This is a genomic window from Ignisphaera sp., from assembly GCA_038735125.1.
Taxonomy (GTDB): domain Archaea; phylum Thermoproteota; class Thermoprotei_A; order Sulfolobales; family Ignisphaeraceae; genus Ignisphaera.
Genome location: JAVYNU010000001.1, coordinates 230,687 through 343,661, shown reverse-complemented (window position 1 = coordinate 343,661; position 112,975 = coordinate 230,687). Strand labels below are relative to the sequence as shown.

The following is a 112,975-nucleotide window of genomic DNA, read 5'->3' as shown; positions in this document are numbered from 1 at the left end:
CTACCTAGCCAGAATGCATATGTATAAAACTGTGTACTATCACAAAACAGTTGTTGGATATGAAACACTGCTTAGAAGAATATATGAGATTATCTACAATAATTATAGTGACACTCTTCTTCCAAAAAATGCAAATGATTTAAAAAGACTCATAGAAAATAATGACATAGCATTGTGGCATGATGACTGGTTGATGGGGGTTTTAATAAAATTGTATAAAGATTCTTTAGTGCCTCGAGAAATCAGAGACCTTATTGGAGCCTTCTTGTTTAGGCGAGGATATAAGATTGTGTTAGAAAAATCGAAGTTTAGTAATGATGTACTTGATCTGGAAAATGATGAGGATGTTAAAGAGCTTAAAAGTATTATAAATGAGTTAGGCAAATACGTTAAACCATATGAAATAGCCATGTTTATTGATGATATTAGAATTGTTGAAGAAGATCCCCATGTTGCTCCAAGGATTATACAAGGCAATAAACAATCTGTGGCGATATCCTATATAGAGAATAGCATAATTCCAAAGCTTCCAAAGAAATACCATGTCAAGCGCTTATATGCTCTATCTAGTAGCTGGGATATAGTAGCAAAAATAATGAGGGATAAGATTATATAATGCTTCGGCTTATTGGCTTAGGCCTATCAATCGATTTCATACCACTAGGCAACTTAAAGAAACTATTGATGTGTGATAAAATAATTGTGGATTCTTATACAAGTGTATGGTTTCCACACATAGGAATTTTAATAAAGCTTTTATTAGATATGAAAAAAGAGGTTGTTGTTGCCAAGAGAGATATGTTAGAAGGTAAGGCTATAGATTCTATTTTAGGAGAGTCTTCAAGAAGAGATGTATGTATAGCTGTAATTGGAGATCCATTAATTGCAACAACTCATCATACTATAGTTGTTGAGGCACTTAAAAAAGGTGTTGAAATTGACGTATCCCCCGCAACATCAATATTCAACACAGCGATTTCAATATCATGTTTACAAGCATATAGATTTGGAAAAATAGCTACTATTGTGAGTAGCAAAAATGGTATAGTATATGAGTATCCACTTATTGTTTTAAAGAATAATCGCAGTCAAAACCTGCATACACTATTCTTATTAGAAGTTGATGTGGAGCAGGGATATTATATGAAGCCCAATGAGGCGGTAAAAACGCTTATAGATATTCAGAAGAGGCAAGGGGAAGATATTTTATCAAATAATGATATTGTAATAGTAATAGCGGATGCGCTAAGCAACAGACAAAGAATAGTAGTGCTAAAAATGGAGGAGGTTATCAAGAAAGAGTTCACTGAAAATACATTATACACACTTATAATACCTGCGAAAAGTCTTCACCCAATTGAAGAAGAGTGTTTAAAAATGCTAAGCAATAAAGAGTTATATAAGCCAGCATTAAACGAAAAAGATCTAAACAATATAACCAAATCACTATTTAAAGAAGCTAATTGTAATTAGTATTAAGATGCATTAACATACACATTGCGATAGTGATGACTTCACTCCATACTGAGTCATGATGATGTCGGCCTGATCTGAATAAAACTGGCTCAAGTCTTATTATATTCCTTTGAATACGTCTAGAGAGTATCATCTATCTCTAGAATCTTACTAGACGATATTTTCGATACACTCATTTAACTAGCAATAAACTCTAAATAAAAAGTTGAATCAGTTTGAAAGAAGCATCAGTCCACACATAATCGATAAATAATTTGAAGGATCAACAATCTCTCATAAGTCACTATGCTATGCAAGCCAATAACTTTTATTTTATTACAATGAGATGTTTATACTCAAAAACATTTAAATACCATAACCAATATCAGTTTAAGGTGAAGCCGCGGTAGCTCAGCTCGGTAGAGCGCCGCCCTGGTAAGGCGGAGGTCCCGGGTTCAAATCCCGGCCGCGGCTTCAAATAACATTAGGTTGGAAAGCTTCTATCTCATTCTAGAAAGACTGTAAACAATGAATTGTTATCTCTAAATAATTACTACGTTGTGTGTTATATTGTTTGAATGGCTCGTTTAAATGTATTTTCATGTAACAGAGTTTTGTGTTTGACCTTAAGATTTTTCAAGGTATTTAGAATATTTTGATTCTATAGTTTTCATGAAATATTGTTGCAAGAAGTTGCTCTAATTCTTTAACCTCCAAAGGTAAAAATCTTGCGTCGTATCTCGATATTCTAATGATATGCTGGACATCTCCATCAGGTGTCCAGACACTGTTAACCCCATGCATTCTTGCTGGTGCTATTATTTGAGCTATTAGGGTTTTTGGATCAGCCTTTCTTATTACTCGTACTTTCATCCCAATTTTTTCACTTAGTGTTTTTCCAAGCTTTACCAACATTGATTGTGGTATTAAATCATCTGCTTCCAATATTGTTATTATCATGGAATTCGTCTCATAACTCTTTACGTATGTAGTGTCTTTGAGGAATTTATAGTTTGGATCCCGTTCTTCTAGCTCAAGCAAATGCTTCATTATCTCTACTTCTCTTTGAGTATAGGTACCGCTGTCTACCAGTCTTCTACATCTAGGGCATAAAACACCACTTTTAACGCATATTGTGTCGAGGGGTATTCTCATCGTTTTACTCACTCAATTAAAATGCTGTAAATGTTTGGTGTTTACTCCTATGTAATGTGCTGGACGTTTAGCTTATAAATTTAAAACATTTTAGAGCTTATATGAAATATCCCTAGACAATTGTAAGAGAGTGTATATAAAATGCCTGTTACAGATCCAGAGCTGATGAAGATTGTTGAAGCAAGGATTTTAAACAAGAAGGTATGTCGAAAGTGCGGTGCTTTGAACCCGCCAACAGCAACTAGATGCAGAAGATGTAGAAGCACTAACCTTAGATTTAAGAGGAAGCAGGTCGCTATGAAGAAGTAGCTTTGGGGATGGCTTACGCAATATACACTAAAGCATATTGCAAAGGCTGTTAAGGAGCTAGCCAAGGAGGGTATAGAAGGGATTATAATTGGAGATACATGTTTAAACATCGAGCTTGGAAACAAATCATTTGAGGGAGACATAGACTTATTCGTAACTTCTATGAGCCCATTAGTAGAAGCAGATAAAATATATGACATAGCTAAAAATAGGGGTTGGAGCACAGGCGTTACAATACTTGGAACACCATCAATAGCTATGCCTGTAAATGATGAAGAAGTGGTTATCGAGCTTTTTGAAAATGTTATGGATTTTTATATACCACAAGAATTGATAGAGCTGTGTCGGCAAGAATATGAGATAGGTGGCGAAAGAGTTTCATGCTTATCAAAAGAGTGTTGGATTGTGCTGAAAGCAAGAAGAGGCTCGAATCAAGATCTTGCTAAGCTATCTCTAGTAGTTGATCTTATCAAAAGAAATGAGATAAAGATCGATAAAAATAAAATGAAGAATGCCATTGAGGTTTTTGAAGATGAAGCGCAACACATATATGAAAGGCTAAGAAATCTAGGCTTCAACATTTAATAGCATATTAACACCAATTTATCAAATATAATGTGTAGTAGGGATTGCTGGGTTATATCGGAATAATGGAGAATCTCATTATGATTTGGCGTTAAATGTTAGGTTACTTGAATTTATACTATCAATTTTTAAGCCTTTAAAAGATTTTGTATAAACGATATAGAGTAATTGCCATGGAATTGCATGTGGTTTACGAAACATGGTCAAAATAGCCTTTGAGGATGTGTATATTCCTGATGTATCAGTTGTTATTGCGAGGAGTTTGTCTAAAATAGTGAAGAGAGGTTTAGTCAAAGGAAGGATTGTTATACCCAAAGAGCTTATAGCATATTTTGAGGCTATGGCCAGAGACGGTAGTGCTATTGGATATATTGGCTTGCAGGAGTTGGCGGAGGTGAGGAATTATGATATGGAGGAGATAGGTATAGTTGTAGAGGTTGTTGAGGGAGGGTTTAGAGAGATAAAGGAACTTAGTATAGATATTGTAAATGGTATTGTAAGGGATTTGGCGAAAAAGCTAGGCGGCAAAGTTATTACCAAGGACTCTTTGCAACAACTGGTTTGTAAAGCGATGGGTATAGATGTGCTGTTTGTTGAAGAGAAAGATGGTGAGGAATTGTGGTTTGAAAAATATATGGATGAAGAAACATTGAGTCTGCATATAAAGGAGGGAGCACCTATCATGGCTAAGAAGGGAAGACCTGGTGACTGGAAACTTATTCCAGTTAATGATTTGTCTGTAACTAAGGCTGAGGCTGAGATGCTTATTGAGGATATAGTTAGGAGGGCTAGGAGTGGAGAGGGTATTATTGAGGCTGAGCGTCAAGGTCTAATGCTGATTCAGTTAAAGGATTATAGAATAGTGATTGTAGCTCCGCCTGTATCATTGACATATGAGATCACAATTACTAAGCCTATTGTAAAGCTGAGGCTGGAGGACTACAACTTGCCTGAGAAGCTTGTTAAGAGGTTAAATGAAAAGGCAGAGGGGATATTAATTGCAGGAGCGCCTGGTATGGGAAAAACAACCTTTGCACAAGCCCTAGCAGAGTACTATGCTAGGATGGGAAAGATTGTGAAAACAATTGAATCTCCGAGAGACATGAGGTTACCGTCAACTGTAGCACAATATTCAAAGCATTATGCTTCTTCGAAAGATCTTCATGATATACTTTTGCTAAGCAGATCAGACTACACGGTTTTCGATGAGATGAGGGATGACGAGGACTTTGCTATATACACAGATCTGCGATTGGCGGGGATAGGTATGATAGGGGTTGTTCATGCAACATCGCCAATAGATGCTATACAGAGATTTATTAGACGTGTTGATATAGGTATGATACCAAGTATAATAGACACTGTAATATTTATAGATAGAGGCAGGGTCTCAAAGGTATACGAACTAGCACTTACAGTGAGGTTACCAACAGGCTTAAGGGAGGCAGATCTTGCAAGACCTGTTGTCGAGGTTAGAGACTTTCTAACAAATGAGCTAGAATACGAGATATATGTGTTTGGAGAGCAAACAGTTGTGGTTCCTGTCAGGAAAATACATGGCGAAATAGTTGCTGAAAGGGCTTTAAATGTTGTGAGAAGGCTTATGCCTTATGCCAATGTTGATATAAGTGGCAAGACAATTACAGTTTCTATACCTAGAACATTTTACAACTCCAACACTTTAAAAATACTGAGAAAAATAAGGAAGAAGTTAGATAAAATGGGTTTTGAAATAGACTTAAAGCTCTCATAAACAAGCGCATAGAGTTATCACCATGTCTGATGCCAGTGTAAAAAGAATTAAGAGTAGTGGAATCAGCGCAGAGCATGAACTAGTCAGGAAGTTGTGGAAAATGGGTTTCGCTGTTATTAGAGGGCCTGCTAGTGGAGCCAAAATAAAGAGGGGGATATACCCAGATCTAGTCGCATTAAAAGATTCCAAGATATTCGTTTTCGAGGTTAAAAGACGAAAGGAATTGAAAACAATTTATATAGAGGCTAAGCAAGTTCTTAAAATCATTGAATTTGCTAGAAGAGCTGGTGGAGAACCCTTACTTGCAATAAAAATAGACTCATTAAAGACATGGAAGGTCATAGAACTAAATAAAATTTTAGCAGGCGAAACTGCATCAAATAAAAATATTAGAATTGGAAAGGAGGTTATAGAAAGCGCTGAAGAACTCTTTACATACCTCTCAAGAAAGTTCTCCATAGGATTGGACAAATTCATAAACCCAAGATCTATGTCTGAGAATAGCTTATAAATCCCACGTAATATAGTGATGATGTTTCAGAAAAGGGGTCTAAATACATGGCTACAGAATGTTGCGTTACGATTGAGGTTCCACCGCCAAAGGTTAAAAGAGTATCATTGGTGGCGTTCAGAGGAATTGAACTTGGATTCAAGATTGGGAGAGGATACAGTCTAGGGGAATTAAAAGAAGCTGGATTAAATTACAAAATAGCTAGACAACTTAATATCCCCATAGATCTAAGAAGAAGAAGCGCTCATAAAGAGAATGTTGAAAATCTTAAGAGGTTTCTAGAACAAGTAAAGGAACTTGTTGATGCAAAGAAGGCTAAGCCGGCAAGAATAGTTATAGCTACAACTGCTCAACAATGATCAATTAATAAAACTGAAAAAGCCAAGAAGCGTAGCTGTTGTGGGGTATGCCATAGAGGGTCAGGGGTATTGAAGAATACTAAAAAGATTAATAAAATAAAGGCAATTAGGTGGGTAAAAGGAGGAGAATTGAAATTATAAAGGGACATCACTAAGTAATTTGATGGTCTTTCACAAATGTTCTTAAGGCTTTTCTCCATATAACCCTTATAGTCATTCTCTTGCTGATGTTATTAGACACTAACAACCTTATTTTTCTTTCTTCATCTGGCTCCATAGATCCTATAATGAATTTTTCTGTGGGTATCCCACCTTTTAATATGATCAGTTCAGTGTGGTCGGTTTTTGAGAACCCTATGTTTTTTATTATTAAATCTACGTTATTTTTATCTAATCTTTGATGTTTTATGTCTAAATCTGGATAAATTATTGAGGAATGTGTTATGCATCTAAACAAATGTCTTGCTGATGTATCATCACATTTTAGCACGACTTTATCAGATGTTCTATATCTATTTAGATTAGCTTCAATTAGATTGAATCCCTCTCTTAATGTAAATGTACTACTGTTATTGTGATCGTTGTTAGCATCTATACGCAGTACTGATCGTTTTTGAGCTATGATACCTATATACATAGTTGATTCTCTATAGTTTTTATTGTTAATAGTGGGTAATACAATTTCATAGTTATTTAATTGAACAACTTCACTTATGCACAAGACATAGACCTCATCATCGTCATATTGATGAAGTGTTATAAGCGATGCAGCATCTATTTTTATTTTATCTTTACCCTCATAGCTTATCTTCAATGTTAGATCCGTTGATGTTAGTATTTTTGAGACTTCATATGCAAATATTGCTTGGTAAGTTCTTTCATCTATTTTTGCATCTATATGTGGCCTAAATTCTCGTGTAAGCGCAATGTTATTCAACGTTACTTTCCATTTTATAATATCATTAACTTTGTCATTGCTTGAAACAGCTATAATTAGATATCCCTTTAATGGTTTGTATTGAGGAAATGTGACCTTGGAAACAACTTGTGTTTCACTTCCTTGGAATGAATAGTCCTCAATCAAATTAGTTATGGCAAAGGTTGCTTTTGGCATCTCTTCCTCTATTTTAATCCTCATAATACACAACCGCTACTATATAGTATTTGAAGATAACATTTTAAATGTTTTAATTCATAATGTCATATCTCTTAATATAGCCCTTAAACTGTTTTGACCAAGGCGCTGTATCTTGCATCACTACATTTCTTCATTTATTTGATACAATGCTATTTATCAATTCACAGAATTTGCATATATTCCTGCTTGGTGATGTCGGTTCTCCGCATTGGGAACATAGGGGTAAATTCACAGCTTTTTCATTGCTTGATTTAACCAAAGGTTCTAAAACACTGTCTATATATCTCAAAAATCTAATTTGAATATCGGGATAGCTTCTTTCCAATTCTTTAACCATTTCCCGAACCCTTGATCTTAGTGTAGGTCTCTGCAAAATGTATGGACATTCCACCTCCTGAAATCTAAAATTCTCTATGTATGCTAGGAATGATGTCTCATATTCATATATTGTTCGAAGTGGTTTAACTCTTTTCACAAGTAATTTACTGTGGGTCACACTTAGAGGGTGTAGCTGTACGAGTCTCATTATATCACCCCTCAATATGTTTATCAAATAAGTCTGAACTTCATCATCTAGGTTATGTCCAGTAGCAACTTTATCTGCACCTAGCATTCTGGCATAGGCATTTAAAATTCTTCTCCTTGCAATACCACAATATGTACAAGCACTTATTTTGGGTTTATCATACCTTTCTAATTGTAGAGAATTGAAATCGTCTACACTATAACCAAGTTCTTTTCTAATACTAGTAATTAAACAATCAACACCAATTTCATTACATATTTTTTTCAAGAAACTAAATACATCAGCTCTGTTATACCCGCGGATGCCTTCTTCAATCATTAAGCCAACAATTTTCGAAGTACTATGGATTTCAGCTAATATCCTTAGCAATACATAACTATCTTTTCCTCCTGAGATCCCTATTAATACAGTATCTTCAGGTAATATCATTTGATATCTGCCTATCTGTTCTAGGACCCTCTGTTTGACATCCTCAATAAAACAGTTTTTGCATAATCTTAATCCTGTGTGTATCTGATAGAATACAGCGTTGTTCTTTTTGCATTTAGAGCAAAGAACATTTATTAATGCGCTTCACCTACCGTACGAAAAGTTGTTTAGTACTGTGAAAAGCTTATATATACTTATGGACTTGTGAATATCTAGGATCAATCCTATTATTGAATTGTATATAATGACTAGGTAATAGATCTAGAATTTCAATCCTTAGTCATTATAACTTCATCAACATTACTTACCATAGTATTCATACTCTCTAACACATTCCTTATCTTCTCAAAATCTAGGTCAATTCCCTCAATAGATATTGTCAGATGAATAGACTCGGAATCCACATCATTGATCTTTATATCAACACTCTTAACACCATTAAGCTTCAATACTTGATTAGCTACTTCAATAATTGTTGTTCCATCAAGTATCTTAAAAGCCTGCATCACAATTTTTACTAAACCCATTTAATGATACCACCTAAAGTAAAAAATTTAAAGACTTTTTAATTGCTGATGAAATTTAGATGATGAGTTATCCCCGTATTGATGAACACAATGATATGAACTTACCCAACTGATTCTGACTTTATATGAGTACATACAACCCTTTCTAATTATTTCTTTTTAATGTATCTTCTGGTTCTAATATCGTCCTCGGAAAATTGCTGTAATTAAGTAGCATGTAGCTTGAGAACTTAGGAATGTCAAAAATAAAGTAATACAACTTTATGATCAGGATAATTACATTAGTGCTTATGTGAACACATAAGAACCTATATTGTCTATGTTTTTTTGCCTGCGATAGAAAAAATTGTATGAGTGCTACAAATGAGTGTGGATGCTCTTAGAATTGCTATTCTAGATGCTTATCATCGCTATGGTCAGAGATTCCTATTGGTTATGAAAGCGGCGATAGCCGTTGCAAGAGAAAATAAGTTGCGTGGCAGTAATATGTTTGGGGATTTTGACTATAAAAGTGTCGTAGAGAAGCTTAACACTATGGGGTTTTCTTATAATCCATCACTTCTTTTAAAGACACTAGAGAGAGACTATAAAATTATCGAAACATCATATAAAACATCGAACCAGCATTGGTATAAATTCAAATACAATGCTGAGATCATAGAATCTATATTAAATGGCATTTCCAAAGGGTCTGAAGAGCTAGACGACCCAGATATAGCTTTAGTAAGAATACAGTTACGAAGTTTGAGACCTAGGTATTGGCTAAATAAATTAAAGACTATGAGTGTCAAAGAGAAATTAACAAAAACTGACATAAAATTGTTTCAGCAGTTTTCATTTAATGTACTACCAAAACTTGTAAAGGTTCTTAAACATGCCGAAGAATATGAAGATGAGCTATTTGCAGAGATCAACATGTTGAAAGAAGTTATCCAGCTTGCACAATTGATTGCAGAAAAAATTGACTATATCGAATTAAGTGATAAAATTGCTATTGATTCTCAAGTTGTTCAACGCATGTAGTAACACAATACCTTTCGACTTCTTCACATAGATCTTCACAGAAATCATCCTCACATTCATCACATTTAACAACTTCTTCACATAAATCATTACATTTTCTAATAGTATCTATCTTCACTTTAGGCACCAGCTTTTCTATCATAGTAAAGCAGTTTGTTTAAAAACTATTGTAGGGATATCATAGTCCATCCACTCAGCAAGTCTTCCAAACAGCCTAACATCATATGATGAAAACATTTCTTTTAGAATCTCTATGCTTTTTCTATTAATCTTATTAAGAATACCGTAATGAAGGTCGATATTTTGACGTTCCAAAACCCTAGCGAAGTCTCGGAGAAGCCCATGTTTTTTAAGCTCAGAATCTATCTTCTCCCCTATTCCTGGTAATAGAGGGTAGCTCTGTGAATAGCTTGTAATAGCGTAAAGCAAATAACTATCTTCATTTAATGGTATTTTAATAACTGTATGGAATCGCGAGGCTTTCGTCGAATGTATGTATACATTCACCTTCTTTTCTCTATCATCATATCTTTCTACATGCTCTTTGATAACATAGGCACGAATAAATAGAGACGTGTACTTCAAAGCTTTTGTAGCATCATCTAAAGCTAAGTACAACTCCTTTTTCTTGGTTAAAATGAAATCTCTTAGCATGTCCAAAGGCCATGTATATACAATATTTTTATATTTCACAACAAGACCAATTGAGAGTGTGATTATCTTTGAGTCAAGATATATCTTTCTTATGTTACTTATGACTCTTTTAATTATATTATGAGATAATCCCAAATTCTTCATCACACAATCGATAATATTTTTCGTAAAACAGGCTTTCTTCATGTTGAATAGCTCGTAAAACCACAAGCGTTGGGCCTCGAAGCTCTCAAAACCAAGCATTTTATTAACTATATCCCCCATTTTTATTATATTTAATTGTATAGGATAGCAAGAAAATTCACATCCAATAAATAAATTCTTGAGCTCATAATCTAATAACGTAGGGATCTTCGGAAATTTATATAAGGTGCCAACAGAAGCGAGGCTCCCTCCAAGAGCACCTGGATCAATCATTATAGCGTTGTATCCAAGGTCGTAAGCATCTTTGTACGCCTTCAATGCTGCAATACCAGAGCCTATTATCGCAACATCTGTTTCTATCATTAAATTGCAACCTACATGTTACTGTAACTTCCTCAAGAACCTTATTATTGGATTCTGGTTATAATTTCTTTTTATTTTGCAAAAAGGTTCATTTGCGTAGAAGATGCTATATTTTCTATTTATCAAAATAATTTAGCTTAACCTCTTCTATTCGCTTAGACTTGAGAGTGATTCGTAATAAAACTTTGGAAAATACATTAATCTATTAGGGCCGCATTAATGAAATCTTCTCTGAGTATGGCTGTTGGTAACAAAGTTTCAAAGTTTGCACGATGATTAGATGTAGCAAGCTTGATTACTTCTTGTATGATTTCATTGATGGATGGAAGATAACCAGAGAATACCTTTTTATTTCCGATGAAGATTATAGGGAGGGAGTTTATAGAAGCCTTTAGTGGATCCAACCATAGATTAATAGGATTCAGAACCAACCTTATTTTGTATCTATGGTACAGGATTTTACTAGCCTTTTTAAGATTATCCAATGCTTGATTGCTAGTATCGTCAAGACCCATTAATATTGTAGCCTCTAAAACCATGTTATTCATAGCTATTACACTATCGCATTTTTCTCACTCTAATCATTGAGCTACGAGAGCTACAGAAAAGCTGTGATACAAATAAAACAAAGGAATACACATACACCCCTAAAATACTTAACTTGCAAAGAGCTGAACTTCAATCAGTCCGGTAAACATTAATATATTTAATATTTATTATAGTTATTTAATACCTAACGATGATATATGGAAAATGTCTAAAACTTTAATCATCTGGTTGTGGAGCTATGTGGTTCATATATAGGAAAAGTCCATTAGGTATTGTAGCCAAGGAGAGCATGAAGGTTATTCTAGGGGTTTACTCTAGCATAGACAAGGCTAGAGAAGTTGCAGATAGTCTGGGCAATTTTTTGCAACCAAATCTAAGTATTGTTGAGCTGAAAATGGAGAATATTAACAGACTTGCGTCATTGGATCCAGATATGGTGGATGTGATTAAGCAACAAAAATGCTTGGAAAGAGAGTGTTACATCTTGATAGGAACATGGTCCACCGAGTAGAGAGTTTTAGGAGATGCGTTTATAAGTCTTGTTAGACATAGTCATTTATGAGGTGTTTGTTGTGCCCGGATCTGATGAGCCTAGAAGGAGAAGAAGGGGGATCTTTGATTTATTTGACGAGCTTTTTAGCGAGCTAGAAGAGGAATTAGAGGAATTGGAAAGAGCATTTAGAATAGGCTTCACACCTCTAGAGAGAGAGGAGTTTGGTAAGCCAATAATATATGGTTTCAGAATTGAGGTCGGACCTGATGGCATTCCTAAGATCTATGAGTTTGGCAATGTTAAAAGAAGTGGAAGAGGTAGGCCAAGGGTTATTGTCAGTGAAGAGCTAGAGCCACTAGTTGACATATATGAGGAGGATGACAAGATCAGAATAGTTCTAGAGATGCCTGGTGTTGATGAGAACAAGATTAAGGTTGAAGCGTTGGACGAGCGCCATATAGTTGTTGAAGGCTCTAACCATGAAAGAAGGTATAAGAAGGAAATAGAGCTGCCAGTAGAGGTGGATGTTGATTCCGCAGAGGCTGTCTACAAGAATGGTGTTCTAGAAATACGATTGAAGAAGAAGAAAGAGAGTAAGAAAGGTAAGCTTATCAAGGTTGTAAAAGAGTAAAGAGATTTAGCATTTACTATAGTTTTTTCTATAACTACTTACTATACCAACACTATAGTCACTTTTTATAATGATCTTTATATTCTTATCAATGTTTCCGTTAAGCAAGGATTTTAGTGATGATAATGTCTCAACGAGTTTACTATTACCTTCAATGTTTTGTATACTTTCCATCCACTCCACAATATACGATATTATCGCATCCACGGTTACTATGCTTCCCAAACGCAATTGAGACAAATCAACTTTTACATTAACATCAGGAATTTCTATCATAATGTTATCAGATATATATACAGTTGTTCTTAGATCCTGTGGATCTGATATTTCAATTGCAATACATTTATCAGAAAAAGACATTGTTATAGGTAATACGGTTGAATATCTAAATCCACATTTGTCACATTTCATTGTCACAATAGCAAGCGTTTCATTGTAAGGAGCATTATACAAATGTAAATAGATCACTGCTGTAGAGTTGCATACAGGACACTTCTCAGAGCCTAGCAAAAAAGATTTAATTGTACTGGTATTGTTTTCCGAAGCCATGAAAATTTCAGCCCGTATTCCATATAAGGGCTTCAGCTGGTTTTAAATTGTGGTCATATAATGGGAAAGTAAAAGTATCTGTGAAACTATGATTAAAAATATCATTGGCACCCATCTTGTATTTGTTCATTATTTTTGCAGCACACTCTTTCTCAGATTTTTCATAATTTCTTCAGAGCTCGCCATAATGGTATGGAGAGATCGAAGTTATTTTAAGCATTATATGGGTTCACAATGGTTGAATGCTTCAACAGTGATTTGAATTATTGGCAATTTTAGTTAAATTTTTATAGGCTTCTAGTAGCCTTAGAGTTTTGATGCTTGGTTTGATGGTTGTTGCCTTATGAGAGTAAATATAATGGTTGTACTCTATAAATTTTGGAACCGCTATTCAAAAATTGTTACCGCCATTGCCATAGTAATCATAGCCTTTTTTGCATTTTGGCTCCGAATGCAACAATATTTCAATGTCATAGGTTCTGGTATAGCCTCTGTTTATCCAGAGGCCAAACTGGATGAACTAGACACGTTCTTTAATTACTGGGTGGTGTCTTATCTTGATAAACATGGGCTATTATCATGGCCAAGCCTTACAAACAGCAATCCAGTTACATGCATATTTTGGTACCCATCTTGCAGAAACCTATTTGCATCTGATTTGCAGGGCCATATAATAACTATTTACGTGCTTTACGAGACTTTCAAATCTTTTGGTATTTCATTGTATGACTTAATGGCTGTTCTAACGCCAATTATGGGGGCTCTCGCATCCATTTTTATTGCATTATCTGTTAATGAAGCAACAGGTAGTAAGATTGGCTCTATCGTAGCTGCACTGATCTATGCAATGTTCTTTGTGAGTAGGGAGGTGGCGGGTTTCACGGTTAAATATTCGTTTGGTTTATTCACAGCTCCCCTGGCAATATGGTTGCATTTGAGGGCTTTGAAGACATCGAAACTATTGGATTTTGCCCTTGCTGGTGTGGCACTAGCATATGCAGCAAGTGTGTGGACTGGAGTAGGTCTTACAGCAATCCCTGTATATGCTTCAATGATTCTATTACCATTTGTCAAAGACCTCTCCTCAAAGATCACATTCAAGCAATATGCAATAGGTTTTGCTGTGGAGTCGACAATACCATTTATTGCAATGTATCTAATGCCATCCTATCATGGTGGAAGGTTTATACTTGCACTAGCCTATTACATAGCCTTAGCAATCTTTGTCTTCGCCTGGGTTCTACACATAATATTTAAGAGAAGGAAGGCTGTGAAGATCTATGCAATAATCTTTGCAGTTGCAATAATTTCGGCAATAACCCTTATAGTATTATTTGATGTTGTTCCTGGTCTGTTTGATCAGTTTACAAAGATTTTGCCAATTGCTGGGAAGATTGCACTTGGATTAGGAATTAGACCCCCAGGTGTGGCAATGACTGTTGCAGAGTACCAGCCACTATATGAAATGGGATCCCTACCTCAATATATGATTCTAACACTATTATTGGTACTATTCATACTCTTACCTATATCTATCTATAACATTGCTAAATCAAAAACCATATATATATTGGTCATGCTGATATGGGGTGTACTATCTTGGTATGCAACATACAACCTTAGCTATTTCGTTGATTACATGAAGGTTGTGGCAGCTACGTGTGTAGGGCTATCAGTTGGTGCCATGCTTCAGTATCTAAAGCCTGAGATTAGAGTTGTTGGTCGTTTAACAAAAATTAGGATAACATTTACACAAGTAGTTGGAATTATACTTGCCATTATAGTGGTTCTAGCATCGATACCTGTAGCTTATGCAGATAGCAAACTTTATTATTCCTCCTATACAATGATCTCAAGAGCTGAAGGCTTTATATTACCCACGACCGTATGGCTAGATACACTAAAGTTTATAAGGGTCAATACATCGCCCAATGCATTAATATTGAGTTGGTGGGACTATGGATACTGGATATCAGTCATAGGTAACAGGTCTACTGTAGCTGATGGAGCAACCATAAACTCGACTAGAATCCATGTCTTAGCAGAATTCTTTGCAATGCCGTATGACAAAGCCTTGCAGTATCTAAACCAGTTTGGTGTATGTAGAAAAAGCGATGTTTATGTGTTGATCTTTAGCCCTCTCGACATATACGTTAATTACACTTCAAAGAGGGTCTACATAGGCTTGAATTCTCCACCACAGTTTGGCTTCGGTGACATGGCGAAATTCATTAGCGCAATAATATATCTAGCAACATATAAATCACCTATGAGTATGCCCCTTAGTATAATTGCAAGTTATCCTGCTTCAGCATCGTCGGTCGGAGGGTATAATGAGCTAGCATCAAATGAGTGGATTGTTGCAAAGAGGATAAATGTTAATGGAAATGAATATACCATAGAATATGGACTCAACTGGAATTCAACAACTGTTCTCAACGCTACAATGCCGAGACTTTATGCGTGGGCTGCTCTCCAAGTATTTTCAAAGCTGTATCCATCATATAGCATAGAGATTGTTCCATGGGTTCTTGGAAACGAGTTGGTGGGAACAAGTTTTGTACCTGTTATAGACCCAGCTATAGAGTCAAGGTATTTTGATTCATATGGACTCTATGCAACAATCGAAAAGGTGAATCAGTCATTGTATAGCATAGCTTATACAGGCATTTCACAGCCTATTAAATTATTTGTGGCTTCAAATGGAGGTGCTGAAGCATATAGAGTAGTCTTTATAGCATTGCTTAAACTTAGTGATAATATTCACAGCAATATATGTATGCAGCATTGATAATAATCAAACGATATAACTTCATAGAAATGAGAAAAGAGCTGAAAGTTAATTTACAAGCTTTGCAATCTATCCATTGTATTTTATTTAATTATACTAACCTATAGACCTTTGGTTAATTTATTTTAAGTAGACCTAAGCAGAATTAAAGGTGACTTATTAAAAATTTGAAATAAATTTATTCTTCTTCTATTTCTTCCTCTTCCTCTCCTTCAACTTCGGTATATAGTTTGCCTATAGCTCCCTCTCTAGCATGTGTCTTCATGTGATATATTAAATCTTCTATGGAAAAGAAATACAAAGAGTTCTCGGGCACAATATTTGAGTATTCTGTATAGCTTGGGCACACCCTACTAATGTCTATGCATAAAGGGCAAAGAAACATTGATGAGACGATGTCATAGCACGTCTCAACTTCAATTCCCTCCGAAAGCTTTATTCTTCTTCTTATCCATTTTGGTTCCCAACTATAGCTCATAACACAATCACTACTAGGTGGTTATTGGTGCGGGGGGTGGGATTTGAACCCACGCAGGCCTACGCCATCGGGTCCTCAGCCCGACCCCTTTGACCTGGCTCGGGCACCCCCGCACCAATGACGATAGCCAACAATATTATTTTGTGTACAGACATTAAAAATATTTTTCTTTATTATTCTTTATAATGCAATTGAATTATGTGAACAAAGCCTTTATAATGCTATCAGTCTCTTTAACATTCTTTACAGATATCACAAACACTATTGGTCTTCCTGTAGGTGGGTTTTCGCTACATCTGACCTTTCCAAAATCGTCTACAAATGCAAAGCGGCATTTTGTTGCAGGAGGTGGAGACGATATTATGAAAACCTGTTCATCGCCTGCACTTATGATTGTAAAGCAGTTTTTGTCTGTACACATAAGTGATGATGTCATACTTACAGCAGTCATTCTAGAATGTAGCATTAGTATCATATCTTCAAATGATTCAAGTTCTATTGTTGATATTCTTGCCAATATCTTTACACCAGTACAATTTTTACAATAGAATTTTATTTAGAACATTTATTAATTTTATTAGACATAACAGTTTAGAAATGCTTCTCATGAACGTGGATAATCTCTCCAAGTACAATCCTATCACTGATTAACCTTTGTATTTTGACTGTGACTCTGTGTCCTACTAAAGCTCCACTTCCTCTTACTATTATTACAGGTCCATGTCTTATGGGATATGCAATAAGAAAGCCTGCTTTTTTTGGATGTTTAAGAGCTACAATGGCCTTGACGACTCTGCCAACAATTTTTTCGTTTTGCTCCTTGTTAAACTCCCTAACCTTGTTGTACAAAAGTTTTTTCACAAGATCATTTATAGCTGGTTCAGGTTTTGGTGCTAGTTCAAATGCTGTATAGGGTAATGGCGAGAATCTATACAATACTATTCTTTCCACATCAATATTCCTTAGAATGTCAATTGCTTTAATTGTTTTAAGAACATCTTCATCTTTTTCAAATGGAAGGCCATGCATTATGTAGACGTAGGGTCTAAGGCCACTTTTCTTCAGTTTCTCAATGGCCTTGATGCTTTCTAGACATGTTGATGGTCTTCCAACTTTTTTTAGAAGATCATCACTACAACTCTCCAATCCTATATAGATCGGAGTATCCTTCAAGTATCTCCCTAAAATGTTTGAAACATCATCATTCACTAGACATGGTTTAACATTTTCAATCATCACAATAGACTTCTCCTCTGCTACAGCTCTAATCTTAGATAATCTACTTAAGAGCTCCTCTATTTTGTGTACATTTGGTGGTGGGTTGCAAGGATCAGTCAATGGCTCGTCTACAAGCTCGTCTCTCCCAAAATCGAGAAAATCAGGAGCGCTTAACACTATTCTACTCACACCTATTTTTGCTAATCTTTCAATTTCCTCAACAATGGTAAACAAATCACGTGATCGTGCAGGTCCATGGATTACTGGCACACTGCAATATCCACAACCTGGGGGGATGTTTACAGGGCAATTTATTCTAGAACTCAATGAACCTCTATAGCACATATCGCATCTGATGCAATATCTGCCATCAAATGTTTGTATAGGTCTTCTAAAATTACTACAACCCCTCACAACCTCAACGTATATTCTCGATGCCCAGAAAAATGGGAAATTTTTAAGATCGTCTATCTCAGGTATCACATTCAATAATTTTTTGGGGGTCCATTCACCTATGCCACCATCTATAGTCTCCTTATTCACCTTTACAGCCAATCCCTTTATTGTTGTCTTCGATTTTGATAAATCGTAGTATGCCTCAGTAAAACTCTTATACTTGGAGAAAAGCTTTTGCAACGTGATCTCCGACTCTCCCTTGAGCGCAAGTGAAAAGTCTAGAGAGGTTAGTATTGATTGGCTTAAGGTACCAGGACCCCCCAAGATAATGATGCCGTTGCTGGTTTCTCTCCATACATCAATAAGCTTTTTAACAGCTTTGAAATCGCTCACCATAAATGATATTGCTATGGCATCGAAATTCTCCAGAATCTCTTTGTTATCTAGAATGGTTTCATAGGCGTACAAACTTGCCTTAAGACCATGCATTTTAAGAATTGAAGTTATTAGTCGGGGGCCAACACCTATTACATCAAGTGTTGAAACTCTTCTACCTTCTCGTCTAGCATTAGCATCAACTACGATCACGCTCTCCATGTCATCTTTACCTTAGCATCCGCACGATCTTTAGAAGGGCAGCAGTAGCTTCTGCTATGGCATTAGGCGAAAAAGATTCATTCATTTCGCTAATTCTTGAAACATGCCCCATAGAAATATCCTCTTTACTAAATGGAGTTTCTCCTGCTTGGACAATTATAGCTACAGCCTCAGATTCTGTGGCTATAATTTGCTCTATATCTGGAGCTTCTCTATGGCTTTGAATTATGAATATCAGTTTATCAAGAGACAGAATATCTCTTAATTCCCTTAGCTGCGATAATATGAAAAGGGACTTTCCATACTTATAGGCTAGTTTAAATACTTCTGGAAGGCCACTTTGTGCAGCCAAACCTGTTGGTCTAACAACTACAAAACCTGTTACGAAATTAAAGGAATACGCGACTTTTGCTAAATCGACTAGTCTATAGGGGCTTGATGGTGCATAAGCAACTAAGTACAATTTTTGCATAGGCTAATCACGTAAACTACATTAATATTTTTTCCATTAAAAATTTTGCTATGGCGTATGATAGTGGTGGTGGCACGGATTCTCCAACTTGATTAAATTGCTGATCTCTTCCTCCAAAAAATACATGATCATCAGGATATCCCATGAGTCTGGCCTGCTCACGGACTGTTAAAAGCCTATTCTCGAATGGGTGTATAAATCTTGATGATCCTAACACCGTTGGTGCAACTTCGTATGGATTCAGTTTAATGAGATTTGGAAGAAGTTTTGAGGAGCCATAATAATAATACGCTGCTTTACCATGTTTCACTCTTGATATTCTCTTCAATTTCTTCTCTGAGACTGGCACAAATTCGTGATTTGGAATAGTTGACTCCTGAGGCGAAGGAAGATTTTTTAAAGCTTCAGCAACTACAACAACTTTATTTGTTGGCCTGGGATTTATTGGCACGTTTGATATGAACACTCTTTTTCTTTTGCTCGGGTTACCAAATTTCTCAGCATTTAAAACATTAAAGTATATCTGGTTATATCCAATAGACTTGAATTCGTTTATTAAACTCTTTTTTATGGGCTCCTCTAGAATTGCAGGAACGTTTTCCATGATAAATATTCGAGGCTTTAGTTCTCCGATAATGCGAATAAACTCTAATGTTAGTTTACCCATGGGATCCTTGTAAAGTCTGTCAATAGGGTTAATCTCTCTTTTTGGATTAGCTCCTGTAAAAGGTTCGCAAGGCGGACTCCCAATAACAACATCATAGTTATGACCAGTGTAGTAAATTATATCGGAGCCTGTAACATCCTTTATATCTTCTACTAGTACAATAGTATTTGAGAAGTTTGTTTTGAATGTTTTTCCACATGATGGATCATTATCAATAGCAAGAGCTATATTAAAACCAGCTTCTTTAAAGCCTCTTGAAAAGCCTCCTGCTCCACAGAATAAATCTATGACAGTAGGTTTCATTATTTTAATCAGCCAGTGCTACTATCATATTTTTTGAGTTTCTCAATAATACCGTTTAAGTACGATACTATCGATTTGTTATCGAATTCTATTAGATCTGAGCCACACTGTATACATTGAAAGTTATTTTCAAACGCTTCTTCAAACGTATATACCGATTGATCATTTGGACATATGTAGAATGTGTTACTCATTTCAAAGTTTAATCTTTCTTGCAAAACCCTAATAACTTCTTTAAGTCTTCTTACAAAAGAGGTTCTAAGCATTGAGTGGTTCGAGTACCACCTATAGTTATACCAATGGCTTTCACCGCGTTGACTACGAATATATGCAACAAATCCGTCCTGGCTCATCTCATATAATAGTCTTCTTACATCATTAATTCTAATGCTTGTTTCTTGTGCGAGTTCTTCAATTGTTTTTCCATTGGGGGAGTTCAAGAGTATTTCTAGAATTTTTCTGCCATTTGCTCCATACATCTGTTCCACAATTTTAAGCATGTCACTATCGTTCAAATGGTTTCACCATCTTACCTCTCGCACTAGGCACAATATAGTATTTTGCGTCGGGGAAACATAAGCTCATTTCGCGTCCTTGCCACAATCTGTCTAGGAATATTGCTAGCGCAGAAACTTCAGAGTGGGGCTGGTTACCTATAGCAATATTGTAATCGGCCAACTCATAAAATATTCTATCTACTTTCTCAGCACCAATGATTACCAGTATCTTTTCGCATTTTTCCATAACATCTTTAATCACAGTATCCACAGGAAGTCCATACATAGTCAGGTGCACAACACATGATTTCTCCATTTTGAATTGTTTTATAATCTCAAATGGATTAACACCATCTATAACCTTAAAGTAGGATCCACCCCATCGACTAATAACCTTGGTAATAGACTGCCTGATGGTTTCATCAGTGGTATCAGCAAGGTATAACCCTCTAGCACCAAAGGCTCTAGCAACAAGTGCAACGTGTGTTGTAACTCTATGGTCTCTATGCGGTCTATGGCCAAGTCTTAATACATATACGTGTTTTTCAAGGCTTTCAGCTGATATGCAGCTTGACATATAGACTCCTTTAATGCATCAATATTTAGATTCTTTAAAGCGGATATAGGCACTATTTTCAGGACATTCACGTTTTTGCTAAGAAGGTACTCACTCACAGAATTAGCTATATCACTAATATCTCTTTTGTTTTCCGAATTCGAATTTAATAGATCGATCTTATTTAGTGCAACAATAATTGGCTTTCCCTCAAAACCTATGTTTTGGAGGATGCTAAGGGCTGTATCAATCTCATTATATATGAGATGAGGATCTTTACTGGCATCTATGACAAATAGTAGAATGTCAGCTGCTTTTATTTCTTCAAGAACAACCTTGAAAGCTTCAATGATTTCTATGGGCAGTTTTTTTATAAATCCAATTGTATCTACGAGGACTATTTTTCTGATTTCATCACTACAAATATTTAATGCATATGTTTTTGGTGTTAACGTTGTAAACATTTCATCTCCTGTAGGTTTGTTTAAATTGGTCAAAGCATTGAAGAGGGATGTTTTGCCAGCATTAGTATAGCCAATTAATGCTATGTGTATCCAACCAGAGCGTCTTCTTCTTTCTCTTTCATTTCTTTTCTTGCTTCTTATTTCAATTAATTCTTTTCTTATCCTAGCTAATCTCCTTCTTATATGTTCATATTGGATGTCTATAGCATATCTACCTCCCCCTAAGAAGCCAGGTAACTCACCCATTTTGCTTCTTCTTATCCATTCTCTAACTAGTGGTAGTTCGTGACTCAGTCTAGCCATTTCGATCTGAAGCAATGCTTCTTTTGAGCCAGCATGCATCTGAAATATTCTGAGCAGTAACATTACTTGATCTATTACATCAACGTTTAATTCTTTCATTAAACAAGTTACTTGCCTAGGTTTTAGACGATCATAAATACAAACCCTTTTTACATTATTATTCTCTATTTCATATTTTAGCTTTAGGATCTTACCATATGAGAGATAGCAGCTGGTATCTGTTTTTGAGATTTTGACAACGCTTTTTGGTTCAAAACCAGCTTCTCTAACGATAGCTGTAATTTCATCTAAGTATTGTATATCATCCTTTTTAATGATCAAGATTGTGGCTTCTCTCACTGATTTAATTATCAATCCCCATAATCATTCTCTTATATTTACAATCTCTCCCAGTGTAACCTCCTTCGATACACCTTTGCTTTCCTTAATCTCCTCTTCAACAACTGGCACAAGAAGTCTTATGTTCAAGATTTCCTCAAGTCTTTTTGCTAAGTCGAACGATGGTCGAAGTTTTCCACTTTCTATCCTTTTAATGATATTCTCGCCAACTTTCGCCTTGACTGCTAGAACACTTTGGCTCCACCCTAGTGATTCACGAGCTCTTCTGATTCTCTCAGCAAAATCTTCAACAAGTTCGTAACGTTCATATGCAATGGTATTTCTCTTCTTAGATTCCTTCACAGCTTTAGAGTTTTGCAAACTCCTTAATTGTGTTGTACCTCGGGTTTGAGAAACAGGCACAGGTTCTTTGGCTGGGTTTTGATCTGTTTTTCTCTTACTTAGCTTATTAAAGCAATTATTGCATACAGTAAGAATTACATTATCCACTAAGACCTTGTGACCCTCCCCACCAGTTATTGGGCTTCCACATAGCTCGCAATAAACCACACTTTTTTGGTTTTTCAGTCTAAACTCACCTTCTATATAAATTATTTAGGAAAAATGTTTTTAGCTTTAGATCAACTTATTATTAATATTTAGTAGATGCTGTAGAGGCGAAACAATTAATGGAGTATGAAAATGCTGTTGATAAATTCAAGGACGAGGTTGAAATAAATATAGATTTATTGGATCCTTCTGCAATAAGGGAACTATTACTAAAGTATAAGGAGGAAATAGAGTATTACAAGTCTCAGTTAGAGAAGCTTACAGCACCACCACTTGTGGAGGCTACATTAATAGATGTTTTACCAGATGGAAGAGCTATTGTGAGGAGCTCCTCAGGTCCTATTCTAATAGTTAATATTCTAGAGTCTGTTGATAGATCGAAGTTGAGACCCGGTGCTTCTGTAGCATTGAATCAAAGAGGCTCAGCTATCGTAGAAGTTCTGCCAAAGGTTGAAGATCCTACTGTGAGGGTATTCGAAATTATTGAAAAACCAAACGTCACGTATACTGATATTGGGGGTTTAGAGGAGCAAATCGCAGAGTTGAGAGAGGTTGTAGAACTTCCTCTAAAGAATCCTCTAATATTTAAGGCAATGGGCATTGAACCCCCGAAAGGCGTCTTACTTCATGGGCCCCCCGGCTGTGGAAAAACGTTGCTAGCGAAAGCTGTTGCTCATGAGAGTAATGCAACATTTATTCGTATTATAGCCTCAGAACTTGCTCAAAAGTTCATTGGCGAAGGTGCTAGACTTGTTAAAGAAATCTTTACATTGGCGAGGAGAAAAGCGCCATCGATAATACTAATAGATGAAATTGATGCCATAGCAGCCAAAAGACTCGATGTTGGGACAAGTGGGGAACGAGAGATACATAGAACTTTAACTCAACTGCTAGCAGAAATAGATGGATTTGATCCTCTAGATAATGTTAAGATCATTGCAACAACAAATAGAATAGATATATTAGATCCGGCAATTCTACGACCTGGAAGATTTGATAAAATAATTGAGATACCATTACCAGATACCAAAGGCCGTTATGAAATATTCAAGATTCATACAAGGAAAATGCCACTAGCCATTGATGTAGATTTAGTTGAATTAGCCAAGCTTACAGAAGGCGCTACAGGGGCAGAAATAAAAGCTATATGTACTGAGGCAGCTCTTCGTGCTATAAGAGAGGACAGGATCATTGTAGAGAGGAAAGACTTTCTCTATGCGATAAATAAGGTTTTGAAGAAGAGGTTTAGGCCGTATGCAGCTTCTTCCCAATTAACAGTACAGTCACTGAGAGATAGCGATATAACAGAGTACCACTTATAAACTAAGCTATGTCAAAATGTGGATAGATAATGATTAACACCATTAACATACCTCAGTACTGTAGAAAGCCTGGAATAAGTGAAGTTAATTTATTGACTTATCTAATAGTATACTTCTATGGAAGTGCAGCAAGAAAAGTTGTTGAAGATATTGATCATTGTGAACTAGCTTTTTGCTACTCTAGAAAAACAGGCAGATTAAGGTCAATACTATATAAAAATGAGTTGTTTGCATCTATTAGAGCATCTGATTTTAGGCTAATACCTCACATCCCCCTAGCAACTTTATTATACAAATCATTGCCATTTCCAAGACATCGGGTTGTTATAGTTAATGAAATTGTGCCAGATGTTCTTGAGTCTCACACTGTTTTTTCAAAGCATGTTATATATGGTGATGAAAGTATAAAACCCTTTGATGAGGTTTTGATAGTAGATGAAGAAGATAATTTAGTTGGATTAGGAAGAGCTATAATTAGCTATGAAGCAATGATAACTAGTCTAAGAGGACCTGCAGTTCAAGTACGTGAGAAGGTGAAAATTGGTGGAAATGAGAAGAAGATATAAATTAAATGTCCTTGTAGATGTGAATACCATAATAAGGGATAGGATGGCATTAGTTACGGGATTTCAAGGTTTTGGAGCGGTTGGCTACTTAACAACAAGGTATTTAGTGTCAAAATTGGAAATGACCCTAATTGGCTACATAGAACCTCCATATACGCCAGATTTTACGTCTGTAGAGGAATATGGTTTAAGCATGCCTCACGAAATTTTCTTTAAAGATCTTGGAAATTTAGGAATTGTTGTATTACTTAATAGAGTAAACCCAGACAGAAGGCATTTAACGTCATTTGTTAGCGCGTTTGAAACACTAATAGAAAAATTGAAAATAAATGAGGTATATCTTGTAGGAGGCTTAGACATACGTTTTCGCGAGGGGGACGAGGAGATTAGATGGCTAAAGACTAAGGCATGCAATACAAAGTTGGATAAACCATATTTTGTAAAAGGAGCATATATAGTGGGTCCAGTAGCAGCCTTGCTGCTCATGCTAGAAAATAGGAATGTGCCAGCTATTGCTATATTCCCGTATACCGAACCTGAAAGCGTTGACCATAGAGCAGCAGCTGTAGCTGTCAAAGCCTTGAACTCTTTACTAGGCCTATCAGTTGATGTTCAAGAACTTATAAAATATGCTGAAAAAATTGAGGAGCTGGAGAAAAATGTACAAGAGATGCTGTCAGGAATGGAAAAAAGAGAAAGCGTTATGCACACATAGGATTATTAACATGTAAAAACAATTTTCTTAACTTCAACTCTTATGTTAGAATTTTTAATAATTCTAGCAATTCTCTCATACAGCTTCTCTTGCCAACCTTCTTTACATGTGATAATCCATGTCTCTTTCACATTACTTGATTTCACCAAGATCTCAAAGATTAGATATGCTAAATCAGAAATTACAATACCTGTTGGAATTGATCCTAACTCAAAATGCGAATATGGATAGACAGAATGTAGCTCTATAGGTATAACCCCTATAATTGGATAGTACAGGTATAGCTTTAGGGTTTGAGGATCTGCATTCATTTCTTTCGAAACATGGGTCAGCAGGTTTTCTATTTTACTATCTTCTGTAAGTGAATATGGTAGAAAAACCAAAATATTTTCTTTACCCTCATTTTTCATTAGAATGGATCTCCTCCTCGAATTTATTATCTTTGGGTTATAGATAGAGTATTCAGATAAGATGAAGACAGCACGAGCATTAGGTCTTGACCGAGGAGAATGCCTATAGATATACTCTAGATATTTTAACATTGCTATAAAAATTCTCTTGGCTGCTGGATGGCTATTTGCCTTGTATTCGAGATATTCCCATAGCCTATTCTCCTTAATGGCCTGTTTTACCTCGTTAATTTCTTCTCTAATCACGTATAAATTGTGTAGAGACAGAAGTCTTATTCTTTCTCTTTTTGGAAGCTCCAATAAATCTTTCGGTGAATATTTTGAGCATATTGGGCATTGACATACGCTATAGTCAATGTTTTTCAATTTATATGTTCCCCTCCGTGTAATATATCTATCATCTTTAGCGTAAAGTATGTAGCTTGCAGAATCGAATAGATCTACACCAAGAGCGACAGCAAAGGGTATTATTAGCGGGTGTCCAGCACCAAACAAATGAAGTGGGGTAGCGAACGGTATTTCAGATCTAACAGTATATATCATTTCCGCTATTTTATCAAACATGTACTGCTCTAGTAACGTTGTTGGACTACCTAATGCAAATATGCTGAACCCATCATAAAATACATCTACAGACTTTTTAGCGTGTTCGTGGAGTATATCTAGGTGTACACCACCCTGAATCGGCAATGTCCACAATGTTTCCCTACATAGAGGATCAGAAATAATGTTAATTGCTTCTTGAGCTCTCTTCAAAGTTTCATTCGCACTATTAAAAGCCTCATCTCTGCTTGCATCAAACCTAGTTGGGATATCGAGAATCACCCCTATATCACTTTTAATAGCACATTGGTACTCAATAATTTCTCTATTACCTACCTCAATATTGCCATATCTGAGAATTTGATATGCTCCCGAATCTGTCATCACAATGCCATCGAAATTCAAGTGCTTATGAACATCAATTGGCGAAGGAGAAAACTTTTTTAACAGATAAGCATTTGTGATTATGCCGCGAAACCCAATTTCCATTAACTCAGACGGTTTGACATATTGTTCTTGAAGGGAAGGGTCAACTACTGGGAATAGATAAGGGGTTTCAATGACCCCAGATCTAGTCTTCAATCTTCCTATTCTTCCAGCAAGATCCTGTTCTCTAATTTCAAAACAATTTTGTTCAGCCCTTCTTTCTACTCTCTATATATTCGTTATAGATTTCATAGATTTTTTGTGCTAGACTACCAGAACCCTCAACACCTGACTCGCTAACCTTTATTCTATCATAAATTATGATAGAATTTGTATCTGATAAAACCTTTACAACATCAGGTCGCAGCCCAAGACGCGAGATAATTATTGAAGCAAACTCCTCAGCATTAAACATGGGCTGTTCTTGAATAATTATTTCCGAGATTCTTGATCCATTGACTATAACCCTATAGTATTTTCCACCATCACTACTTTCAGCATTACCTAATACAATGTGAAGAGAATTCTGATCAAATGAAACAAGTTTGCCTATGTAGGTCTTTCCATCAACAAGTCTGACCATAATCTTTTTATCTATGGCCTTAGAGAGCTCTCCAATAATGCTTCTACTGCTGTAGCTCAATAACTATCACCACTAGTCTATGTGCATTATATTAAAATATGAAAATAAAAGCTTTAATATTTGCAATCTAAAGACATTCTCTTAAAGAAACATCAGCTTTTAATTACAAAATATAAACTTAGGCTTATTAACAAGTAACTTATTATAGTGATTTGAATAGGTAATGTATTATGAGCCTAGCATTAACATGCAACATAGAAAGTGTTACTGACTCTCGTATACCAGAGATTAAAATAATGGAAATGCTATGCGACAATAACATTAGAATTAAAATGGATATACACAGAAGATTAAACCTGTTTAAGCCTAGCGAAAAAGTCACTTTTACCATTTCAAAGAATCTTCCACAATACAATGAAGGCAAAGATTTTGTGGCCCACGGCTATATAGTTGCGAAGAGAAATGAAAATGGAAATACAGTCATGTATATAAGTCTTTGGGGATTTTTAGTGCTAATCACATTCTCTGATAAAGAGGTGGCAAAAAGCTTCAATGTTATGGACAAAGTCTATATAAAAATATCTCATTAGGTTTTATAAATTGAAGTTAGGAACAATATTTGCAATCTAAAGCTCGATAGACTTCTATATACCTGCCAAAGTCTGACAAGAACCGTAGCCACATGCATTGTACAGAGATTTTTCCTAAGCGAAGTATGTAGCTTGGGTTATAGATTTAGCGAGATCTATAGGTAATAGATGAAAGGTATTTTTGAAAAACACCTTATTTATGTGTTTATATAATTTGGGGGCTTTTATTGGATGTGGAACTGAGTCGTAAAAATCTTGTGATTTACTTTGAAAAATATGATAAGGAGGTACTACGCATAGGACTCTATCCTAACACAAATATCTATGGTCTTGTTGTAACATTAAAATTTGTTAACAGGGGTGAGGTTGTCGAACAAGGGCATGTAAAAAGCACTGGAATTAAACTGCTGGAATCGCTGGTTAATAGAGTTATAGAGTATGATAAGCGATATATATTGTTAAGCTGTTTGGATTCGGCTAAGGTTTCTACCCATGTACTGATATTATCTAGCGAAAAAGAGGATGTTGGCAGAGAAGCTGAGGTAATGTGCTCCATAGTCGAAAATTTATCTAACAACAGTATATATTGTAGTATTGAAAATCCTAGTAATGCAATAAAGATTTTGAAGGAATGCATAGATGGGCATTTGCATGAAAATCCATTCAAATGGCTATTAAACACCTTCCTAAAGAAATTTAGCTCAAATAACATGGAAAACGATCTTCCACTTGAACATCCACTATCTTTTGAATGGGGCTATCCTAGTATAGAGCCTAGTAAATATGAATACCTGTCAAAGATATTTGAAGATGGTATAATAAAACTTGGCCTAGTCTATTCAACAAATATAGTAGCAAAATTGAAAACAGATCATATAGCAAAACATATAATAATTGTTGGGGCAACTGGAAGCGGAAAATCAACAACAGCATCAATTATTGCGCGTGAAGCTGCTAGGAACGGCTATCTAGTCTTTGTTATTGATTGGCACGGCGAATACTCCTCACTACTAAATAATTTCACAGGTATTGAATATTCTAATCCAGTTGAAGGAACAATACCCACGTTTCTCAATTTGAGGAGCATCATGGAATATGAACCTTTAGCATTTATAGAGATACTCGAAAATGCTCTCGAATTAACACCACCACAAGTTCACATACTGGAAGAGGCTATGAAGACTCTATTGAATAGAAAATCGATGAACATGTATGATATTGATTTGCTGGTAGACATTATACAAAACACTTCAGTTTCAGCTAGATGGGTTGCTGAATCTAGGGAGGCTCTAATTAGAAAACTAAAGGTTTTATCAAGCGACTATCTAAATATAAAGTGGAGGAACCTAAAGGAGGTAGGCATCGGAAAAGGTAAAATAACCATATTTGATTTATCGCAAATACCTAGTACTAGGGTAAAGAAAATCTTAGCATCGATATCAATAAAAACAGCATCGCTAAAAGCTCAATACAATGAGATTGAAAAACCATTGCTAATGATAGTTGACGAGGCTCATAACATATTTACTAAAGACAATCCTATATCGAATCTCATTGCTGAGGTTAGAAAATGGGAAATGGGATTTGTTGTTGTTACACAATCACCATCATTATTATCATCAGTTGTGTTAAGAAACACAAACACGAGGATAATTCATACAATGAAATCTTCAATGGACATAAAAGTTTTATTGGGTTTGTCTATTCTAAAAAAAGAATACAAAAAGATAATCCCTTCACTACAACCCGGTGAAGCGCTTGTTTTAGTACCTGAGCTTCCAGAACCTATTTTGGTAAAAATCGGTTTGTTATCTGATTAGTTTACTTCTCCTCTTCTTTCTTCTCTCCTTCTCCCTTCTTCTCCTCTTCTTTTCTCCTAGCAGCGGCTATAACATCATCTATTCTGAGTATTAGTGTAGCAGCTTCTGTACCAGCTTTTAGAGCTGATATTTTTACGAGCAGAGGTTCAATAACACCTAGCGACCTAGCATCAACGAGCTTTCCTGTGAAGACATCAACACCTATCCACTTGCCATCAGCTTTCATGTGCTCGGCTCTCAACCTCATTAACATGTCAACAGGGTCTAGACCAGCGTTTGTTATAAGAGTCTCTACTACGCCTTCCAATGCTCTTGCAAACGCCTCTACAGCTAGACCCTCCTTACCACCTACCTTATTGGCATAGTCTCTGACATATTTAGCTAATTCTATTTCAAATGCGCCTGCTCCATAAACCACCTTTGGAACTCTATATACATCTGCAACTGCGCTTAAAGCATCTCTAACGCTTCTCTCTGCCTCGTCAACCAATCTTTCTAGGCCTGCTCTAAGAACTATTGAAACTGCTCTTGGGTTCTTACAGTTTTCAACAAATACCATTTTGTCTTCGCCAACCTTTCTCTCTTCTACAACAGCACATACTCCAAGATCCTTTTCTGTCAAGTCCTCGATATTGCTTACAATTCTTCCGCCAGTTGCCCTCTCCAGTTTCTCCATGTCACTTCTCTTAACCCTTCTAACAGCCATAATACCCTTCTTAGCCAGATAATGCTGAGCAACATCATCAATACCCTTCTGACAAATAACAACATTAGCACCAACAGCAGAAATCTTCTCAACCATATCTCTTAGAATATTCTCTTTTTCTTCTAAGAATTTCCTCATTTGCAGTGGATCGCTAATTCTTATTTCCGCATCAATTTCTGGTTTTTCTATCTCTAGTGGTGCATCAAGCAAAGCAATCTTAGCATTCTCAACCCTCCTAGGCATAGCAGGGTGGACAACCTCCTTATCCAAAACAACACCATAAACAAGCATACTGTCTATTAGTCCAGCACCTTTCTTCTTTATTATTTGAATATTGTCTAAATCAACATACCATCTATCTGCTCTCTTTTCAGCAACTTGCTTAACAGCTTTTACAACAAGATCTGCGATATGCTCTCTAGCACCGTGTACTGCTTTGCTAGTCAATGCAGATAGTGCTACTTTTCTTAGAATCTCGTCAGCATCAGCAGATTCTACGTTGACGGACTCGGCAATGTTTTGTGCGATTTGTATGGCATAGTCCAAGGCCCTTTTGTAGCCAGACACTATTGTGGTTGGATGCAATCCCTTGTCTAGTAACTCCTCAGCCCTTCTCAATAACTCTCCTGCGAATATCACGGCCGTTTTAGTACCATCACCAGCTTCTTCATCTTGTCCCTTAGCTATTTGGACAAGCATTTTAGCTGCAGGGTGTTGAACATCCATTTTGTCTAGTATTGTTGCTCCATCATTTGTTATGGTTACATCACCTAGTGCATCTACAAGCATCTTATCCATGCCCTTAGGTCCATAGGTTGTCTTTAGCATTTCAGATATTGTTAGAGCAGCCATCATGTTAGCTCTTAGAGCATCTTTTCCAGCACTACGCGAAGTTCCTTCCTTTAATATAATGACTGGTATTCCAGTAGGTTCGTATACAGGTTGGGCTGTCGCCATGAATCACACCTCTATGAGAGCTATGGTTAGTGTATAAAAGAGGTTCTATATAAGCTTTTATGCTGTCATCTCACAGATCTGAAGCCAAGAAAACATCAAAGTCTGGAAACCATGAGTTTCATGAATACTAAGACTTAAAAGATTGTGTAAAATCTGTTATCACTAGCCAGAAGAAAGTCTCAAAGGTATCCTTAATGGGAAAGGTTAGAATCAGCGTAATTAAGAGAACAGCTCGTAAACTACTTCAACAGTACAGCAACGAATTTGGAGAGGATTTCCAACACAATAAAGAGGTAGTAAAGAAATTGGTTAACACCTCTTCTAAAAAGCTTAGGAACCAAATTGCAGGCTATATAACACACCTGATAAAGGTGGAAAAACGCAGGCAAGAACAAGCCCAAGAATCTCCTTCATAAAAGTAATTGTAAAGTGTCTTTAAGGGTGAATTCGAGATAACAAAATTAGTTTTTGTTGGCCATATAAAGAATATGGTGGGGGCTTCAACAGTAGAATTTAAACTCAATGATAAAGTGGAATTGAGGAAATTCTTTCAATTAGTATTAGATGCGTATCCTAATTTAAATAGACTTTTAAATCCTGAAGGACATGTTAATGAAGGAGAGTTTCTTGTTCTGATTAATGGAATTGATATTAGAGTCTTTGGTGATCCATATAAAGATGTTGAAGTTGAGGACTCTGATGAAATTGTTTTCATTCCCATAACCCATGGGGGGTAGGTGCTGCAACAAATTGTACTTTGCGATACTGCATGAGAATCCGTGTGACGGCTTATGTGAAATATTGAAGAAATACTTTGATGAGAAAAGTTTCGAATGTATCTCAATTAAAAATTGTTGCTTCCCCATAGAAAGTATTATAATAGCGTTTGCAAAGGCTATGAAGGCGTTTGAGCACGAAGAGAATATTGCAAAAAGACAGGATATAGAGACTCTTATCAGACTTGTGGGGAATAGGCAAATAAAAACAGTGATAAAGCTGTTAAATGAAAATTTATGTAAAAACCAAGCCCACTACGTAACGCTAGTACATGTAAATGTTAAAACATTGGAGAGCACAGTTATAATGAAAATGAGAGAAGATGTGTTGCGCAAAATTGAGGCATTAGGATGCATTGCTGCTCACCCTATTGTTGCGGAGAATGCAAAGAATGAAACTCTTACCGAGAAATGCTGTTCTATAACAAGTTATCTGTTTAACTACTGGAGTAATAACAATATCTGCAACGAGTTAATGTTGCTAGGAGTTTCCGGCACTTCAGATGTTTTTATATTATAGGTTTGAATTGATGCGGTTGAGACAAATGTTAGAGAAATGCTTTTATATACTCACTATCCTATGAATGCTTGAGGTGTTTGCGTCATGATGTTCGAAGAGGAATGGGAAGAAGAAGAGGAAGAATGGTGGGAAGAAGAGGAAGAGTGGGAAGAGGAAGAGTGGTAGTAGATTAGAATAGTTAAAAACGTAAGTGCATAAAACAATGAAATTTAACAAAATAATTGTATTTTTTAAAAAGGTGAAATACAGTGAAGAGAATTGCTACAATAGATTATGAATTGTGTCAGCCAAATAAGTGTGGTATTCCCTGTATACGCTTTTGCCCTATCAATAAAACGAGGCCATATAAAGCAATTGAGCTTAGTCCCGAAAAACAAGGAAAGCCTATAATATATGAGGACAAGTGCATAGCTTGCGGGATTTGTGTTAGGAAATGTCCATTCAAAGCTATACACATAGTTAATCTACCAACTGAAATAGAGGAAAGAATAGTTCATAGATATGGCACAAACGCGTTTAGTTTATACGGTCTACCACTACCTGTAGAGAATGAAATTGTAGGTGTGTTAGGACCTAATGGCGCTGGTAAAACAACCGCAATGAGAATTTTATCTGGTTTTCTAATCCCGAATTTTGGAATATTAAATGGAGAGCCTTCGAAGGACCGTGTTTTAGAGAAGTTCAAGGGTACGCAATTCTATGACTATTTCAGCAAGTTGTATGGTGGAAAGATCAAGGTGGTGCACAAGGTTCAGTATGTCGAGGCTATCCAGTCCTATGTGAGGCACGGTACAGTATATGAATTGTTGCGAAAATTCGATGAAAGAGGAATATTAAAGGATGTTGTAGATCATCTAAGGCTAGGAAATATGTTATCAAAAGAAGTGAAAACGCTTAGCGGTGGTGAGTTACAGAAATTTGCGGTTGCAATAGCTCTTGAGAGGGATGCTAATGCGTATATATTTGATGAACCAACGGCTTTTCTAGATATTAGGGAGCGAATAAATCTGCTTAGGGCTTTAACAGAGTTAAAACCAAAGGGCTCCTACATCTTTGTTGTCGATCATGATATTATGTTCTTAGATTATGTTGCAGATCTCATAGTGATTGTGTATGGAATTCCTGCTGTTTTTGGATATTTCTCAAAGACTTATCCTGCAAAGGCTGGCATAGATTATTATTTAAAGGGTTTTCTCCCGGCTGAGAACATGAGGATTAGAGATGAGCAAATAACGTTTAGACTACATGACACAAGAGAGGATATTTCAATAATTGATGAAAGCGATATAATCTTCTGGAGCCACTTATACAAAAAACTAGGAAGTTTCGAGCTTTCTGTCGAAGAGGGCAAAGTTAAGAAAGGAGAGGTTATAGGGATAATAGGCCCTAATGCAATAGGAAAAACAACTTTCATTAGAATCTTAGCCGGCGAATTGGAGCCTGACAAAGGTTACGTCACATCACCAGCTCTTAAGATCAGCTACAAGCCCCAATACCTTAGCAGAAAGGAAAGCAATTGTGTAATAGTTGAGGAGTGTCTGAAAGAGATTAATAAAAATGCACTTGAAGAAGGCAACTGGCTATATATCGAGGTGATTAAAAGAATTGGTGTGGATAGAATACTGAAGAAAGAGATTGAGAGCTTAAGTGGTGGTGAGTTACAGAAATTCTACATAGCAAGAACACTGATAAGTGAAGCTGATGTTTATTTACTAGACGAACCCTCCTCGCATATAGATGTTGAGGATCAGCTATCAGTTGCAAGGGCAATTAAAAGAGTTGCAAGGATTAGAAAGGCGCCGGTGTTTGTAATAGACCACAATATTCTTTTGATAGACTACGCCGTTGATAGATTGATGGTTTTTACAGGGGAGCCTGGGGTCAGAGGCTCGGGTATGGCACCATCGGCTGTTTCAAGAGCTTTTAACACATTCTTAAAGGAAGTTGGTATAACTGTTAGAAGGGATCCGGAAACAGGTAGACCCAGAATTAATAAGCCTGGTAGTTACCTAGATAGAGAGCAGAAAGCTCTTGGGCAATATTTCTACACAACATAATTTTATGGTGCAATGCGGTTATTTTAATTATCACATAGTTCACTGTTTTCACTCAAATATAAAAAACATGTTAAACAAGTTTATATTTGAGTAAAACCATATTTATCTGGAACCATGAGTTATGGTGGGCATAAGTTGAGTGAAAAACAGAAAACAACGATATCGGTAATAAAGGCAGATATAGGATCGTTGGCAGGCCACCACGTGGTTCACCCTGATACAATGGCGGCAGCTGCAAAGGTTCTTGCCGAGGCAAAGAGCAAAGGCATATTAATTGATTACTACGTAACTCATGTAGGCGACGACCTAGAGTTGATAATGTCTCATAGAAAAGGTGTTGACGCTTCCGAGATCCATGAAACAGCATGGAACGCTTTTAAAGAAGCGGCAAAAGTGGCTAAAGAACTTGGGCTATATGCTGCAGGCCAAGACCTGTTAACAGATGCTTTCTCAGGCAATGTAAGAGGTTTGGGTCCTGCTGCAGCTGAGATGGAGTTTGTTGAGAGGCCTGCAGAACCCATAGTTATCTTCATGGCTGACAAGACAGAGCCAGGTGCATTCAACCTACCACTATTCAGAATATTTGCAGATCCATTTACAACAGCAGGTCTTGTAATAGATCCGAAACTTCATGATGGCTTCAAATTTGAAGTATACGATGTTATGGCTGGGAAATACGTTATAATGAATTCTCCTGAAGAAATGTATGATTTACTAGCATTGATAGGCACCCCAGGGAGATTTGTTGTTAGAAGAGTCTATAGAAAATCAGATAATGAGATTGCAGCTGTTGTAGCTGTTGAGAGACTAAACCTGATTGCCGGACAATATGTAGGAAAAGATGATCCAGTTGCGATTGTAAGAGCCCAGTCAGGCTTCCCAGCAGTTGGCGAGGTTCTAGAGCCTTTCGCATTCCCACACCTAGTAGCTGGGTGGATGAGAGGAAGTCACTTCGGGCCGCTAATGCCAGTATCCCAAAGAAATGCTAGGTGCACAAGATTCGATGGACCACCAAGAGTAGTTGCACTAGGATTCCAGGTTAAGAACGGTCGTCTGATAGGCCCAGCCGATCTATTCGACGATCCTGCATTCGATGAGGCGAGGAGAACGGCACAAGTAATAGCAGATTATATGAGAAGACACGGACCATTCATGCCACACAGGCTAGGGCCAGAAGAAATGGAGTACACAACACTACCTGCTGTTCTGCAGAAGCTCCAGAACAGATTTGTAGAGTCGAAACTATACGAAGTCAAAGGACCAAAGGTCAAGACCGAGCTGCTCCACGAATAAAAACATAATAATGAATTACTTTTTTAATCTACCCCAATCGCTTTGGGTTCGCAATCAAATGGTGGAAACGCTTTGAGAACACCTGTACTAGCAATTAATTTTAAGGCATACAATACAGCTTTTGGCCAAAAGGCATTGGAGATTGCTAAAGCTGCAGAGAAAGCTGCAAAGGAATATGGTGTAGAGGTTATAGTTATTCCACCAGCCACAGAGCTTAGAAGAATTGCTTCAGAGGTTTCAATACCAGTCTTTGCGCAGCATGCAGATCCATACGAATTTGGTGCTTATACTGGGTGGTTGCCTGTAGCGGCTCTAAAAGAAATGAATGTTAAGGGCGTTCTCATCAATCACAGCGAGCATAGAATTAGACTAGACGAGATTGTGGCCATCGTTGAGGCTGCAAGGAAACATGGTCTTGAAACTCTTGTCTGTGCTGACACACCAATTGCAGCGGCTGCTGTTGCAGCAATAAAGCCTGTGGCGTTAGCTGTTGAGCCGCCAGAATTGATAGGGACAGGAATAGCTGTTTCGAAGGCAAAGCCAGAGGTTATAACAAACACTGTGCAGAGGGTTCGCGAAGTAAACAAGGATGTTATTATCCTTACTGGTGCAGGTATATCAACTGCAGAGGATGTTGAAGCTGCGATTAAACTTGGAACAGCAGGCGTATTGGTAGCCTCTGCAATAATGAAGGCTCCAAATCCTGAAAAAGTAATAAATGATATGGTTGCGGCTGCCGCAAAAACTTTTAAAAAATAACTTTTTCTAAATATTGTTATGGGGTTACCGACGTCTTATTTAGCTAGAATCAGCTCAGATATATCTAAACTGATAGAGGATATTAGAGAGTCTGTTGTAACAATAATAACTGAGATACCGCATCTCTTTACCTTGTTTGGTTATAGACCATTCACAGGCTTTGGGTCAGGATTTGCCATAGAGCCTGGATACATTATTACAAATGCGCATGTTGTTAGAAATGCTTCAAGCGTTAATGTGCTATACCATGATGGGTCATCAGAAGAGGCCACAGTATTAGCAGTGGACCCCCAAAGAGACCTAGCATTGCTAAGAGTGCATAGAAGTGTTAAACCAATTGAACTGGGGGACTCAGATACTGTTAAGGTTGGCGAGCTTGTACTAGCAATAGGTTCTCCACTTGGCCTCCCAGGGCCATCAGTAACTCTGGGGGTTGTTAGTGCTACTGGAAGAACAATTGTTGGCGAGGACATAATACTAGAGGATCTTATACAAACTGATGCAGCAATAAATCCTGGCAACAGTGGAGGGCCTTTGATAAATGTTGAGGGACAAGCTATAGGTGTGACAACAGCTATAATACCATATGCCCAGGGAATAGGATTCGCAATCCCCATAAACTCTGTAAGGAGGTTTCTAGAGATGCTTAGAAGGTTTGGAAGGCCTGTCAGAGTTTGGATAGGAGTCTATGTAGCGCCACTAAATCCGACAACAGCATCGGTTCTATCACTACCAGTTCCAGAAGGTGTTGTGGTTGTACGTGTAGTCCCCGGGTCACCTGCTTATAGAGCAAGAATAAGAGAAGGTGATGTAATAGTGAAAGCAAATGGGAAAAATGTAAAGAGTGTAAAGGATCTTAGGGTTGCGATAGAAGAGAGTATCGGCAAAGGCTATGTAGAATTGGAGTTGTATAGAGGAAGATCAGCAATCAAGTTGGAGGTGCCCATCATGATTGAAGAACTTTGAATAATGTATTAACTAGCTTTCCATCAATGTTACGGTGGATGTGTTTTCTAGAATAAAATTTATTGGTGAAAGCTTTTTATTAAAGATATGAAAAATCGTATCAATACATTTTATGTGCCAAAAGTCAATATTAAAATTTAATTAATGTAAGGGTGGGGAACAATATGGGCTCATATTTCATTCTTATCAAGGGCTTCATAAGAGGGTTTGGATTAAAGGGGCTTCTATATGAAAAAATGCGTATAAAAAAGTTGCATGGCTTTATAGAGGATATAGATTCAGATGAGATCCTTGTATGCGTTGAGAATGCTGATCGTATGGATATCAATGAAATTATTGATGAAATAAAAAATGAAATGCCATATGTTATTATAAATAGTATTGATGTTTTTTCCATTGATTCGTGTAGCCCTCGGCATGAAGATATTGATATTATTGAAAAAGACTATGAATGACAAAGTTATTTAATCACGTCTATAAGTCGAGTCAAATAATTTGTTACATATTGTTCGCCCAAATCTAGATTTGCTTTGTTGTCGTTCATAGATATTGTTGTTGAGGGGCGGTCTTGATATATTATTCCAGTGCTAAGAGGCAATATAGTGGGTATAGTGAAGGGGGTCAAATTGCCTAGGATCAAACCTATAAATGATGCTATCACATTTTCGCATATTTCTTTAAAGAGTTTGGAAGATAGTATTAAGGCGGTTATTCATTCTATACTAGAGTCTATAGTAATAGTCATGGTTGGCAAAGATGCTTGTATTAATGGCCAGGCGAATTACGACTTTGATGGATCAGTAGCAACAGGCTTCTATGTGGATAGGGATATCATTTTATCAGCTTATCATGTTATTAAGAAATTTGGCAATAGAGATAATCTATGCATACTAACATTTGATGGCGATTTTTCGAAGGCTTCTATAGTTGCAGATGATGAAGATAATGACATTGTCTTCTTGGCTGTAGAAAAAAATGGTAGGCCACTAAATGTAAGAGATTCGATAGCGGATATAGGCTCCATTGTCTTATCAACAGGGTTTGCTTATGGGCTTCTCAGACATTTTATAACATATGGCTTTGTTAGTGGATTGGATGTTAAGGCATCAGTTGATGGCACTGAAATTGAGGGGCTAATGCTGTTGAATATGCCTATACTTCCTGGAATGAGTGGCGCACCTATAGTTGATATCTATGGAAAAGTTGCTGGCATGGTGATCTCAAGATCTATTCTATTCAACGAGCTTTCTTTAGCGACACCTTCTACGAGAATTTTAAGAGATCTGCTTATGTTCAAGAAATTTGGTAAGGTAGTTACCGTTAAACTTGGGCTAAAACTTTTGCAGTCAACTAGCTTGCTAAAGAATCTTAAAGCTGAGAATGGGGTAATAGTAGTTGATATCCTAAACAAAAAGCTAGTGGATATATGTCAAGTGAATATTGGCGATATTTTGATAGAGGCCAATAATGTAAAGATCAATTCTATAGAAGATCTTCGCAATATAGTGGCATCAGCTGTGATAAACAATTCAGCTATTTATCTACAATTCAAGTCTCCGAATAATGGATTCATAAAACAGTGTGTAATAGATGTCAACATGCTAATCACCTAATCTGCTCTGCAAATAATGCCAATTGCTATTGGATTGTAGAAGCATTTCCCTGATTAGGTAACCTCCTTTATAAGAGGTTTACCGCCACGCTCTCTCTCAATTTCTGATCTGCTTTTTACCTCCTTAACATCAAATATTATCTCTGTTTCTTGTGGAACTGAAATGGTCTTCTCCTCGTAGACGTATTTCCCTTCTCCAAGATCTTTATAGACATAAATAGCATATTTTCCTTCTGGTATCTCAACCTCTGCGAAACCATTTTCATCTGTTTTCGTCGATGCTACTACCCGCCCCTCTGACTCTATACTGATAGTGGCGCTATCAAGGTTTTTGCTATTGAACAAGGTCTTAATTCTTAGCTTATAATACTTCAATTCTTTCACACATAGTTGCAAACCCTTTGAATTAAAGAAGTTGTTTGTTTTTTGAGCAAGTTCTTCAATCATTTTCTTGCTTCCAGAATCAATATTCTTATCGAATAGAATTGTTTTATAGACTTTGGAAAAAGAATCGCAAAAATCAGCGTACTTATCATTCTCAAAACGTGTAGTTAGAGAAATTAGCTTATCCCTCAAACTCTCTAGATACTTAAACACATCGGGGCTAAATTTAACAACATATATATTGAAAACTTTTGTTAGAAATTCATGTATCTCATCTGTTAGACCTTTCTTTATTTCTGTCTCAGCCTTTTTATATGTTCTCCAATCCTCTAACGCCATATTGCTAACCCTCAGCTTAATCGATACTGTAGTCAAAAGTCAAAATAGTATTAGACTCATAAAAAACTTTTCTGCTATCAAAAGCAGTATTTATAGCAATAGTATTTGCTGATTCGATGCATAGACGATATTGGTATTATTCGAAACAGCCTTTAATTAGATTGATTAAAGCTTATAATTTCTATCTTATCGTTTTTGAGTGAGTAATAAGTTGTATCAGCATTGGCATAGTCTTGAAATGTAATATTCAATGGAATGGTCAAACCATGTTGAGGTGTTATCATCCATGGGCTCAACCATCTCAATCTTAATTGTGAGTGCATCGCCAAGAAAATATGGAAATGCTAGGCTAGTGGCTGAAGCTGCGAGGAGAATAGCTATAGAAATTGAAAGTGTTGATGCTATTAAAATCGATGTTTATGACTATGATATTAAGCCTTGCAAGGGCTGTGTCTCAGATGATGTCATGCTATGCAAACTACCATGTGTATACGAAGATGATATGAAAAAACTCTATAGTGTGGTTGAGCAAGTCGATGGAATGATATTTGTGACCCCAGTATACTGGTACAATGTACCAGGACCACTGAAGAACTTCATCGACAGGCTAACAGTTTTCGAAAATGCTATATTCATCGAAGGCAGAAGCAGGTTAGAGGGGAAAGTAGCTGGGTTTATAGCTGTAGGCAATGACACAGGCGCCTTAGCTGTGATACAAAATTTAATGACGATTCTAAATAGTATGGGTGTTGCAATCCCGCCATGGGCTCTGGCATACCACGAATCTGAAGAAGATCCAATAGAAAACAAAAGCTTCCTACTTGATGTAGCTAACGTTATCAGGGGTGTGGTACTACTAATTAAGGCATTGAAAGGTCTTGAAAAACCAGTATATTGGTATAGGATTGACCAAGAATACCAAAGAAAGGTCATCGAAACCTTCACCAATGTAGCAAACGAATTCAAAAAACAAAAACAAACCACAAACACTTAAAAATCCAATCATTTTATTATTAACAAAAGGCGGCGGTCGTCTAGCCTGGTCTAGGACGCCGGCCTTCCAAGCCGGAGATCCCGGGTTCAAATCCCGGCCGCCGCATTCTTCTCTTCTGCGTTTAGCCTATATGGGGAAATTCTTGGCAGAACCAAGCTTTTCAGGCCTATAGTAGGGATCATTGACGGGTATATCGTTAGAGACTGATCATAGAAATATTGTGCTTTAAAGTTTTCAAGGTCTCTTCCTGAAGCCTATGGGAGATTAGCTACATAAGGTTTTAACACAATATTATTATTAATGCTAGATGAGTTGCATCCTTGGCCACATAATAGAAAACTATTAGTGCTATTTCAGCGACAACTAAGCTGGTAATCCACGGCTCTGGTATTGGAAATAGAAGGTTCTTCTCCTTGCTGAAGAATCATAATATTTAATTGATTCTATGCAAACCATGGGAATGCTGGCACCAACCATTTCTTTACCTACCATTACTTTCTACCACTTTATAACTAGTCATAGCCCATGCAATAGCAGAGCCTCCAAAGCCATATGGCTTAGCTGGTGCAATGGGGTCAACGCAGCCACCTTTTAGTGGTTATATCAACTGTATAGATATGTATGTTGGCTTCATCAGCTGCAAACAAGAGGAATATCACCTAAATTTTTCAGCTGAGAAAACCCGGCATATTGGTGTTTTAGAACATTCATGCTACCTATCTTGAACACTGTATGGTAGAGATCGCTTGAATTCGATTACATCTATTCTATTCTGAAACAATTTGTGTTTTTATGTTTCTAATTTGCTATTACAATTAAGGCTCAGTATAACTGAGTATAACTAGGTATCAAAAACAAGACAAAAATCTTATATAGTGTACGCAGGTCTCTTTAGCTAAGAGGGCAACAGGTTTGATATCAGGCATATTTTATGCCATTACCTCTTTAGTGGTTTTTGTTGTTGCTTTATTTTATTTGCCAATACTAATTAGATGTGTCAAAGGCTCTGGATGTAGATCTAAAATCAATTTTGTTAAGCCTTTTGAGGGTGGGCTTATAATTCCGGAGCACTTCTATAGGTATGTAACGAGTATTGTAGTGGTTTTGCCTTTGCTTTTATCCATTGAATGTATTGTAACGATATTTCTGTTTACAGGGTTTTCTCATTATGCTCTGTTTTCATTCTTGCTAGGTTTTGTAATCTATGTTTTGCTTGCTATACTATCAATTGAAGGTGTGTGACTATGGCAGATGGGCAAAGAAGTGAACATGAGTCATTTGATAGAAGGCTTGTTAGGAAGAGTCCATGGATTTTCCATTTTAATAGTGGGGGCTGTAACGGATGTGATATAGAGTTTGTTGCAGCGTTAACACCGTTATATGATGTTGAGCGTTTGGGGGCTAAGCTAGTTGCCTCTCCCAAGCACGCAGATGTTCTTGTTGTCACAGGTCCGGTAACACTACAGGTAGCGAAATCCCTAAAACTCATATATGATCAGATGCCAGAGCCGAAGTATGTTATCGCTATTGGAACTTGTGCATGCAGTGGGGGCATATTTTCTGGTGGATACACAGTTTTGGGCGGTGTTGAAAAGGTTATCCCAGTCACCATTTGTGTACCTGGGTGCCCTCCAAATCCAAAAGAGATTTTCAGGGCTTTGGAGGCTATATACAAAGGGGAGATAAAGGTAGCTGGTGGTGGTTGTGGGGAGGAGCAGAATAGAGGATAAGGCATATACAGAGCCCCACAGCATTGTAGAGGTTGCCAGCAAGACGCTGTCGAGTTATCCACATCTAATCTCAGTAACTGCTGTGCATGATGAAAAAGAGAAGAGCATAGAGCTTATATACACCTTCAGCGATTTCAGAGGTGCATTAAAAAATATTTCAACTAGAATACCCGAGGACAAGAAGACTCTACCATCCATAGCCTCAGTGGCTCCAGCAGCCTCCATATATGAACAGGAGGTTTCTGAACTCTTCGGCGTGACATTTGATGGAAACCCATTCACTGGGAAAAGAGTTTTGCTACCAGATTGCTTCCCCAATAATGCACATCCGTTGCTTAGGAATGTGAAACAAGAAGATTTGGAGAAGGTTGTAGCAGGTTGCATGTTGGGAGAGCCACAGATTTATGTTACTGGCTCATCTAGGTATAGTGCTGAGTCGGTTATCCTCTTACCTTTTGGCCCATACCACCCAGCATTAAAAGAGCCTGAGAGATTTATTCTTGTACTGGAAGGGGAGACAATCGTTGATGTAATTCCGAAGATAGGTCATGTGCACAGGGGTATAGAGAAAATTGCTGAGGGTAGGACCTTTCTGCAGGATCTATTCCTAGTTGAAAGAATTTGCGGTATTTGCAGCTTTATACACTCATGGATATTTACATTAGCTGTTGAAGAGCTTCTGAATGTTAAGCCAAGTAAAAAAGCTGAGTATCTAAGAACCGTAATAGCAGAGCTTGAGAGGATTCACAGTCATGTGTTGTGGATAGGTCTCTTAGGCTATTGGACTGGATTTGAAAGCATGTTCATGTGGATCTGGAGGTTAAGAGAAAAGATAATGTCGCTACTCGACCTTTTGACAGGTAATAGGGTCCACAAATCATTTATAGCGTTTGGTGGTGTGAGAAAGGATGTATCTGATGAAAAACTGAATACAGTTGCAAAGACTATAGCGGAATTTGAGAAAGATTATAAGAAGCTCATAGATGAGATAATGTCGTATGAGCCACTGGTAGAAAGGATCAAAGGTATTGGAATGTATAATGCTGAGCATGCCATTAGACTGGGAGCTGTTGGGCCAATAATAAGAGCTACTGGAGTCCCCTATGACATGAGGAAGGTTGAACCTTATGGAGTCTATGACGAGATAGATTTTAATGTGGTTACAGGTAAGGGTGGCGATGTATTCAATGTGACTATGGTGAGAATTAAAGAGGTGCTAGAGTCTATTAACATAATAAGGCAGTGCATCGAGAAAATGCCTAGGAATGAGAATCCAGTTCCAAAAACTCTTGTCAGTGGGGTAGTTAAAGAAGGAGAGGTGGTGGCTAGGACGGAGGCACCAAGGGGAGAACTATTTTATTACGTTAAGGCGGCAAACTCTAGAAATCCTCACAGAGTTAAGATAAGGACACCTACGCTAGCAAATATTCTTCTAGCAGCTGATATATTGAAGGGCTATACGTTATCAGATGTGCCAGTAATCATAACATCTATTGACCCATGCTTTAGCTGCATGGACAGGGTTCTCGTCGTTGATAAGAATCGCAATAATGTATTTTTTGTCGATTTTAACAAGTTGAGAAAGGAAAGTAGAAGAGCTAGGTGAGTAAAAACGTTTGTAGTGGTTCTTACGCTAATCTTTTTAATTGTGTTCATAGTTTTGGCCCTAATTTTCGAATGGATTGAAAGAAAACTTATTGCCAGAATCCAGTGGCGTGTAGGCCCGTTGTTAACAGGGTTTAAAGGCATTTTACAGCCATTTTATGATTTTGCAAAATTGCTTCTAAAAGAGGAGACCGAGATTGAAGGTATGAATATTTATCTAGCCGACTTTTCTATTATTCTCTATGTGCTGAGCTCAGTAGTTGGTCTATTCTTTATACCTTTATTTGTTTCGCCATCTCCTTACAGCTTCAATGAGGATTTCATCATAGTGCCACTAACCTTTGCATTGTCGGCGGTAGCACAAACTCTAATGGGATTATCTATCCAAACATCATTTACAGTTGTCGGTACAGGAAGGCTTGTTACACAGTATGCAATGTATGAATCGCTTCTGTTAATAACCCTGGCTCTACCGTTTATGCAATGCAACACACTATCAATGTCTGACGTAGTTAAAGCACAGTCTCGGTACCCAACACTATTAGTGCAGCCCCTAGGCTTTGTTGTAGCGCTGATAGCGCTTCTTGCAAAGCTAGAGAAACCGCCATTTGATCTACCTCATGCGAAGCAGGAGATAGCTGCTGGCTGGATGACCGAATACTGTTGTAGAAGACTAGCCTTCATACAGCTGGGCAAGGATCTGGAAATGGTGTATGGTATTGCTTTAATAACAACAGCGTTTCTGGGGGGTGGGCAAGGCCCTATGGCCTATGATTTTCCCTGGCTATATCCAATATACTTTATTGCTAAGATGATTATTGTATTGGTACTGCTTGTAATATTGCAGGGCATGGCTGTTAGAGTCAGAGAAGTTTTTATGCCCCAGAGGCTTTGGGAAAGAGGTATAGTAATGCTTGTTATCCAAGCCTTTATACTGTTCATATTGAAAGGTGTTGGGCTGATATAATGGCACAGTTGACAATGTTGAAGGAAGTTGTGAAGAGCCTTTTTTCAAAACCATCTACAGAGCCTCTGGCAGAGGTAGAAAAAGGTGTTTTTAGCCCATATAGCAGAGGATACCCCGTATTAATACCAGAGAAATGCACTGGTTGTTCACTATGCGCTATGAACTGCCCTAGCAATGCCATAACAATGAAGATTGTCGGTGAGAAGAATGTTGGTGGCAGGACATTGCCAGTTAGAAGACCAGAGTTCAATTACTTCAAATGTATATACTGTGGTTTATGTGCACAAGTTTGCCAGTTTAATGCTATTGAAATGAGGAGAGAACTAGTCATATTGAGGCCGGGGTCAAAATGCTAGAGGTTCTGCTTAGTTTCGCTGGAGCGATAATGATTGTCTTGGCCTTGCTAGATGTAAAGGCTTGGAGATGCGTATTAGAGATCTTTGTAGGGAGCCTTCTAATCGGCGCCTCAATAGGCATTTACGTAGCAGTGTATGTAGGCTTGATCGTGATATTCATGTTTTCTGGTATTATTGTAGCTCTAATGTATCTAGCCACATTTGTGCTACCACAACCTAGTAGCATAAATTGGCGTAGCAATGCCATAAAAATTGCTGTATTAACCATAATTAGCGTTGCTTGTTCTCTTGCTGTTATCAGTGGCTTTGGTCTACAAACTCAACTCGGCGGAAAAGCTAGTGTTGTTCTAAAGGTGCCTATCCAAGACTTTCTCGCAGTAATACTGTTTTTTGTCAGCATAAATGTTGCTATAATAACTCTCATGGGTGAGGGCAGGTGATGGAAGCTCTTGTACCAAGTTTAATATTGTTTTTTGCGGGTGTGGTTGCAATAATTCAATGGAAAAACATGATGAAGATATTAATCGGTTTTCTATCCATAGAATTGTCGATTATACTTCTTGCCGCAGTTTTGCTTAGCAACTTGGAAACTGTGCAATGGATAATCATAGTATTGACCTCTTTGTTTGGGGGAGGCGAGGCAGCGCTCATTTCTTTTATGATATCTCTTGCAAGGAGATTCAAGATTGAGAATATAGATGAGCTAAGCTCGATGAGGGGGTAGCTTATGGTTGGAGAATTGATATTGTCTCTAACTCTATTCACAAACTTCATAGGCGTGGCATTAATACTGTTGTTTGGTGTTAGTAAGAGGAAGTTGGTTGAGCTAATATCCATAGCCTCGACACTCATCTCTTTCTTAGCCTCAGTACTACTGCAAATCGTTGTCAATAACAACACCATTCTAACAATTGTAGGAGTGCCGTTTAGAGTCGATGCAATATCAAAGATTTTTGCTTTAATAGTCAATCTAATTGGATTTCTATCAACATTGTATAGCATAGGCTATATGCATAGCGAGAGAGACTATGTAAGATACTATTCTCTATTCATATTGTTCATAGGCTCCATGACCAATCTTGTATTAACAGATAATATCTTGTACCTCTTTATGCATTGGGAGCTTATAGGCCTTTGCAGCGCGCTCTTGATTGCCTATTGGTGGTGGAAGGAAGAAGCTAGGATTGCAGGGGTAAAAGCATTTGTAATGACGCGTGTGAGCGACATTGGCTTGGCTATTGCTGTGGCATGTGCATTAATGCAGGGAATAACATCTATTTCACAGTTAGAGTCAAGCATTATACCATCATTTGTATCTATAGCCATAGTTTTGTCTGCTATAGGAAAATCAGCTCAATTCCCCTTACATACATGGTTGCCAGACGCCATGGAGGGTCCAACCCCCGTAAGCGCACTTCTGCATGCAGCAACATTAGTTAAGGCAGGGGTTTATCTGGTTCTGCGCTTCTCCAACGCTATAACAGCTGATACAATAGCTACAAACCTTCTCTTCATAGCTTTGCTAGCAACATTGTTTTTAGCCTCTTTAGCAGGGCTAGTAGCATACGATATCAAAAGGGTTTTGGCTTACAGCACAGTTTCAAGCATATCGATAATGTTTCTAGCCATAATCCAAAAGAACTATGCGCTAGCAGTTCTGTATTTCATTAGTCATGCAACCTTCAAGGCAATGCTATTCTATACAGCTGGTGTGGTTGAGCATTCAGCGCATTCAAGAGATATGAGAATAGTTCACGGATTATACCACCAGAACTTCAAATTTGAGGCAATAACATTTGTTATTGGCACGTTAAGCGCTGCAGGCATACCACCTCTTTTCGCAGGCTTTGTCAAAGAGCATATATTAGAGGGTTTGGCAGGCATGGCTTCACATACAGTTGCGTTAGCTGTTTCCTCGATTGCATCTTTCATGCTGGCTTTATTTATTATGAGAGCAGCAATAATAACATTCTTTTACGGCAAACCGGAAAAGGCTTTTGAGCATAGAATTGACTGGTGTATGACAATACCGATAGCTACTTTATTAGTAATTGTTTTGTCGCTGCCTCTGCCAATAGCCAATATCTGTAGCATTTGTGTTGCTGCAAGTGATATATATAGCATCAATGCAATTCTTTTAATTTCAACGTTGATAGGAATGCTGACACCAATTCTATATTTATATAAGGCTCCAACTACCCTAATAGCTGAGAGTCCTTGGGGGAAGCTCAGAGATTTCATAGAGTCTTCACTCTATTTGGACAAGGCCTATATGGCGTTGGGAAAAGTTTTCTACAAGAATTTTGCTGTATTGGCCTCCTCTCTCCATACAGGCAAGCCCTCTAACTTCTTACTCTATCTACTAATCTTTGTTTTAGTTGTTATGATCCTGGCTATTTTGGTGCATATACTATGATCTCCTATGAGCAGCTCTTAATACTGGTAACACTATCCTCAGTAACCCTAATGGCATTGGCAACAATAGTTTTGAAAAGGCTTGGGAGAAGATACGACTTCATCCCAATATACATAGCTGTTGCCACTACATTAGTGCAGATGGCAATAGCTCTTAGCATCCGTGGTTTAACTGGGTTTGTGGGGGTTGTTTCAGCGCTTGTATCGCTTATTTCAGAAGGCTATATAATATCCATTAGAAGGTATATCTACACTCCTAGGAAGGTTCTTATTTCAATGCTTCTCATCCTGTTCAATTCTCTTACAATGCTGGTAGTGCTTGCAGCAACAACCCAGGTTAACGACATTATTAAGCTGTTCATCTATTGGGAGGGGCTGGGTTACACAACTATAGCGGCTTTGAATATTCGCCACACAAGAGAAGAATATGAGGCAACAATGAAGTATGTTCTGGTGTGTGTTATAGGCTCTCTAATAGCTTTGATAGGAATTGTTCTAAGTGTAGCTGAATGCGGCTCGACATCGATTACAGCAATCTTGAGTAGGGCCTCTGTTCCATCGAAAATGTTCATTGTCATAGGTTTTCTGACAGAAGCGGCTGTGTTTCCATTCTACTTCTGGGTGCCCGACGCCGACGTGTCAATGCTTTCAACGTTAGCAATAATGCATATGGGGGCGGTAACACCAGTTGCAACCTATGTTGCCGGGCTTTTTGCGTATAATGGTGGCGAGCTCATTCGAAACATGGTCTCAGCCCTCTCTATTCTAACAGCTTTTATAGGTTCGCTAGCCTCGCTGTTCCAAAGCGATTTCAGGAGACTGCTAGCCTACAGCACTGTGGCGCACATGAACTACCTTGTCTTGGCATTTGCAAACAATGTTGTTGACTATGGAGCTCTTCACATTCTGGCACATGCTCTATCAAAAGTACCTGTCTTCCTAATAGCATATACAATGCTGGAAATGATGCAAATCCGCGAGGTTGGATATGCTTACATGTGGAACAATAGTCTTGCAAGATATGTTATAGTAGCATCTTCTCTAGGGCTTCTGGGGCTACCCCCATTCCTAACATTCTGGTCAGAGCTATTCATCTTCCTAAAAATTTTTGCATTGGGTAGCATCTTTCATCTCTACGCTGCACTATTTTTCATCGTCATCGTAGTGTCCACGGGGTACGCCTTCAAAATAATATACTCGTGCGTCAAAAAATCGGAGAGCGATGGAGATAGAATGAGTGTTCAAAACCCGAAAGCAGCACTACTACTACTTGCAACAACATCATCAGCATCTATAATACTCTTCATGTTGCAGAGCTACATCATTTCATACTTCTTCTAAACAGCTGTTAGAGGCATTTACCATTATTTGTGAATTTCCCTAGAACAAACCTACCCTTCTCAGTCACAGTATATACACCACCAGACTCTTCCACCAACCCGAGGATACGCAACATATTCAGATCGTTCTCCAGATCCTTGACAGACAATTTGTCGAAGGATTCATTGCATCTGCTCTGCTTAACCAATGAATACAATTGTGATAGCGTTAAACCGTTGTATTTTGCTATTATAGACAAGACTATGAACTGGGGCGGCACACTTTTTCTAGGCAACACATAGTCAAATTCCATCGACATATATACCACAAAAACTATGTTAGCACCCGATAATACTTTATAAATAGAGTGTGCCTAGAGATCGACTCGATGATGAAAACGGGGTTTAGATGAATCAGATGAAGAGGCCCTCGATCACTGACCAACTTTTCCATAATTTATTATACCAGCGAATTCTTCTCGAATATAAGGTCTCTAAAACCAATAGCATAGGCGATCACATGGTGCAAGAACAAAATAATGCAATGTATAAAATACTCCAACTCCATGAACCCTATGCACATGCTTTAGCTGATTTAATCCTCTAGACATGTAGAATCATGTGGTGTAGCGATATTTGTTATAGAATCCATGGTACAGCATCCACCGTCCTTCATTTTCCTTAGAAGCCTCGGTATATACTCTGCAGGGTAGGTACCATCACCGTCCATCACAACGATATATCTTCACATACTCTAAACCCATTTTTATTGCATCGGCCTTGTCCCTACCTCTCTGGGGCACCACCAACACATTTTTAGATTTAGCTATTTCTACTGTTTTATCGGTGCTACCACCATCAACTACTATGATGTTTTTGAGAGGGCACCAGTTTTTATAACCTCGTCTAATACTATACCAATAGCCTTCTCCTCATTCAATACGGGGATCAAAACGGTTACTTGATCTAATGCACTGTTTTCAAAGCCCATACACTAAATCGCCAGCTTCTCTCAAATTGCGATAGTGAAACCATGCAATTCTTTTATGTGGTGATTGTGCGCACAAAGTTTTTAGGTGCTGTAATATAGACATGATCTGCAGTTTTCTTAGACGTCTCGAGCTCTAGGAGAGTAAACAGAGCTGCCTGCAGAGCTGAATAAGCCATCGACACTGTTCCAATTCACCCACGTTTACTTGTAGCAGTTTTGGGATGATCGTGGGTCCGAGTTACTGATATATGATGAGGGAATGTTAAGGTGACCAATATGCTTACTAATTCGAGGCTATTTCACCTACGATCAATGCTGAACTCCAACACCATCTCTAGGAATAGGTGGTGGGCTTAAGCAAAGGTTTTTAGTTGTATTAAGTGTTGCTCCAAGGAAACTCAATGCTGTAAGGCGGCACACTAAATTCTATTTTATTTTAGTGTTTTTGGCTTTGGCTAAGCAATGCTTAAATAGTTGAAAAGCTATATACTCTCTATGTGAATTCCATGGGTCTCACCGCCGAGGATGTTGTTAGGCTTTTCGAGGTGGATGCCAGGGCTAGGAAGAGGCTTGCTGAGCTACTTGTTTCCGAACCTGACATAAGATTGGCTATGATAAACGCTATTCTAAGAGATGTTGCAACGAAAAGCGATTTGGAGAGGGTTGAGAATGGCTTAAGAAGCGAAATAAAATCTCTTGAAAAGAGCTTTAGAGAGTCTATAGAGAGTTTAAGACACGAATTTTTAGAGCATAGAAAAGAGTTTATGGGCCACATAGAAAATGTGAATAGATCTATTGAAAGCCTGAGATCAGAGGTATTCAACAACATAAACGAGTTGAGGAGGGATATTTCAGAATTGAGGGATAGGGTATCGAAGCTAGAAGGAGCATACACAGAGCTGACAAAGAGAATAGATGATCTAGACAAGAGGATAGATGCCTTAGATAAGAGAATGGACTATATAACGAAAATATCGTGGATATTAACGGGATCGGTAATAGCAACACTAATAGCAAACATAATACTAAGGGCAATACCGTGAATCTCTACAACCAATTCTATTGCCTTCGACAACCCTAGCCCACACAAACTTAATAGCATATGATGTGATGTAGTTGTAAGCTTTAAAATGTGTGTGAGTTTGGTTTAGGTATAGTGCAGGTAATGGTTGCGCTGGCGTGGTGTTTTGCGAAGAGCCTATCTAGTAGTTGTTTTGTCTCTACATTAGTAGGGGTTCCATGGGTCTGAGCCCGCCTTTCACAAGGTCTATCTCTAGACCCAGTTCCTCAAGGGTTACTATGCCGAGTAGGTAGATGTTTTCGTTTCCGAAAACTGCTATTGTATGGGTTTTCATTCCCTGTATCTATATGCCAACGATGTCGATGTCACGCTCAATAACCTGGTTGTTTGCCAGCCTAAACCTCCTCTTCCCAACAGGCTTTACACCAAGCTCCATCAGAAGATTTGTGGGCAGTACTGTGTATATAGCCCTGTATCGGCTAGGAGCTCCACCTCTCTACACCTTGACGGCTCCTCAACATTTCACACCCTTGCACGCACCCTAACATGCCCAACAACACCAACAAGACTTTGCTATACCGTATCAAAGTTTTATATGTTTCTCGCTAGCTCTCTTCACAAACCATTATATAACCCCACAGCTACAACCCATTAACACATGTAGATAAAGGGATTTGCACCTTGAAGGATCTTGAGGCATTTTAATGGGCAGGTAGAAGGTTTGTGATATTATGCTGTTGCAAATTGTTTTAGGAAGGCACTTGCCTTCATGGCTATACCCCCGCTCTTGTTGAGCATCTCCCTATCGTATGTTATAACAACTCCGCCCACTCTCTTTGCCAGCGATAGATATATCGAGTCGTATACTGTGATCTCCTTCTCAAAGGCTATCCTAATAGCGTCCTCGAGCAACTCGGAATCATTTACAACCTCTAGTCCAAGTTTTTGAAGAGCGCCAATGGCTTTAATAATGTCTTCGGGTGTTAGGCCCTCGGTGTATCTAAGAGCATTGGAAACCTCTATAAATAGTAGTGCCGGGATATATGCCCTCACCTTACTGCCTACGATTAAATCCCTGACCCTCTTCATCTCCTCAAATTCATCTTCCCTCACAAACCACTTAACAACAGCGCTAGCATCTAGAACAATGTTCTTCATCTCCTTCTATCCCTAAACTCTCTTATAACCTCAGCCAAAGACCTTACAGACCTAGCTTTTGAGGCTATCTCATCCATGGCCTCAATGGCCTCCCTGACCTCGAGCTCCCTCAGCTTCTCCTCAATAGCTCTCCTAACAACATCACTCCAATTAACACTAGAAAACCTCTCCATGCGCCTCTTCAGCTCTAGAGGAATCCTAACAGTTATCTTGGCAGACACGGGCCTCGCCAGACATACTATGCACAGACATAGCTAATAAACCTTTTTATGTCTAGACACAAAAGACATGTCAACCCCAGCGAAAATATATGAAAACTGTTTGCTTCCAAAGGGGGGTTGTGACAGTTTAAAGTGGTTTAGTCCGCCCTCTAAGGACAAACGGTCAGGAAATTCGCGAAGCAGCCTCTGGCTTTGGAGATGCCGTCATCGTATGGGCTGATCCCAACACTCTTCAGATATTGCTTAAGGGTTCAAGTCATGCATTCATGGTTTACTCGGGGTCGATAATATACTACGATCTAACACGGGGAGGTAGCGTGCCATTTCCGGTGCCCGAGCCATGTTCATCGGCCTAGCTGCTATAGCTACTCTCCTATTATACCTCCTCATATATGGTAGGAAACATGGATTTTAGAAGCTTTTTATTACCCCCTCCACAATCCAGCTGCAGGTCACTTATTTGGGTTTGAGCCTGTGTAAGCGCATCAACCACAAATGATCTGTGTATGAGACATAGGAAACCGTTTTTGATGGTTTGACACTGGATACAAAACATCTTTACAAGTCTAGCCCTTCAGAGCATGGAGGAGGTCAGTACAAGTGTTGATATTTGGTGTTCACTAGGCATGATATCAGCATAAACTTTTGAGGCTGTACTACATAGACATATTGGGGTAGTTATCCTTTGGGTGCAACTCTGTGGAGGTAGCTATTATTGTGCTGAGGAAGCTCTATGAGAAGGCTAGGGAGAGGGGAATAGATGTCGAGCTCTTCATAACAGATTCTCTCATTATGGAGCTTGGGTTGGACCCCGACGAGGAGGCTAGTGTTCATGTAGAGCTCGCTGAGAAGATGTTTGAGAGGGGCAGGGAACTTCTCGATAAAGAAGATGTTATTCAAGCATCTGAAAACTCTATAAGGTTGCTGAAGAATGTATTAAGGCTCTATCCCTAGCCACAGGACTTGAAGAGGCTGGCGAAGCGAGAGCGAGGGGTAGATGGACCTTAAAGCTGCTAGACTCGGCAGCCCGCAGACTAGCTGAGAAGATTGGCGAGGACATTCTCTACGCATGGGACGCGGCTTACTATCTACATGTCGAGGGGTTCCACGAAGCTAGACTTAGCCAAGAATCAGTCAAAGCCAGGGCCAAGCTCATCGAAAAACTCCTAGAGATCACTAAAGAGAAGACTGGAAAGAAAACAGGCTCCCCCTCCAAACACAACAGCCTTTAATCTACAGCTATATAAAATCAGAAGATAGCTATGTCAAAACATAGACAATGAGAATATTGTAGTGAGTTATGCCTCTGACCACATAAAGTGGTCTTAATAAAATTCATTTTATAAATGGGCTGAGTTTCGATACCAAAGATAGGTGATGGAAGCTGAGAGTATGCATCTATGGAACTGTTTTCAACAATGCCCAATATGTTGAGGAATCCATTAAATCGGTGTTTAACCCTAGCTACGACATAGTCATAGTAGACTCTTATTCAACCGATGGGACGTGGGAGAAGTTGTTGGAGCTTAGGAAAGAATACAACTTAACTCTATACAGATATAGATCTTCAAGGGGGTTGGGGAGGCATATAGCTCTATATAAATGCCCAGAGGGCTCTATTACGGCGTACTTCGACCTTGACACGATATACTCAACTGCTTTCCATAGAATAATCGGGTACGCAGAAAACATAGACCCTGTCTACGCATACGGTACCTTGGTAGGAAGAAGAGAGTATATCTTGTCTAGGGGTGGCTGGAAAGACTTTATGGTGGGAGAGGATATAGACCTCTTTGTTAGAGTAGGGTTTAAGGTGTCTTTTCCCATACCCCTAGGCCTAAATGCTCCTGCAGGGCTTAAACTCCATGCAAGAGAGAAAAGATATGCTAGGGGGTTTCTAGAACACGTAAAAAGGGTTGTAAAAGGATATTTAGATTATTACTATTCTAATGGATATACTCCACCCCAGCTCTTCATTTTTAAAGTTAGAAGCGGCATATTACTGTCGCCAATGTCCACCCTCCTCTACTTTATTAAGGGATCTAATCGCTATTTCAAAAACTTCAGTAATCGAGCTGGATTTGAAATAATGCTTCTCTTCAAGATGAGAAATCCCCGTGAAATAGGTATCGACGATGCACTGTTATGTGTTGGGGTAAGCACTGAAACGATAAAGATGCTAGGAGGAGTTAGGGAAATCGATAATATTGTTTTGAATAGAGTTGGAAAAGCCTATAGGGCATCACTCAAGTTAACAACGCTAAAAATACTATATTTTAAGAGCGTGAATGTTATTCCATATGCAGAAGGCTTGTTCAACAAGGTAGAATCAATAGATGTAGTGGAACCTTAAAGAACTTGGCATCTCACCTGCCCCTAAAAGCGGGCAGTGATGCCGAGATGCATAAAGCTTTATTTGATTGGCACCCAATAATAAAATTCTGGTCCCCACCCCAAAGAGACGAGGTCTTCAGTTGTAAGAAAATTCAAGATGATTAGAGGTGCTTGTGGGGGAGGGGAGTGAAAAGACTGGGTGTCCGGGAGAGTATTGAAAAGCCATGGAAAAAGAATTTGTCTGCGGTGAGAAATGACTATAGCCACAAAAATCTTAGGTTTGCTCGCCTAGTTCAAGTAGTAATGCTACCGGCTTGCTTACTCGATACCTCTACTAAATAGAGTTTATATGTGCCGTCTCTGAGAAGCCTTACTTTTACATCAATGTCTTCTCCTGAATACGGCCCGCATGTCTCAATCTGGGTTGTGTTGATTTCTCTCACAAGGGCTTCAATGTCTTTAGTTGTAATTATGTAAATCCTCGTCGTATTATGGTTGGTCATGACGTTGCACACAGCAGATATTCCAGGATCGTAAGGAATCCATATCAGCCTCCCCGGCTCTGGGTTGCGAATACCGAGGTGTATCCACCTAGCAACATGGCGTTGCGCCATGATAGGCGTTTCCAGGTCCGCCTTGGATATATTTGCTGATATATACGTGCTTAGTTCGTAGAGGTCTTGGAGGAAGGGCCGGATCGCTGGACTTGGTGTAAGTCCTGGTGGGAACTCGGTTAATGCTGCAACAAGGTCATACATATACAGATATTGAAGTATAAACGGGATGCCCACCACAGCAAACAGCAGGACATATATTACAGTGGCTCTGCCCTCTCCATACGTTGTTAAACCCGCTATAGCTAGTGGTACCATGAGTGGGGCTGCACCTATGAGGAACCTATACCATGCGGTGGCAGCTGTGTACGGTGCTATCAGTGGTGAGAGGCCTGCTAGGAACAGTGTTACAACTGCTATCTTCAGATACCTGTAGCCGGGTTTTGTGAGCACCAAGAGTGCTGGTGGCAGTACGAGTCCGTAGCCCACCACCAGATATGAGATAACCTCTCCAGCAGCTGCTGTATACACGGGGTAGGACACGACACCGGGTGGTGCCGCACCAAGATACATATTCGGTGTGTAGAGTATTCTCCAATACCATAGGAGAAGTGCTGTGATAACAGCTAGTGCGGTGAAGTGCACAGCTATTTCTCTGCCAGCTCTATTGGCGACGGCCTCCACGAGTAGTAGTAGAGCAAGAACGAAGGCGACAACTCCTGTCACTTCATGTGCCATGCTAGTCAGGACTAAGAGTAGAGATGCTAGTAGTGTACATTTAGCACCCCTACCTCTGTAGCTCTCGAGAACCACTATAGCCAGTACCATTATAACAGAGCCCAGTAGTTGCCTCTGGTAGTCCCACGAGATCCTAAGGTTCAAGATGTATAGCGATGATGCGAGTGCCACGGCCATCAGATTTCTCGGTGACACTTTAAGCACATTCTTTGCGAGATATGTTGTAGCAGCAATGAGTGCACCGAATGCTATGGGTGGGTAGAGCTTAAATGTAAGCCACGGCCCTATGGCCATTGTCGGCAACGCTAGTGTGAGGTCCAGTAGTGGGGGATGTTCCTCAGGCCACCCATCCAGTAATATGGTTTAAAGGGGTTTAGCGAGGTGAGGAAGTCAGCTAGATGTGCAGTATACTCGACGGTATCCCACCCTACATGCCAAGGCCACCACAACACCTCTGGAACTAAGCGTACTGAGAAACCCAAGAGGAATGCAGTGAATATGGGGTGACTCTCGAAGAAGTGGCCAGCAGATGTCAGCCCCTTCCTGATACTGTGGAGTATCTCTGCCCAGGTTCTGGACTCCGCAAGTACCACGGGCTCTCTAGCAAAGGTGTGTAAAGCTATGGCAGCAAAGCCTATGAGAGATCCAGGTACTACTAGAGAAGCGATAATCAATGCCTCAATCCCCACGATCCCACCACCCACCGGAGGTGTTACAAACATCGTCTCAACCATGCTCACAGCAAGCGATCCAAGCCTACCGATAGCAACGAGCGCTAGTGAGAGAACATCTAATGTTAATGTTGAGGCATACCCTATCCTACGGTAAAAACAAAGGAAGTCAAGTACATCCCCTAAGCAAATGACTAAACTGATAAGCCAGACAAGGTAGTCATACAAAACCCAGTTAACCATACCTCTAACCAGACAAGCGATAAGCAACCCGCTTAAAACGAGAGCAAGAAAGGCGAAAATCAGTCTAAACCTAGCTAAGCTGCGAAGCCAAGCGAGCACCCACATCCACCGCAGGCAATGCAACAAATCATGCTACTGCTACAGCTTCAAAAACCCTCTAATTTAAGCTTTACCTCAGTAACAACCCATCTCAACAGCCTCACTCTATTCTATATCACAGCATTCTACACCTATAGTAGCCAGCTCTACTTATCTCTTACTCTCTTGATGCGTCCACAGGGAGGGGTATAGATTATTAGAACACTACTTGCTAACAAGAAGCCACCTCTTTGGTTCTATAAGAGAACAGCACCTGGGAGAGGTTTAGGTACCATCTATCTATGTGAGTCTTCTCAATGCAGTAACCTCTAATCTACTGTGAAGTGATTGCGTAGTTGGTAAGCTAAATAAAGTGGGTTAGCAACTATGCTTAGGGGCTGTAACTATATGGGTGCAGAGGGCTATATCTCGATTTACATCCCTAAGAGTGTTGCTGATGAGATTTTGAGGAGGGGCTTAGATGTAGAGTCCTTTGTTATCGACTCTATTCTTGAGAAACTTAAGCTTGATCCACAAGAGGAGGTGGCTATTTATGTGGAGCTCGCTGAGAGGTTTCTAAGTGAAGTCCAGGAAATATATTGATCAAGGTGATTCTGTGCAGGCGAGTGAGAAGCTGTATAAGGTTGCAGAGGAGTGTGTTAGGGCATTGGCAATCAGGTTTGGGATTCTTGAAGCTGTAAGCTGTGTAGCTATTGATTCAGCGTTGAAGGAGGTTGGTTGTCGAGCTCTGCTGTTACTGTTTAAATAATATTGTTATGTGAGTTATCTGCACTAGGTAGAGGGGGTGATTGTTTTTACTCCAAGTGCTTGAGCTGCTTTAGCTTGTTTTTCGTCTAGTGTAGCTAGTGGTAGCTTCCTCTCCATGCCTAGTGCAATGTATAGAGCGTCATACACTGTCACACCTGTTTTAAGAGCTATTTCGAACGCTTTCGGCAAATACTTGATCTCGGGCTCAACATCTATGTTGACTCCTACCATTGAGAACAGTATTTCCATTAACTGAGCCGCTATATCAATGCCCATGGTTTTCCTGACTGCAACATCTTTCCACACAGCATTCAACACCTCCTTCAACGCTAAGTCAATAGTCACGCACAACTTCAAGTATTCGGCAAGCCTTTCCCAGCCGGGCTCCTTGCGAATGAAGGCTGCTAGCAGGGATGCGTCAATGACTATCACGGTCCTCCCTCACAGAAGTAGCCGATGATCCCCTGGGAGACTCTAGTGGTAGTTGTGAAAGTGTCTTGACTATATTCTTGATGTTTTCCTCAGCCTCGAGCATTCTCAACCTGCTCTCGATAAACCTCCTCACCTCCTCGGCCCAGTTCACCCGATCCCTGTACTTATCCATCTTCTCCTTGATCTCCCTCCTAAGCTTTATGCTGAAAACACTCACTACTCAACCACCATAGTTTATATATTGGTAAACCCAAACATTTAAACTTATGATAAACCTTAAAAGTCTACCAGCTCTAAAAACCCAATGTCTTGCCCACTCGCTGAATAAATATGGTATGCTGAAGAATCGAGCTATGCTACTTCCCCGGCAAAACACATGGATAAGCTATTTCTCCCTAGGTGCGTTGACCAACTCATATATGGTGGTTAAAACGAACGTCTGGGATCCCACCTTGTCCGCAGTTACACTCCAAACTGACCTCTTCTCCTCCCCTTAAGGGCGAGGTCTCCTAGTTGTAACTTGGCTTTTGTAGAATGACTTGTGCCAGGTGATGAAGTAGCTTATCGATGTTGATAGACCTAGACAGGCTTTCGCATGGGCGTGTTAATTGCGAAAAAATGTGGAATAGAAGTTGCTCTAATGACGATAATGTCTGTGCTTAAGACTTTTCGATATCTGAAAGTAAATGCAATCTCTATGGTTAAGCAGCAAAAATAAAATATTTGGGCATCTAGATAATTTGGTTGGGAGACATCTATGATCAGATTATATACATATAGAGATTTGAGAGATGCTGTTTATTTGGAGGCTGCATGTAAATTGCACAACATATCTTTTCCATATGACAACGTTGATTGCGAGACATTCGCATCGTTTATTCTGAGCGACCCTAATTTTGATGAGGATATAACATATTTTGCTGTTGGTGATGGAGACAGGGTTCTAGGTTTTCTTGCAGGTGTTGAGGTTGTTAAAGAGCCTAGAGAAGCCATTGAGAAATTTAGGGATGTGTTGTTTGAGAAGGATGTTGTTGTAGACCCTCATCTCCCAGCGGATTTGCGGAGAGATGTTCTATCTACTCTACTCAAAGAGTTTGAGAATGTGGCTAAGGCACGAGATAAGAAGAGTGTTGTTCTCTATGCATATGCTCCATACTATTTCATGCCAGGTATAAACATATTATAAGAAGACTATGTAGAGCTTTTCGAGTATTTTGGGTATGTCAAGAAAGAGGAGACTGTGAGTTATGAGGTTGATTTAGAGCGTTTCTATTACCCAAGAAGAGTTCTGAAAATCGAGAATGATCTGACGTCACAAGGTTTTTTGATTAGAAAGGCTAGAGAAGATGAAGCTGAGAAAGTTGGGAAATGGGTTGGAGAGAAATTCAGTCCTATTTGGCGTTTAGAAGCCTTGTATGCATTTAGATGCAAGCCTCCATCGATATGGTTAGCAGAGCAAAATAATGAGCTAGCAGGCTTTGCTGTTTATCGCCGAATGGGCAGAAACGAATTTGGTCCTGTAGGTGTAGATCCGAACAAGAGGAGGTTAGGTATTGGAACGGTTTTGCTATTCAAGTCTCTCTACGAGTTAAAGCAACTAGGATTTAGATTTGTTGTAATTCCATGGACCTCCCACCTCTTCTACTACACACAAGTCCCAGGGATCGCAAAAATAAAACACTATTACATAATGGCTAAATCAATTTAGATTTTGCCGTAAATACAATAAGATGTAGAAATTGCAGAAATTCGAAGAATCGTCTTATATTGTGTACAAGAATCGGGTTTACGCATAAACGCATCGTCTTCCCGATATACAATCCGATATACGATCTTCATCGCCCGCACCTATTCTGAGTCGCAGAAAGATTAGTGACTAGGTGAAACTTAGAGTTGAATTTTAGCTCTTTAAATCTATCGCCATCTGTAGTCGAATTCAGTAAAGGGTTTTCTATGGGCATAGGACATAAGAGAATATAGACATTCATTTGCTATAGAGTATTGGTCGAGGACTTGAAGATAGAGTATATCGATTTAAAACACATCAAAGGTGCTCCAATAACGGGAAAGTCCATGCCAAAAGAGGCTTTGGGGACAGCTATGTAGAGAATTGAGAAGATAAACATAAGGATCTAAGCAAAGTTGAGATTGGTTCTTAATCTTTTTCTATGGCTCTACATTAATAGGTCTTCGAGTGTCTCTATTCTAATAATATTCGTTAAATCTAGCCTATGTACTTGCTCTTGATATTTTCTCTTAATGCTATTTCGTATAACCTCTTATCACCTGTTAAGAAGAGTTCTGCATCAATGTTTCTAGCTGATGCTATTTGTAAAGCATCTGCGACGTATATGTGGTATTTCTCTAAGAGCTTCCAGCTTTCGCGTAAAACTCTAAGGGTTATAGGGACTAAGACCATTACTCCCAATTTCAACATACGTTTAATCTCGTTTAGAAACCTTCTCTTAACAGTACGATAATCATCTTCAGTGATTCTCTCAAGCCTTCTAGCACGATCAAAAGCTACCAATACTTCTCCCACATTCCACAGACTATAAGATACTACTATCTCCCCTGCATAGGCCTTCTTATAGAGACTTCTTATCTCCAAACTACCAGGCTCCTCGATATACCTCTTAATAATAGCACTACTATCTAGGTAAACTATCTCTTCTTTCATCACGCATAGACCTAACAAGATCACTTACCAAGTCTTTACGTGGTTTAACTGGCTCAAAATCGATTTCATAGTCATTTCCAATACCGAGTTCCTGCATAAACTCGTCTAACATTTTCTCAAATAATTCCTCACGTATTAACTCCTCTAGTAACTTACTTGGCTCAACACCTTTTCTCTGAGCCAGTTTTTTGAATTCTTCCCAAAGATCTTTATCAACATATATACTTGTTTTTACTTTATTCAGTACCTACCACCAGTATAGAACATACCGAAACATTCTATATAAATCTTTAGAATTCTTAAACAAGATATCCATTTCACTAAGCAGCATCATATACTGGGTCATATAGATAGAGATTGAGGGCAGGGGCCCGTCAAAGAGATAGCACCCCATATTCATAAGGCGTAGACAATGTATGGGCTTGGTGAAGAGCTTTTGAAAGAGATCAAGCATAAGATGTGCATTGCTGAGGAGTGTTTGAGGAACTGTCGCAAGTATATGAATGGTAGAAGTTTGCAAAAAGCATTCGATGTACTCTGGGTTTCATGGGTCTCAGCCCGCCTTTCACAAGGTCTATCTCTAGACCTAGTTCCTCACAAGTTTTACTACTGTAACTTCTCTGTGAAAGATGGTGGTGGGGAGAAACATGAATAGATTGAAAGGTGCTTAGGTTTCTTTTCTACTAGAAATGCTTATATACTAGTAGACAACTATTTTTACTAGGGATTACCCTTGGAGGAAATAGTTAAGGTTACACGCAACTACCAGGTGACAATTCCTGCTAGTATTAGAGAAAAAGTAGAGATTAGGGAGGGAGACCTCGTTAAAATTGTTTACGACGAAAAGGAGAATGTCATTAAAATAACTCCATTGAAGAGGAAGAGGCTAACGATAAGGGCTGGTAGGAGGATTAGCGTTGAAGAGATAGAGGAAGCTATTGAGGAGATTATGTTTGAAGCTACTTCTTGATACAAATGTTTTAGTCTACGATACAGTTGAAGACAGTGAACATCATGGTGAGGCCACAGAAATAATTGATAGAGCTAAAGAGATATACATTCCCTCTATCGTGGTTCACGAATTCATATGGGTTATGCTCAGGCTTATTCAAACCCCCATTAACTTCACCCTCTTGAAGGTGAGGGAATATCTAGAGGATCCTAGAACAAGATACATACTAGAACCTGAGAAGGTATTGATTGAAGCACTTAAGATGCTTGAAGAGGATAAGGAGAACGTTAAGGAGATAAACGACTACATAATTCTCTCAACAGCCATTTACTACAGCTTAGCTTTAGCAACATTTGATAAAAAACTTAAGAAAAGGGCCACAGAGAGGGGGATAGAAGTTCTTCCTTAAAGAGCCGGCTCCCACAAAACAATATTCTCTCCTCTATATATCTTCATGGTGTTGAACGTGTTTGTTAAAGGCATGGCTTAGAACATTGTTTTTCGAAAGCCTCTTTACAACTGAAAGCCTCGCACTTTTATGGTGGGGAGGAGTTAGAGCTTCTATGCGTTTGCGAATTTTTTAAAGACACTTTAACTTGGTTATTGCTAAGAATATTTATAAAGGATTCCATGGCATAGGCGTGTTGCTGAGGGTTGTCAGAATATGGATTTTTATTATTTGAGTCGCTATAGGTTTTTGCTTTCCGCATCTTCTATAGCACTCTTCCTGCTTTTTTATGTGGCTGTAGCCTTGCTGAATCCGGGGGATGTTGTTAGGCGTGAGCTCGTCGACTATGATTTTTGGCTACTGTTTATTCTTTCTTTTGCTGCTGGTTTTCTGGATGTTTGGCTTTATTGGAGGAGTCTCCCGATTTACTCAACATATATCATCTCTTTGGCTGGGCTTATCCTACTGGCTGTTGGCAGGCTCGGCTCTGCGATATACAGTCTTTTCATATCAGATTTCTCTATTCAGCCTGTTGGGGGCAGTCTCATAGATTTAACATCTATATACATGTCCTATGCTACTTTTTGTGGAGCCTATCTCGTTTTTGTTGCAACAACTTGGCACATCTTCAAAGGCCCAAAGATTTTCAAGTCATCGCCAACTTTGAGCGAGGTTATAGAATGCGCTGCTAGTAGGTTGGCTACAACACCTAATGCAATTCTCTATCTCGTTGCCTTTCTCATAGGCTTTCTCGTTAGTGTTTACCCGGAGACGAGGTACAGCCTCCCCATAGGCTGGGACACTCTAGAGTATATCGCTAATTCTTTGGACTTCGCCCAAAGCCCACAGCTAATCACAACATATATTTGGCTTGGCGGGTACAGGAACCTGCCACCTCTACTCACATGGGTTTCAGGGCTCTTCGCGATGGTTTCAAACCCATTTATATTCTACAAACTCTACCCACCCACAATCTTCGGTTTTGTAACCCTTACAGCATGTGCAATAGCTTATAGAGTTTCAGGCTCGAGACTGGCAGGAATTCTCACAGTGCTTGCCGTTGCCTTTAACCCGTGGATACTTGGGCAAAGCCAGCAGTGGCAAAGACACATGTTAGGCCTCTCACTCCTACTGCTATACCTATATCTGGACCAGGCTGGAAGAGGCATAGGCTCAAAGATTGCTGTTCTAATGCTGCTTTCTATAAGCTATGAGCCTGCAGCTGTTATTGCCCTCATGATATCTATTCTAGAGCTTCTCTGGTCAAAAAACAAGAGATTTGTGTTGCCAGCCATCATATCATTGACAATGCTTCTTTACTACATAGGCTTTCCAGCAAGGCCTCCCGCATCCATCACCCCAACGGGCATTTACGTTGCTGGCAGTGTCAGATACTGGATGTGGGATATACTGCGTTACACCATAACATGTCTCCTCCTATTAGCTCCATACATAGTCATATACAAGATATGGAGAGGGATTGGAAAAGCTGCAAAAGCATCTATAGCAATCCTCTTAGCGATATTTCTAACACCAGTAATTTTAACAATTGGTGTTACAGATCAGCATAGATGGTACCTAATGCTACTAACAATTCTAACGCCATATGCAGTAGCAGCCTTCACAAAAATAAGCAAGAGAGTTGCTGCAATAGCAACACTTCTTTTAGTGCTTATTGGAGCTGCTTACCCATTTACGTCCCAAGGCTACTACTTTTTCAGAATATGGGCCTCCGCATCAATACCCCCTGCAGCCGGATATCCATGGAGTCTAACACCAGCAATTGAAAACATTTCAGAAGTGAAACTTGTTGCAAAGTTTGTAGAGGCAAATAGGTCTATGCCAGCGCTAGCCCCATCCAACCTCTATCCAGCGCTACACATATTCGTAAGAAATCCGACAAACATTATAGTGTTGCAGCGGGTTAGCCTCTTCCCAGCTGTAAACACGATGAAAAATCTTGGAATAAAGAAAGCCATAGCCATAACGTCTACAAATATGTCAAAAGAGCTTGAGGTGTTGCGCAATGCAAACACCACTATAGCAAGTCAGATCAGGTTGGAGAGGCTTAGAGAAGATGGCATTAATGTGTATATGGTGGAGCTAGAGAATCTAACGGCGACGATCCCCTAGCTATGGTGATAATGCAGACGCAAACCTTAAATAGTGGACTTGGCTCAGATGCTATGTAAGAGATGTTATGTTGGTTGTTTTTATGAAGGGTCTTGTTCTGGCTGCTGGCGAGGGCTCTAGGCTTAGGCCATTCACATTTTCTAGACCTAAACACATGATTCCTATTCTTGGCAAGCCAATGATTCTGTATGGTGTTGAGGATCTTGTCTCTGTTGGGGTTAAAGACATAGGTATTGTTGTTGGCTACTTTGGTGATATGATTAGGGGGGCTCTTGGTGATGGCTCTGGGTTCGACGCTAGGTTTGTGTATATTGTTCAGGAGCGCAGGCTTGGTATTGCACATGCTATTTACAGAGCTGTTGAGGAGGGTTTTCTCGATAGAGAATTTATTGTCTATCTAGGTGACAACATTTTAAGCGATGGAATTAAGCAACATGTTAAAGCCTGGCTTGAAAACAGTGGTGATGTGCATATCCTCTTAGCTAAGGTCAAAGACCCCAAGCACTTTGGTGTTGCTGTCCTCAGGGATGGGAGGATTGTGAAGCTTGTTGAGAAGCCCAAGGAGTTTATATCTGATCTTGCTGTAGTAGGGGTCTACATGTTTAGAGATCCAGATCTTGTTGCAAAGGCTTTCAGGGCCTTGAAGCCTTCGTGGAGAGGTGAATACGAGATCACAGAGCTTATACAGTGGTTCATAGACAACGGATACAAGGTTACATATTCAATTGTTTCTGGCTGGTGGAAAGATGTTGGAACATACGAGGGTCTTCTAGATGCTGTATACCTGCTTCTAGACAGGGTTGAGCCCAGGGTGGAGGGCGAGGTTGAGGGCGAGATTAGAGGACGTGTAGTTATTGAAAAAGAAGCTGTTGTTAGAGGCTCTATCCACGGGCCTGCATACATAGGTCGCGGGGTTGTCGTTGAGAAAAATGCTGCTATAGAACACTATGTATCTATAGAGCAGGGCTCCAGAATACTGTCTGGAAGCATCACAAGATCCACCATCTTAGATTATAGCGAAATAGATTTGAACAAAGCAAGGCTTGTGGATAGCGTTGTCGGCTCTAGAAGCATTGTCAAATGCTCCAAGGAGGTTTACGGAGATATTAGGCTTATCATCTCAGACTATAGCTTTATAGCGCTTTGAGGTGGGTAAGCTGAGACTTATAGTAGCTGGGGGAGCCGGTTTTATTGGCAGCAACTTTGTTAGATATATAGTTAAAAATCTTCGCTGGAAGGTTTTGGTATACGATAAGCTAACCTATGCTGGTAGACTCGAAAATCTACATGGAATCCTCAATGAAATTACATTTATTCGTGGCGATATAGCTGATGAAGAGACGTTTAAGAAGGTTGCGGAGGAGTTTCAACCAGATGCCATAGTGAACTTTGCTGCGGAAACACATGTTGATAGATCTATAAATGAGCCTGCACCATTCATTCGGACAAACATATTGGGTGTTTTTACAATTCTAGAGGTGTTGAGGTCTCTTAAACACAATGTTCTCTTCCTCCATGTATCTACAGACGAGGTCTACGGCGATCTCTGGGGCACAGATAAACATGCTTCGGAGGGGATCCTCTAAACCCCTCCAGCCCCTACTCAGCTTCAAAAGCGTCTGGAGACCTCTTGATAAAAGCCTATGGCAGGACATATGGGATTAGATACAGAATTGTAAGGCCGTGTAACAACTATGGGCCTTACCAACACCCAGAGAAGCTAATTCCAAGAACAATCATCAGGCTTATCCACGGCAAGCCCGCTATAATATATGGTGATGGCTCTCAGATCAGGGACTGGATCTATGTAGAGGATACTGCAAAGGCCATTCTCACGGTTCTTGAAAAAGGCTCTGACTATGAGATCTACAACATCTGTGGAAACATGTTTGCATCTGTGAAAGAAGTTGTCACCAAGATACTGAGGATTATGAACATACCCGAAAACTTTATTGTCTATGCAAAGCCTAGGCCAGGTGAGGATAGGAGATATGCTATGAAATGCGATAAAATTAGAGGGCTTGGCTGGGAGCCTCAGATGTCGCTTGACCAGGGACTTGAAATAACTGTTAGGTGGTATCTTGAGAATAGATGGTGGTGGGAACAACTACTTGACGAGAAATATGTTTTAGCCGATACCCCGTGGTGAGCAATGAGAGTTCTTGTAACTGGTGGGACAGGGCTTCTAGGCTACAATCTTGTTAGGGTGCTTAACTCTCTAAACTATGCTGTCTACGCCACTTACTATGGCCATGAGCCGCCTATGATAGACAATGTTAAATGGCTTAAAATGAATCTTGAAAACGCTAGTGAAATAGCAAATGTGCTGAATTTAGCGAAACCCGATGTCGTTGTCCACACAGCTGCTTATACCGATGTAGATGGCTGTGAGATAAACAAAGAGAGGGCCTTCAATGTGAACTATATTGCTACAAGAGTTTTAGCGCATTACGTAGCCAAGCACAATATGTTTTTGATTTACATCTCCACAGACTATGTATTTGATGGTGAAAAAGGACTTTATAAAGAAGATGATATTCCCAACCCCATTAACTACTACGGCCTCACAAAGCTTCTTGGAGAAATAGCTGTGGCTTCAGCCCTTGACGAAAAACAATATCTTGTGGTCAGGGTCAGTGGACTCTATGGCTATAGCCCCACGGGGAAGAAGAATTTTGGTGTCAATGCTCTAGAAAAGCTTTTGCGAGGGGAGGAGGTCATGGCTTTTGCCGATCAGCATCTATCGCCTACATATGTATATTTTCTGTCGGAGAGAATAGCCAAAGCCATTGAGAAGAAAGTTTATGGTGTTATCCACATCGCTGGACAGAGAATGAGTAGACTAGAGTTTGCAACACTATTAGCAAAGGTTTTGGGGGCTAAGGAGAAACTTATAAAACCCGCATCGATAAAACAATTCGAATTTGCCGCTAAAAGACCCAAAGACTCTAGCTTAGACACATCATATGCAAAAAGTATTGGCCTTGAAATGCCCCCTCAGGAAGAGTGCATTAAACATTTTATTAATACATATCTAAAGGAGGTTAAGAGGTGAGGAAATGCCATTCAAAACATTTAAGCGTTTAGAGATACCAGATGTTGTACTAGTTGAATACGCTTCGTTCTCAAATCATAGAGGTTTCTTTGCCGAACTTTACAAGAGAACAGATTTTCTGTCTAGTGGCATTCCCTACGATTTTGTCCAAGTTAATCTGAGCTTCTCTAAAAAGAATGTTGTTAGAGGTCTTCACTACCAACTCAAACCAGCTGAGCAGGGTAAGCTTGTCTATGTTGTTAGTGGTAGGGTGTATGACGTTGCTGTTGATATAAGGAGGGGCTCTCCATGGTTCGGAAAATACGTTGGCGTTGTTCTAGAGCCTGGCAAAGCGCTTTGGATCCCACCTGGCTTTGCCCATGGTTTCCAGGCTCTCGAGGATACATACTTTCTGTATTTAGTGACCAAGGAGTATAGCCCCCAGCTAGAGAGATGCATAAGATGGGACGACCCGGAGATAGGAATTCCATGGCCTTTGAGAGAGGGTGTCATACTCAGTGAGAAAGATTCGAAATGCCCACCACTAAAAGATGCAGAAACAAACTTCGAATACCCAATATAGCCAAGACCACATGTCTAGGTGTGTAAGGTGTGGCCAAAGGTATCGGTTATCTGGCTTAACCACAACTCTATGAAGATCATAGACCTCGTTCTCAAGTCACTTGAGGCTATAGCTGATCTAGACTACCCGGGCGATAGGTATGAGCTCATAGTTGTCGACAATGGGTCTACTGACGGAAGCTTCGAGAGGATTAGGGAGTTCCTCGATAAAAAGAGTAGCCTGAGGAAGAAGATCATTAGGTTGGAGAAGAACTTAGGCTTCACCGGAGGCAGCAACATAGGTTATAGAGCAAGAGACAGGGAATCAAAATATGTTTTGCTAGTGAACAACGATGCTATACCACTGCAAAATAGTCTGAAAACTCTGGTGGAGTATGCAGAGAAATTCGATGGTGTGGGAGGTCTCAACGGGGTTATACTGGATTACGATGGAAAGCGCATTGACACTGCTGGAGATTTCGTTGATGAGCTACTGATATCATATGCATCAGGATCCAAAGAAGTTTATCCGTGGATAATCAGAAAACCTTTCTACATATCCTACGCCGATGGTGCATATGTCCTCTACTCAATTGAGGCAATAGCCAAGTGCATTGGGGAGAAAATCGGGGATAAGATGTTTGTAGAGAGCTTCTTTGCCTATGGAGACGACAGCATAATAGGGCTGCAGATGTGGGGCTGTGGATACAAGCAAATCTCTATACCGCATCCAGTAGCTCTGCACAAAAGAAGCTCAACATTTAGGCGTATGAGTAGTTTAGGCCCATATCTAATACTAAGAAATGGGGTGACAACGGTTCTATTATCCAATACCAGATACAAAACATATGCAATGCTATATAGAATAAAATCAATTGTGGGAAGAACAGCTATCAGACATGGTCTACCTAAAACATATCTAAAAGCCGTATATGATGGTGTAAAGCTCAAGAAGAGAATTTCTATGAGATATGGAATATCAATAAACTTGTATAAAGCCCCCGTAATAAAGCTTAGCCATAAAGACATTCTAAGATACTACCTATTTGGCACGAGAGAAACCATGATAGCATTTAGAAAGAAAATTTTGGAACAAGCTATCAAAGCGTTTGAGATAAACGACTAGGGATAAACATCATCATTACAAAACTCATACGTTTCTAGGATGTAGGGGATTGGCGACCCTTGGGGTGTGAAATTGTTGAAGAGCTTGGAGGAAGACAAGTGACTATAGCACTTATAGACAATAGGTTTGGCGGTAGGTAGCCCTGGATGGAGATGGAATTGAATAGTGGGAGAGATGCCTTATTGTGGCTTGTAACAGGGTTGATCGTTGGTGTGTTAACAGCCTTCGTGTGGTCGAACTATTCAGGGACATACTCAATCATATGGTGTTGATGCTCAGCCTGTCGATAACTTTTAATAGTCTCTAAGTCGATGTGCAAAGTAGAGGAAATGGTGTTTTATGTCTGTGGATTATGTGGCTAGAAACGTTGGGTGGGGTCTAAAGATACTTAAAGACATGGTAGCTATCCCAACTACCAATCCTCCGGGTGAGCATTATTGGGATTTTGTCAAGTATGCTAGAGAGGTGCTAGAGTCTTTGGGTGTTGAGGTAAGGGTTGTTGAGGTTCCAGCTGAATATGTTAGAGAGTACTATCCAGATTATGCAACATATTCACGCTACATAGTGTATGCTAAATATGGTGAGGGCAAACCTGTTCTTCACTTCAACGGGCACTATGATGTGGTGCCTGCTGGGAGTGGCTGGACTAGGAAGCCGTTTGACCCGGTTGTTGAGGGTGGGAAGCTATATGGGAGGGGATCGACAGACATGAAAGGAGGTATAGCATCGTTTCTCGTCGCACTGAAATCCGTTATTGACTCGGGTAAGAAGCTAGGGGGTGGTATTGAAGTTGCTCTAGTTCCGGATGAAGAAATAGGAGGTGAGTCAGGAACTGGGTTTTTGGTGAGAAAAGTTGGTGTTAGACCAGATTATGTGGTTATAGGCGAGCCTAGTGGTAGCGAATCAATATGGATAGGGCATAAAGGAGCTGTCTGGGCATTGGTAGAGGTATATGGGAGGCAGGCTCATGGAGCAACTCCGTGGTTGGGTGTTAACGCGTTTGAATACATGGTTAAAATAGCGTATAGGTTTATGACCGAATATGAAGAGTATCTAAAATCGAGGAAAAGTGTATACGAATACGATGATCCGAGAGGGGCCAGACCCACAGTAACGATTGGGGGAGAGGTTAAAGGCGGTACAAAGATCAATGTTGTTCCAGGATATTCTGTCTTCTCAATAGATAGAAGGGTTGTCCCCGAGGAGAGGTTAGAGAATGTCGAAAAAGAGATGGTCGATTTCATCAAAAAGGCGTCGATGGATCTCAGAGATGTTAGGGTAGAGGTTAAGATAGTCAACAAGCAACCTCCGGCAATAACAGATCCCAACTCCAGCTTCGTCAAGACGGTGCAAGAAACAGGGGAGAAGGTTCTGGGTAAAAAGCCCAGGTTAACAGTGTGTCTAGGAGGACTGGATATGAGGTTCTACACAGAGGCAAACATACCAGTAGTTGCTTACGGGCCGGGAGCGATTGGCGCTGCCCATGCAGCAGACGAATACCTGTCCATAAGCGAATTTGAGAAAATGGCTAAGATATACTATGCCTTAATCGAGAAGCTACTCACATAAGCTTTTCACCATCGATTCGCAAGCGACTTAGAGCCTTCATCCCCACTCTTCATTTATGTTGCGAGGGCGCAAAACCAAGAGAACAGGTAGGGGCAAATATACCCTGAAACTCGATAAGATTGAGGTAGGCAATATAACCAAGATAAAGTGTCTACCATAAGGCTAGGTTGACATCACTAAACATTTATCTAATTTATCTTTAAAGAATTCCAAGCTAAATAATTTTCGTAAATAAACACAAACACAATTCTTCTTCCCTTAATCCATTTATAAATCCATTTATAGGAATCCTCTGTGGATAAATGTTAAGGTAGTTAGTAATGCACTCAGAATAGACCTATGAGTCGCAGAGATTAGTTCAACAATAATGCTTGATAGAAGTCTATTTGTTTATGGTTAAGCAACAAAAACATTGCACCTTAATACTAAGCAAAAATGGCAAAAATATAATTCATTGAGCCTCTTCATTAGGGTTTATAATCTTGTATTACATATTTGTATTACGGGGTTGACATTGTCTAGTGTGGTAATCTCTGTTAGGATTCCAAGAGAGTTGAAGGAGAGGCTTGAGAGATTAAATATTAATATTAGTGAGGTTGTCAGGGAGCTTCTCGAGAAGTATGTTGAGGATGTTGAGGAGAGGCTTGGGATTGGCGAGGGAGCTTATCTGGAGCTTAGGGTTGAGGGTGGCAAGCTTGTCGCAACTCCAATACCAGATCCATTCTGGCTTGCACTGAAAGGGCCCAAATTCGCTGAGACAACAGTTGAAGAGGTTGAGAGTATTAGCGAGGAGGAGCAGAGGAGACTTGAAGATGAGAATACTTCTTGACACATCCTTTTTGCTACCCATAGTTGGGATTAGGGTTAAGGGTGTTGAAAAACTGTTGGAGGGTTTGTGGACTATGTATAGAAGAGGTGAGGTTGAAGTCTACTACACAGAGCTGAATCTTCTAGAAATAGCGTGGAAACTGAGTAAAACTCGCTACGAGCCAGACATTGTTATGAAGGGGCTGATGAGCATCGAGAGAAACTTCATTAAAGCTCCTCTAACATATACATCAATAGCCAAAGCGCTGGAGCTTAGGAAAAAGGGATTCAACGATCTAATAGATCTGCTACTATATGCTATAGCCTATGAAAATAAACTGCAGCTTCTAACATTGGATGTTGCACTCATAAAGTTTCTGGAAGGTGTGGGAGAGGATATGAGCATTATAATAACAGCACTTTAACATTCATAGAGAAATTGCTAAAATTGGCATTGCTGGTCAGCCAGGTGAATAGCTATAAAGATTTACTGTCAATGAGCCAGAATTTTTGTCTTGTTGAGGGGATCCTTATCACATGTTATGAGAGCTCCACAACCCCTCTTATTAAATGCTAAACATATTGAGTCATGCATTACACCCTCTTTCCCAAAGGCCGTAACTTAGCGACATCTCCAACTCTAGAGAGTGGTGGGCTGTATTATTCTTAATCAATACTTATAATTTGTGTTTCAGGTGAGACAGGTGTCATCATTGTCTCAGGTTCGCTGGGGTCATCATATCTTATAAGTCTTTTATTCCCCATGATATAGATAGCGAGATGGTAAGCATATATGTTTTTGTGATGATACGACGGTCTCCTGAAATATGATGAGACTTCTCTTCGCTGAGATTGTCAATGGCAGATTCGGTTATCAAAAATTAATAACTTGGTGAGCGGATTCCGATTATGTAAGGTGGTTGAATGAGTTTTATTGGCAATGTTCGTATCGAGTATAGGCAGGGCTTCTCACAAACCCATTTTCTGCCACATACAAGGTATATGAGTTTGTGCATCAACTGTTCTGGTCCCATAGACGATGTCAGGATTTTGAATAGAAATGCATGTGAGAAGTGCATGAATACTAGTAGCATTGTTAAGGTGACCTCATTCAAGGAGCTGCTCAAATATCTGCATTCCCCTTCTAAAAAGGTGTTGGAGCTTGTAGAGATGGAGGAGTTTGTAAATAGCTTCATAGATTTTTTCAGAAAGGCTGTTGGCAACAATCCTTGGAATCTCCAGGTAAGCTGGGCTTTTAGAATTGCCCAGAAAAGCAGTTTTGCGATGATTGCCCCTACTGGTGTGGGGAAAACAACATTTGGCTTGGTTATGGCTCTATTTCTCGCATATAAACACAATAAGAAGGCTTATATCATTGTCCCAACATCTATTCTAGTTGAACACTATTATAAGAGGCTTCAGGAACTGGCAAACAATCTGGGTATTGTTGTTGCAATTGCAGCTATGCACTCAAAGGTTTCTCCAAAGAGAAAAGCAGAGCTGGAGGAGATTATAAAGGATGGTAACTTCGATATACTCATAACAACGTCTAACTATCTGCAGAGAAACTTCGATAGGGTCTTCAAGCCTCTAGTTGATAAAGGCTTTGCATTCAATTTCATATTCGTTGACGATGTGGATGCCATTATGAAGGGTAGCAAAGCCATAGAATATGTCTTGATGCTTCTAGGCTTTTCCCAAGAGGATATGCAGATAGGGTACAAGCTATCAACCTTGAGAATAAGGCAGATGCGCTGTCTATCGCAAAAGGAAAAGGCTGAAGAATGCAGAGAAGATGGTGTGCCAGTAGACGAGCTAGTGAAGAAATACCAAGCACATATAGCGTCTAAGAGAAGGCAGGTAGGCATCCTGGTAGTAAGCTCGGCTACTGGAAGAGCTAGAGGAAGGAGGATAAGACTATTCAAAGAGCTTCTAGGCTTCACCATAGGCTCTAGTGTCGAGCTATACAGAAATATCGCCGATGTTTATGTCAGTGTAAGCAGCTATGAACAGGCAGTCGAGGTATTGGCAAACACGATTAAGAGGCTTGGCCCCGGAGGACTAGTCTTCGTACCCCTAGACAAAGGCATTGAAGAGGCCCAGAGACTAGCCCAGGAACTGGTTAACAGGGGAGTAAAAGCCGATGTTGTTGTCAGCAAGAAGAGCAAGAGCCTAAAGGAGTTCATTGAAGGCAATCTAGATGTTGTTGTAGGTGTAGCAACATACTATGGCCTTCTTGTCAGAGGCATTGACTTGCCAGAGGTTATAAGATATGCCATATTCTTCGGTATTCCAAGACACAAAATCTCCCTGTCCAGAATCGAGTACAATCCCGCAACACTGCTGAGGGTATTGTCTGTTCTGCTTGAGGTTGTCGATGAGAGGGAGAGGAACAATGTAATGAACAGGATAATAGTGTTGAGAAGAATTGTAAGAAGAGTATCTCCAATCATTCTTAAAGAGGTTATCGAATCCATTGAGAAGGGTATGCACAACGAGAAGAGAAGCGAGCTTGTAAAAACGTTGCTCGAGACCCACGATTATGTGTCATCGTTACTGAAACAAAGCGAGATAATTGAAAGACTGAAGAACAACCCCTCGATTGTGATATATGAAGAGGAGGCACAACTCTATATGCTATTACCAGATGCGCCAACATATATCCAAGCCAGTGGAAGAACATCAAGGCTGTACATAGGCGGTATAACAAGAGGATTATCCATAGTGATATCCGACGATCCTAGGCTAGTCAATGGATTGGAGAAAAGGCTTAGATTCTACATAGACGACTTCAAGTTCTACCCAATCAACGAGGTAGATATCGAAAAAGAGATGCAGAGAATTGATGAAGATAGAAGAATAGTTAAAATGATAAAAAGCGGGGGTATACCCAGCAACCTACTAACAAAGGTAGAGGAACTGACAAAGACAGTGCTATTCATAGTTGAATCGCCAAACAAGGCCAGAACCATTGCATCATTCTTCGGTAAACCGACAGCCAGAGACTACGGCGTTCTTAGAGTTTATGAAGTTGATGTTGGCAAGCTGCATCTTCTTATAACAGCATCTGGGGGACACATCTTCGAACTTGTTGAAGAAGAGCTATCGCAAGATTCTATATACGGAGTTGAGAAAAGGGCGCAGGGAGGAACAAAGTTCTTTGTCCCCAGATACGACTACATAAAAAGGTGTTTGGTGTGCGGAACCCAGTTTGTTAAAGGGGATAAATGCCCTGTTTGCGGATCTTCTGAATTCAAATCATCTAAAGATGTTGTGGAGGCTCTTCAGAGAATTGCTCTAGAGGTTGACGAGGTCATCATAGCCACAGATCCTGATTCCGAGGGTGAGAAAATAGCATATGACATTGCAGTAGCATTAGCACCTTACGCAAAAACCATTAAGAGGGCTGAGTTCCATGAGGTGACGAGGAGAGCTGTTCTACAAGCACTCGAAAATTTGAGGGGGATAAACCTAGCTCTTGTCGAGGCCCAGATAGCTAGGAGAATTGAGGATAGATGGCTAGGCTTCTCCCTATCAGAATACGTCACAAAGCTCTATAGCTCTATAAGCAAGGCTATGGCATTAGATAAGAGGTATAGTGCTGGAAGAGTCCAAACACCTGTGCTTGGAAGAATAATAGAAACAGCAATAAACAGATTGAACACTCTTAGACATAGCAAAATTATAAGCGTTTCTAATCTACAATTCGAAATACCACTAGAAGCATTCAAAAAATTGAATATAGATCAAACCGTAAGAGCATCCGACATCAATGTTGTTTTTCACTATAAATACTCTCACCAGGATATAATATACCCACCCCCACCATTCACAACAGATGAAATGCTGGCCGAGGCCCAAAGAATCCTACGAATGAATTCTGTTGAAGCCATGCAGATAGCCCAAAACCTTTTCGAGCTAGGCTTCATAACATATCACAGAACCGATAGTACAAGAGTTTCTACAACAGGTATAGGGGTTGCCAGAGAATACCTGACCACACAATTCGGCGACAAAATTAGCGAGGTATTTGCACCGAGAAGCTGGGGAGAGGGCGGAGCCCACGAAGCGATAAGACCAACGAGACCCGTTGATGCTACTAGGCTAAGAGAGCTCATAATCGAAGGGGTGATAGAGACCCCAACACCCCTGACAAACAAGCACTATAAACTCTATGACCTGATATTCAGAAGATTTATCGCAAGCCAGATGAAGCCTGCAGTACTGGAAAAGTCGCTATATACCGTAGAGATACTGTACAAGGAGAATAAAATATGGGAGACAGTAATAGAGGTTCCAACTAATATCATTGAACCCGGATTCCTCCTGTACTACTCTACCATATCTATCGTGCCACTTCCAAGAAGCGATGTAGTGCTAAGGCCAAGCAAAGTCAAATCAGTTGAGCTAAGTGATGTAAAGCTGCCGACACAAGGAGATATAGTGAGATGGATGAAGAACGTTGGTATCGGAAGGCCAAGCACATACGCAAAAATCATAGACACGATACAGAGGAGAAGATATGTTTATGTCATAGGCAAAAACCAGTATCTAATACCATCGCTAACAGGCATACTAATATATAGCCTGCTTGCTGGAAACAACTTTCCTGAGAGCAAACACGATATAGTAGCATTTATCCAAAAGTTTATCCATAGATACCCATTCCTGTTTAGAGATGTTAAAGAAGAGGATGTAGAGAAGGTAATTAGAACATCGATAGAGAAGGCTGTAACAGATATAGCAGAAATGGTTTCAACCAGTAGAACAAAACTGTTATACGAAAAAATGGAAAAGATAGAAAAAGGTGAAATAGATTATACCTTGGTAATAAATGAGCTTTTCAATGAGGTTTGCAGCAAAGTTGTTCCAAAGATCTACGAAACAGATTTAGACAAAGTGAAGAGCATATGCAGCTGAATAGTATTAACATAGATGTGGCTGTAATTCATACAAGCATAGAATTAGGAACTAGAAAGAGGAACATAGCCAAGATTAAAGACTTACTAGAAAAGTTGCTGAAACACCAGAGATACGTTGATATTGTGATACTGCCTCAGATGGTTAATGGGGTTCCAATATATGAGATAGAATTCAAAAAAACACTCAAAATATCGAGTGAAACAATACCTGGGCCAACAACAGATGAAATGGGTAAGTTGGCCAGGAACTATGGTGTAAACCTAGTCGTCGGACCATTGATAGAGCGCAGAGGCTCTAGGTTGTATAGATCTGTAGTATGCATAGGTAAAGATGGGGATGTAAAAAAGGTTATTAGACAGGTTGCACCAAACAATAAGTTTAGTGGGTATTCGCAAGTTCCATACATGGTGTTGGGCAATGCCAGAATAGGATTTTTAATAGCTGACGATCTTTTCTATCCAGAAATATCATTCACCTTTTCCATCTTGAATATAGATATTATAGTGATTTATCCTAGTATAAACCAAGACATTTATAGGCAACAACAGGCAACTGTTGTAAGAACTATAGAGTCTGGTAGCATGGGTTTAATGGTTGGCGGAATATTTGAGTATAAACAGGATGTATTAGCTACGGTGCCAACAATTGTTATCGATGAAAATGGTGAAGAGATTGAAAGAATTGACATGGATGAAAAAGTTGTTGCTATGAGTGTTTCTACAAAACATGTAGATAGAGTCAACGTTAATGCGAGATTCAAAATCATAAAGGAGCTGAAAAAAATGTTGCACAGCAAAAAATTTTCAAGTCAAAATACATGAGGCTGTATGAACTGTTAGCACATCTATATTCTTTAACTATGTCTCTAAGTCTCTAAGTGTTGTCTTCTTCATGTCGCTATTTTTTACTAACTAAAATGACTCGTCTATTCTTTACTACCAGATTTACAGCGTTTCTTTTAATTAGCTCACGCAGTATTTTCTTTGCTAGACTATACTTTATACCAAGTTTTTGTGAAAGTGTGAAGGTAGTAACATGACCACTATTGTTGATTTCATCTAGTGTTTTTGAAATAAGGTTTTGATCTATAGTCTCTGCACTAGGTACCGCAATTTTTCTCTCTTCTTTTGCAGGCTTCTTTGCCTCTTCCTTTTTAGCGAGCTTTCTTTGTCTTTTCTCTAGAGTTGATAATGGCTTGCCTCCTTTAGTGCCCATCGATGCAGCCCCAGTTTATATAAGATATTCCCTCATTATTTAAACCGCTCTCTTACTTATAAATTATCATCATCATTTAGATAGGTAGGTGGTGCTAAAACAGATGCGTATTGTAACAGTAAAAATGCCAGAATCTTATCTTGAAGCAATTGATGAGTTAGTGAAAATGGGGAGGTACACATCAAGAAGTGAGGTTATAAGAACAGCAATTAGAGAGCTGTTGAAGAAAGAGCTATGGGAGAATGGTTATAGTTTGGAGAAGCCTAGAAAGAAGGGTGGTAGGTCTAAGGTTATCGAAGTAATAGAAGAGATATAGTTTTATCCCCTTACCACACAAATTTTATTCTAATCTTATTTACCACCCAAACGAGTTTATATTCTATAGTGGTGATGATGATGGTTGGTATTACTGAGTGGTGATATATGACACCAGTTCTGAGCCAAAATGAGGTATTTAACTATGGCGATTATGTGTTAATATACATTGATAAGAGGAGAAAAATTCTCACAAGACTCAAACAAGGAGAGAAAATATCGTCAGACAAGGGCATTATAATAGCCGATGACATTGTTGGAAAAGAGAAGGGATCCCAAATAAAAACCTCGTTAAACATTAGAGCATGGGCCTTAAAACCACTCATCATGGACTATATCGACAAGGGTTTGAAAAGAGTTACACAGGTAATTTATCCAAAGGACTTGGGCTTCATAATACTAATGCTTGGTCTAGGACCTGGCGCCAAGGTGTTGGAAGCGGGGGTTGGATCTGGCAATACAACTGCCTTATTAGCATATATTGTTAAACCTGATGGCCATGTATACGGCTATGATATTAGAGAAGAGTTTCTGAAAGTGGCTAAGGAGAACCTCGAAAAGCTGGGACTAGATAAATATGTTACCTTGAAACTTGCTGATGTGAGAAAAGGCATAGACGAAACAGGTTTCGATGCAGCGGTTATTGACATGCCGGATCCTTGGGAAGCTCTAGAAGCTCTGCATATCTCTCTAAAGCCATCTGCACCAATAGCATTCTTCATACCATCGATACAGCAGCTTATAAAACTGTACAATGCTTTAGAGGATTTCGGTGGCTTCATAGATATTAGAGCTTTTGAGATAATGCTAAGAGAATTCGAGTTATCGAGAGTAGCTATAAGGCCCTCTACCTACATGGTTGGCCATACAGGTTTCATAGTGTTTGCAAGAAAAATAGTTAAAAGCAGCTAGTTTTAGTGTACATCATAGCATAGGTAGGTGCTGGCTTCGTGGCAACCTCTAAGCAGTATCCAAAAAAATATGGAGAGGGTTTCAGCGAGTGGTTTGACTGGATAATATCTGAGGCGGAGATTTATGACTATGGAAGATATCCGGTAAAGGGTATGGGTGTTTGGCTACCCTATGGGTTTCAGATTAGAAAGAGGGTTATAGAAATAATTCGTAATTTGCTTGATGAGAAGGGTCACGAAGAAATACTCTTGCCTTTGTTAATACCAGAGACTTTGTTTAGAAAAGAGAGCGAGCATGTTAGAGGTTTCGAGGGAGAGGTATTTTGGGTTACCAAAGCAGGTCTAGAAAACATGGATGTTAAACTAGCTTTGAGGCCAACAAGCGAAACAGCAATAGGCTACATGGAGAGTTTGTGGATCAAGAGCTATAGGCAACTCCCCAAAAAATATTATCAAATTGTGAGTGTGTTTAGATGCGAAACTAAGATGACGAAGCCGATGATTAGGGTAAGGGAGATTACAACATTTAAAGAGGCTCACACAGTTCACGAAGATTTTGAGGATAGCGAAAGGCAGATTGCTGAAGCTATCGAGATATACAGGAAGTTTTTTGATTCTCTAGGAATACCCTATATAATTTCAAGAAGGCCCCAGTGGGACAAGTTTGCCGGGGCTCTATACACGATCGCCTTTGACACCATATTCCCCGATAAGAGAGCTGTGCAAATTGGGACTGTGCACAATCTGGGTCAGACATTTACAAGAGTCTTTGATGTAAAGATCCAGAAAAGAGATGAGACAATTGATTATGCCTGGCAAACCAGCTACGGAATTTCCGAAAGGGTTATAGCGTCCGTAATAGCGTTTCACAGCGATGACAGGGGTCTTATCCTACCCCCCAATATAGCGCCATACCAAGCAGTAATAGTGCCTATATATCATCAAGAGTCAAAGGAGAAGATAATGGAGTATTGCAGAAAAATAGCAAAGATGCTTAGAGAAAGTGGGATCAGGGTATACGAAGACTATAGAGATGATTTAAGACCTGTGGACAAATTCTTTGAATGGGAGTTAAAAGGTGTGCCTATAAGAATTGAAGTAGGTCTAAAAGAGCTTTCAAACAATGTTGTGACAATCTTTAGACGCGACACCATGAAAAGAGATGTTATTGCAGTCGATCAATTGACTGAGAAGATCAAATTATTGCTAAATGACATATTCCAGAATTTGAGTAACAGAGCGTGGAAAGAGTTTCTATCTAATATAAAACTATTTGGCAATTTTGATGAGGCGGTAAACTTTATAAAAGAAGAGGGTGGTGTGGCAATACTCCCATGGTGTGGAGATGAGAAATGTGTGTATAGCAAGTTAGAAGGTTTGGAAGGTATAAGTGCACTAGGAGAGATCTATAAAGACTCATTAAATATGCTTAGAATTAATGAGAAGGTCAATGGATATAGAGGTTGCGCATTCTGTAATAGGCCGGCAAGAACATTTATAGGTATAGCCAAAAAATACTAGAAATACCAACGATTTAATTATCATTTTTAAGCTTTGATATGAATACCTATACTGAACGGTGGCTTGTGGTGCCCAAGAAAAGAGAGAATAGAGGAAGAAGAAAGGGAGATAAAGGATCTGTATCTAGGATACACTGCGATAATTGTGGCGCCTTAATACCAGAAGATAAGGCAGTATGTGTTACAAGAATGTATTCTCCTGTGGATCCACAGCTTGCTAGCGAACTAGAGAAGAAAGGTGCAATAATAATGAGATATCCTGTGACAAAGTGTTATTGCATTAACTGCGCGATATTCTATGGAATCATAAAGGTTAGAGCAGAGGACGAGAGGAAGAAGGCTACAAAACTATAGAAATCAATGTGCATGCAATTTACTATATATCGTAAGAAGTCTCTGCAGAGAAGATATAATGCCAAGTAATACAAGTGCACCTGTTAAAATGTTTGCCCATTGCACACCTTTTTTAGGATCAATGGCTATGACAAGAGAAGAAAGGAATATTATTATCATCCGTTCTCCATGTTCAAGAATTCCTACGCCCTCTAATTTGACCCCTCTCCACTCTCCCAAAGCCCTCAGATAACTGATGAGGAAAGATACTACAATGGCTAGGGAAATAAGAAGATGATTTACCTCTAGTAACATTAATGATATGAAGTAATTTGCTTCGATGACTCTATCGCAAAAAGAATCGAATATAGATCCCCATGTGGAAGCCTTTCTTTTAACTCTGGCTACAGCACCGTCAAGCACATCTGTTACCCCAGATACCACTACAAGGACAGGGATTACAAATATGTATGAGCCCGTTGCTGCAAATACTAATGAAGTAAAGGATGCTGCCAATCCTGAAAATGTTATAGCATTTGGATCAACATTAATGTGGCCAGCTATGGAGTTAACAACTTTTGAAACACGAGTTCTCAGCATACCTAACATTGTTGTCCACCTCAAACAATTTTCAGCATAAAGCATATTTTCCCAAAAGCTTAAAACTACTATTGATGAAGAGGAATCCGGGAACTGATGGTGGTGATGTTAATAAAATTGCTGACATCTTGTTAACTGGGGGTGGTAATAGCGGTTGGGAAACAGAAGAGGGGCATTGTACTTTCAATATACAATTCAAAAATCCTGTACAAAGTCATAGATTTGTTAAGAGTATTTGACATTACATATTCTGGCATCTATGATAGCAGCTGTGTTGAGAGTGATCTAGCTGACTATATAATTCTTGTCGATGACTATGGCATAAGCTACCTAAAATCTATTAATTGCGCCTTGAATGGCATTATAATACGAATTGACGAATCTACAATAGAAAAAAACGTTATATTAGCATTGGCACTATCTAGAATAGATAGGAGAGTAATAGAAGTTTTAATAGCGGGCATAGATTATGGTCTCAACATAGGCTTGGCCTTATTTGCCGATTCCGAGCTGATCTTTGCTAAAAGCTATAGAAGCGATGAAATGGTCATCAATATGCTGAAAATATTCTTTGAAAGCATCCCCGCCAAGAAAAAAATAATTAGAATTGGTATACCAAGCAAACTTATTCAATCAAGGCTTGCTAAATTCATAGATAATTTGCTCAAGGAGTTGCCAAGAGATATTCTAATTGAATTAGTTCACGAGCATAAAACCTCAAGACATTCAATAATTGTTGATGACAACTTAGATGAAGACTCTATTGCAGCTATAAACATAGCTTTAAAGGCTTTCCAAAAACATTAACTCATAGAAAAGATCACACTCATAATACAACATCGGAGGCGACAGCATATGGCTTCATCTTCGCTAATGGTACCTCACAATGTGCGGGCTAGAATCACGTTGGATAAGGACAAGATTTTGAGGATTCTAGGCCCGGCAAGGATTCATGTAGAAGATGGATGCATTAGATTACTTGGAATAGTTTTGTGCAAGGGTCAAGAAGTTTGGATAAGTAGATACAGAAGTTATGGAATCAAAGCAATTGAGGCCGCTAATCTAAGTATCTTTATCGGAGAGGGTGGCGGTATAGAGGAGCCACTACCTGGCGAAGAACCAATTGATGTATGGGAGACTATAGGCAAGGAGATTGTTGATAAGGGTGGGAGAGTAATTGTTTTAGGGCCTGTTGAAAGTGGCAAAACATCATTTGCCACACTCTTATCAAATCTAGGAATAGAGCATGGGCTGAAAAGCGCAATAATAGATGCTGATGTTGGGCAGTGTGATTTAGCTCCTCCAGGATTTATAGCAATGAAAATTATGGATAGAAAGATACTTTGGTTAAGAGAAGTAACAGGTGACGTAAAACGTTTTATAGGATTTATAACACCATCTTATGGCATAGCAATGGCTAGGATCATAGCATCTGTAGTTGAGCTTATAAACATTGCTGAAGAGAAAGGATCCAATCTGATAATCGTAAATACTGATGGATGGTTCGGCGATTTAGCATCAATACAGTTTAAAACCCAGCTAATAAAGAGTGTGAAGCCCACGTCAATAGCGATAATGGGCAGCGATGCTTTTTGCAGACCCTTGGCAGATACATTTTCGAAGTTTTCAGTAACAAAGGTCTACTGTGTTCCATCTCCAGCTGTGGTGAAGAGTAGGAGTAGGGATGATAGGAGACAACTAAGGAGAGTAAACTACGTTCAATATCTTCGAAATGCAAAGAAAAGATGCTTTAACATTAATGATATAGCCATTCTAGACTCTTGTCTATTTAATGGAGCCTCATATCAGGAAGGGATTGAGGCACTGAAAAGCAAGATTGGAATAGACATTATTATGGCAAGCAAATATGAAGATCTGCTCGTCTTGGCATTGCAAAGCGATGCAAAAATAGATACTCTGCAATTGGGCCATGAAAATATCTACGTAATTAAACCTTCTTTTGCAAAAGGGGCGCTGGTAGCACTTCTAAACGAAAATATGGAAGAGGTGGGCATGGGGGTAATAGATTCGGTTGATCTTGCCAAAAAAGAGTTTTGCATTTTAACAGAGTATGATGGAGATGTTAGAGGGATTGTTGTAGGGAGGATTATACTAAACGAGGAATTTGCAGACAAAGGAAAGATAGTCAAATGTGTTATATGATTACCTAGTTAGTATCAGCATTATTTTCAATCCGTTAACAGTTTCAGAAAGATCATTATCCAGAATATGGGATTATGAATATCAATATGTTTAAGTCTCTTCATTAATACCTATAACTATAAACACGTTCAGAGTTTATTTGAGGCAGAAAATAATGTCGTTGAAGTCGTTCATAAAAGGACTTGATGAGAGTGAGTTAGAGGATCACACATCTAAAGAAATGGACTTTGAGTTAGAGCCTACAAAGCTTCTTGCTCGGTTGGACCCCTCTGAAAAGGTAGCACTATTCAAGGTGAGGTCATCTAAACATATATGTGTTGGCAATGTACTGAACAGCAGAGCAAGGCTCTATAGAAAGGTTCTAAATGTTGAAAATGATGAGGCTGCTTACAAGAAACTTGTTGAGGCTTTGTCAAGACCTGTGAAACCCTTGGAGAAGGACTTCCACAACTATTACTCAACAGTAAAAGAGGTCGATTTAACCTCGATACCATTCATAAAGTTCTATCCCGGGGATGGCGGTAGATACCTATCATCAGCAATATACATAGCCTGTCTAGACAATGTCTGCAACGCCTCTATCCACAGAACAATGCTGGTAACAAAGAATAGCGTAGTCGCCAGAATTGTTCCCCGCCATTTAAGATATATATATGATCAATATAGGAAAAGCGGAAAAGAAATGCCTGTAGCCATTGTTGTTGGCGTACATCCAGCTGTCGAATTGATGGCCGCATCTTCCCCACCTTTCGGAGTTTTTGAGCTGGATCTAGTCCCCAATATTTTAAACGATTTTTCAATAGTATACACACCCAAGTATGGAATTCCAGTACCTGCTTCAGCCGCTCTAGTCCTAGAAGGAAGAGTGTCAATAACACAGTTTGTTGAGGAGGGGCCATTCGTCGATCTTTTGCATCTGTATGACGCTAGAAGAAAAGAACCGTTGATAGCAATTGATGGTATGTATGTTAATCTTGAAGAGTATTTCCATGTGATACTGCCTGCCGGTAAGGAGCACAAACTGTTGCAGAGTTTCCATAGAGAGGCTATGATATGGCAAACTGTAAGCAATGTTGTTCCCAGAGTGTATAGGGTGAGGTTGTTAGAATCGGCTGGCTCATGGCTTATAATAGTGCTGTCCATAGCTAAGAACACCGATGGAGATGCTAAAAACGCCATCCTAGCCGCTTTTTCAGGCCATCCAAGCGCCAAGATAGCAATAGCTATAGATAATGATGTTGATGTGGATTCCCTCGACAAACTTGTATGGGCTTTGGCAACAAGGTTTAGAGGAAAAGAAAGCATGGTAATTGTCGAGAAAAGCAGGTGCTCCACACTAGATCCGTCTTCCCCAGACGGTATATGTGACAAGCTTGGACTAGACCTTACACTACCTGTATCAGCAAATAAGAAACAATTTGAATATGTAAAAATTGAGTGAAAGAAGAAATGTATCTGAGTAGAATCGAGGAGAAGATGCTTAGCGGAGAATTTGGGGAAGTCACTAAGAAGGCTATGGAAATCATAGTCAAAGTTGGCGAAGTTTTTGGGGCAGAAAGACTAATAGACATTGCACACGCTCACATCTCAGGCGTTTCATACTTCAATATAGGGGATGAAGGCCTAGAGTTTCTAACGGATTTGAGTCAAAAAGGTGCTAAAACCAGAGTATATACAACTGCCAATCCCTACTCATTTGCTGGGCTATCCCTATATAATAATGAAGAATTGAATAGAAAGCAAATACAAATAATAGAAGCACTTATAAAAATAGGAATTGATCCAAACAGCTTTACATGTATACCATACGCACTTAGAAAACCAGCTATAGGAGAACATCTTGCTTGGGCTGAATCAAGCGCTGTAATATATGCCAACTCCGTTTTAGGCGCATTCACAAATAGAGAAGGCGGCATAACAGCTCTGATGGCGGCTTTAATAGGCAAAACATATGATTCTGGTATGCATCGAATTGAAAATAGAACTGCATCAGAAGAGATCATCATCGAATTCAACATTAATTCAATTCTCCTTGCAAGTCTTCTAGGTCTTCACATTGGCAGATTAACAAGAGGTGTTCCATACATAAAAGCAAAATACTCTGTAGAAAAAGAGGCTATGTTTAATCTGCTTCTAAAAAATATGCTTGCATCAATTGCATCAACCTCGTCAGCTTCAATGGCTATACTAGATGGTATAACACCTCCAAATACCTATATCATCGATTCTAGCATTGAAAGGATTCATATAGATGAAAAAGAGCTTTACCAAAGCATTGACAACATGTTGTGCAAAAGCGATGCACTGCTTCTTGGATGTCCTCATCTAACCCAAGAGGAGATGCTGATGCTACTTAGAGATGAATATATAGACATTTTTAAAAAGCATGGAATAAGCAAAATAATTGTAACTGTAGGAGCAAACCTCAATATAAGGAGCGTCGAAATCAGCAACATAATCAATAAGATTAGAGAGCGCCACAAAATAAATGTAGAGATTATGCCTGGCAGCTGTGCTGTTGTCTCAAACTTGAGGCTGTTAAATATGGCATCGGTTTATACACCCCATGGCAAAGCAATACACTATCTGTACAACCTGTCAGGTGCAAAGCCATGCATAATAGGTGTATAGAGCTAAGTAATGTTATAATCATTGGGAAAGGCAACGCGTTTGGCAGGACAATCAAATTAGATACACTATCATTTCTTGGAGATGTTGATAGAGAAAGTGGCAAGATAATAGCACAAGATTTGAAAGCAAAAGGAAAGAGCCTTGCTAACACCATATTGATTGTAAAAAGGTTTCGTGGAAGCACCGTGGGGGTCTATGTCCTATACTCACTTTGTAAAAAAGGGCTAGCCCCAAAGGCAATATTAATGGTCGATCCAGATCCTGTTGTTGTAACTGGAATGATACTATGCAATATCATAGGTGTTGCAAAGCTACCTGAAGATGTATACAATGCAGTAGCAGATGATGTAGATACCGAAGTAGAGTGTCATAATGGCACCGCCAAGCTCTGCTTCCAATAATATTTTTGATGCTTATTGCTATCGCCACTAATCTTTTTACCTAATCTACTAGATTATGAGTGAATGAGGTTCGCTTTTTAAAGAAGCCGATATCAGAGTTTATAGGAATTTGGATATGAGGAGGTAATGGTGTTGTATCATTTCTTACTTGTTTTTCTGGCGCTAGGATGAGTTTGCGCTGTTTCAAAGTGTTTTGTTTTGCTGAGCAATCTTTTTATTTTTTCAATTCTTTCTAGAGCATCTAGCCACGCAATAACATTTCTAGCATCCTCAAATTCTGTCTCACTATTCTTCAATTTATTGACATACATATTCAACTTATTTGTAATACTTTTTTCGAGCTCTGTTAATGTTGACAGTACGTTGGCTTCGGAAACCTCCTCCTCAGTTTTAACAAGCATAACCCTGCCATGTATAGGACACACAACCTCACCACTTGGAAGCTTGAATAATGGTGAGTTGCATAAGGGGCATACTTCAGCTAGCATAGTAGCGCCACCTCTAAGTAGCTCCGTAGCTCTCTTAACTATGGTATCTCTATCTATTTGCTGGGTCATTGTCGATCACAGTACAACCATTTCTTGATGCATAAAGATATATAATCTTTACGCAAAACAATATCATTAAAATATCATCTTAAAGAGCCAAGTGATTCGTTCACAAATCCTCTATAGCCTAAAACGCCTATGTTTCGGCGATAACATGAGGAAAATACATCCAGCCTTAGTCGGCATCTTGATAGGGGCTTTCACGAGCTTTATTAATAGCTATTCATATGCTGTATCAGGGTATACAACATCTGAGATATCAGTGGTGTGGATTCCAATACTATCCTTGTTTATATTTAAATTACTTAACATGAATTACGATGTAAGAGACATTGTAATATCTTCTGCAATAGCCATAGGCATTGATATTACAACAACACTTACATCTGGAATGTATATAACATATGGGTTTCTAAAAAATGTTGCCTTCAGACTCAAGCCATTCGGATTCGATGTTGATGTGCCCAAATATCTCTTTAATTATGGCAAAAGCTTTATAGATTTGAATGCTCTTCCTATATACATAACACTCACTATATCAACACTTGGAGGAGCCTTTATAGCATATTCGCTGAGAAGCCATTTCCTAGATAAAGAAAGGCTAAAATATCCTATAGCCGCTGCTTCAGCTGTTATCACCAATCTGATGAAGGAGTTTAAGGTGGGCAGAAACTTCTTTCTACTGATCTTTGCATTTGGTTTCATAACCCAAATGGCGTTTTTTATCGCCGGACTTAGCATAGATTTAACGCCAGTTACATCAATGTTTCTGCCAGGCTCTGTCTTCGCAATCTCGTTTACCCCAATAGTATTCGCATTATTTCTTCTGCTTCCACTTTCATCACTAAGGTCTTTCTTCATAGGATCTTTTCTAACATATCTTATTTTTATACCAATGGCGATAAAACTATTCTCTATTCCGCTAATCCCCTCTCAAACATATGATGATATGCTATTTAGCATTTCCCCTATCGTTTTAAGCATTAATGTTGGATTTGTTATAACCTTTCTATTATATTATCTAATTAAGTATTGGACCCAATTGGCTATGAGTTTTTCAGTAATCCTAAAATTCGGTGCCGAAAGAGTTGCATTTGCTGTAGGACTATCATACATTGCATTCCTCGGAATTGTCGCAACAGTTTTTGCAGTCTATCTTAAACCCATTAATAACATAGTTTTTCTGGCAATAGCCTTGGCCTTGTTTCTCCACCTAATATTAATTATAGGTAATCTCAGAGTTGTTGGAGAATCTGGTACAGGATCTCAAGCACTTTTCCCCCTTGTAACAATGGTGATGTATTTACTTGGTGTGCGTAACACCATGCTATATGCTGTTCTAGATCCTTACACAGGCATTCCAATGCCCCAAACAATAGCTGCAACAACAATGAATTTGCTTAGATACTCAAGACTAAATAAAGTAAATGCTATGGAAACCCTAAAATACTTTTGCTTAGGAGTCGCCATAGGGAGCTTCATAACATACACGTATGGGAACCTTCTTGTAGGCATATACGGCTTCAACTCTCCTCAAATGCCTTTATCAAAGTGGATACCAACAACAGTGTGGATGGCGGCTGTATACCAAGGCAAGCTAGCAATGCAGTCGCTAAACACAATCTTATTTGCATCGCTGGTCTCTATCCTGATAATCTTATTCAATAGATTTATCGGATTAGCCCTATTTCCATTCCTAGTTGGGATAACATTGCCACCAGACATAGGATTCCAAATACTGTTAGCATACATAGCAAAAAGCCTTGTAGTAAGATTTGGCCCCACATTTCATGAAAGGCTAATTGTAGGAGCCACAATATTTATGTTGGGCTGTGCGGTAGCACTCATTGCAAATATTATATTGGTAAGTCTAGGTGTTGTATCTCCGTGACATTAACATTAGACACCATAACAATGATCTTGTTTGCTTCAATACTAATTCTTTGGGGGATTTCTCTATATTTAGTCAGTAGAAAGGGTGTTTCAGAGGAAGAAGAGCTGGTAGTACCTAGACTAGTGTCTCCAGCTTATAAAATAATCAAGATAATGTTTTACAACATTATTAGAAGCATTGAATTAGCTCTAATAATAATTTCCTTGCTTTTAACATCATTTTCAATAGCCTATGCATCAACATATCTGTACTCTTCATCTGAGATAGATGCATCTTCCATACCATACACCTACGATATTCTAATGATCTCTAACAGCTATGAACGAGGTGCAGGGTATGTTAAAGAGGTTCCAGTAGAATCGGTTAAAATAGTGCAAATATACAATGGTGTATTTATAGAACAGGACAATAAAAGTATTTATCTATTGCCATTAGTCATTAACTGTAGCCCACATGTAAAAATCTATGTTGGAGACATAGACAAGATTTGTAAGCTCGTATCACAAGGCAATATAGCTATTATTGATAATAAAAAAGCTATTGGCTTGAACACTATTTCTATAGATGGCCAGAGGTTTTTCGTGGTAAAGGAGGATTTATCTAATTTTGTTAGAGTAGAGATTCTTCCAAGTATTTATTTAGTTCATTCTCTAGGTGCTATAGGGGGTACCCCACTCGTAGCTACACCAACAGACATCATCATACTTCCAGAGAATGAAAAAGTTGTTGAGGCTTTATGCAACACCGACTGTAATGCAAAAACAATTTTTCTAGCAAGGAATTTAAGCTATGTAGACGTCGCAAGGCTTTTAAAACACTTTGACTTGGTTGCTGTAAGAACCAATGGTAAGATACATATCTATAGCCCTAATCTAGTTCCATCGTCAAGAACCTTCATTGGCTTGGCTCTTTCAGCACTTTTCTCCCTAGTCTTCTCAATAACTGTTTCAGGTGGTTTGGCGGAGAGGATTAAACTTATTTCTCAGAGACTGGCTCTATCTGGCGTCACATATGGTATGTTATCATCTTCTTTGGCTATAGTTATGATTGCAATACTCCTAGTTTTCTACATCCCACTTCTGATAGTAGCTTTCTTAAGCGGTGTAGAGAATATCTTTGGTGTGGCATCTACATCATATTTACTATCTGCTACCATATCAATCATGGTTATTGTGTATAGAGCTTCCGCCGGTCTCAAGGTTAGAGGAAGCAAGGTCTTGCCAAAACCTTCAATAGTTTTAAATCATACTGCCAAGATAGATGTAAATATGTTTAGAAATGAGCTTGAAAAAGATTTTTCCTTAGACGACTTCTTTATGCTATCAGAGTTCGAAGTTTTAGAGGATACCAACAACATGATTGAAATGCGTATTGAGCTTATATACAAAAAGGGCTTGTCATCCATAGTTAACATTGAAATATATGGAGAGAAGATCAACAGTCTTTGGAATTACAATCTATTAGCCGATGTCTGGAGTTTAGAAGAGCTAAGTGGTCGTGAACAAGCAAAGCTTGTTCTAATGGCTTTGTCAAAGATTCAAGGGGTGTTCACAAAATGCATCACAGAATAATGTTGATAGGAGTGAAATACTCCTATATATGTAATGGATTTAAATATCTTCTTCTTTACAGCTTTACCTTGGTATTCTATCTCCTGTTTTATAGCGATGTAATATCAAGAACGGTTTCAATTGTGCTTTCATCTCTAGCAATATTAGCTACATTATTATCTGACAAGGGAAATATTGCACAACTCATTACAGCTTTTCGCATAGTTGGTTTGAGAAAGAGTGGAATAGCGTTTACAATTTGGGTATTTATAGCTTTGAGAACATCTATACTTATGATTGTATATGGCATCTTAGCTAGAGATGCAACAGCTTTGACAGTACTGTTCATAACTTCAGTTATTATCACCATATTTATCCTATTTTCGATTTACTAGTGGTGGTAAATGTGAAGGATCTTGTAGTCATAGTGAGAAACCTGTGGAAATACTACAATTATATGGGTAATAGAATACCAATACTCAAAGGAGTTAACATGTCGCTGTATAGAGGTGATGTAGGTGGCATACATGGGCCTAGCGGTGCAGGCAAAACAACACTTCTAAAAATTTTGGCAGGCTTGGATAGGCCGGATATGGGAGAGGTTATAATAGAGGGCTATAACTTGAGTATGTTAGATGATGAGGGGTTAGCAGAGCTTAGAACAGGTGTTGTCAGCTTTATTCCACAAGATTATGGTTTGATAGAGGAGTTCACAGTTTATGAAAATATTGAGCTACCCCTCTTGGTATCTGGTGTACCAGAAGAAGAGAGAAAGGCTTTGATTAACGATATCCTCAATTACATGGGTTTAACCGATAAGATAAAAACTAGAGTCAAGTTCTTGAGCGGTGGTGAGAAGCAGAGAGTTGCCATCGCAAGAGCTCTTGTTGTAACGCCATCGCTTTTACTAGCAGATGAACCGACAGCTAATCTAGATTGGGAAAACGCCAAGAAGGTTCTAGAGCTCTTCACAAAAATCAATAGAGATTTCCAAACAACAATCCTAATAGTCTCCCACGATGCACGAGTTCTAGAATACACGAATAGGAGATTCGTTCTAATCGATGGCATTCTAAAGGAAGTTTAAAATATGGCATTCTTTTAACTCTCCAATAGTGATATATAGCTCTTCAGCCTTTCAACAATGTCACGCAACTTATCTTTGTCGCTCTTCAAAGAATCATGGTACTCAGTTACAATAGCGTCAAACCAGTCTAAAGCGGCTAGAGCAGCATCGTAAGGACACATGATATTCCCCTCCGAATCCTCTAGAATCTCCCTATCAACACAATCCTCATGCATCAAACCTCCACATACACTACATTTCACACTTTTTTCATCGCTCCCTATTTCTCTTCCACATATAACACAATACGTTTTGATATTATGATTCTTTTGCAAGGTTGTTCACACGGTCCGTGAAATCATCATTGACGATCAGCTAACCCAGCGTGAGCACATCAATAAAGTTTATTTTTTGAAAACTTATAAATTGATTTGAGGTGCAAACAGCTTGAAAGTAGTAGTACTTGCAGGAGGCCTTGGAAAGAGATTAAGGCCATTGACAGAGGATAGACCTAAAATACTTGTTGAGGTATGTAAAAGGCCTATTCTTGAGTGGCATATTAAATGGCTGAGCAAATACGGGTTTAAAGATTTTGTGTTGCTTCTTGGACATGCCAAGGAAAAGGTTGTAGAGGTTATAGGAAGTGGTAAAAAATATGGGATTAACGTGGCTTATGTCATGGAGGACGAACCTCTTGGCACGGGTGGTGCAATAAAGAATGCAGAGTCTGTTCTGAGAAATGAGGAATGGTTTCTCGTGATAAATGGCGATATAATCACAGATCTGGATCCAACACCATTAATAAATGATGTAGTGAAAGATGATAAAGCTGTAGCTGGTATAGCTCTAGTTCACATGAGAAGTCCGTATGGTATTGTAAAGGTTGTTAATAACTATGTTAAGGAATTTATCGAAAAGCCAATTATAGAGTATACAATAAACGGTGGAGTTTATGTGATGAAGCCTGAGATACTCGATTTTCTGCCTGAAAAGGGCGATATTGAGACAACAGCATTCCCACTTTTGGCTAAAGAAGGCCGATTAAAAGGGCTTGTGTATAGAGATGTGCTTTGGAAGTCTATAGACACCATAAAGGATTTGGAAGAATGTGAGAACCTTATTAGGCAACGGTATCCAAGTTTTTGCGAAGGTCACTAGGCTAAACCGATTTTCTTTTCCATATGCCAAGCTCACTAAATATATAATTGAATGGAAATCCAATTAAAATCCCTATGAGCTGAGCTATAATAGGATTCATAGATAGGCCATATTTTATCGATACAGCTGAAAGATATTGTACAATAGCGCTTGGGGCAGATGATATATGAAATAGAGCAAGGCGGGTCATGGCTTTGCCCGAGCGTCTATCTCTAAAAGTCCACATTTCATGGAGCACAAAATTGAATATAATACTAATTTCTATTGATATTGCGCTTCCTACAGCAAATAGCTGGTTTATGAGTGGCGGGGATAGGAAGCCAATTAGCTGTAGCACACCTAGGTTAACAACTGTCCCTGCTAGACCAACTAACACAAATTTGAATGGCCTCCACCCACTCAATTTCATTACATGGAGAATGTATTGAATTATAGTTTTTGTTCCAAGTTTACTTTTTCCATAGATTCGTGGTCTAAAGATGTATGGCACCTCAGCAACAATTTTTGGGTTGCATCGTTCTAGAATCTCTAGAAGTATTTTGAAGCCGTATGGGTTTAACTTCGATAGATTCTCTAAAACAATTCTCCTCTTAACCATGAAGAAACCTGACATCGGGTCAGATATCCTTCGTACCGATGGCAGAAACAGCTTCGCTATAAGTGTTGCCGTCTTAGATATTAGTAGCCTTGTTTTTGACCACCCAGCAACACCCCCACCTTTCATATATCTCGAGCCAATTACTACATCGGCATCGGTTTTTCTTGCCTCGGAAATCATATCTTTTATGTATTCTGGCGGATGCTGTAAATCAGCATCAAGCACAAGTGCATATTCCTTAGAAGAAAAAATTATGCCATCTATAACAGCTGTTGAAAGACCTTTTAACCCAACTCTTCTAACAACAATCATGTTGTTTCTGAGTAGCTCAATAGCCTTTTTCCAGGTACCATCAGGGCTATTATCATCGACAACCACTATTTCATAATCAACGTCTGTGGGAATATTCTTGTTTATCTCTCCAAGCAGAATGCCTATATTTTCGACTTCGTTATAGGTTGGAACCACTATTGCTACTGACATCATTTGCCTAGACATATTTCTATCCTCATATATCGAGTTTCCACGCTAAAAATATATCTGTTTTATGCTTGTATAATAAAAATGAATAAAATAATTAGCTTCTAATACGTACCCAGCTAATTTCTATAATATTATAGCATATAACATATTTATATCATTTAACTACTGAAAGGTTTTGTGTCTAGGACATGAATTTATACGAGATTTTAAAAAGATTAGAGAGCGTCTATAGACCGAATAAGGATGAATATATTGTTTTGCATATGATTTCCAAAGATAATCAGATAAATCACTTTGAGATTTTGATTGGGATTGTTTTGAGCCAGAATACAAGTGATAGAAATGCTATGCGCGCTTTAAACAATTTGAGAAGAGATCTTGATGGCATAATAGAACCGGAAAGGGTTCTTCGAACTCCAGTTGAGACTATTATAAATGCTATTAGGGTTGCTGGGATTGCCAAGAGAAGGGCAGAAACAATATATGAATTAGCTAAGTGGTTCAAGAGCAATGAAGATATTGTTAGCAAGCTCCCCATGCTAGATGTTGATGAAGCACGAAAAATTCTGATGCAAATACGCGGTGTAGGGCCTAAAACAGCTGATGTGTATCTATTAGCTGTGCTAAGAAAACCGACATTTCCCATAGATGCTCACATCAGAAGAGTTTTAACAAGAATGGGTTTAGCACTTGAAAATGAGGGTTATGAGAATATAAGAAAGAGGGTTGTCTCAGAAACTCATAATGATGTTGATGTTTTGATGAAATTGCACATTTTGTTGATAGAGCATGGAAGGAAAGTCTGTAGGGCTAGGAAACCTCTATGTAATGAGTGTGCGCTAAGAGATTTATGCAGTTACTACAAAAAAGCTGATTTGGGTAAATGAATGTATCAGACAATCCGGGTACATCACTATTCAGAGCTCAGCTACATCATCATTTAACTATATAATCCAAGTTTATCCAAAAATAAATTTATATTGGTTGCACAAGAAGCTGTTTTGATTTGATCATAGTCTCTCTGGAATGATGGTATGTCATACCAGTATAAGTCCGTTGAAGAAGCCTTGAAATTGCTATTACAGCATGTTAAGTTAGAGCCAGGATTTACAGAAGTTGAATTAGATAATGCCGTTGGTATGGTGCTAGCCGAAGATATTTATGCGCCTATAGACCTTCCACCATTTGATAGAAGCGCTGTTGACGGTTATGCAATATGTAGTGAGGCTGTGTCATCAGCTTCTCCACACAATCCAATACCATTGAAGATACAGTTTAGCGATACACTAAACTCGTGTGATGAAGCAATACCCGTTGTTACAGGACAGAAAATGCCTGTAGGAGCCGATGCCGTGGTAATGATAGAGGATGTTACAAGGGATAACAACACAATTTATGTGACAAGACCACTATCAAAATATGCCAACGTTTCTAGAAGAGGAGAAGACATTAAAGCAGGAGAGAAGATAGCGTCAAAAGGGGAAATAATAAAACCCGTGCATGTAGCGATATTCTCGGCCCTTGGAATAACAAAGATAAAGGTTTTCGAAAAGGTCTCTATAGGAGTTATTGCAACAGGCTCCGAGGTTGTGGAACCAGCATACGGTATTAGAGCATACGAAGAAGGCTTGATACTTGACTCAACCTCAGTACTTGTACGAACCACCCTCTCAAAATATCATTTTATAAACACTAAATGGTATGGTATTATCAAAGATGATGAAAAGCAGATAGGGGATGTAATACTAAAGGCCCTTAACGAAAACCAAGCCTTGGTGATTACTGGTGGCACAGGTCCTAGTGACCAAGATAAAACCTTTAATGCTGTTATTAATGTCGGCAAAAATCCGATAATAATTACAAGAGGTCTTGCTATAAAGCCTGGTAGGCCAACATCTATAGTTGTTGTAGAGAATAAACCTATCTTCCTTCTTTCAGGCTTTCCCGTAGCTGCATATATAGCTTTGAATGTCATAGTACTCAACTTTCTATTTAAAGCGCTAGGAATACTTGATGACATGTTTGTCGAGGTTCCAGCCTCAGCAACAAAGAAGGTGAGTGGCTCCATAGGATACGATACATTTGTTAGAGCAAGGATATCGAAATGTGGAGATGAATTATGCGTTGAACCTGTGCTTCTCCACGGCTCTGGAGTATTAAAATCGCTACTTATTTCAAATGCGTTGCTTGTTGTTCCCAGAAATGTTGAAGGTTTTGACAAGGGTGATAGGATATGGGTGAAAATATTGTGAAGAATTATAAAAAAAGAAAGATATTCCATACGTTGCTATCCATCGAGGATGCTATTTCAAGACTTGAAGAACTAAATTTGTTGAAACCTCTTGGTGTAGAGACTGTAGATATATCCCATGCTTATAACAGAGTTTTGGCTGAAGATATTTTTGCTCCAATAGACTATCCACCTTTTGATAGATCTGAGGTTGACGGATATGCAGTCTCCATTAAATCTGTAGAGGGTGTTGATGAGCTCCATCCAGCGAAGTTGAAGGTAATAGGCAAAATCTCGATAGGCGATGTCCCCTCAATCGAAATTGGCGAGGGGGTTGCGGCTGCCATAGATACTGGCGCGATTGTGCCTAGGGGTGCAGACGGTATTGTAATGGAGGAGTACGTTGATAGGGAAAACGATGAGGTAACCATATACAGGGGTGTTTTCCCGGGGGAGAACATATCATATGCAGGAAGCGATATAGCACTTGGCGAAATAGTGTTACATAGAGGCTCTAGACTCTCATATCTAGAGATAGGGGTTTTAGCCGCTTTGGGAATCAAGTATGTCAAGGTGTATAGAAAGCCTAGAGTCGTGGTTGTATCTATTGGCAATGAATTGGAATCACCTGGAAAGGACCTGGCTGTAGGAAAAATCTATGATAGTAATGGCTATGCAGTAACATCTTATCTGAGGTCTATTGGTATCGAAGCTGAATACTATGGCATATTACCTGATAATGAAGACCATGTATATGCAGTGCTAAGCGATTTGGTAGGTAAATACGATGTTATTGTCACATCAGGGGGAACCTCAGCAGGCGAAGAAGATGTGACCTATAGGGTATTTGAGAGGCTAGGGGAGATAATTGTTCATGGACTTAAGGTAAAACCTGGAAAACCAACGGTTGTAGCTGTAACAAGAGAGGGTAAGTTCTTGTTTGGCTTACCAGGTTTCCCACTTTCGGCACTCACAGTTGCGGCAACATTTCTCAGACCTATCTTGGAAAGGCTTGAAGGTTTGGAACCGTCAATTAAATTCATAAAGGCCTTAACAACATTCAAGGTGAGAAAAGACATTGGGAGAACATGGTACGTCCCAGTAATTCTAAGTTTTGTTGGTGGAAGAAGATACGCGATCCTGTTATCGGCTCCGTCAGGTAGCGTCTCATCATTGTTGAAAGCAGATGGCATAGCCGTGCTGAGGGAGGAAAAGGACTATATTGAAGAAGGAGAAGAGGTAGAGATTATACCAGTTGGAGAAAGAGATAAAGAGGCTGTGATAGCTGGAAGCCACGATATATTGTTAACAGTATTGCTATCTAAATTCAATTTAATTCAGAAAACTTCTCTGAGTTTTATAGGATCTTATAAGGGGCTTGAGCTTCTCAGGAAAGGTTACATAGATATTGCACCAATTCATCTCTTTGATCATGTTTCCGGCGAATACAATATGCCATTCATAAAAAGCGATGAAAAATTAAAGAGTAGCGTAGTTCTGGTAAGAGGTTATAAAAGAAGATTGGTGTTGGCGTTTAGAAAGGGCAATCCCAAAAACATTAAGGGATTTGATGATGTGCTAAGAGATGATATAAGGTTTGTCAACAGGAATAGGGGCTCTGGAACAAGAGCATATATCGACAAACTGTTTATGGATCTTTCCAAGCAACTTGGGCTGGGCTTCAATGATTTAACTAGAAGGGTTAATGGGTATTGGTATGAGGTTTCTACACATAGTGGTGTGGCGGCTGCAATTGCCCAGAATAGGGCTGATGTTGGTATTTGTAGCGAGTATGCAGCTGAAAGCTATGGCCTGGACTACATACCGCTGACTTGGGAGCTCTATGACTTCGCAATAAATGCTAGAAGCTTGGAAAAGAGGTTTATACAGAAATTCATTGAGGCTCTAGCCAGCTCAGAGGCAAGGGATCTTGTAAATAGTTTTAAAGGTTATGAGGCAGCCGAAAATATGGGTTCAAAGATCTGTTGCTAATCTTCTAACCTCTTTTCGCGATATTTCATCCGCCAGTCTTATTGGTTCGGGTAGCGCATAAACCTTTTTCCATGTCCTCATAGCAAGGCTTGCTGCTTCATCAGCTGTTATTCTATGGCCGATGGTTACATATATCCTATGCGAATTGTTGGTGAGAACATAGCCAACAACACTATTTTCGACAACTATAGCTTCTCTGCCATCGCGTAAAACTATGTCTCCATAGAGCAATTTCTTTGCTATACCAATTGAAGGCATGTTAAATACTAGGCCTATATGAGAGGCTATGCCAAATCTTCTTGGATGGGCAAGGCCATGACCATTAACGAACAAAACCTCTATGCGAACTTTGTTTAGCAATTTATTTAGGGCCTTGATTATCAAAGGGGCTTCTCTAAAAGCTAGGAAACCTGGTATATAGGGTACAGAAACCTTGTCGCAATATGTTGCATAAGATAATATGCTATCACTTTTAATGTTATATGCCACGACTGTTGCGCAGCCCCAATCTTTTTTGTAGCTAACGTCAGCCCCTCCAACAACATTTATATTATTTATATCGATACCCAGAGAGGCTATAAGGATACGCGAACTTAGAAATGTCTGTGCCTTTTTCGCGCTTTCTATTAGGAATTTCATTACTGTTCTCAGCGCTATAGAGTTATGCTCTTCTCCACTACACCATTCTTTGTTACGGCAATAACATCAATACCGTCACCAGAGACAGCATCTCTTGATATAGCAGCTCTTATAGCTCTAATTGCGAGCTCCATTGCATTCTCTAGGTCCAGCTCTTTCTTATATTCAGCTTCTATTATACCTATCGATATTGGTGCACCTGTTCCCACAGCAGCATAGTCATCCTCAATTACAGAGCCTACGGGATCTAGAACATAGAGGTGATAACCATTTTCATCATATCCCCCAAAAATTATTTCAGATATAAATGGCATTAGCTTATAGCTATATAGAATCGCTGAAAGCAGTTTAGCAGCTGCTCTAACACTTATTTTCGATGATGTAACCAGCTCTCTGTACATTATTTCAGCATTTAGTATTCTATGCAATGTCTGCATATCACCAACGAGCCCTGCAGCAGCCATGGCCATTCTATCCCCTACCCTAAAGACTTTTTTACCTGCTCTGCTAACAATGTACCCTCCATAACTAATCCTTCTTTCAGCTCCTAGAACCACACCAGAATCAGTCTTAATGCCAACAGCTGTCGCACCTGTTACTAATCTTTCATATGACATGTTTTAGCACCTTGCACAAGAATCTCTATAGCTATAGCTCTAATAAAAATGTTAATGCTACCTTTGAATGAGCTCGGAAGGGTCGTAACCATACAGTATCTTAAACAATTTCTTCCCTTCTTCAGTCATCATTGATGGATTCCAGACCTTTTCAAGATCCAATTTAACATGGACTTCTTTATCTGGAAATGCGTTCTTTAAAGCATCTTCAGCTTGTTTAGCAACAAGATGCGCTACTGGGCAAAACGGAGATGTTAGACCTACTGTAACATCTATTCTATTCCCATCAATGTTTATCGAATAGACTAGCCCAAGGTCGTAAACATTAATTGGTATCTCCGGGTCATAAACATTCCTCAAAACATCTATTACCTTCTTTTTCATTTCATCTGAGTTCATCGGCAATTTCCCACCTATAAAATGATAGTTAGAGACTTTATCGGGTTAATACTTTAACCATTATAACGCTATGTATATTGTTTTCTAATTATTTCAACAGCTTTCTTAGTAGCCTCATATGGATCAGGGCTTTTCGTTATTGCAGAGCCCATCACTATTATTTTTGCACCACTCTGAATGAATGTATCTATATCAGCATGTTTTATACCGCCCGCTACAGACACTAAAATATCGCTCTGCGATATCTCTTCTACTTCACGTAGTAATTGCTTTGCTGATAAACCTCTTTTTCTCTGTACATCAACACCTATATGTAGATTAACTATATTCACCCCGTAGCTAGCCAGCCTAAATGCTCTGTCAATAGGATTTTGAACGTATATTAAATCAACGACTAGGTCTACCCCAAGGCTCCTACAAAGCTCTACAGCATCTTTGATTATATCATCTTCTACAATTCCAAGAATTGTAACAGCGTTGGCACCTTCATTTGCATACGGATTGAATTCAAGGGCCATGGCATCAACTGTTTTCAGATCTGCTAAAACAATTTTTTCTCTTGCAATCTTCCTTATTTCTCGTAGTGCATGCAATCCAAAGGATTTTACTAGTGGAGTCCCAATCTCTACGATATCAACATCAGCATTCACAGACTTTATGGCAACATCTATGGCCGCATTCAAATCTATGAGATCCAGTGCTACCTGTAGTAATGGTCTTTTTACAGCTTCTTGATACAGTAAACCCATGTTCTATTCACCATTTGAATCGAGACATTATCTTTTCTAGAAGCAACTTTCCTTCTTTTGTTTTTGGATAACTCACCGTGGATATTGATTGCGGGAATGGGGTCTCTTTAACATATTCTACAAATTTCTTAGGCCAGTTATCAATGTCAAAACCCTTTTGTGCAAGCAAGGCTAATAGCCATCTTTCACTTCCAAAACCAGAACAACCAGTCCAAAGAGTCTCGCCTTTGTTGTGCCTTATTCTAAAAGGTTCTGTGAATTTTGTGCCATGAATAGAGATATTTCCTATTTCAAGCCAGTTTTTATTATCTTCTCTAGGCCCTTTATATGGAAGCCACGCCTCAAAGTCAATTGTTCCTGGCACATTGATGTTTATCTCTCTCTTCTCTTCTTCTACAAGACCGCTTTGCTCATAGAACCATGGTGTTACCCACGCCATTCTCCATTCTAGATCTAGAACCTTGTCCATGAGCCTCTCATAGTTTTCTAAAAGCTTATTCCTAATATCTATGACTTGTTCTGGTTTGCCCAACCACACAACCTCTATTCTATGAAACTCTATAACCCTCTCAATACCGTGTATTCCTCCAGATTCCCATCTAAATGATGGGCCACTCATATCAAACCATTTTATTGGCAGGGTAGAGTCGTCGACTATTTCGTTCTCAAAAAACCAGTAGAAGGGCTCGCATTGAGCAAAACATAGAAAATAGGATGGAGATCTCAAATATTTTTGGAGCTCTTGAGGATCAATTTCATCCATTACATACATATTATCTATAAGCTCTTCGTATTCTGAAATATCATAGCTTCTTGGCAGTGAAGCAAATACCATGGAGTTTATAACGCCCCTTAAATGGCCTGTTTTCAAGCCAACTTCAAGTGGATACATCTTTGGGAATATGGCTTCCTGAAAGCCTAGTGGTTTTACAACCTCATCTAAAAACAGTTTTTTGAGAGCATTTAGAAGATGTGTTATTGGTGGTGTATAGAGCCACTGTCCTATGCTCATCCTCTTTATCCATCCGATATCCTCTAGGATCTTATTTGGATCCTCAGCTATAGGCTTTTCAATCTTGGTACCACTGCTTTTTATAAGAATCCAGTGCTCAGCTTTTCCACCCCATTTTACTCTCTTCTCCTTCTCCTCTATTAATCTGATTAGGCGCAGAAATAGAGGCTTCTTCAAATCTTCTTCATGAAGCTCTGAGAGCTCAATTACACTCTTGTCTCCTTCTACGCTAATGTTCCGAATAAATGGTAGCCTCAATGATATGCTAATCTTACCTTCTATAACTATTTTAACATCCTTTAAAATAATGTCACGAACGCCGATCTTGTACTTAGGCCCTAGATTATTTGCAAAAGCATTTTTTATACGAAGCGAGGCCTCGTCTGGTCTAACCCTACTGCCCGTCTCTATCCTCATTGATATAATATTTGATGATATGCTATACTCTTTTATTGTTGCAGCATCTTCTGGCCTCTTGGCCCCCCTCTTAAGATAGTCTCTATTGAGAAATTCAACTAGATTTTTAACATCCTTGGCCATCTCATTACTTAAAGGTTTATTAAATACTATTTCAAGCGTCCCAACAAAAATCATGTACTATCACATAGATACAACATTTCAATTTTTGTTGAAACGTAATAAAAATTTAAGCTATGATGAATAACAAACCAAATACCCCTGTAAAAAAGGTTTTGTGGACAACGGGCTGTGGAAATATGTTAGATGGATACGAGATTTCTAGATATGATAGGCAGATAAGACTGTTTGGTGTAGAGGGGCAGGAGAAGCTGAAAAATGCAACTGTTCTAGTTGTTGGTGCTGGTGGACTTGGCTCAGTGGTGCTAACATATCTAGCTTATGCAGGTGTTGGTAGATTAATAGTTGTTGACAAGGAGTATGTAGAGTTGTCCAATCTCAATAGGCAGATTCTATATAAAGATTCTGATATTGGAAAACCCAAGGCTGAGGTGGTGTGTGAGAAAATTAAAGAAATCTATCCTAGAATACGAGTGGAGTGTTACAATAGAGCATTTGACAGAGAATTCGGAGAGGAAATTGTGAAAATAGCCGATGTTGTTGTAGATGCATTGGATAACTGGGATGACAGACTTCTCTTAAATGAGCTTTGTGTCAAGTACAGAAAACCATTGATTCATGCAGGTGTAGAGGGATGGTATGGACAAATCACAACAATAATACCAGGCAAAACACCGTGTCTACACTGCATAAGACCTCTAAGACAAACCAGAAGAAGCGATGTTAGAAATCCTCTGCCCGTTATAGGTGTTACACCAGGTGCTTTAGGAGTTCTACAAGCAGCCGAAGCAATAAAACTCATTACAAATACTGGTCACCCTCTCTACGGCAGACTTCTGATAGTAGATCTCTACTCAATGGAGTTTAGAAGCATAGAAATCAAGCGCAATCCACGTTGCCCTGTATGTGGCAGCATTTCCTAGAGCTAGTGGTATCAGATTACAATGAAGAGCAACATCTTAATTAAGGTGTTTGCCTCTAATTCATCTTGAAAATTAAAGAGAAAATGATCTGCAACAATCCTTCACATATCAAATAGGCTTCACAAGATTCAACTCTTTTAATATATTGATTATCTTCCATAGTGTTCTAGGGTCAACGTCTTTGCAGTATTCATTCCAAATACCTTCTCTTATTTCATCTATAGTACGTGGTTTGATCATAAGTAGTAACGGTATGTATCTTGTGAGCAAGAAGTTTGTAAAATCGTCTTCTGTCAGCTTCATTATTTCTTCAAGCTTGTTGTGAAGTCTTCGCATTATATATCTTAGGCTTAGGACACCCTTAGGTCCTACATACACATATTTTTCATTATGATTGTTCCCAAAGCTTTCGACTTGCAAATTGCTATTTGTGTCACATAGCTTGAGTCTGCTATACCCATTTCTGAAACCTTTATACACATCAAGAAAAGATTCTTTTGGCAAATCAGCTAGTACTATCCACGAGAAAACACCTATCGAAGTTCCAATTGCTTTAGCAATTTCAAAATCAAATTTGTGTATATCGTCTTCGTCTGTATGATAATATATGTCAGGCCATTGGTTCAGCATTACTGATGGTATTGAGAATTGCAGGTATATGTCATGGTCGCTACCACCTTCGTATGGTAGTACATCGAATCTATATCTAATGATATTAGCCACTTTGTTGAAAGATGGGTTGCTCGTTGATAGTACATCGATTAGTATCTTTGTTATGAGTGATTCATATATAGGATTCGAGATGAAGTAGGGTGGAAGTATGAGATTTAGAGTCGATTTAGTTATTTCTTGTTTTTCGCCAATCATATCTAGATTTATTCCAAAAGAGATGTGTTTTTCCTCATCAAGAACCCTCTTCATAAGAAATGGTAGTGTACCATAGTATTCTGGGAACCATAAAAAAGATATGCCTTTTTTAGCAATGTGCTTTATGTGGCCCTTGGAAATCAGCCGGTCTAAAGATAAAACTGTTTCCATTAATGTTGCTGCTCCACTTACATTGTCATTTATCTCATGGCTGGGGTGACAATAATGAGCAAATATATGCATCTCCTCGTTGTAATCATTATCGTTGAGTGATGCCTCTACCACAACTATGTCAGCATTTGCCACAAACTTGGATTCAACATCTATTCTCGCAACAACTTTCTCTCCTCTCTCTAAATAAGACAGAATCTTGTTGACGTTTTTTCTCGGTATGGCAGCAGCAGGGGCTGTATAATTTGATGCCTCAGCTGGTGTAAGAAAAAGTGTTAGGTATGGAGTAGCCGAGTCGTTGATACCCTTCTTATAGAATAAGAACCCTATGGCACCAGCTTTTGAAAATCTTGTGTAGACAATATATGGATTACCATAGCTTAGAACAATCTTGTTTCTTACTTTATCCTCATTCAATAGAGATTCATTATCGCCCTTGCCCACGTAGATTACTTCGCCTTCCACAGTGCCTGGCGGGGAATGGGCAACAGCACAATTTTTGGTGTAGAGAGATGATGAGAGAAGTATATGTGTAGGTTCCACAACTTCAGCTTCGCATTTACTTAAATTCCACCCTACAACTGGATCGTGTAAACCATAGGATTCTCCATATGAAAAAACATGTCTTTTTACATCAAATGTGCTGAGCTGCCTCAAGGTGCTATAGATATACTCTGCAGCGTATCTAAGCTCATCAGATCCCTGTATCCTGTGGAACTTAGCTAACGTAGTTACAATCTCTTTCATTTCGATAATGGAAAAATTACCAGCTAGGGTTGACGCCATATCGATTATCTTCATATGCTAATCCCTCGAGTGCGGTTTTTAGACATTACATAATATGGTTTATTTATTGCTTGAAATATTGTAATGAAAGTTGCTTTAATCTGCAATATAATTGTTGCTATTAAATCAATTGGGGTTACAATAGAATAAAGCTAAATCTCTTAACCTCTTATCTCTGGTTTACAACGGAAGTTGTTGACAGAGATGATTTTAATGGATGTGGCTGTTATTGGAGCAGGAATCTCAGGTTTGCTCTCAGCATATCATTTAATAACAAAAGGTGTTAATGTCACCATATTTGAAAGAAGAGATAGCTTTCCAAGAGCGCATTGTACAGGTATTGTATCAAGGTCTACATTGGAGAATATGCCATATGCAAACAACTTTGTTGTTAGCAGATACAATAAAGTCGCTTTCTATCTCAGTATACATGGAAAGATTTCGCAAATCAATATTCGTTTTAGAGGATTTGTTGCTTATAAAATCGATAGATATGCACATGAAATTGCATTGATTCAACATGTAAAAGAGTTGGGCGTGCCAATAAATCCCATGTCAACAGTCTTGGAAATTAATGAAGAATCTGCCGGCACCGAGGTGGAGATTTATGATCGAAATAATGCTACGACTAAAAGACAACTCTTTGACAAAGTTGTTGTGGCTGAAGGCTACCCTGGTACGCTTTCAGCAAAAATTGGATGCAAATCCTTTTCTACTTCCTTGCATGCAATTCAAAGGGATTATGTTATAAGAGGAGCTTTGCTCGATGAACACACTCTATATATTTACATAGATCCGCATATATTTGGCTATGGGTTTGCATGGCTTGTGCCATTCGGCGATGGAAAGGCTGTTATAGGCTATGCTGGTGAGGGGTTTCCATCATTAGCTATATACACAAAGGTTGTCAAATTCTTCAGCAACACAGTTGGGGTTGATGTAAAAGAGCATGTCAGCAGTTTCTATGGAGGTAATGTACTAATAGGCTATCCCATTGAATTCTTTAGTAAAAAAGGTAAAAGTATTTGTATAGGAGATGCAGTGGCTATGGTAAAGAGCATTAGTGGGGGAGGTCTATATGCAATATCTTCTACATCAAAAATGTTATCAGATTTGATCATTAGAGAGGATAGAAAAGCTGTGAATAGTTTATACAACATGGCTAAAGAGCTTAGAAAACAATACTACATAAAGAAGCTTTTATGGGAAACCATTTCCAATTCAATATACGGTCGTATTATAAGTCTATTGACAAGGCATCGAACTATTGAATTCGAGGCAAAAAATCTAGAGTATTTCGATAAACATGAAAAGGTGTTGGCAAACATTTTGCTAGAACTATACAAGTTATTTGAATATTAGTGTAAATTACCTAGGATTTCATTAAGCAATCTATAATTTCATTGATTGTTTTTGAAACCACAGGGCTTAGCTCTGTTCCAAAATCGAGGTTCTCTACAACAATGCCAAAGAGCTTGATGTCGCCCTTAGAAATGTTTTCTCTAAGTAATTTTATTGAGAGTGTTAATGGGATTGAATGCGTTGATGTAAAAACGACATCCTCATTAACATCCTCCAAATCGAGTGAAACAATAAAGCCGGGTTCAATAGAATTTGAGATTGCAGCATCGCAAATAGCAATATTATTAGAGTTCCTCTCCTTAACTTCATATACGCAATTCTCTAAGCCAAATTCGCATTCAACAATGTTATCATAGATATTGTATTTTTTGAGAAGGTTGCAAAACTCTAAACAAGCCCTGTCGTCTCCTCTTAGAAATGTGCCTATGCACACCATCAAATACTTAGATGATATTATATTGCGTAGAAACTCACAAGCATCTTTAACACTAAGCTTTTTTATCATCTTTTACCACGCTTAGCAATAACCTCTACAGCTCTTTTAATTGATGGCTCAATACGATGTATTATTTCAGCCAGCCTAGATCCGTAGTAGTTCTCAATATCGGCTATATATGGTATGCAACCAAGATAATCTAAGTTGAGTTGTGTCGCCATTTTACGTATTTTCTCGGTCTCGGACATATCCATGCACATATTACCCATGATGCCAGTAATAGGAGCCCTCTCTTGTAGTAGACTGTTTGCAAGTTTTTCTACAGATTTGAGTGCTAACAGCTGGGGTGTTGTAATCAGGATTATCAGTGTCTTAGATAATGTAAACAATCGGAGGAATTCGAGATGGGAATCTGAGAACCCTGGTGGCATGTCAATGAAAAGTATGTCGCCATTCCATTTAGTTATGGAGAGGATCTCTCTAACAGCATTCTCAATCTCTTTTCCTCTAAGAGGTATAGAAGATTCTTGTACAAAGTATGCCATGGTCATCAACTCTGTTTTTGCAGAAACTTTGAATGGTTTTATACCCTTCTCTTCCTCTATTTTAATACTTTTCATATCTAGACCTAGAACCATGTGAAGAGTTGGATTTGTTAAATCCATGTCCAACAGAGAGACAGTAACATCATAATTATTTGCTAGTATGTAGGCTAGTACAGCTACTGAAAATGTTTTTCCAACTCCACCCTTAGAGCTCATTACAGCAACAAATGCATCAAATTTCTCTAAATTCTTCTTTATAGCAGCTGTCCTAGGGTCTATTGTCATATCAACCACAGCTCACAACCTTATATAAACCCCTCTGCCACTAACTATTTCAAAATCATGAGAACCGCATTTAGGACATTGTATAAACCCATGCGCAGCCTCGGGTATAAAATGTATGGATTCTCTAGCCTCAGCACTTAGGCTTGTGTCATCTAGCCTCCAGACATAGCCACATCTATTGCATCTAAAACTTGCCTTTTCCTCAACAATTCTAAAATTCTTTATAATAACGTTGTTCTCCTCTTTTGCAAGATTCCTCAATTCATTGAGCGCAAACTCAAAAACTTCAATATCTATCCCCTGCAGCTCTCCAACAACTATCTCAACACTATCAATGACATTCTTGTTCTCGCTTTTAGCTTTCTCTGTAATTGTTAAAATAATGGATTCTGCCAAAGCCCATTCATGCATTTCCTTTCACATATAAAACCTCTGAGCTCCACTTCTTTGATGATTAAGGAAGAAATTTATAAACATTTTTACAATGAATTCAAACAATGCTTAGTAAAATGGCTAACGCAAACTTATCAGTGTGAAGCCTTTTAGATTTGATTTTCATTAGAGGTATCTATAGAAAAGAACCTACTGAGAAATTATTCTTTGCTTGTTAACGATTTCTCAAAATATGTTAACACGTTATATAGCTCTACAATTAATTCGTGGAGCACATTATCTCTATATAGAGTCTCTAGATGTACTTTTGATTCTATAGTTATGCCAATTTCGGTTCTCTCATTTGTTATCATAGAAACTGTTGTTTGATGTTTCCTCAGATTCTTTCCTATGTAGAAACCTTTAATAATTGTCACATTAAAATCATTTATGAATTTTTTATCAATGGTTTCTACAACCATGCCCAAATCCCTGAAAGCTTGTAGTACATGAGCTGCAGACTCCAATTTTGGCGCTATAATCATTCGAAGTATAATTGTTGGCTCTTCTACAATATTTGCTAAAGATAGTAGGATCTTATTTAAGGATATCAAGAACCTTTTAAAGTTACCTGCAACGGTTTGAATATTGTTTTTGGTGTTTATAAATGTTGCTAAAGTTCCTTCGCCATTTGGTGATATATACACCCTTACCTCAAAATCCTTCCCTATTATGACAATTCTTGAGCAGCTAGGCCTCTCTATGGCAACTGAAATAGCATCGTCTTTGAATAGTGCATAGAATTCATAGCAAAGTTCATCAATGTTACTCGCATTTATTTTAAATCTCTCTATAAAACCTATTACAACATCATTATAATTTACCATAAGTTTTTGTCCTCTCTACACAAAAACTGTATGTCTCGTAAAGCTGAAATTCGGAGAATATATTTATTGCTTCAATATTAGAGTGTGTGACATCAGCTATGGCAACACCTTCATTAGGTAGACCATAGACTACATAACCTCTTAGAAGGGTTGTTTGTAAAGCCAAGGCAAGCAAATCTTCTTCGCCATCCACTATTACGAGGCTTTTTGGCCTTTCCATAGAATCTCTGATAACAGTCATGCAATCAACTGATATTGAACCTCTTGGATTGCAGCACCTAGCTACGTACTCAAAATAATTTAACATGTGTTCTGACTTATGCGGCTTTCTCATAATATTTCCGTCTATTATACACATTCTTGGCGTGCCTACATGAAGCAAGAATGTCTCACAAGTATAGTCTCCCACTACATAAACATCTTGTAGTTTGTCATAGAAAATAGATTTAAGTATGGTAGCCACATATTCTCTAGGTCCCTTTAATAATATTAAATTTTTGTTAAATAATTGAGGTGCTGAAAGCCTTTTTCTTAATTCATCAGGCATTCTATAAAGCTTCATTGTCTGGAGTATCACCGGGTCTAGGTCTTTACTAGAACATACACATCATTTTCTTCTATACTCCAATGAATTGCACCTTCAGGTTTAGTTGATGATACTATTAATTTAGCAGCTCTTACCTCATTTGCTATATATTTGCTATGTCTTTCTATGGCCTTGGCAACCAGCTCTGATGGGGAATAGACAACAATTTCTTGTATTACATGGTCTACAGGTAAATTAAGCTCTTTTCTATACATCTGTACCCTTCTAATGAAGTCTCTAGCCAGACCCTCGAGAACCGTGTCTTCATCTAATGTGATATCTACAAACGTTTCGTAAGGCTTTTCACACACCTTGACAGCTTTTGGATCAATATAAAGTGTGTTGTTTCCAACTTCAACATCTTTTATATTTGCGTATATCTGGATGATATGCTTCACTTTATTCACTATAACATATTCTTCATCGCTATTTATCCTTATCCAAACCTTCTTTAAAGGCCATCTTCTCTTTACATTATGTGTGGCACGCAATGTTAGAATCTCATCAGCTATTACAAACATGTTGTTGACTGCACCCCACAAACCCTTATCTATTTCAATATTCAGTTTAGGCCATTTCTCTAGGTGGACACTCTCCTTAGAAATTCTGTTGTCATATTTCCTTGTAAATGCTTGGTATAGGTATTCTGAGATGAATGGAGCAAAAGGCGCTAGGATCTTGTAGAGAGTTGAGAGCACTAAGAATAGTGTTGCATATGCTGCTCTCTTCTCTTTTGCCTCCCCCTCGATCCATACCCTAGGTCTTATAATAGTTATATAGCGGTGGCTAAGCGTTTCTGTGATGAAGTTCAGAATAGTTCTTGAAGCAATGTGTAAATCGTTCTCTTCAATAGCTTTCTCTACCAAATTTATTAGATTACTTGTTTCGTATAGTACCCAATGGTCTTCGGGCATAAGATATTTAATATCTTCGTAGATGTTATCAGCATTCCACTTATCTAGTGACATATACGTATCAGCAAAGTTAGTTGCATTCCATAGTATATTCAGTGACGATCTTATGTCTTCAGCTTCATCGGGATCAAAATTAATGTTATCCCATGGAGCGGCTTTCGATGTTAGATAAAGTCTTAATATATCAGCTCCTTTCTTTTCCATAAAATCTAGAGCCCAAATTACATTTCCTCTGCTCTTACTCATCTTCTTACCATACTTATCTAGGACGTGTCCCTGACATAGAACCTTTTTATAGGGTGCTACACCATATAGCGAAACAGATGTGAATAAAAGTGTGTAGAACCAACCTCTTGTTTGGTCAATTGCTTCTGTGATCCAGTCATACGGGAACAGCTTTTCAAACATATCATACTTACCTATTTGATTAAGCGCTGCCGTGTGAGCCATCCCACTATCCATCCAGACGTCAACGACAAAAGGCTCTCTATACATCTCTGCTCCACATTTAGGGCACCTCAAAACAATTTTGTCTATCCAAGGTCTGTGAACATCTATGACCTTGGTTTCACTGAGTTTCTCTAGCTCCTCAATACTTCCCACGGCTATTCTATAGCCACATTTTGAACATGTCCATATTGGTAGGGGAGTCCCCCAATATCTCTCTCTCGATATACACCAGTCTCTTGCATTGGTTATCCAATCCTCAAATCTCTTCCCAGCCCAGTCTGGGTGCCACACAATCTTTCGGTTTTCCTCTATCATCGCATTCTTTATAGGGTCTATTCTTAGGAACCACTGTCTATCAGCATAGTACATTAGTGGTGTTTCACATCGCCAGCAATGTGGATATTCATGTTCTATCTCACCAGCGTAAACAAGAAGGCCTTTCCTTCTGAGATCCTCTATAACATCTTTATTCACATCCTTGAACCATTTCCCACTATATTTCCCAGCTTCCTCAGTGAACAAACCGTTCTTTTGAATTGGTTTGAAAACAATGAGGCCATATTTTTTACTGAGCTCATAATCTTCTGGACCATGAGCAGGTGCTATGTGGACTATCCCTGTACCATCTTCCATGCTAACCCATTCAGCCACTAAGATTCTGTGATTTGAGGGCTCATGGAGTTTATGTGTGGGCACCTCCTCTAACAATGGGTGAACATACTTCTTATTGAATAGCATTGACCCAGGAAATGTTTCAATAACTTCAAAGTCGCTTATCTTAACCTCGTCGATAAACGGCTTTAATCTTTTTTCTGCAACTATCCAATACTCATTGCCAATCCTAATTTTAACGTACTTCTCATTTGGATGAACAGCTAAGGCTTCGTTGGCTATTATGGTCCATGGTGTGGTCGTCCACGCAACGAGGTATACATCATCATCAACTAGTCTAACCTTAAAATAGAGGCTGGGATCCTTGACAAGCTTATAACCCAATGCAACCTCATGTGAACTCAAAGCTGTTTCACATCTTGGGCACACAGGTATTACTCTATAGTCCTCATAGAGAAGTCCTCTCTCCCAACTATGTTTGAGTAGTCTCCATACAGTTTCTACATATTTTGGATGCCTAGTCTCATAGGCTTTATCGTAATCGAGCCAGAGTCCTAGGCGTTCGCTGGCTTTGCGCCAATGACTAATATAGTAGTCAACAAGTTTTTGACACTCGTGAATAAACTTGTCTATGCCGTACATCTCTATGTCTTTCTTTGACTTAAACCTGAGGTTTTTCTCAACCTCAAGCTCTACAGGCAATCCTTGTGTATCCCAGCCAGCTTGATCCCATACACAATATCCACGCATTCTGCTATATCTCAATACCACATCCTTGAATGTCCTTCCTCTTGCATGACCAACATGCATAAAGCCATTGGCTGTTGGCGGCCCCTCTAGAAATCTAAATAGCTGTGTGTTCTGAGAACAACCCTCATTCTTAACCTTATCATAGATTCTATTTAGTTTCCAAAACTCTAAAACCCACTGTTCAACTTTTGAAGGTTCGTATCTGCCCTTAATAGATGGTGTGCTAGATAATGTTACCACCCCCGCATAGACTAAGAGATAGACTCTTTAAAATAGGTTGAATAATATAAATTTTAAGCATTGCATTGAATGTTAGCAAAGCCTTGAACCAGGCTTCGCAACACCATCTACGGTAGCCAGCAGTGGTTTATCTCCATCACATGTAGCTAGCAACATTCCTTGGCTCTCATAATTCATGATCTTCTTTGGCTTTAGATTAACCACAATAATTACTTGTTTCCCTATGAGATCCTCTGGTTTATACCACTCAGCTAAGCCAGCGATTATCTGCCG

Annotated in this window: 126 protein-coding genes and 3 tRNA genes (1 of these 129 only partly in view); 78 read left to right on the top strand and 51 right to left on the bottom strand. The window is 38.9% G+C overall.

Features of this window, described 5'->3' with window-relative positions; translation table 11 throughout:
• From QW284_01955 to QW284_01945, 3 genes are all read left to right on the top strand, one after another.
• Positions 1 to 616, top strand: a 616-nt coding sequence (locus tag QW284_01955) for a hypothetical protein (protein MEM0338438.1), incomplete at its 5' end; no start/stop codon positions are given.
• Positions 616 to 1,473 (top strand): diphthine synthase, encoded by an 858-nt coding sequence (gene dph5 / locus QW284_01950; protein ID MEM0338437.1) that lies wholly within the window; start codon positions 616 to 618, stop codon positions 1,471 to 1,473. The genes QW284_01955 and dph5, both read left to right, overlap by 1 nt.
• A 382-nt stretch (positions 1,474 to 1,855) precedes the next feature.
• Positions 1,856 to 1,929, top strand: a tRNA-Thr gene (locus QW284_01945).
• Positions 1,930 to 2,100: 171 nt separating this feature from the next.
• Here the strand turns inward: QW284_01945 and QW284_01940 are convergent.
• Entirely contained in the window at positions 2,101 to 2,610 is a 510-nt protein-coding gene (locus tag QW284_01940; protein MEM0338436.1) for a transcription elongation factor, read from the bottom strand.
• Between the two features lie 141 nt (positions 2,611 to 2,751).
• Between QW284_01940 and QW284_01935 the strand changes: the two genes are divergently transcribed.
• The 5 genes from QW284_01935 to QW284_01915 all read left to right on the top strand — a co-directional run bounded on the left by QW284_01935 (position 2,752) and on the right by QW284_01915 (position 6,127).
• A complete protein-coding gene (locus QW284_01935; protein MEM0338435.1) occupies positions 2,752 to 2,919 on the top strand; it encodes a 50S ribosomal protein L40e in 168 nt (55 codons plus the stop codon).
• 36 nt (positions 2,920 to 2,955) lie between these two features.
• Complete coding sequence (locus QW284_01930) at positions 2,956 to 3,504, top strand: nucleotidyltransferase (GenBank protein MEM0338434.1); 549 nt, start codon at positions 2,956 to 2,958, stop codon at positions 3,502 to 3,504.
• Positions 3,505 to 3,703: 199 nt separating this feature from the next.
• Positions 3,704 to 5,257 (top strand): ATPase, T2SS/T4P/T4SS family, encoded by a 1,554-nt coding sequence (locus QW284_01925; GenBank protein MEM0338433.1) that lies wholly within the window; start codon positions 3,704 to 3,706, stop codon positions 5,255 to 5,257.
• Positions 5,258 to 5,279: 22 nt separating this feature from the next.
• A complete protein-coding gene (gene hjc, locus QW284_01920) occupies positions 5,280 to 5,768 on the top strand; it encodes a Holliday junction resolvase Hjc (protein ID MEM0338432.1) in 489 nt (162 codons plus the stop codon).
• Positions 5,769 to 5,815: 47 nt separating this feature from the next.
• Entirely contained in the window at positions 5,816 to 6,127 is a 312-nt protein-coding gene (locus QW284_01915; GenBank protein MEM0338431.1) for a ribosomal protein L13e, read from the top strand.
• A 151-nt stretch (positions 6,128 to 6,278) separates the two neighbouring features.
• Here QW284_01915 and QW284_01910 read toward each other — a convergent pair whose 3' ends face one another.
• From QW284_01910 to QW284_01900, 3 genes are all read right to left on the bottom strand, one after another.
• Complete coding sequence (locus tag QW284_01910) at positions 6,279 to 7,265, bottom strand: hypothetical protein (GenBank protein ID MEM0338430.1); 987 nt, start codon at positions 7,263 to 7,265, stop codon at positions 6,279 to 6,281.
• A gap of 130 nt (positions 7,266 to 7,395) precedes the next feature.
• Entirely contained in the window at positions 7,396 to 8,220 is an 825-nt protein-coding gene (locus tag QW284_01905) for a TIGR00269 family protein (protein MEM0338429.1), read from the bottom strand.
• A 269-nt stretch (positions 8,221 to 8,489) separates the two neighbouring features.
• Positions 8,490 to 8,747: a DUF211 domain-containing protein gene (locus QW284_01900; GenBank protein MEM0338428.1), complete on the bottom strand. Its 258-nt coding sequence runs from the start codon at positions 8,745 to 8,747 to the stop codon at positions 8,490 to 8,492.
• Between the two features lie 363 nt (positions 8,748 to 9,110).
• On the opposite strand from QW284_01900, the gene QW284_01895 reads away from it, so the two are divergent.
• The gene (locus QW284_01895) at positions 9,111 to 9,770 is read left to right on the top strand and encodes a hypothetical protein (protein MEM0338427.1); all 660 of its coding nucleotides are present in this window, start codon (positions 9,111 to 9,113) and stop codon (positions 9,768 to 9,770) included.
• A 138-nt stretch (positions 9,771 to 9,908) separates the two neighbouring features.
• Here QW284_01895 and QW284_01890 read toward each other — a convergent pair whose 3' ends face one another.
• Together QW284_01890 and QW284_01885 are read right to left on the bottom strand one after the other, a co-directional pair.
• Complete coding sequence (locus QW284_01890; protein MEM0338426.1) at positions 9,909 to 10,931, bottom strand: hypothetical protein; 1,023 nt, start codon at positions 10,929 to 10,931, stop codon at positions 9,909 to 9,911.
• A gap of 197 nt (positions 10,932 to 11,128) precedes the next feature.
• On the bottom strand, positions 11,129 to 11,479 hold the full coding sequence (locus QW284_01885; protein ID MEM0338425.1) for a hypothetical protein: 351 nt from the start codon (positions 11,477 to 11,479) through the stop codon (positions 11,129 to 11,131).
• Positions 11,480 to 11,718: 239 nt separating this feature from the next.
• On the opposite strand from QW284_01885, the gene QW284_01880 reads away from it, so the two are divergent.
• Positions 11,719 to 11,991, top strand: coding sequence for a hypothetical protein (locus QW284_01880; protein MEM0338424.1), 273 nt, complete (start codon positions 11,719 to 11,721; stop codon positions 11,989 to 11,991).
• Positions 11,992 to 12,052: 61 nt separating this feature from the next.
• Positions 12,053 to 12,604 carry an archaeal heat shock protein Hsp20 gene (hsp20, locus tag QW284_01875; GenBank protein MEM0338423.1) on the top strand — a complete coding sequence of 184 codons (552 nt, stop codon included), beginning with the start codon at positions 12,053 to 12,055 and terminating at the stop codon, positions 12,602 to 12,604.
• A 6-nt stretch (positions 12,605 to 12,610) separates the two neighbouring features.
• Here the strand turns inward: hsp20 and QW284_01870 are convergent, their stop codons facing one another.
• Positions 12,611 to 13,153 carry a hypothetical protein gene (locus QW284_01870; GenBank protein ID MEM0338422.1) on the bottom strand — a complete coding sequence of 181 codons (543 nt, stop codon included), beginning with the start codon at positions 13,151 to 13,153 and terminating at the stop codon, positions 12,611 to 12,613.
• Positions 13,154 to 13,496: 343 nt separating this feature from the next.
• Between QW284_01870 and QW284_01865 the strand changes: the two genes are divergently transcribed.
• Entirely contained in the window at positions 13,497 to 15,944 is a 2,448-nt protein-coding gene (locus tag QW284_01865; protein ID MEM0338421.1) for an STT3 domain-containing protein, read from the top strand.
• 178 nt (positions 15,945 to 16,122) lie between these two features.
• Here QW284_01865 and QW284_01860 read toward each other — a convergent pair whose 3' ends face one another.
• The 10 genes from QW284_01860 to QW284_01815 all read right to left on the bottom strand — a co-directional run bounded on the left by QW284_01860 (position 16,123) and on the right by QW284_01815 (position 22,783).
• Positions 16,123 to 16,422, bottom strand: a complete 300-nt coding sequence (locus tag QW284_01860) for a hypothetical protein (protein MEM0338420.1) — start codon at positions 16,420 to 16,422, stop codon at positions 16,123 to 16,125.
• Between the two features lie 25 nt (positions 16,423 to 16,447).
• Positions 16,448 to 16,535: transfer RNA gene (locus QW284_01855), tRNA-Leu, on the bottom strand.
• Positions 16,536 to 16,618: 83 nt separating this feature from the next.
• Complete coding sequence (locus tag QW284_01850; protein MEM0338419.1) at positions 16,619 to 16,939, bottom strand: hypothetical protein; 321 nt, start codon at positions 16,937 to 16,939, stop codon at positions 16,619 to 16,621.
• 74 nt (positions 16,940 to 17,013) lie between these two features.
• Positions 17,014 to 18,633 (bottom strand): radical SAM protein, encoded by a 1,620-nt coding sequence (locus tag QW284_01845; protein ID MEM0338418.1) that lies wholly within the window; start codon positions 18,631 to 18,633, stop codon positions 17,014 to 17,016.
• Between the two features lie 7 nt (positions 18,634 to 18,640).
• Positions 18,641 to 19,105: a RecB-family nuclease gene (locus tag QW284_01840; protein MEM0338417.1), complete on the bottom strand. Its 465-nt coding sequence runs from the start codon at positions 19,103 to 19,105 to the stop codon at positions 18,641 to 18,643.
• Positions 19,106 to 19,121: 16 nt separating this feature from the next.
• Positions 19,122 to 20,075, bottom strand: coding sequence for a DNA cytosine methyltransferase (locus QW284_01835; GenBank protein ID MEM0338416.1), 954 nt, complete (start codon positions 20,073 to 20,075; stop codon positions 19,122 to 19,124).
• 8 nt (positions 20,076 to 20,083) lie between these two features.
• Complete coding sequence (locus QW284_01830; GenBank protein MEM0338415.1) at positions 20,084 to 20,590, bottom strand: hypothetical protein; 507 nt, start codon at positions 20,588 to 20,590, stop codon at positions 20,084 to 20,086.
• Positions 20,580 to 21,149, bottom strand: coding sequence for a tRNA (cytidine(56)-2'-O)-methyltransferase (locus QW284_01825; protein MEM0338414.1), 570 nt, complete (start codon positions 21,147 to 21,149; stop codon positions 20,580 to 20,582). The genes QW284_01830 and QW284_01825 overlap by 11 nt, the downstream gene beginning before the upstream one ends.
• A complete protein-coding gene (gene hflX / locus QW284_01820; protein MEM0338413.1) occupies positions 21,098 to 22,216 on the bottom strand; it encodes a GTPase HflX in 1,119 nt (372 codons plus the stop codon). Before hflX ends, QW284_01825 begins: the two co-directional genes overlap by 52 nt.
• A gap of 42 nt (positions 22,217 to 22,258) precedes the next feature.
• Positions 22,259 to 22,783 (bottom strand): multiprotein bridging factor aMBF1, encoded by a 525-nt coding sequence (locus QW284_01815; GenBank protein ID MEM0338412.1) that lies wholly within the window; start codon positions 22,781 to 22,783, stop codon positions 22,259 to 22,261.
• A 119-nt stretch (positions 22,784 to 22,902) separates the two neighbouring features.
• On the opposite strand from QW284_01815, the gene QW284_01810 reads away from it, so the two are divergent.
• The 3 genes from QW284_01810 to QW284_01800 are packed head-to-tail and all read left to right on the top strand — an operon-like array spanning position 22,903 to position 25,386.
• Positions 22,903 to 24,105, top strand: a complete 1,203-nt coding sequence (locus tag QW284_01810) for a proteasome-activating nucleotidase (protein MEM0338411.1) — start codon at positions 22,903 to 22,905, stop codon at positions 24,103 to 24,105.
• Positions 24,106 to 24,134: 29 nt separating this feature from the next.
• Positions 24,135 to 24,671, top strand: a complete 537-nt coding sequence (locus tag QW284_01805) for a PUA domain-containing protein (GenBank protein MEM0338410.1) — start codon at positions 24,135 to 24,137, stop codon at positions 24,669 to 24,671.
• Positions 24,655 to 25,386, top strand: a complete 732-nt coding sequence (locus QW284_01800) for a PAC2 family protein (GenBank protein ID MEM0338409.1) — start codon at positions 24,655 to 24,657, stop codon at positions 25,384 to 25,386. Before QW284_01805 ends, QW284_01800 begins: the two co-directional genes overlap by 17 nt.
• A gap of 5 nt (positions 25,387 to 25,391) precedes the next feature.
• Here QW284_01800 and tgtA read toward each other — a convergent pair whose 3' ends face one another.
• Together tgtA and QW284_01790 are read right to left on the bottom strand one after the other, a co-directional pair.
• The gene (tgtA, locus tag QW284_01795) at positions 25,392 to 26,957 is read right to left on the bottom strand and encodes a tRNA guanosine(15) transglycosylase TgtA (protein MEM0338408.1); all 1,566 of its coding nucleotides are present in this window, start codon (positions 26,955 to 26,957) and stop codon (positions 25,392 to 25,394) included.
• A gap of 16 nt (positions 26,958 to 26,973) precedes the next feature.
• Positions 26,974 to 27,408: an Lsm family RNA-binding protein gene (locus QW284_01790; GenBank protein MEM0338407.1), complete on the bottom strand. Its 435-nt coding sequence runs from the start codon at positions 27,406 to 27,408 to the stop codon at positions 26,974 to 26,976.
• A 170-nt stretch (positions 27,409 to 27,578) separates the two neighbouring features.
• On the opposite strand from QW284_01790, the gene QW284_01785 reads away from it, so the two are divergent.
• A complete protein-coding gene (locus QW284_01785; GenBank protein MEM0338406.1) occupies positions 27,579 to 27,938 on the top strand; it encodes a DNA-directed RNA polymerase subunit G in 360 nt (119 codons plus the stop codon).
• 233 nt (positions 27,939 to 28,171) lie between these two features.
• Positions 28,172 to 29,758, top strand: a complete 1,587-nt coding sequence (locus QW284_01780) for an ATP-binding protein (GenBank protein MEM0338405.1) — start codon at positions 28,172 to 28,174, stop codon at positions 29,756 to 29,758.
• Position 29,759: 1 nt separating this feature from the next.
• Here the strand turns inward: QW284_01780 and thsB are convergent, their stop codons facing one another.
• A complete protein-coding gene (gene thsB / locus QW284_01775) occupies positions 29,760 to 31,421 on the bottom strand; it encodes a thermosome subunit beta (GenBank protein ID MEM0338404.1) in 1,662 nt (553 codons plus the stop codon).
• Between the two features lie 194 nt (positions 31,422 to 31,615).
• On the opposite strand from thsB, the gene QW284_01770 reads away from it, so the two are divergent.
• The 9 genes from QW284_01770 (at position 31,616) to QW284_01730 (ending at position 39,405) form a co-directional block, all read left to right on the top strand.
• Positions 31,616 to 31,837, top strand: coding sequence for a 30S ribosomal protein S17e (locus QW284_01770; protein MEM0338403.1), 222 nt, complete (start codon positions 31,616 to 31,618; stop codon positions 31,835 to 31,837).
• Positions 31,838 to 31,909: 72 nt separating this feature from the next.
• The gene (locus tag QW284_01765; protein MEM0338402.1) at positions 31,910 to 32,158 is read left to right on the top strand and encodes a hypothetical protein; all 249 of its coding nucleotides are present in this window, start codon (positions 31,910 to 31,912) and stop codon (positions 32,156 to 32,158) included.
• A 13-nt stretch (positions 32,159 to 32,171) separates the two neighbouring features.
• Positions 32,172 to 32,717 carry a hypothetical protein gene (locus QW284_01760; protein ID MEM0338401.1) on the top strand — a complete coding sequence of 182 codons (546 nt, stop codon included), beginning with the start codon at positions 32,172 to 32,174 and terminating at the stop codon, positions 32,715 to 32,717.
• A 248-nt stretch (positions 32,718 to 32,965) separates the two neighbouring features.
• Positions 32,966 to 34,774, top strand: coding sequence for a ribosome biogenesis/translation initiation ATPase RLI (locus QW284_01755; GenBank protein MEM0338400.1), 1,809 nt, complete (start codon positions 32,966 to 32,968; stop codon positions 34,772 to 34,774).
• Between the two features lie 135 nt (positions 34,775 to 34,909).
• Positions 34,910 to 36,067 (top strand): fructose-1,6-bisphosphate aldolase/phosphatase, encoded by a 1,158-nt coding sequence (gene fbp / locus QW284_01750; protein ID MEM0338399.1) that lies wholly within the window; start codon positions 34,910 to 34,912, stop codon positions 36,065 to 36,067.
• Positions 36,068 to 36,139: 72 nt separating this feature from the next.
• Positions 36,140 to 36,826, top strand: a complete 687-nt coding sequence (tpiA, locus tag QW284_01745; GenBank protein ID MEM0338398.1) for a triose-phosphate isomerase — start codon at positions 36,140 to 36,142, stop codon at positions 36,824 to 36,826.
• Positions 36,827 to 36,844: 18 nt separating this feature from the next.
• On the top strand, positions 36,845 to 37,792 hold the full coding sequence (locus tag QW284_01740) for a trypsin-like peptidase domain-containing protein (protein ID MEM0338397.1): 948 nt from the start codon (positions 36,845 to 36,847) through the stop codon (positions 37,790 to 37,792).
• Between the two features lie 164 nt (positions 37,793 to 37,956).
• Positions 37,957 to 38,247: an acylphosphatase gene (locus QW284_01735; protein ID MEM0338396.1), complete on the top strand. Its 291-nt coding sequence runs from the start codon at positions 37,957 to 37,959 to the stop codon at positions 38,245 to 38,247.
• 171 nt (positions 38,248 to 38,418) lie between these two features.
• Positions 38,419 to 39,405: a serine protease gene (locus QW284_01730; protein ID MEM0338395.1), complete on the top strand. Its 987-nt coding sequence runs from the start codon at positions 38,419 to 38,421 to the stop codon at positions 39,403 to 39,405.
• A gap of 53 nt (positions 39,406 to 39,458) precedes the next feature.
• Here the strand turns inward: QW284_01730 and QW284_01725 are convergent, their stop codons facing one another.
• The gene (locus QW284_01725; protein ID MEM0338394.1) at positions 39,459 to 40,127 is read right to left on the bottom strand and encodes a hypothetical protein; all 669 of its coding nucleotides are present in this window, start codon (positions 40,125 to 40,127) and stop codon (positions 39,459 to 39,461) included.
• A 286-nt stretch (positions 40,128 to 40,413) separates the two neighbouring features.
• Here QW284_01725 and QW284_01720 point away from each other — a divergent pair, with 286 nt between their 5' ends.
• The 11 genes from QW284_01720 to QW284_01670 all read left to right on the top strand — a co-directional run bounded on the left by QW284_01720 (position 40,414) and on the right by QW284_01670 (position 49,535).
• A complete protein-coding gene (locus QW284_01720; protein MEM0338393.1) occupies positions 40,414 to 41,121 on the top strand; it encodes a flavodoxin family protein in 708 nt (235 codons plus the stop codon).
• Positions 41,122 to 41,150: 29 nt separating this feature from the next.
• Positions 41,151 to 41,226 (top strand) — tRNA-Gly (locus tag QW284_01715).
• Between the two features lie 870 nt (positions 41,227 to 42,096).
• Positions 42,097 to 42,363 carry a hypothetical protein gene (locus tag QW284_01710; GenBank protein ID MEM0338392.1) on the top strand — a complete coding sequence of 89 codons (267 nt, stop codon included), beginning with the start codon at positions 42,097 to 42,099 and terminating at the stop codon, positions 42,361 to 42,363.
• 2 nt (positions 42,364 to 42,365) lie between these two features.
• Positions 42,366 to 42,851: an NADH-quinone oxidoreductase subunit B family protein gene (locus QW284_01705; GenBank protein MEM0338391.1), complete on the top strand. Its 486-nt coding sequence runs from the start codon at positions 42,366 to 42,368 to the stop codon at positions 42,849 to 42,851.
• Positions 42,826 to 44,457: an NADH-quinone oxidoreductase subunit C gene (locus QW284_01700; protein MEM0338390.1), complete on the top strand. Its 1,632-nt coding sequence runs from the start codon at positions 42,826 to 42,828 to the stop codon at positions 44,455 to 44,457. Before QW284_01705 ends, QW284_01700 begins: the two co-directional genes overlap by 26 nt.
• Positions 44,458 to 44,472: 15 nt before the next feature.
• Positions 44,473 to 45,423: a complex I subunit 1 family protein gene (locus QW284_01695; GenBank protein MEM0338389.1), complete on the top strand. Its 951-nt coding sequence runs from the start codon at positions 44,473 to 44,475 to the stop codon at positions 45,421 to 45,423.
• Positions 45,423 to 45,779: a 4Fe-4S binding protein gene (locus tag QW284_01690; protein MEM0338388.1), complete on the top strand. Its 357-nt coding sequence runs from the start codon at positions 45,423 to 45,425 to the stop codon at positions 45,777 to 45,779. The genes QW284_01695 and QW284_01690 overlap by 1 nt, the downstream gene beginning before the upstream one ends.
• The gene (locus QW284_01685; protein ID MEM0338387.1) at positions 45,773 to 46,219 is read left to right on the top strand and encodes a hypothetical protein; all 447 of its coding nucleotides are present in this window, start codon (positions 45,773 to 45,775) and stop codon (positions 46,217 to 46,219) included. Before QW284_01690 ends, QW284_01685 begins: the two co-directional genes overlap by 7 nt.
• Positions 46,216 to 46,503: a hypothetical protein gene (locus tag QW284_01680; GenBank protein MEM0338386.1), complete on the top strand. Its 288-nt coding sequence runs from the start codon at positions 46,216 to 46,218 to the stop codon at positions 46,501 to 46,503. Before QW284_01685 ends, QW284_01680 begins: the two co-directional genes overlap by 4 nt.
• Before the next feature lie 3 nt (positions 46,504 to 46,506).
• Positions 46,507 to 48,195, top strand: coding sequence for a proton-conducting transporter membrane subunit (locus QW284_01675; GenBank protein ID MEM0338385.1), 1,689 nt, complete (start codon positions 46,507 to 46,509; stop codon positions 48,193 to 48,195).
• Positions 48,192 to 49,535, top strand: a complete 1,344-nt coding sequence (locus tag QW284_01670; GenBank protein MEM0338384.1) for a proton-conducting transporter membrane subunit — start codon at positions 48,192 to 48,194, stop codon at positions 49,533 to 49,535. The genes QW284_01675 and QW284_01670 overlap by 4 nt, the downstream gene beginning before the upstream one ends.
• Before the next feature lie 7 nt (positions 49,536 to 49,542).
• Here the strand turns inward: QW284_01670 and QW284_01665 are convergent, their stop codons facing one another.
• The 4 genes from QW284_01665 to QW284_01650 all read right to left on the bottom strand — a co-directional run bounded on the left by QW284_01665 (position 49,543) and on the right by QW284_01650 (position 50,504).
• Positions 49,543 to 49,833, bottom strand: coding sequence for a hypothetical protein (locus QW284_01665; protein MEM0338383.1), 291 nt, complete (start codon positions 49,831 to 49,833; stop codon positions 49,543 to 49,545).
• A 275-nt stretch (positions 49,834 to 50,108) separates the two neighbouring features.
• Complete coding sequence (locus QW284_01660) at positions 50,109 to 50,243, bottom strand: hypothetical protein (protein MEM0338382.1); 135 nt, start codon at positions 50,241 to 50,243, stop codon at positions 50,109 to 50,111.
• The gene (locus QW284_01655) at positions 50,233 to 50,343 is read right to left on the bottom strand and encodes a hypothetical protein (protein MEM0338381.1); all 111 of its coding nucleotides are present in this window, start codon (positions 50,341 to 50,343) and stop codon (positions 50,233 to 50,235) included. Before QW284_01655 ends, QW284_01660 begins: the two co-directional genes overlap by 11 nt.
• A gap of 35 nt (positions 50,344 to 50,378) precedes the next feature.
• Positions 50,379 to 50,504, bottom strand: coding sequence for a hypothetical protein (locus QW284_01650; GenBank protein ID MEM0338380.1), 126 nt, complete (start codon positions 50,502 to 50,504; stop codon positions 50,379 to 50,381).
• A gap of 506 nt (positions 50,505 to 51,010) precedes the next feature.
• On the opposite strand from QW284_01650, the gene QW284_01645 reads away from it, so the two are divergent.
• A complete protein-coding gene (locus QW284_01645) occupies positions 51,011 to 51,547 on the top strand; it encodes a hypothetical protein (GenBank protein ID MEM0338379.1) in 537 nt (178 codons plus the stop codon).
• Positions 51,548 to 51,724: 177 nt separating this feature from the next.
• Here QW284_01645 and QW284_01640 read toward each other — a convergent pair whose 3' ends face one another.
• The 3 genes from QW284_01640 to QW284_01630 form a co-directional block, all read right to left on the bottom strand.
• On the bottom strand, positions 51,725 to 51,859 hold the full coding sequence (locus QW284_01640; protein ID MEM0338378.1) for a hypothetical protein: 135 nt from the start codon (positions 51,857 to 51,859) through the stop codon (positions 51,725 to 51,727).
• 395 nt (positions 51,860 to 52,254) lie between these two features.
• The gene (locus tag QW284_01635) at positions 52,255 to 52,683 is read right to left on the bottom strand and encodes a type II toxin-antitoxin system VapC family toxin (protein ID MEM0338377.1); all 429 of its coding nucleotides are present in this window, start codon (positions 52,681 to 52,683) and stop codon (positions 52,255 to 52,257) included.
• Positions 52,680 to 52,904, bottom strand: coding sequence for a hypothetical protein (locus QW284_01630; protein MEM0338376.1), 225 nt, complete (start codon positions 52,902 to 52,904; stop codon positions 52,680 to 52,682). The genes QW284_01635 and QW284_01630 overlap by 4 nt, the downstream gene beginning before the upstream one ends.
• A 699-nt stretch (positions 52,905 to 53,603) precedes the next feature.
• Here QW284_01630 and QW284_01625 point away from each other — a divergent pair.
• Positions 53,604 to 53,858 (top strand): hypothetical protein, encoded by a 255-nt coding sequence (locus QW284_01625; GenBank protein ID MEM0338375.1) that lies wholly within the window; start codon positions 53,604 to 53,606, stop codon positions 53,856 to 53,858.
• Positions 53,859 to 54,288: 430 nt separating this feature from the next.
• Entirely contained in the window at positions 54,289 to 55,257 is a 969-nt protein-coding gene (locus QW284_01620; protein ID MEM0338374.1) for a glycosyltransferase family A protein, read from the top strand.
• 274 nt (positions 55,258 to 55,531) lie between these two features.
• Here QW284_01620 and QW284_01615 read toward each other — a convergent pair whose 3' ends face one another.
• Both QW284_01615 and QW284_01610 read right to left on the bottom strand, forming a co-directional pair.
• The gene (locus QW284_01615; protein MEM0338373.1) at positions 55,532 to 56,824 is read right to left on the bottom strand and encodes a hypothetical protein; all 1,293 of its coding nucleotides are present in this window, start codon (positions 56,822 to 56,824) and stop codon (positions 55,532 to 55,534) included.
• Between the two features lie 11 nt (positions 56,825 to 56,835).
• Positions 56,836 to 57,549 (bottom strand): hypothetical protein, encoded by a 714-nt coding sequence (locus QW284_01610; protein ID MEM0338372.1) that lies wholly within the window; start codon positions 57,547 to 57,549, stop codon positions 56,836 to 56,838.
• A gap of 360 nt (positions 57,550 to 57,909) precedes the next feature.
• Here QW284_01610 and QW284_01605 point away from each other — a divergent pair, with 360 nt between their 5' ends.
• On the top strand, positions 57,910 to 58,125 hold the full coding sequence (locus QW284_01605) for a hypothetical protein (protein MEM0338371.1): 216 nt from the start codon (positions 57,910 to 57,912) through the stop codon (positions 58,123 to 58,125).
• Positions 58,126 to 58,138: 13 nt separating this feature from the next.
• On the top strand, positions 58,139 to 58,291 hold the full coding sequence (locus QW284_01600) for a hypothetical protein (protein MEM0338370.1): 153 nt from the start codon (positions 58,139 to 58,141) through the stop codon (positions 58,289 to 58,291).
• A gap of 23 nt (positions 58,292 to 58,314) precedes the next feature.
• Here QW284_01600 and QW284_01595 read toward each other — a convergent pair whose 3' ends face one another.
• Both QW284_01595 and QW284_01590 read right to left on the bottom strand, forming a co-directional pair.
• Positions 58,315 to 58,722: a type II toxin-antitoxin system VapC family toxin gene (locus QW284_01595; GenBank protein ID MEM0338369.1), complete on the bottom strand. Its 408-nt coding sequence runs from the start codon at positions 58,720 to 58,722 to the stop codon at positions 58,315 to 58,317.
• The gene (locus QW284_01590; GenBank protein MEM0338368.1) at positions 58,709 to 58,939 is read right to left on the bottom strand and encodes a CopG family transcriptional regulator; all 231 of its coding nucleotides are present in this window, start codon (positions 58,937 to 58,939) and stop codon (positions 58,709 to 58,711) included. Before QW284_01590 ends, QW284_01595 begins: the two co-directional genes overlap by 14 nt.
• Before the next feature lie 540 nt (positions 58,940 to 59,479).
• On the opposite strand from QW284_01590, the gene QW284_01585 reads away from it, so the two are divergent.
• Together QW284_01585 and QW284_01580 are read left to right on the top strand one after the other, a co-directional pair.
• Positions 59,480 to 59,908, top strand: coding sequence for a hypothetical protein (locus QW284_01585; protein ID MEM0338367.1), 429 nt, complete (start codon positions 59,480 to 59,482; stop codon positions 59,906 to 59,908).
• A gap of 54 nt (positions 59,909 to 59,962) precedes the next feature.
• Positions 59,963 to 60,430 carry a GNAT family N-acetyltransferase gene (locus QW284_01580; protein MEM0338366.1) on the top strand — a complete coding sequence of 156 codons (468 nt, stop codon included), beginning with the start codon at positions 59,963 to 59,965 and terminating at the stop codon, positions 60,428 to 60,430.
• A 516-nt stretch (positions 60,431 to 60,946) separates the two neighbouring features.
• Here the strand turns inward: QW284_01580 and QW284_01575 are convergent.
• Positions 60,947 to 61,402: a type II toxin-antitoxin system VapC family toxin gene (locus tag QW284_01575; GenBank protein MEM0338365.1), complete on the bottom strand. Its 456-nt coding sequence runs from the start codon at positions 61,400 to 61,402 to the stop codon at positions 60,947 to 60,949.
• 412 nt (positions 61,403 to 61,814) lie between these two features.
• Between QW284_01575 and QW284_01570 the strand changes: the two genes are divergently transcribed.
• The 15 genes from QW284_01570 (at position 61,815) to QW284_01500 (ending at position 77,776) form a co-directional block, all read left to right on the top strand.
• Positions 61,815 to 62,057: a hypothetical protein gene (locus QW284_01570; protein MEM0338364.1), complete on the top strand. Its 243-nt coding sequence runs from the start codon at positions 61,815 to 61,817 to the stop codon at positions 62,055 to 62,057.
• Between the two features lie 78 nt (positions 62,058 to 62,135).
• Positions 62,136 to 62,372, top strand: coding sequence for an AbrB/MazE/SpoVT family DNA-binding domain-containing protein (locus QW284_01565; protein ID MEM0338363.1), 237 nt, complete (start codon positions 62,136 to 62,138; stop codon positions 62,370 to 62,372).
• Complete coding sequence (locus QW284_01560; GenBank protein ID MEM0338362.1) at positions 62,356 to 62,763, top strand: PIN domain-containing protein; 408 nt, start codon at positions 62,356 to 62,358, stop codon at positions 62,761 to 62,763. The genes QW284_01565 and QW284_01560 overlap by 17 nt, the downstream gene beginning before the upstream one ends.
• Positions 62,764 to 63,018: 255 nt before the next feature.
• On the top strand, positions 63,019 to 64,935 hold the full coding sequence (locus QW284_01555; protein ID MEM0338361.1) for a hypothetical protein: 1,917 nt from the start codon (positions 63,019 to 63,021) through the stop codon (positions 64,933 to 64,935).
• An 82-nt stretch (positions 64,936 to 65,017) separates the two neighbouring features.
• Entirely contained in the window at positions 65,018 to 66,082 is a 1,065-nt protein-coding gene (locus QW284_01550; protein MEM0338360.1) for a glucose-1-phosphate thymidylyltransferase, read from the top strand.
• A gap of 1 nt (position 66,083) precedes the next feature.
• Entirely contained in the window at positions 66,084 to 66,521 is a 438-nt protein-coding gene (locus QW284_01545) for a GDP-mannose 4,6-dehydratase (GenBank protein ID MEM0338359.1), read from the top strand.
• Positions 66,522 to 66,565: 44 nt separating this feature from the next.
• On the top strand, positions 66,566 to 67,084 hold the full coding sequence (locus QW284_01540; protein MEM0338358.1) for an NAD-dependent epimerase/dehydratase family protein: 519 nt from the start codon (positions 66,566 to 66,568) through the stop codon (positions 67,082 to 67,084).
• A 3-nt stretch (positions 67,085 to 67,087) separates the two neighbouring features.
• Positions 67,088 to 67,990, top strand: a complete 903-nt coding sequence (gene rfbD / locus QW284_01535; GenBank protein ID MEM0338357.1) for a dTDP-4-dehydrorhamnose reductase — start codon at positions 67,088 to 67,090, stop codon at positions 67,988 to 67,990.
• Positions 67,991 to 67,994: 4 nt separating this feature from the next.
• On the top strand, positions 67,995 to 68,552 hold the full coding sequence (rfbC, locus tag QW284_01530; GenBank protein ID MEM0338356.1) for a dTDP-4-dehydrorhamnose 3,5-epimerase: 558 nt from the start codon (positions 67,995 to 67,997) through the stop codon (positions 68,550 to 68,552).
• A 27-nt stretch (positions 68,553 to 68,579) separates the two neighbouring features.
• Entirely contained in the window at positions 68,580 to 69,656 is a 1,077-nt protein-coding gene (locus tag QW284_01525; GenBank protein MEM0338355.1) for a glycosyltransferase family 2 protein, read from the top strand.
• 339 nt (positions 69,657 to 69,995) lie between these two features.
• Entirely contained in the window at positions 69,996 to 71,225 is a 1,230-nt protein-coding gene (locus QW284_01520) for a M20 family metallopeptidase (protein MEM0338354.1), read from the top strand.
• A gap of 523 nt (positions 71,226 to 71,748) precedes the next feature.
• Entirely contained in the window at positions 71,749 to 72,054 is a 306-nt protein-coding gene (locus QW284_01515) for a ribbon-helix-helix domain-containing protein (GenBank protein ID MEM0338353.1), read from the top strand.
• Positions 71,990 to 72,457: a PIN domain-containing protein gene (locus QW284_01510; GenBank protein MEM0338352.1), complete on the top strand. Its 468-nt coding sequence runs from the start codon at positions 71,990 to 71,992 to the stop codon at positions 72,455 to 72,457. The genes QW284_01515 and QW284_01510 overlap by 65 nt, the downstream gene beginning before the upstream one ends.
• Before the next feature lie 499 nt (positions 72,458 to 72,956).
• Positions 72,957 to 76,952 (top strand): reverse gyrase, encoded by a 3,996-nt coding sequence (gene rgy / locus QW284_01505; GenBank protein MEM0338351.1) that lies wholly within the window; start codon positions 72,957 to 72,959, stop codon positions 76,950 to 76,952.
• The gene (locus QW284_01500) at positions 76,943 to 77,776 is read left to right on the top strand and encodes a carbon-nitrogen hydrolase family protein (GenBank protein MEM0338350.1); all 834 of its coding nucleotides are present in this window, start codon (positions 76,943 to 76,945) and stop codon (positions 77,774 to 77,776) included. The genes rgy and QW284_01500 overlap by 10 nt, the downstream gene beginning before the upstream one ends.
• Positions 77,777 to 77,852: 76 nt before the next feature.
• On the opposite strand, the gene QW284_01495 is transcribed toward QW284_01500, so the two are convergent.
• Positions 77,853 to 78,170 (bottom strand): hypothetical protein, encoded by a 318-nt coding sequence (locus QW284_01495; GenBank protein MEM0338349.1) that lies wholly within the window; start codon positions 78,168 to 78,170, stop codon positions 77,853 to 77,855.
• Between the two features lie 103 nt (positions 78,171 to 78,273).
• On the opposite strand from QW284_01495, the gene QW284_01490 reads away from it, so the two are divergent.
• The 4 genes from QW284_01490 to QW284_01475 all read left to right on the top strand — a co-directional run bounded on the left by QW284_01490 (position 78,274) and on the right by QW284_01475 (position 81,270).
• Positions 78,274 to 78,486: a ribbon-helix-helix domain-containing protein gene (locus QW284_01490; protein ID MEM0338348.1), complete on the top strand. Its 213-nt coding sequence runs from the start codon at positions 78,274 to 78,276 to the stop codon at positions 78,484 to 78,486.
• Between the two features lie 107 nt (positions 78,487 to 78,593).
• Positions 78,594 to 79,397, top strand: a complete 804-nt coding sequence (locus tag QW284_01485; GenBank protein ID MEM0338347.1) for a tRNA (adenine-N1)-methyltransferase — start codon at positions 78,594 to 78,596, stop codon at positions 79,395 to 79,397.
• A gap of 38 nt (positions 79,398 to 79,435) precedes the next feature.
• Entirely contained in the window at positions 79,436 to 80,917 is a 1,482-nt protein-coding gene (gene proS / locus QW284_01480) for a proline--tRNA ligase (GenBank protein ID MEM0338346.1), read from the top strand.
• A gap of 68 nt (positions 80,918 to 80,985) precedes the next feature.
• Positions 80,986 to 81,270 carry a 30S ribosomal protein S26e gene (locus tag QW284_01475; GenBank protein ID MEM0338345.1) on the top strand — a complete coding sequence of 95 codons (285 nt, stop codon included), beginning with the start codon at positions 80,986 to 80,988 and terminating at the stop codon, positions 81,268 to 81,270.
• A gap of 3 nt (positions 81,271 to 81,273) precedes the next feature.
• On the opposite strand, the gene QW284_01470 is transcribed toward QW284_01475, so the two are convergent.
• The gene (locus tag QW284_01470; protein MEM0338344.1) at positions 81,274 to 81,858 is read right to left on the bottom strand and encodes a CDP-alcohol phosphatidyltransferase family protein; all 585 of its coding nucleotides are present in this window, start codon (positions 81,856 to 81,858) and stop codon (positions 81,274 to 81,276) included.
• Between the two features lie 132 nt (positions 81,859 to 81,990).
• Here QW284_01470 and QW284_01465 point away from each other — a divergent pair, with 132 nt between their 5' ends.
• The 5 genes from QW284_01465 to QW284_01445 all read left to right on the top strand — a co-directional run bounded on the left by QW284_01465 (position 81,991) and on the right by QW284_01445 (position 87,044).
• On the top strand, positions 81,991 to 82,656 hold the full coding sequence (locus QW284_01465; protein ID MEM0338343.1) for a hypothetical protein: 666 nt from the start codon (positions 81,991 to 81,993) through the stop codon (positions 82,654 to 82,656).
• A gap of 48 nt (positions 82,657 to 82,704) precedes the next feature.
• A complete protein-coding gene (locus tag QW284_01460; protein ID MEM0338342.1) occupies positions 82,705 to 84,012 on the top strand; it encodes a Clp1/GlmU family protein in 1,308 nt (435 codons plus the stop codon).
• 154 nt (positions 84,013 to 84,166) lie between these two features.
• Entirely contained in the window at positions 84,167 to 85,453 is a 1,287-nt protein-coding gene (locus tag QW284_01455; protein ID MEM0338341.1) for a UbiD family decarboxylase, read from the top strand.
• Positions 85,454 to 85,461: 8 nt separating this feature from the next.
• Positions 85,462 to 86,643 carry an aconitase X gene (locus QW284_01450; GenBank protein ID MEM0338340.1) on the top strand — a complete coding sequence of 394 codons (1,182 nt, stop codon included), beginning with the start codon at positions 85,462 to 85,464 and terminating at the stop codon, positions 86,641 to 86,643.
• A complete protein-coding gene (locus tag QW284_01445) occupies positions 86,625 to 87,044 on the top strand; it encodes a DUF126 domain-containing protein (GenBank protein ID MEM0338339.1) in 420 nt (139 codons plus the stop codon). The genes QW284_01450 and QW284_01445 overlap by 19 nt, the downstream gene beginning before the upstream one ends.
• Before the next feature lie 137 nt (positions 87,045 to 87,181).
• On the opposite strand, the gene QW284_01440 is transcribed toward QW284_01445, so the two are convergent.
• A complete protein-coding gene (locus tag QW284_01440; GenBank protein MEM0338338.1) occupies positions 87,182 to 87,601 on the bottom strand; it encodes an Sjogren's syndrome/scleroderma autoantigen 1 family protein in 420 nt (139 codons plus the stop codon).
• Positions 87,602 to 87,746: 145 nt separating this feature from the next.
• On the opposite strand from QW284_01440, the gene QW284_01435 reads away from it, so the two are divergent.
• Genes QW284_01435 through QW284_01420 form a run of 4 tightly spaced genes read left to right on the top strand, consistent with a single transcriptional unit; the run spans position 87,747 to position 92,123 of the window.
• A complete protein-coding gene (locus QW284_01435; GenBank protein ID MEM0338337.1) occupies positions 87,747 to 89,483 on the top strand; it encodes a hypothetical protein in 1,737 nt (578 codons plus the stop codon).
• Positions 89,480 to 91,057, top strand: a complete 1,578-nt coding sequence (locus QW284_01430; protein ID MEM0338336.1) for a hypothetical protein — start codon at positions 89,480 to 89,482, stop codon at positions 91,055 to 91,057. Before QW284_01435 ends, QW284_01430 begins: the two co-directional genes overlap by 4 nt.
• Positions 91,042 to 91,431, top strand: coding sequence for a hypothetical protein (locus QW284_01425; protein MEM0338335.1), 390 nt, complete (start codon positions 91,042 to 91,044; stop codon positions 91,429 to 91,431). The genes QW284_01430 and QW284_01425 overlap by 16 nt, the downstream gene beginning before the upstream one ends.
• 11 nt (positions 91,432 to 91,442) lie before the next feature.
• Entirely contained in the window at positions 91,443 to 92,123 is a 681-nt protein-coding gene (locus tag QW284_01420; GenBank protein ID MEM0338334.1) for an ABC transporter ATP-binding protein, read from the top strand.
• A gap of 14 nt (positions 92,124 to 92,137) precedes the next feature.
• Here QW284_01420 and QW284_01415 read toward each other — a convergent pair whose 3' ends face one another.
• Complete coding sequence (locus tag QW284_01415) at positions 92,138 to 92,338, bottom strand: hypothetical protein (GenBank protein MEM0338333.1); 201 nt, start codon at positions 92,336 to 92,338, stop codon at positions 92,138 to 92,140.
• 211 nt (positions 92,339 to 92,549) lie between these two features.
• On the opposite strand from QW284_01415, the gene QW284_01410 reads away from it, so the two are divergent.
• Positions 92,550 to 93,260 carry a nucleotidyltransferase family protein gene (locus QW284_01410; protein ID MEM0338332.1) on the top strand — a complete coding sequence of 237 codons (711 nt, stop codon included), beginning with the start codon at positions 92,550 to 92,552 and terminating at the stop codon, positions 93,258 to 93,260.
• 1 nt (position 93,261) lies between these two features.
• On the opposite strand, the gene QW284_01405 is transcribed toward QW284_01410, so the two are convergent.
• Positions 93,262 to 94,356: a glycosyltransferase family 2 protein gene (locus QW284_01405; protein ID MEM0338331.1), complete on the bottom strand. Its 1,095-nt coding sequence runs from the start codon at positions 94,354 to 94,356 to the stop codon at positions 93,262 to 93,264.
• Positions 94,357 to 94,529: 173 nt separating this feature from the next.
• On the opposite strand from QW284_01405, the gene QW284_01400 reads away from it, so the two are divergent.
• The 3 genes from QW284_01400 to QW284_01390 all read left to right on the top strand — a co-directional run bounded on the left by QW284_01400 (position 94,530) and on the right by QW284_01390 (position 98,563).
• Positions 94,530 to 95,228, top strand: coding sequence for an endonuclease III (locus tag QW284_01400; GenBank protein ID MEM0338330.1), 699 nt, complete (start codon positions 94,530 to 94,532; stop codon positions 95,226 to 95,228).
• 147 nt (positions 95,229 to 95,375) lie between these two features.
• On the top strand, positions 95,376 to 96,593 hold the full coding sequence (locus QW284_01395; GenBank protein ID MEM0338329.1) for a molybdopterin molybdotransferase MoeA: 1,218 nt from the start codon (positions 95,376 to 95,378) through the stop codon (positions 96,591 to 96,593).
• Positions 96,575 to 98,563: a molybdopterin biosynthesis protein gene (locus QW284_01390; protein ID MEM0338328.1), complete on the top strand. Its 1,989-nt coding sequence runs from the start codon at positions 96,575 to 96,577 to the stop codon at positions 98,561 to 98,563. The genes QW284_01395 and QW284_01390 overlap by 19 nt, the downstream gene beginning before the upstream one ends.
• Here the strand turns inward: QW284_01390 and QW284_01385 are convergent.
• From QW284_01385 to QW284_01365, 5 genes are all read right to left on the bottom strand, one after another.
• A complete protein-coding gene (locus QW284_01385; protein MEM0338327.1) occupies positions 98,546 to 99,202 on the bottom strand; it encodes an endonuclease V in 657 nt (218 codons plus the stop codon). The two genes, QW284_01390 and QW284_01385, sit on opposite strands and share 18 nt — an antisense overlap.
• A 14-nt stretch (positions 99,203 to 99,216) precedes the next feature.
• A complete protein-coding gene (psmB, locus tag QW284_01380) occupies positions 99,217 to 99,819 on the bottom strand; it encodes an archaeal proteasome endopeptidase complex subunit beta (GenBank protein MEM0338326.1) in 603 nt (200 codons plus the stop codon).
• Between the two features lie 57 nt (positions 99,820 to 99,876).
• Entirely contained in the window at positions 99,877 to 100,218 is a 342-nt protein-coding gene (locus QW284_01375) for a metal-sulfur cluster assembly factor (GenBank protein ID MEM0338325.1), read from the bottom strand.
• A 68-nt stretch (positions 100,219 to 100,286) separates the two neighbouring features.
• A complete protein-coding gene (locus QW284_01370) occupies positions 100,287 to 100,967 on the bottom strand; it encodes an orotidine 5'-phosphate decarboxylase / HUMPS family protein (protein ID MEM0338324.1) in 681 nt (226 codons plus the stop codon).
• Between the two features lie 7 nt (positions 100,968 to 100,974).
• Complete coding sequence (locus tag QW284_01365; protein ID MEM0338323.1) at positions 100,975 to 102,573, bottom strand: serine--tRNA ligase; 1,599 nt, start codon at positions 102,571 to 102,573, stop codon at positions 100,975 to 100,977.
• A gap of 122 nt (positions 102,574 to 102,695) precedes the next feature.
• On the opposite strand from QW284_01365, the gene QW284_01360 reads away from it, so the two are divergent.
• Positions 102,696 to 103,439 carry a HesA/MoeB/ThiF family protein gene (locus QW284_01360; GenBank protein ID MEM0338322.1) on the top strand — a complete coding sequence of 248 codons (744 nt, stop codon included), beginning with the start codon at positions 102,696 to 102,698 and terminating at the stop codon, positions 103,437 to 103,439.
• Between the two features lie 108 nt (positions 103,440 to 103,547).
• Here the strand turns inward: QW284_01360 and QW284_01355 are convergent, their stop codons facing one another.
• Positions 103,548 to 105,278: a DUF4910 domain-containing protein gene (locus QW284_01355; GenBank protein MEM0338321.1), complete on the bottom strand. Its 1,731-nt coding sequence runs from the start codon at positions 105,276 to 105,278 to the stop codon at positions 103,548 to 103,550.
• A 198-nt stretch (positions 105,279 to 105,476) separates the two neighbouring features.
• On the opposite strand from QW284_01355, the gene QW284_01350 reads away from it, so the two are divergent.
• Complete coding sequence (locus tag QW284_01350; GenBank protein ID MEM0338320.1) at positions 105,477 to 106,625, top strand: NAD(P)/FAD-dependent oxidoreductase; 1,149 nt, start codon at positions 105,477 to 105,479, stop codon at positions 106,623 to 106,625.
• Positions 106,626 to 106,635: 10 nt separating this feature from the next.
• On the opposite strand, the gene QW284_01345 is transcribed toward QW284_01350, so the two are convergent.
• The 7 genes from QW284_01345 to metG form a co-directional block, all read right to left on the bottom strand.
• Positions 106,636 to 107,130, bottom strand: coding sequence for a hydrogenase maturation protease (locus QW284_01345; GenBank protein ID MEM0338319.1), 495 nt, complete (start codon positions 107,128 to 107,130; stop codon positions 106,636 to 106,638).
• Positions 107,127 to 107,891: a P-loop NTPase gene (locus QW284_01340; GenBank protein ID MEM0338318.1), complete on the bottom strand. Its 765-nt coding sequence runs from the start codon at positions 107,889 to 107,891 to the stop codon at positions 107,127 to 107,129. The genes QW284_01345 and QW284_01340 overlap by 4 nt, the downstream gene beginning before the upstream one ends.
• Positions 107,892 to 107,903: 12 nt before the next feature.
• A complete protein-coding gene (hypA, locus tag QW284_01335) occupies positions 107,904 to 108,302 on the bottom strand; it encodes a hydrogenase nickel incorporation protein HypA (protein ID MEM0338317.1) in 399 nt (132 codons plus the stop codon).
• A gap of 182 nt (positions 108,303 to 108,484) precedes the next feature.
• Positions 108,485 to 109,150, bottom strand: a complete 666-nt coding sequence (locus QW284_01330) for a hypothetical protein (GenBank protein ID MEM0338316.1) — start codon at positions 109,148 to 109,150, stop codon at positions 108,485 to 108,487.
• Positions 109,137 to 109,712, bottom strand: a complete 576-nt coding sequence (locus QW284_01325; protein ID MEM0338315.1) for a DUF359 domain-containing protein — start codon at positions 109,710 to 109,712, stop codon at positions 109,137 to 109,139. The genes QW284_01330 and QW284_01325 overlap by 14 nt, the downstream gene beginning before the upstream one ends.
• 20 nt (positions 109,713 to 109,732) lie before the next feature.
• Positions 109,733 to 112,702, bottom strand: a complete 2,970-nt coding sequence (ileS, locus tag QW284_01320; protein MEM0338314.1) for an isoleucine--tRNA ligase — start codon at positions 112,700 to 112,702, stop codon at positions 109,733 to 109,735.
• 72 nt (positions 112,703 to 112,774) lie between these two features.
• Positions 112,775 to 112,975, bottom strand: partial view of a methionine--tRNA ligase subunit beta gene (gene metG / locus QW284_01315; protein MEM0338313.1) — the 3' portion only. 150 nt of this gene lie beyond the right edge of the window; only the last 201 of its 351 coding nucleotides appear in the window; its start codon lies off the right edge, out of view; its stop codon occupies positions 112,775 to 112,777.

Excerpts from the sequence above, each read along its gene's own strand:
- dph5 (MEM0338437.1), top strand. The coding sequence starts at position 616 with ATGCTTCGGCTTATTGGCTTAGGCCTATCAATCGATTTCATACCACTA.
- QW284_01940 (MEM0338436.1), bottom strand. The coding sequence starts at position 2,610 with ATGAGAATACCCCTCGACACAATATGCGTTAAAAGTGGTGTTTTATGC.
- QW284_01935 (MEM0338435.1), top strand. The coding sequence starts at position 2,752 with ATGCCTGTTACAGATCCAGAGCTGATGAAGATTGTTGAAGCAAGGATT.
- QW284_01925 (MEM0338433.1), top strand. The coding sequence starts at position 3,704 with ATGGTCAAAATAGCCTTTGAGGATGTGTATATTCCTGATGTATCAGTT.
- hjc (MEM0338432.1), top strand. The coding sequence starts at position 5,280 with ATGTCTGATGCCAGTGTAAAAAGAATTAAGAGTAGTGGAATCAGCGCA.
- QW284_01915 (MEM0338431.1), top strand. The coding sequence starts at position 5,816 with ATGGCTACAGAATGTTGCGTTACGATTGAGGTTCCACCGCCAAAGGTT.
- QW284_01910 (MEM0338430.1), bottom strand. The coding sequence starts at position 7,265 with ATGAGGATTAAAATAGAGGAAGAGATGCCAAAAGCAACCTTTGCCATA.
- QW284_01905 (MEM0338429.1), bottom strand. The coding sequence starts at position 8,220 with ATGATATTACCTGAAGATACTGTATTAATAGGGATCTCAGGAGGAAAA.
- QW284_01900 (MEM0338428.1), bottom strand. The coding sequence starts at position 8,747 with ATGGGTTTAGTAAAAATTGTGATGCAGGCTTTTAAGATACTTGATGGA.
- QW284_01895 (MEM0338427.1), top strand. The coding sequence starts at position 9,111 with ATGAGTGTGGATGCTCTTAGAATTGCTATTCTAGATGCTTATCATCGC.
- QW284_01890 (MEM0338426.1), bottom strand. The coding sequence starts at position 10,931 with ATGATAGAAACAGATGTTGCGATAATAGGCTCTGGTATTGCAGCATTG.
- QW284_01885 (MEM0338425.1), bottom strand. The coding sequence starts at position 11,479 with ATGAATAACATGGTTTTAGAGGCTACAATATTAATGGGTCTTGACGAT.
- QW284_01880 (MEM0338424.1), top strand. The coding sequence starts at position 11,719 with ATGTGGTTCATATATAGGAAAAGTCCATTAGGTATTGTAGCCAAGGAG.
- QW284_01870 (MEM0338422.1), bottom strand. The coding sequence starts at position 13,153 with ATGGCTTCGGAAAACAATACCAGTACAATTAAATCTTTTTTGCTAGGC.
- QW284_01865 (MEM0338421.1), top strand. The coding sequence starts at position 13,497 with ATGAGAGTAAATATAATGGTTGTACTCTATAAATTTTGGAACCGCTAT.
- QW284_01860 (MEM0338420.1), bottom strand. The coding sequence starts at position 16,422 with ATGAGCTATAGTTGGGAACCAAAATGGATAAGAAGAAGAATAAAGCTT.
- QW284_01845 (MEM0338418.1), bottom strand. The coding sequence starts at position 18,633 with ATGGAGAGCGTGATCGTAGTTGATGCTAATGCTAGACGAGAAGGTAGA.
- QW284_01840 (MEM0338417.1), bottom strand. The coding sequence starts at position 19,105 with ATGCAAAAATTGTACTTAGTTGCTTATGCACCATCAAGCCCCTATAGA.
- QW284_01835 (MEM0338416.1), bottom strand. The coding sequence starts at position 20,075 with ATGAAACCTACTGTCATAGATTTATTCTGTGGAGCAGGAGGCTTTTCA.
- QW284_01825 (MEM0338414.1), bottom strand. The coding sequence starts at position 21,149 with ATGTCAAGCTGCATATCAGCTGAAAGCCTTGAAAAACACGTATATGTA.
- QW284_01810 (MEM0338411.1), top strand. The coding sequence starts at position 22,903 with ATGGAGTATGAAAATGCTGTTGATAAATTCAAGGACGAGGTTGAAATA.
- QW284_01805 (MEM0338410.1), top strand. The coding sequence starts at position 24,135 with ATGATTAACACCATTAACATACCTCAGTACTGTAGAAAGCCTGGAATA.
- QW284_01800 (MEM0338409.1), top strand. The coding sequence starts at position 24,655 with ATGAGAAGAAGATATAAATTAAATGTCCTTGTAGATGTGAATACCATA.
- QW284_01785 (MEM0338406.1), top strand. The coding sequence starts at position 27,579 with ATGAGCCTAGCATTAACATGCAACATAGAAAGTGTTACTGACTCTCGT.
- thsB (MEM0338404.1), bottom strand. The coding sequence starts at position 31,421 with ATGGCGACAGCCCAACCTGTATACGAACCTACTGGAATACCAGTCATT.
- QW284_01770 (MEM0338403.1), top strand. The coding sequence starts at position 31,616 with ATGGGAAAGGTTAGAATCAGCGTAATTAAGAGAACAGCTCGTAAACTA.
- QW284_01765 (MEM0338402.1), top strand. The coding sequence starts at position 31,910 with ATGGTGGGGGCTTCAACAGTAGAATTTAAACTCAATGATAAAGTGGAA.
- QW284_01740 (MEM0338397.1), top strand. The coding sequence starts at position 36,845 with ATGGGGTTACCGACGTCTTATTTAGCTAGAATCAGCTCAGATATATCT.
- QW284_01735 (MEM0338396.1), top strand. The coding sequence starts at position 37,957 with ATGGGCTCATATTTCATTCTTATCAAGGGCTTCATAAGAGGGTTTGGA.
- QW284_01725 (MEM0338394.1), bottom strand. The coding sequence starts at position 40,127 with ATGGCGTTAGAGGATTGGAGAACATATAAAAAGGCTGAGACAGAAATA.
- QW284_01720 (MEM0338393.1), top strand. The coding sequence starts at position 40,414 with ATGGGCTCAACCATCTCAATCTTAATTGTGAGTGCATCGCCAAGAAAA.
- QW284_01705 (MEM0338391.1), top strand. The coding sequence starts at position 42,366 with ATGGCAGATGGGCAAAGAAGTGAACATGAGTCATTTGATAGAAGGCTT.
- QW284_01690 (MEM0338388.1), top strand. The coding sequence starts at position 45,423 with ATGGCACAGTTGACAATGTTGAAGGAAGTTGTGAAGAGCCTTTTTTCA.
- QW284_01685 (MEM0338387.1), top strand. The coding sequence starts at position 45,773 with ATGCTAGAGGTTCTGCTTAGTTTCGCTGGAGCGATAATGATTGTCTTG.
- QW284_01675 (MEM0338385.1), top strand. The coding sequence starts at position 46,507 with ATGGTTGGAGAATTGATATTGTCTCTAACTCTATTCACAAACTTCATA.
- QW284_01670 (MEM0338384.1), top strand. The coding sequence starts at position 48,192 with ATGATCTCCTATGAGCAGCTCTTAATACTGGTAACACTATCCTCAGTA.
- QW284_01665 (MEM0338383.1), bottom strand. The coding sequence starts at position 49,833 with ATGTCGATGGAATTTGACTATGTGTTGCCTAGAAAAAGTGTGCCGCCC.
- QW284_01660 (MEM0338382.1), bottom strand. The coding sequence starts at position 50,243 with ATGGACGGTGATGGTACCTACCCTGCAGAGTATATACCGAGGCTTCTA.
- QW284_01650 (MEM0338380.1), bottom strand. The coding sequence starts at position 50,504 with ATGGGCTTTGAAAACAGTGCATTAGATCAAGTAACCGTTTTGATCCCC.
- QW284_01645 (MEM0338379.1), top strand. The coding sequence starts at position 51,011 with ATGGGTCTCACCGCCGAGGATGTTGTTAGGCTTTTCGAGGTGGATGCC.
- QW284_01640 (MEM0338378.1), bottom strand. The coding sequence starts at position 51,859 with ATGAAAACCCATACAATAGCAGTTTTCGGAAACGAAAACATCTACCTA.
- QW284_01635 (MEM0338377.1), bottom strand. The coding sequence starts at position 52,683 with ATGAAGAACATTGTTCTAGATGCTAGCGCTGTTGTTAAGTGGTTTGTG.
- QW284_01615 (MEM0338373.1), bottom strand. The coding sequence starts at position 56,824 with ATGGCCATAGGGCCGTGGCTTACATTTAAGCTCTACCCACCCATAGCA.
- QW284_01610 (MEM0338372.1), bottom strand. The coding sequence starts at position 57,549 with ATGTGGGTGCTCGCTTGGCTTCGCAGCTTAGCTAGGTTTAGACTGATT.
- QW284_01605 (MEM0338371.1), top strand. The coding sequence starts at position 57,910 with ATGCTTAGGGGCTGTAACTATATGGGTGCAGAGGGCTATATCTCGATT.
- QW284_01585 (MEM0338367.1), top strand. The coding sequence starts at position 59,480 with ATGATCAGATTATATACATATAGAGATTTGAGAGATGCTGTTTATTTG.
- QW284_01575 (MEM0338365.1), bottom strand. The coding sequence starts at position 61,402 with ATGAAAGAAGAGATAGTTTACCTAGATAGTAGTGCTATTATTAAGAGG.
- QW284_01570 (MEM0338364.1), top strand. The coding sequence starts at position 61,815 with ATGTATGGGCTTGGTGAAGAGCTTTTGAAAGAGATCAAGCATAAGATG.
- QW284_01555 (MEM0338361.1), top strand. The coding sequence starts at position 63,019 with ATGGATTTTTATTATTTGAGTCGCTATAGGTTTTTGCTTTCCGCATCT.
- QW284_01550 (MEM0338360.1), top strand. The coding sequence starts at position 65,018 with ATGAAGGGTCTTGTTCTGGCTGCTGGCGAGGGCTCTAGGCTTAGGCCA.
- rfbD (MEM0338357.1), top strand. The coding sequence starts at position 67,088 with ATGAGAGTTCTTGTAACTGGTGGGACAGGGCTTCTAGGCTACAATCTT.
- rfbC (MEM0338356.1), top strand. The coding sequence starts at position 67,995 with ATGCCATTCAAAACATTTAAGCGTTTAGAGATACCAGATGTTGTACTA.
- QW284_01520 (MEM0338354.1), top strand. The coding sequence starts at position 69,996 with ATGTCTGTGGATTATGTGGCTAGAAACGTTGGGTGGGGTCTAAAGATA.
- rgy (MEM0338351.1), top strand. The coding sequence starts at position 72,957 with ATGAGTTTTATTGGCAATGTTCGTATCGAGTATAGGCAGGGCTTCTCA.
- QW284_01500 (MEM0338350.1), top strand. The coding sequence starts at position 76,943 with ATGCAGCTGAATAGTATTAACATAGATGTGGCTGTAATTCATACAAGC.
- QW284_01495 (MEM0338349.1), bottom strand. The coding sequence starts at position 78,170 with ATGGGCACTAAAGGAGGCAAGCCATTATCAACTCTAGAGAAAAGACAA.
- QW284_01490 (MEM0338348.1), top strand. The coding sequence starts at position 78,274 with ATGCGTATTGTAACAGTAAAAATGCCAGAATCTTATCTTGAAGCAATT.
- QW284_01485 (MEM0338347.1), top strand. The coding sequence starts at position 78,594 with ATGACACCAGTTCTGAGCCAAAATGAGGTATTTAACTATGGCGATTAT.
- QW284_01470 (MEM0338344.1), bottom strand. The coding sequence starts at position 81,858 with ATGTTAGGTATGCTGAGAACTCGTGTTTCAAAAGTTGTTAACTCCATA.
- QW284_01460 (MEM0338342.1), top strand. The coding sequence starts at position 82,705 with ATGGCTTCATCTTCGCTAATGGTACCTCACAATGTGCGGGCTAGAATC.
- QW284_01455 (MEM0338341.1), top strand. The coding sequence starts at position 84,167 with ATGTCGTTGAAGTCGTTCATAAAAGGACTTGATGAGAGTGAGTTAGAG.
- QW284_01450 (MEM0338340.1), top strand. The coding sequence starts at position 85,462 with ATGTATCTGAGTAGAATCGAGGAGAAGATGCTTAGCGGAGAATTTGGG.
- QW284_01445 (MEM0338339.1), top strand. The coding sequence starts at position 86,625 with ATGCATAATAGGTGTATAGAGCTAAGTAATGTTATAATCATTGGGAAA.
- QW284_01440 (MEM0338338.1), bottom strand. The coding sequence starts at position 87,601 with ATGACCCAGCAAATAGATAGAGATACCATAGTTAAGAGAGCTACGGAG.
- QW284_01435 (MEM0338337.1), top strand. The coding sequence starts at position 87,747 with ATGAGGAAAATACATCCAGCCTTAGTCGGCATCTTGATAGGGGCTTTC.
- QW284_01425 (MEM0338335.1), top strand. The coding sequence starts at position 91,042 with ATGCATCACAGAATAATGTTGATAGGAGTGAAATACTCCTATATATGT.
- QW284_01415 (MEM0338333.1), bottom strand. The coding sequence starts at position 92,338 with ATGCATGAGGATTGTGTTGATAGGGAGATTCTAGAGGATTCGGAGGGG.
- QW284_01405 (MEM0338331.1), bottom strand. The coding sequence starts at position 94,356 with ATGTCTAGGCAAATGATGTCAGTAGCAATAGTGGTTCCAACCTATAAC.
- QW284_01400 (MEM0338330.1), top strand. The coding sequence starts at position 94,530 with ATGAATTTATACGAGATTTTAAAAAGATTAGAGAGCGTCTATAGACCG.
- QW284_01395 (MEM0338329.1), top strand. The coding sequence starts at position 95,376 with ATGTCATACCAGTATAAGTCCGTTGAAGAAGCCTTGAAATTGCTATTA.
- QW284_01390 (MEM0338328.1), top strand. The coding sequence starts at position 96,575 with ATGGGTGAAAATATTGTGAAGAATTATAAAAAAAGAAAGATATTCCAT.
- QW284_01385 (MEM0338327.1), bottom strand. The coding sequence starts at position 99,202 with ATGAAATTCCTAATAGAAAGCGCGAAAAAGGCACAGACATTTCTAAGT.
- psmB (MEM0338326.1), bottom strand. The coding sequence starts at position 99,819 with ATGTCATATGAAAGATTAGTAACAGGTGCGACAGCTGTTGGCATTAAG.
- QW284_01375 (MEM0338325.1), bottom strand. The coding sequence starts at position 100,218 with ATGAACTCAGATGAAATGAAAAAGAAGGTAATAGATGTTTTGAGGAAT.
- QW284_01370 (MEM0338324.1), bottom strand. The coding sequence starts at position 100,967 with ATGGGTTTACTGTATCAAGAAGCTGTAAAAAGACCATTACTACAGGTA.
- QW284_01365 (MEM0338323.1), bottom strand. The coding sequence starts at position 102,573 with ATGATTTTTGTTGGGACGCTTGAAATAGTATTTAATAAACCTTTAAGT.
- QW284_01360 (MEM0338322.1), top strand. The coding sequence starts at position 102,696 with ATGTTAGATGGATACGAGATTTCTAGATATGATAGGCAGATAAGACTG.
- QW284_01355 (MEM0338321.1), bottom strand. The coding sequence starts at position 105,278 with ATGAAGATAATCGATATGGCGTCAACCCTAGCTGGTAATTTTTCCATT.
- QW284_01350 (MEM0338320.1), top strand. The coding sequence starts at position 105,477 with ATGGATGTGGCTGTTATTGGAGCAGGAATCTCAGGTTTGCTCTCAGCA.
- QW284_01345 (MEM0338319.1), bottom strand. The coding sequence starts at position 107,130 with ATGATAAAAAAGCTTAGTGTTAAAGATGCTTGTGAGTTTCTACGCAAT.
- QW284_01340 (MEM0338318.1), bottom strand. The coding sequence starts at position 107,891 with ATGACAATAGACCCTAGGACAGCTGCTATAAAGAAGAATTTAGAGAAA.
- hypA (MEM0338317.1), bottom strand. The coding sequence starts at position 108,302 with ATGCATGAATGGGCTTTGGCAGAATCCATTATTTTAACAATTACAGAG.
- QW284_01330 (MEM0338316.1), bottom strand. The coding sequence starts at position 109,150 with ATGGTAAATTATAATGATGTTGTAATAGGTTTTATAGAGAGATTTAAA.
- QW284_01325 (MEM0338315.1), bottom strand. The coding sequence starts at position 109,712 with ATGAAGCTTTATAGAATGCCTGATGAATTAAGAAAAAGGCTTTCAGCA.